The sequence below is a fragment of the Leptospira fainei serovar Hurstbridge str. BUT 6 genome (genome assembly GCF_000306235.2).
GTDB classification, from domain to species: domain Bacteria; phylum Spirochaetota; class Leptospiria; order Leptospirales; family Leptospiraceae; genus Leptospira_B; species Leptospira_B fainei.
In genome coordinates this window covers 633,897-749,239 of sequence record NZ_AKWZ02000010.1, presented here as the reverse complement: position 1 = coordinate 749,239, position 115,343 = coordinate 633,897, and the positions used below count along the sequence as shown (strand labels likewise).

Genomic DNA, 115,343 nt, shown 5'->3' with positions numbered 1-115,343 from the left:
CAGCAAGGAGATTTGGTCTGGGTAGGTTTTTCGACTTTCGATATTAGAAAAAGCTTAAACGCCCAGAAAGAGACCGTAACTTTGGAATCGAAAACCTTCGGTCTGGAAAACGCCTGCGTATTGGCAAGAATTGCGGAACAATCTTGGACCGAACCTCAAAATTTAATTAAATTTGAAAATGGAAAATTAACTTTAAAAGTCGGTTCGACCGAAGTTTCCATAGGTTCTTCCGGGGTCGAAGTGACCGGGGATTTCAAGGCTTCGGGCAATGTGGAAGGCGGTCATGTGATTGAAAACGGTCTTTCCATCGGGCAAATTAAATCGGGATTCAACGCCCACGTCCATCCGTTTGTCGCTACGACTCCTCCAACCGGTATTACGGGAACACCATTATGAAAACATTAAAAGTAGAAAATAATGATTTAGTTTATGAAAACGGCCGGCTGGTTCAGCTGGAAGGAATTGATGCGTTAAAGCAAATTCTCGGTAACCGGTTGAAACTTTTTTTAGGGGAATGGTTTCTTGCTCCCGACGAGGGGGTGGATTGGATCGGTTTAGTCGATCAGGGACCTTTTGTACAATCTCGATTTATTAATGCTGTTAAGACGGCCTTGCTTAAGGAACCTACAGTCACTTCGATCACAAAGTTGGATGTAAGCTTCGATCGAGCAACCCGTCAAGTTACGATAATGTTCGAAGTCCAATCGAGCCTGGGCCTGCTAAGCGGCACGGTGTTCGGAGGGTAATCTATGACTTTCGGTGTTACTGTACAAGGTTTTAATCGAAAGCTTTATTCGGATATTCTTCAATCCTTGGAAGATCGGGCACGCTTGCCGGAAAATTTCGGTCCCGATATCGATCTTTCGCCTTACGGTGAGTTAGGGATAATTCTTCAGAATGTTGCTAAGGAAATCGACAATGTTTGGCAAGGCTTGGAAGATACTTACTATTCAAAATACATTAATTTGGCCGAAGGTGTCCAACTAGACAGGATTGTGGCCCAGGGAGGGATTTCCCGGCTGCCCGCTAGAAAATCGGTCGTTCAGGTTACGGTTGTCGGAACCATCGGTGCGACAGTTCCTCCGGGGTTTCTAGTTCAGACTCCTCAAGGTATTCAATTTGAAGTCATAGCACCTGCAGTTTTAACTAGCGCGGCCGGAGTGGAGTTTACATTTAGAAGTATCGATACAGGACCCCAAACGAATATTCCCTCGGGAGCGATTACGGATATCGTCACTCCGGCGGCCGGAATTAATTCCATCTCGAATTCGCAACCTTCTTTGGGTGGAGGACCGGTAGAGACCGATGCCGAACTCCGTCAGCGGTATAAGGATCGGGAATCGTCGGGTGGATCCTCGCTGCCGGCCATTCGTGAAACAGTACTCCGAGTTCCGAATGTTACTACCGTCTTTGTATATGAGAACGCAACAAGCGTCGTTGCGGACGGACGACCACCACATTCGATCGAAATCGTAGTCTCGGGCACCGCAGCGGATTCGGATTTGGGACAGGCTATATTCAACTCAAAACCTGCCGGAATTGAAACCTTCGGCACCCATTCCTTTACGGTTGCCGATGCGAACGGGCAGACTCACATAATGAACTGGTCCGTTCCGACCGCCAAGGTGGTTAACGTCATCGTAAACATTACTAAAAATGCAAACTGGACGGATTCTAATATTCCGGTAGTTAAAACGAGAGTTGTCCAGGCTATCGGTGGAGCGGATACGATCGGAACGCAAATCACCGAATATCATGGGTTGGATGTCGGTCAAAGCGTGGTTGCTTGGGAAATCATAGCAAATCTGGACAAAATTCCCGGGATAGACGATGTCACGGTTTGGACAGCCTTTGCCCCCACTGTTCCGTCGTCGTCGGCAAAATTGGTCGTCGGCGCGATCGAATTCGCTCAGACGTTTACCGCTAACGTTACGGTGAATATATCATGACGGCTTTCAATGCTCTGCAGAAATTCCCACAGTCGATTTTAAATCAAGAACCCGGATCTTTTTTAGGGCGATTATGGAGCGTAATTTCATCCGAATTGGACGAAATAGAAATACAGCTCCAGGCTTTGAAGGATTTGGAATATATTTATTATGCGACAGGCGTCAACCTAGATGTGCTCGGAGAACTTCTGAATGAAACGAGAGTTCCCGGACAAGGCGACGATACGTACAGACTATTTATCTTAATCGCGATTAGTAAGAGACTAGCAAAAGGAACATTGCCTGAAATAATCGAAATCGGTAAAAATATTGCCGGTTTGGAAAACGGAACGGTATTTATTCCGCAGGAACTCTATAGCGATCTCGATTCGATATATTTGGATGCATTATCTTTATTGGATGGATTGGAGCCTTTGGACCCGAGCTCGAAAAGTCCCGCTTCCTTCGAATTGGACGTGGAGGGGGATGTAAATCATCTAAAAGTTCCGACTCTCCTAGCGAAAGCTGTCGACTCGATTCGTCCTGCGGGAGTATATGCAAAAACTAGAATACGCTTTTTATTCATAGAAAGCAATGGACGAGAATATACCGCTAGGCGAGGCGTATTGGATGGAACTAGTTTCTTCGACGGATTAACTTTGAGAAATCCGCAGGCCAACTATGCTATCGATCAAGGAGCTATCGGTGACGGAGGAATCGCTCCGCCCGGGCCTTCGGATACAGGACTAACGCATGAACTTTCTCGTAAACCTATCCATATACAACTCCTTCCGGACGGGACTCGGGAATATACGATATCATTATCCTATTCCGAATTGAACGGCGATAACCTAAATGAACTGGCCTTTTTTTCCGGAGGACGATTGGTATTCAAAGATTTCTTCGATTCAAAACCGAAAGATAGCACGTTAGTGTACGATTTTAAACTGAAGGAGACTGCAATATAATGGGCATTCCGAATCCGAATAAATCGAGAACTTGGGATAAGAACACTCCGAACGACGGAGTTTTATTGGACGTGGAGTTTAACAGTCTTTATGCGAATGATAACGCCTTACAATCTCAGAGAGACGCGGATATTGCGAATCTTCAGGCGCAGATCAACGCATTGAGCGCGGCAATCGGTCAATCGAATGTCCCGCTAGGAGCGATTATCGAATATGATTTTCCGGATATTCCGCCTGGATTTCAGATTGCAAATGGCCAAGCAGTTTCTAGGACCGTTTATTCCCTGCTCTGGACGAAAGTTCATAGAACTGTTTCCGGTATGGACCCCGCCGCGAGCCGGATTCAGTCAGCCTCTCACGGTTTAACTGCCGGACAATTAGTGAAATTTTCATTCGCTGGCGGCGGGGTTTCTGCGAATACTTCATATTATGTGATCAATCCGACATCTAACGACTTTCAGATTTCTTTAACCTCCGGCGGCTCAGCAATTGCCCTCACGGCCAATCAAACGGGAGACATGATCTCCCACATACAATACGGCTTCGGCGATGGTTCGACCACATTTACTCTTCCGGATCGTAGAGGAATTTTCCCTCGCGGAGCCGGCCAGCATGCGTCAAGAGCGAAGGCAGCTGGGGGCAATTACAATGGGGGGGCGATAGGGCAGGAAAATCAGGATATGTTTCAAGGGCACTGGCATAATAAAAGAGAAGTGCCGAGCAATTATAGTAATCTTGTTGGGGGGTTAGCTGATCAGATTAATTCCTCCGCTTTCAGCCAAACTTCAGCCGTTCGCGTAACGGACCCAATATCGGACGGAACGAATGGAAGCCCGAGAATTGGAAGCGAAACGACACCTGCTTCGACAGCCGTTCAATATATCATTAGAGTACAATAATGAATGTGAGGAATTAGTAAACTTTGATGGGGCGGCGAAGGGATTTGCTTAAATACGTCTTTTCAAATGTATAATGAATCGTATTAATTATTAGAAATTAAGTTTTATTAAATAATGGCCGGAACTCTATAATCCCAGCGTTCAGATATTACACTTAAGGAGATATCTTCATCATGTCTATCCCCAATCCGAATAAAACGAGAGCTTGGGATCGTTCCACTCCGAATGACGGCCTGCTTTTTGATGCAGAATATACGTCTCTTTACGCAAACGATAATTCGTTGCAGATGCAGATCGCGAATTTGCAATCTCAGATCGATTCTTTGACGAATACTTTTTCCCAAGTTGCAGTGCCATTAGGTGGTGTGATTGAGTTTGATTTTCCGAATATTCCTGCTAATTTTTTAGCGGCAAACGGGCAAGCAATATCTAGATCGACTTTTTCCGCTTTGTGGACTTTAATTCATCGAACGATTTCAGGTTTAATTCCGGCGACGGGTAAAGTTCAATCCTCGGCGCACGGACTGGCTGCAGGCCAATTAGTGAAATTCTCTTTTACAGGGGGAGGAATTACTACGAATACACCTTATTTCGTCGTTAACCCGACGACTAACGACTTTCAAATTTCGTTAACTCCGGGTGGGGCGATCGTTGCATTGACTTCCAACCAAACCGGCGATCTGATTTCTCATATCCAATATGGTTTCGGAGACGGCTCGACTACGTTCACATTACCGGATCGTCGCGGAGTATTTGCGCGAGGTGCAGGGCAACATGCTTCGAGATTGAAGGCGGCCGGTGGGAATTACGACGGCGGCGCTACCGGACAAGAAAATCAAGATCAATTTCAAGGTCATAAACATGCTCCGCCTGACGCTCTCGGTATTGCACCAGGATCGGTATATCCATCAGGACCAATCTCCTTCCAAGCTGCAGTGATACAAGTTGGAATTCCAACAACGGACGGCGTAAACGGAGTTCCTAGGACCGGGAATGAAACGGCCCCAGCTTCTACGTCGGTTCAATATATTATTCGAGTTATTTGACAAATCAAAGAGGAAGATTTTCAAAAAATCATTCTTATTTAACGCCGTCAATGCGTGGCTGCTTTAATCTATCTAAGTAACATGGCAGAATAAACTCATTTTCATTAATGGGTTTTCTGTAAAAAAAAAAGAAGACCGGTCACGAGAAGCTCTGATCTATTTTTGGTAATTTCTTTCTCATTAAAAATTTTAGTAAAAACCGTTTTTCTTTTCTCACTTTTAAAGCCAGAATCCGCTCATTTCTTAGACGGATATAATTGGTTTGTAAGCAGATTTCGTATTCTTCTTGAGATCGAAAGTCCTTGCCGAATTTTAATTCTTATGATAGCAAGGACTTCCTTTAATATAGTTGAAAAACCAACTCCCGGAGGGGGAATGAACGCCGTTCAAAATAAGAAAAGAAAACGATGGCTTGCAATCGCAGTGATAATCCAAATCGCCTTACTGCTGCTTGCCTGTGGAAGTACAGCTCAATATAAAATTACTTATAAAAAACCGGATATGTCATCCAAGACTAAGGGTTTAGTTGCGGGTGTTTCCAAGATCGATTTGACCCCTCCGCCGGGCATGCCCCTGGCAGGTTACTCTATGTTGGCTGAGACGGAAAAAGGATTTCGGACCAGAATCTATGCACGGGTTTTTTATATTAAAAAAGATGCAAACGATCCTGTCGTTTTAATTCAGAGCGATCTTTTATCCGGATCGCTATTGATTCATCATTTACTGGCGGAAAGACTTACATCTACCACCGATATTTCTTTCGGAGGAATCGTATTCGCCGGGACGCATACTCATTCCGCGCCGGCCAATTTCTATGATAATAACTTTTATAATGAATTCGCATCCAATAAGCCGGGATTCGACAAGGCTTGGACGGAATTCGTTTTAGATCGTTTAACGATTGCTGTTCAGGAAGCATACAAGAGTGCGCGACCGGCAAAAATCGGTTCCGGTAAAACTCTTGTGTGGGGGCTGACTCGTAACCGCTCCTTAGACGCCTATCGTGCGAATAAAAATTCCGGTTTTACGGAATTAAAGCCGGAGATTCAATATCAGACGATTAATCCGGAATTGATAATGATTCGGATCGATGCTCAAGATAAGGACGGTAAGTTTAAGCCTCTTGGAGCGTTTAGTACGTTCTCGGTACATGGTACGACGATACCAGATTCTACCGAAGTCGTAAATGCCGATGTCTTCGCATATCCGGAAAGAATGTTGGAAAAGAAGATTCGCATAGATTATAAACCAAGTTGGGATCCGATTCATGCTCTGAATAATTCCACGCACGGAGATAACTCTCCTGACTATCGGGAATCTATGCAGGGTTTTATCGAATCGAAACGGATCGGAGAAGCGATCGGAAAACGTGCATTAGATCTTTTCGATTCGATAGGTGCTTCTTTGCATTCCGACGCAAATGTTTCGTTTAACTCGAAAGAAGTCGACGTATATGAGGAACCTAAATTTGGAGAGGCCGAGATTTGTGATCGTCCCTATGTCGGAACTGCATTGACGGGTGGAGCGGAAGACGGTCAAACTCCGATTCTTTTTTGGGCTCCTTTCTTTGCGGAAGGATGGCCTAGGTGGTTCTTTACCGGAGGATGTCAGGGGCATAAACGCATCGTAGGATTTAAATACTTGCAACCGATCGTATTGCCTAAATCAAAATTTCCTCATAAACTTCTATTTCAGTCGGTAAGAGTCGGTGATACGTTACTTTTGCCGTTACCGTTTGAAGTTACGAAAGAATCCGGCCGGCGATTCGTGGAAGCTGCAGTTCAGGCGAACGGATCGATTAAGAATGCATCCGTTATCAGCTGCGCAAACGGTTATTTCGGATATGTTACTACGCCTGAAGAATATACGCGCCAACATTATGAAGGAGGTCACACCCTGTTTGGCCCGGGTACTCAGCCGTTCTTGCAGGCTCATTTGGTGGACTTGACAAAGAATTTACCTTCGTCTGGCGGAAAGGAATCTTTTCCGTCATCCTGGGAATACGAGCTCGACGCAAAGGATCATTATCCTTCCATGAAATCCTTTTCCGGAAGCCGGGAAATCGTTAAGATTCCGCAATTGGTTCTCGCTGAAGAAAATTCGGAAAAGCATTGGGTTTTTCGTTACCGGGATGTCGGTCCTTCAAAAATTTCTCTGCATGACACTCTCGTATCCATTGAATATAAGGATGAAGGCCACGAATGGAAACCTCTCTTATCTGACGGCGAGATCGTTAATGATCGTGGCGTAGATATTGAAGTGAAAAAAATCGGGAATACCGGAGATGGTATGGCGATTTATGAAGTTCGCTGGTATAATCCGGAGCAGATCGGGAAAAGAAAATATAGATTTTCGATTCGTCCCCGGGAAAATCTCGGAGAGTTTGTCTCGCCTGAATTTTAGAAAATGATTCAAAAAAATGTATGTAGGAGCTCCTACATACATTTTAAAAAAAAAAGACTTTCCCTATTTTTGAAACTGTGTTATGGATTCACGCGGAACCACCGACCGGCCCGCGCCCAGGAAGGGTGGGGAAACCCTGTACCTTATTCTAGTATTTCCTATAGAATCACAAGATCATCGACTATTTCTAAACCCGTGAACCCCGGTTCGCTATAGATATCAGCTAAAGGGACCTTCTTCTTTTAACAGTACCGATTCTCTTAAACATTTTCAGTTGACTTTTTGTTTTCATTTCATATTCTAAAAATGATCGATGGAGACTTTCATCGATTTCTCAATTTCGGAAATTCTCGATTTTAACGCGAATTTCTCCCGCCAATTTCAATTTCGTCCCGATCCTGCAAGAGGAAATGGAACGGAACTAACAACCTTAAAAATATCGAGCGGCTTTTGGCATCCATTGGAATACTGAAAACCTTTCGAGGAGAATATCTATGCATGTAAGAATGAGTAAAATTTTTGCGATGAATAAGTTGATTCTACTATTTATCGTAGTTCTATTAGGAGGATCTAAAATGACATTTGCACAATCACTGCCGCTTGTTTACGGAAATCCCATTACTTTGGAGCAGGCAAAAAAAGTAATGGCTGCAGCGGAAGCGGAAGCCAAGAAAAATAATTGGCTTATGGCGATCGCGATAGTGGACGCAGGTGGAAATTTGGTTTTATTCCAGAAGTTGGACGGAACGCAGTTGGGCTCGAGCGAGGTTGCAAAATTAAAAGCGTCGACTGCTAATAATTTTAAAAGGCCTTCAAAAAGTCTCGAGGAGGCGATTGCGAACGGTGGTATCGGGTTGCGAATCCTTGCGATCCAAGGAATTGCCCCGTTGGAAGGCGGCGAATTAATTCTGATGGATGGAAAAATTATAGGTGCGATCGGCGTTTCCGGAGCGCAATCAACGCAGGACGGTCAAGTCGCTAGAGCGGGAGTCGCCGCTTTGAAGCAGTAACGTCAATGTACTGATCTTAATCGCAGTCCGGTTTATGTACAAAAAGTAAATTCTTAAAGAACGAACGCAAAACATCTCGTCCCCGGCTCTGTAACTCTCTACGTGTCGGGGATATATCGGATTGAATTTGCAAACCATCAAAGGCAGCCAATATGGTTCGAGCGAGAACGGAAGCAGAAACGCTTGCTACGAGCGTTCCATTTTGCTGGCCTTCTTCGATTGTGGTCGTAAAGATGGTTTCGAGCGAATCATAAAAAGCGATGATTTCGTCTTCCATCATTCCGCCGTTCGCGGTCGCCTCGGCAAACAAGCGAGGCGAGCAGTTTCCTTCGATTGCGAGTCGATTTGCAAGTCGTTCAAGATATTCACCCAGGCGAAGATGAGCAGGCAGAGAGGCAACTTCAGGCTCTTGGAATCCTAACCGATCCAGATTCAAAAATTCTCGAATCAAGGTATCCCGGATATCTTCCTTGCTTTCAAAGTGGAAGTAGATTCCGCCTTTCGTCAATCCGGCAGCATCTGCAATGTCTTGAACGGAGGTTTTTTCGAATCCTTTGCTGAAAAAGCAACGCATTGCCCCCTCTAATATGGATTCTCTTCGAATTCCCTCAGGAAGTTTCTTCCAACCGGCATTTTTAGACATAGTTTTCTTCGTTCTTTCTAAAATTTAGACCTGCCTGGTCAAATGGGAAATATATCCTTGATAAAAATAAATACCAACTGGTAGGAATTTTTGTTTGACGAATTTTTCCTAATAAATACCGATGGGTAGGAAATCTTTTTGAAATTCGGAGTTTTCCATGGGTTCCCTTTCCGTCTTGTCGCAATCGCTAACACTTCCTAACGGTTCAGTCCTTCCAAATCGAATCGCAAAAGCCGCTATGGAAGAAGGTCTCGCGGATAAAAACTTTCTTCCGGGAGAGAATATGTTTCATCTTTACGAACGCTGGGCTCGCGGAGGCGCCGGGCTATTGATTACCGGTAACATGATGATCGACCGCACCGCATTGACCGGGCCCGGTAACGTAATTGTTCGAGACGGAAATATAGAACCTTTTCAACGATTAGCGGAGGTGGCTCAAGCTAAAGGATCTAAGCTTTGGATGCAGATTAATCATCCGGGAAGGCAGGTCTTCGGATTCATTGCAGAAACGCCTGTAGCTCCTTCTGCGGTAAAAGTCCAAATTCCGGGTAGGTTCCTCGCTAAGATTTTCGGAACTCCAAGAGCTTTAACTTCGGACGAAATTAAGCGCATCATCGATCGATTCGTCAATGCGGCGAAACTTGCGGAAGCGGCCGGTTTTCATGGGGTGGAAGTTCATTCGGCACACGGTTATTTATTGAGTCAATTTCTATCGCCGTTAACGAATCTCCGAACCGACGAATGGGGAGGAACGCTCGAAAACAGAGCGAAAATTTTGCTCGAAATAGTAAAAGGAATTCGCGCCACCACCAAACGGGAGTTTTGCGTGGGAGTTAAATTGAATTCGGCGGACTTTCAAAAAGGAGGATTCGAAGAATCTGATGCGATCAAAGTGATTGAAATGCTTAATAATACCGGAATCGATTTGCTAGAAATTTCGGGGGGAAATTATGAATCTCCGGCGATGCAAGGAAATTCAAAAACAGGAACGAGTCCTCGTGAAGCTTACTTTTTGGAGTTCGCTCGGAAAGCAAGCAAGTCGGCAAAAATGCCTTTAATGGCGACTGGAGGATTCCGCTCGCGTTCGATTATGGAAGAAGCGATTCGATCCCATGCGGTCGATATGATAGGGATAGGAGCTCCTTTTGCCTTAAATCCGGATTGTGCTTCTAAATTAATTTCCGGTGAACTTGAAAGTATACAAGTAGATATTCCGGATCTTTCGAATCCCACATTCAATTCGCTATCTAAGATGTCCGCTTTAAGGGTGCAGTTCAGCAGAATGGCCAAAGGCAAGGATCCTAAAGTTCCGTCGTTTCTTTTGGGAAATTTAATTCTGGAGCAAATCAGAGCCAGACGGAATGCGAAGAACTATAAGAGATTTCTTTTAGCAAAGTAGATTTTGTATGACCTTTTTCCCTTTGCTTCGGAAGACCCCCGGAAAAAGTAATCCGTATGGATTGGAAATTTCCCAAATGGAAGCCCGGAAGACCGCAGCGTTGGGAATTTCTGTTACCTCCCGGGTGTGCAAAGGAGACCGAACAGGTATTGGAATCGATTATCGGCGGTCCTTTTTTGCCGAGAACTCATACGCCGAGCTTCACGGTTTTTCCCGAAAAATTTATATTAGAAAAAGCGAATTTTCGCCAAGCTTTGGAAGTTTTGGTGAGAGTTCCGTGGGCTCGCGATATTCGCCTTAACTTAGGTAAGTTTTTTTTGTCGGAAGATTTCAGCTTTTCCGGATTGATCGAATCTTTAAGGGAAGCAAAACTTCTACCGCCGACTTGGGGAGTTCGATTTCATCCGCAAATACGCGGGCGAACCGAAATCACGAGAGAGGATCTTCAATTTCTTTGGGAGGAGACATACCCGCGAAAAGAGGAATTTGAGTCGGCTAATAATACGGAGCTGAACGCTTTATGCATCGGCGACGATTTAATTCTTTCCTTAAGTTTTGCCGGCGAACCTCTTTTTAAACGGGGAAATTTTCGTCCTCTTTCCAAATCCGCTCCCTTACGAGAGGATCTTGCCCTTTTTCTTCTAAGCCGATTGGAAAAGAATCTTCCGGATCCTGAAGCCGTTCTCGTACCTTTTGCAGGATCCGGAACTTTCGTATGGGAAGCCAGTTCTTTGCTGTTAGGAGTGGGATTTCCCCATTATGAGAGAGCTTTTTTATTTCAAGACCTAGAAGAATTTCCTAAAACAACATGGGAATTTCTGAGAAAAAGAATCGGAGAGAAAGGCGAAGGGACGTCGATTCTCGCTTGGTGGAACGAAAAGGAATCCGAAATCTTTTCATATTTAGAAGAAAGAAGTTCCGACTTTCAGAATTTTATTCGGACTCGAAAGCCCGATTCTAAGTTGAGTATATCCGGAGATGCAGGTGATTTCTTTTCCCTTTCTCCGAAGGAAATATGGTCTTCTCTCGGTAAACCTGCCAAACTTTGGATGCCAATCAATCCGCCTTACGGTTTGAGAATGAAACAACCGGGTTCCGAAAACCTTTTCAGACATTTAGCGGAAGTTTTAAAAGATTGGTGGCAACTTCCTGCAGAAATTTCAGGTTTTGTTCTATGTCCTGATGAAGATTCCTGGTCTTTGTTTTTGCGAGGAATTGGAACCCGGTCGGAAACTATTCATGTCACTCACGGTGGAATCGATATGCGAGTGGTTTATTTTTAATTCCGATCACTTCATCTAATCCTTTGGCTTAATTGCTTAACTCTCTTAAATATTTTCAAAAAGAGTCGATTTTTCCCCGACATGACTTCTATTATGGTTCGTCTATCAACTATCCGAAATGGTTCCACCAAGGAAAAACGATTCATGAAAAATTTCTTAATAGCTTTCACTGCACTGATGCTTATTGCAAGCTCGGTTTCCGCAAAAGTAAAGACGGAGATCGTAGAATATAAGCAAGGCGATACGACGTTGGAAGGTTTCTTAGCCTATCCTGAAGGAAAGGATAGAAAGGCTCCTGGAATCATTCTTGTTCACGATTGGTTTGGTCTAGGCGAAAATACGAAAAACAGAGCGATACAGCTTGCGACTCTCGGATACGTGGCTTTTGCTGCGGACATTTATGGCAAAGGAGTGCGGCCGAAGTCGAACGAAGAGGCGGCAAAATTGGCCGGTTCCTTCAGAGAGGGTGACCGAAAATTACTTCGTGCTAGAGCACAGGCAGCCTTGGATACGCTAAAGAGTCAGTCTCATGTAGATCCCGATAATTTGGCGATTCTTGGTTACTGTTTCGGCGGAACCGCAGCTTTGGAACTCGCTCGTACTGGGGCGCCTTTAAAAGGGACGATCAGCTTTCATGGCGGCCTATCGACTTCGAAGCCCGAAGAATCGAACGTAATCAAAGGCAAGGTCTTGGCTATGCACGGGGCGGACGATCCTTTCGTAAAACCCGAAGAAGTGGCCGCCTTTCAAGAGGAAATGAGAAAGGCAAAGATAGACTGGCAATTTGTTTCGTACGGGGGAGCTGTTCATTCCTTTACGATTAAGGAAGCGGGTAATGATAATTCGAAAGGCGCCGCCTATAATGAAAAGGCCGATCGTCGCTCTTGGATCGAATTGCGGAATTTTCTAAAAGAAATTTTTCCGTCCAAATAGTTTTTAGATTTGGTAACCCATCGAAGGAAAATCGAAAAGAGCCGTGGTTGGTTGCGTTTCTGCGTCTATTTTCTTTTTGGCAAGCGATCCAGGAATTGAATGAAAAAAGGTTTCGAATCGGTAATAGATCCTTCCGCAGGTTTGGAAAGAAATCTCCCTGCGCAGTTTTTTTCCTTTAAGAATATCAAAATGCCCGGCAAAATGCCCTCATGATCCGCACTGTTTACAGAGTCGATACCAAAGGATCTTTGGATCATTTGGAAAGGCGAGAGGAAGAACTTTCCGAACCCGGAGAAAACGAAATTACTTTGGAAGTTCATGCCATTGGCCTTAATTTCGCGGATATTTTTGCAATCCAGGGACTTTACAGCGCCGCTCCAAAAGGTTCGTTTATTCCCGGTTTGGAATATTCGGGAAAAGTCATAGCTGTCGGTAAGAAAGTAAAATTATTCCGTAAAAACGACAAAGTAATGGGTGTCACTCGTTTCGGTGCTTACACCGATCATTTAAATATAGATGAAAGATACGTCTATAAACTCCCGCCACGCTGGTCTTATGAACAAGGGGCAGGCTTTTTAGTTCAAGCTTTAACGGCATATTATGCGCTTGTTCCATTAGGAAATCTTCATAAAGGTCAGACTGTTTTGATACATAGCGCCGCCGGGGGTGTTGGAATTTATGCTAACAGAATTGCAAAAAAATTCGGCGCCTGGACCGTCGGGACGGTAGGAAACCCGTCGAAGATTTCGCTTTTAGAAAAGGAAAGGTATGATTCTTGGATTATTCGCTCTTCTAGTTTCCCGCAAGAATTAAAAACCGCTTTAGGTGGCCGGGAATTGAATTTGGTTTTGGAATGTATCGGCGGAAAAATCTTTCATGATAGTTATCAGGCCCTTGCACCGATGGGGAGAATGATAGTTTACGGAGCCGCTTCTTTCATGAGCCAGGGAGATCGAGTCAATTGGCTTTCTCTCGCTTGGAGATATCTGACTCGGCCCAAAGTGGATCCGATGGAGATGGTGTCCGATAATAAGGCGATAATGGGTTTTAATTTAATTTGGTTATACGATCGCGTGAATGAACTTTCCCGACATATAAAGGATATGACTAAATTGAATTTGGAGCCTCCTCATATCGGAGGAGTATATTCCTTCGTGGAACTTCCGGAAGCGGTAAAATATTTTCAGACGGGACAAAGCACAGGAAAAATTGTCGTTACGTCCGGCGTAAAAAGGTAAGTCGCGTTTGGAGACCGGAGCGAAAGACCCTGCTTTAATTTCGATCTTAGCTTTCGCAAAGAAGGAGTTCGAGAACTATCTCGAAAGCGAAGTTTTTCCGCGATTTCAAAAAGAGGCGGCTCCGGAATTGGCTGAAGCGATGGAATATAGCATCAAAGCGGGAGGCAAACGACTTCGGCCCATTTTAGCGATGGCGGCATTCGGCGCCGTAACGAAAGATTCCTTATCGATCGCGAGTTCATTGGAGTTCCTGCATACATACAGTCTGATTCATGATGATCTTCCCAGCATGGATAACGATGATATTCGTCGGGGAATACCGACCTTGCACAAACGCTATTCCGAAGCTACCGCAATATTGGCGGGCGACGCCTTGCAAGCTTATGCATTCGAATGGTTGACGCATGCAAAAGGCGAGGTTGCTGATCCGCATTTGTATCGGGATTTGATTCGTATTTTGCATCAGGGCGGCGGGGCTCCGGGAATGGTGTCCGGCCAAGTATTCGATCTGGCTTTGGAAAGAAATCCCGTTTCCTTAAAAGGAAGTAAAGAGGAACTACTTGCTATTACGCATCGACTCAAAACGGGAGCTTTAATTCGGGCTTCTCTGCTTTTGGGAAATCGCTTAAGACAGGATCACCAATCGAGAGCCGCATTGCTTTCGGATTATGGGATTAAATCGGGACTTCTATTTCAAATTACGGATGATATTCTAGATGTGGAAGGAACTCAAGAAGACTTAGGTAAAACGCCGGGTAAAGACGATCGATCGGGGAAAATTACTTACCCTGCATTGTACGGCCTGGACGAATGTAAGAAAATGGTTACTTCGCTTGTAACCGAATTGGAAGGATTAGGAAAAAGTTTAGATACTTCTTTTTCTACAGACGGGGAAACTTTACAATTTCCGGATTTCTTTCAATTATTGCCCGGAACTCTTGGCTCGAGGAAAAACTAGACTAGATCAGCTGTTGCTGGACCGGGGCTTGGCAAAGGATATCACCCTTGCCCGTAGTCTCATACTTTCCGGCTCCGTCCTTGTGAACGATAGAGTAGTCGATAAAGTCGGTCTTTTAATTTCCGATTCGTCCGAAATTCGAATTCGAGAAATCATTCCTAAATATGTTAGCCGCGGCGCTTTCAAACTGAAAGAAGCATTAAGGAAATTTAATATTTTCGTCGATGGAAAGCTGTGTATCGATTGGGGGGCATCTACCGGAGGATTTACTCAGATTTTATTGGAAGAGGGTGCTCGCACAATTTTTGCCTTCGATGTCGGATACGGACAAATGGCATCCAGAATTGCCATGGATCCCAGAGTTTCCGTTCAAGATCGATTTCATATTCGCGATACTACATGGGATTTGTTGGTCCAATTGTGGGAAAAACATTCTACGGATCCGTTTCCGAAAGAGATTTTTTTGGCGATGGATTTAAGTTTTATTTCTCTTCGATACGTCCTTCCTACCGTAAAGCGTCTTCATGATGAAAATCCGAGCGTATCCTGGACGGGTGTCAGTCTTTTCAAACCGCAATTCGAAGTCGAGAAATCGGATTTGGAGAAAGGAGTGGTAAAGGATCCGGTTGTTCGAGCACGTGCCTTGCGATCATTTTTACGATTCTTAAAATTGGAGATCGGAACAAATCTTCACGGGCTGGTAGAATCCCCGATTGCCGGGAGAGAAGGCAATCGGGAAATTCTTGTATACTGGACATTAGATTCGATTGTGGATCGAGCTTAACCTATTGCCGCATTCAAGGCCATCGAAACCCGAGAACCGAGTCCGATCTTTGTCTTCTCTCCGTCCGTTCTGACGAATTCATAATCGCTAGGTTTGAGAAAGAAGGTTTTAGCTTTGAATTCGAACGTGAAACCGGGCCAAAGAGTAGTGTTTCGTCCCGTGCTCGTATTATACCAACTAACGCATCCGCCGGTAAGCCAAACCGAGCGACTGAGGCGATCTTGGAGTTCCTTGTTGTAACGGTCCTGAACCTCTTTGCGAACGTCGATGTATTTAATGTTTTTCTTTCTTAGGGCTCGAATACATTGGAGAGCATACTGTGCCTGAGATTCGATCATAAGAATCATAGAGCTATGTCCTAAACCGGTATTCGGCCCGACGATCATAAAGAAATTCGGGAAACCGGAAATCGAAGTGCCCAGATATGCTTCCGCCCCGTCTTCCCAAACTTCGCTTAACAATCGGCCGTTTTTCCCGCGGATTTCAAACGGAGCAACCGCTTCTGCGGCCTGGAACCCGGTGGCGAAAATAATGGCGTCGACTTTGTGTTCCTTTCCATCTTTCGTTAGAATCGAATCTTTTTTAATTTCTAGGATTCCCTCCGTGACTAAATTCACGTTTTCACGATTCAACGCCGGATAATAGTCATTGGAAAGTAAAATGCGCTTACAACCGATCGTATAGTTCGGAGTTACCTTTTCCCTCAAAGTCGGATTAGGAATGCTTTTTGCTATAAATCGTTTCGCAAAACCTTCGAACACCTTCATCAATTTAGGATTGATTGCAAATGCAATTACTCCCAGTTCGTTTATCCAATAGATTAATTTGCGAAATAACCAGCGTAACGGAGGGAGATACTTAAAGACCCCTTTTACAGAATTTCCGATGGAGGAATCCGGCTTTGGAATAATCCAAGGCGGAGTTCTCTGAAAGAGCTCAAGCTTACCGACTTTCGGCGCGATGGTCGGCACAATTTGAATCGCGCTCGCTCCGGTTCCGATAACAGCGACCGTTTTACCGGTAAGATCATAACTATGATCCCATCGGGCTGAGTGGAATTTCGCTCCTTTGAAGGAATCGATTCCGGGAATTTTCGGTAAAACCGGTCGACTCAAACCTCCGGTTCCGCCGACTAACGAGCGTGCCTGGTAGGTTTCGCCACTTTGTGTAGTTACTTTCCAGGTCCCGTTTTTCTCATCAAAAGAAGCGTCATTAACTTCTTGGTTGATACGAATATGCTGCCGGATACCGAATTTGTCAGTACAATCGTTCATATAATTTAGAATTTCCTGTTGAGGCCCGAATAAGCGTGACCAATCCGATTTTGGCGCAAACGAATAGGAATATAAATGAGATTGCACGTCACACGCGGCGCCAGGATAGTTATTATCTCTCCAGGTTCCGCCGATACCGTTTCCCTTCTCCAAAATAATAAAAGAATGGATACCGGCTTGTTTAAGTCGAATTCCCATGCAGAGTCCTGCAAATCCGGAACCGATGATAATTGCATCGAGAACCTTTTCGGCTTTCGATACATGGTTTTGGCTCGGTCTATCTAAGGTTTGGGCTACCATCTTTAATTTCTCTCCTATGGAAAACATTACCGGCTCATCGCGCGGGAATGAATTCCAGGTTATAGAATAACCGATTGATAAAAAACAATCGTCCAATCTTAGGATTTGCGACCGGGATTCTTGCGCTAATTTCGAAATCAATAGGGGTTTTTACCTGATCTACCGCATTTCGTACCGCATTTTGCCTTTTATCAAACCCGATTAAAATTTGTTACGAGTTTTTTTGGCGGATCGCGGATTTACGATCGGGGGACCGCATAATCGGGATTATTTCCCTTTTTCAGACAAGCCTTTGATATCCTTCCGCTTTAGCCATCCTTGCGGAATGCAAGCCCCAAGTTCACTGTCTCCGGTCTTAAAACAGACTTTGCCGCGTGTGCAATTGAGATTCTCATTGCAGGTGACGCCTAAGAATTGATCCGTAGGGTCAGGGTCCAAATAATCATCGTTGGACCTTCCTGGGCTATCACCGCCTAGGCAGATTCCATACTGAGAACTTTGGGATTTAATACAGACTGCTCCTGCGGTGCAATCGTAATCCTGCCGGCAGGCGTATAAATCGCTAGTAGAGGTTTGTAAGAGTAAGAGAACGATTGCCGGAGCCAAATAGTTTAAACTTCGAATAAATCTAATTGAAAGCATCCCTCAGGAATAAACGAAGAAAAGGTTGGATGCAATATTTTTTTGATATTCCCATCTAAAGCAACGGGGATCTCCCGCGCGGAATATTTTCATGCCGAATGAAACTATCGGATGAATTTTCGTAATACTGATATCATGTCGCTGAGTTGTTTCCCTTTCGTATCACTAATCTGTTTGGGTTAATTTCAACAATAGATGGTAGTAAAATTGATTTTCCTTCTTCCGAATCTATAATTCTATAAAGTCATACGAACTAAATTTTAATTTCTATTTTAGATTGCTCCCGATTTCATTCCATTTAGACCTATCGAATTTCCGGAGACTACGATTCACTTATGTCAATAGAGAATATTCAATTTCGGCAAGAAGGAAACCTGTTAGCAAACAAGGTCAGAATTGCTTTTTCATTCGTGATGGTTTCCATTAACATATTTGCATTGTTTACCGTTCCTTCGGATAATCGCTGGGTTAGTCTGACTAATACCGCTTTGGAATCTGCGGTTTTATTCTACGGAATCTTCATCATTTATCTTACTAAAAAGGGGAGATTCTCAAATTGGTTGGCTTTTTCTTCGGTAATTTCGGATATGATAATCTTCTCATCCGTCTTCATTTTACTGATCAGTACATCCTCTACAATCGAGCAAAAGATATCCTTAGCAAATCTTCCGTTTTTCATGATGGCGATGCTTTTCATCGTAATGTATTCGGGATTTTTACTATCGTATAAGATCACATTAATCGTCGGCTACCTTGGGATTTTTTTTCTTGCCGTGATGGCTTATGTTCCGGTATATTCCGGCGCTAAGATTCCGTTCTTAGCAAAATCTCCGTCCGAGATGTCGGCTTTGTTAGTAGGAGTGAACCTAATCGCGTTTACATTAGGAATTCATATCGCTAGCGCAGTCGTAAAATTCATGAGCGGTGCGGCGGATTCTGCGTCTTTGTCCGCTATTGAATCCGGCCAAAAATCTAAAGAGGCCGAAGTTACTAAAAATCGGATTCAAAACGAAGCCGATGCCTTAAATAAAAACGTATCTAATATGCAAAATTCGATGGATTCATTGAATAATGAAATTCAATCGCAGGTTTCGAGCGTTGAGGAAATTTCCGCCTCGGTGGAGGAACTATCGGCTTCTATGGATAATGCAGGTTCTTTCGTTAAATCCCAATTTAAGAAAATCGAAGATTTGAATCGGGAGAGCGGCACCTTAAATAAAATATTGTCCGAAGTCAAATACGCCACGGAGCTTTTGGAAAAAACCACGAGAGAATCTAAGAAATACAGCGTAGAAGTTTCCAATGCTATGGATCTGTTGAACACGAATTTTATCGATATCAAGGATTCGTTTCAGAAGGTCGAAGACGTAAATAAGATACTACGCGAAATCGCAGATCGAACTAATCTTCTGGCCTTAAATGCCTCTATCGAAGCGGCTAGAGCAGGCGAACACGGGCGAGGATTCGCCGTAGTCGCATCGGAAGTCGCAAAACTTGCGGAAAGCGCCGCTCAGAACGCTTCTTTGATTTCTAAAATTATTACTCAGGCAGGAGAACAGATTTCCAGCGGAAACACGGCGTCTTCGGGAACTAAGGAAAAGATGCGGATACAAGATGAAAGTTTTTCGATTTTAGTTTCGAATCTGGATCAACTAAGAGGGAAAATCCACGAGCAAGGAAAGATCCACGACACCTTTCTTAAATCCTTTCAGGAGTTGTTTGATTTATCCAAACAATTGGAAACTATCGCGTCCGAACAGAAAACCGGAACCGCCGAGGTATCCAGGGCTCTCATTTCGATAGAGGAATCCGCTTCGTCGTTGGCGGAAAATTCTGGGACCTTGCATTCGAATATAGAGGAACTAGCTCTCCAGTCTAAACGGCTTGTCAACGATTAGCTTGCTTTCTATTAACAAAGGATCTCTTTGCAAGAGAGAAGATCTTTGCGGATTCTCCGAGTCACTTAAATCTTGAAAAAAGACGTTCGCAAATAAAAAAGCCCCGGTGTTTCCACCGAGGCTTGTTTATCTTTTTTATGAAAGAGGGTTAGGGGCGAACCGAAATCACTTCGTCCTTGTTAATCAAGGCTACGATGTGTTTATATTCGGGCGAATCTTTCCCGTATTTTAGTTCGGTTGCGCGGAGTAAATGGATGTTCTTCTTGTGACGGAATTTGAACATCTGGTCTTCGCTTGCGCCCCCGTATTTCTTGATCATGTTTTCTTCAAAGGCGTAGCAGCTTGCAAGATACTTGTGAGCCGGGTATTCCTTCTCGTTTTCATCGACCTCGATATAAAGCTCAAGTATGGGGATACACTGAGGTAAATTTTGTAGGTCGTATTCGGTAATAATCCAAGAACGGTAAACATCCGAAAGGAGACGCTTAAACTCAGCACGCTCGCGCAAGTCTGGGTTTTTGATCTCGTCCAAATGGTTAATGGACTTGGTAAAGTAGTTAAGGGCTTGTTGTTTCGCCTCGAGTTTCAGCCTAGAAACGACGCGGTCTTCACGAGCTTTGCGGTCGACTTTTTGCCAATACCATTTCTCGTCCAAACGCTTCTTCTCTGCTTCTTCCTTACGGTACTGCTCGACTGCTTCCCTCATCTTGAGGATGGTATTAACTCCGGATTGGTAGCTGGTTAGGGCCAGGCGGAACTTGTTGTTCGCGAAAGCCTTAGAGAGCTGATGGAGTTCTTGGAAGTTCTTGTCGTAGCCTTTGAAGTCGGGGTTTTTCCAAACAGCTTCCTGTTCTTGGATCACCTTCTTACGACGCTTCTGCTCTTCCGTAAGGTTTTTATCGTCATCCTCGGGAACAAGTTCCCCTTTAAGGAGTTCGTCGATCTTATCGGCCGCCGCTTTGGCCTCTTGCTGGTTCTGTTGTCCCCCGCCTTGCTGCTGGTTCTGTGCGAACAAGGAGAGGTTGAGTCCGACCACGGCCAGAAGAACGAAAATAGTCTTCATCACCTTCATAGTGCTCACACCTGTGCCTTCTCTTTCATAAGATAGGATTAGAGAAAAGAACAACAAAGTCCTTTTCTCCTGTTTTACTATCGGTTCCTCAGGGTTCGAGATAAACCCATGAAGTAAAAATTTTCCCTTTTTTACCGGATAAGGGACATAACCGAAAATTCTTTTCCGATTCAATTGAATTTGCCTTGAATCGTTTTTTCGCGTCCCGACGAAAACTACCTTGGTAGAATCTATCGACCCTTCCAAAATCCCTCAAAGAACCGAGATTGCGAGCAGATTTTTAGAAAACCGGGGAGATTTCCGGCTTTCTCTTCGATTTTTCTTTCTTTCTCTCTCTTTGGACTCTTGCATTCTGGGCCTGAAGCATGAACTTGAATGATTTAACCCCGATTCGAGCGGGATCTCCCGGTTGTAAAATTTGCGGCGGAGTAGGTTTCCTTTTGGAGGAAAACGTAAAAAACTCCTCATCGGGAGTTTTATTACTCTGCTCGTGCATGAGCGATTCCTGTCGGACCTGTGATTCTAAAGGCAAACCTCCTTTTATGGTCTATGACGAAAGTCAAAATAGGATGATGTCCTGCGTTTGCCATGATGCTCGCATAGAATTGGACCGTATCGAAGCCTTAGTTAAAAAAGCAGGGATTCCGGCGAAGTATAGATATCGCACTCTAGATAGAATGGATACGACCGAGATGTCCTTTTTGATCGCTCACGATTGGGCTCACGAGCTAGTTATGAAATGGGAGGAACGTGGAAGATCGGCGCAAGGGTTATATCTTTGGGGAAATACCGGGTCCGGAAAAACTCTGCTAGCTTGTGCAATATTAAACGAATTAATTTTGCGTTACGGAATGGAATGCAAATACGCGAAAATCAATCGGGACTTTTTATCGGCGATCCGCGACACCTATCAAAAAGAAAGTGAAATCCACGGAATGGAACAGACGATCAAAAAACAATTCATGGAAGTGGAAGTGCTCGTATTGGACGATTTCGGAGCGAACAAAGAATCGGATTGGGCAAATTCCCAGCTTTATGATTTAATTGATTCCCGATATGAAGAGGAGAAAGTTACCGTACTTACCTCGAATATTTCCCTATCCGACTGGAAAGACAAGGCCGAGGGCAGAATTTTTTCCCGTTTGATGGAGATGACTAAGGAAATCCATTTGGATTGCCCGGATTACAGACTCAGTCACTCGGTTCATACGGAGGCATAATGGAGCACCATGCGTTCATCTGTCTCGGAGTAAATCTTGGGGATCGGGAAGCTTCTCTTAAGGAAGCGATTCGCAGGATAGAGGCCCGTTCCGATCTGAAGATTCTTCGCAAAGGAACGCCGCTGAATACGGCCGCTTTGGAAGTTACGGATCAACCCGACTTTCTAAATCAGCTCGTCGAAGTTGCGACTTTGCTTCCGCCTCACGATCTCCTCGACATCCTTCTCGGAATCGAAAACGATATGGGTAGGGTGCGGACAAAGGATAAGGGACCGCGCACGATCGATATCGATATCTTGTCCTATGATCGACTTAAACTTCATGAAAAAGGACTGCATCTTCCCCATCACAGTCTATACACTCGTCCTTTCATTAAGGAATTATTGGAAGAGTTAGGCGAAGGATCCTTAGGGGATTCTTTCGGAAATCCTGAGGAGGAGATAGTATGAGAGATGTGCATAAAATATTTCCTAAAGGAAAGAAACCTCTCGAAAGAAAAATTTCGGTTCTGACCTGCTACGATTATATTTTCGCCCGGATCTTAGGCGAAGCGGATGTGGATTGTATATTGGTAGGCGATACTCTCGGGGTAGTCGTTCAGGGTAATCGTACTACGCTATCGGTCACTCTAGACGAAATGATTTACCATGCTAAAATGGTTCGGAGAGGAGCTCCGAATTCCTTTATCGTAGTCGATTTACCATTTTTATCTTATCAAGTTTCCTTAGAGGAAGGAATTCGTTCTGCCGGACGGATCATGAAGGAAACGGACTGTGACGCCGTGAAATTCGAAGGCGGTAGTCCGGAAATTTTAGAGCTTATTTATAAATTGGAAAAGATCGGTATTCCCGTAATGGGACATATAGGATTAACTCCGCAATCGGTGAATGCTTTCGGGGGGCATAAAATTCAGGGTAAGGCGGAAGAAGATAAAACTCGTCTGATAAATGAAGCAAAAGGGATTTCCGCAGCCGGGGCTTTTTCGATCGTATTGGAGTTGATACCTTCAGCCTTGGCGTCGGCGATCAGTTCTTCCGTTCCCATTCCGACCATCGGCATCGGAGCAGGTGCGTCCACCGACGGCCAAGTGTTGGTTCTCTACGATTTTCTAGGATTAAACAAAGACTTTCATCCTAAGTTTCTAAAAACGTACATGAACGGCTATGAAGACGTGTCCGAAGCCGTTAGAAATTACGTAAAAGAAGTCTCTAATGGAATTTTTCCGGGTCCAGAACACTCTCACTAGAGCATTTCCCGCGGATTTCTTGACGTTCCGAGTATAACGTAAAGCCTGGAATGAGAATGGCTCCCGATCAGGGGGCATGCCCGTAATCGGGCGGAGGCTACGTGGACATAGTCGAACTCGAGAAAGGATATCCTGAAACGGAAGCCAAGATCAAGGCTTTAGCCGGGGAATGCGGTAATCAAACGGAGATTATCCGCGGCGCCGTCGTATCGGACACCATCCATTTCATTGGAGATACTCGTAAAATCTCCGAAAAAGAGGGCTATGTGAAGGAGCTTCCAGGAGTAACTCGTATTTGGAACGTATCGCTCCCTTACAAGAATATCGCTCGAACTGCTGCGGGTAAAAACGGAGAAGTCGTTCATCGTGAAAATCGAATTGTGGAAGTGAAGGGTCAGGATGGACTCGTTCGCAAATTCGGAACCGGAAAACATATCTTCCTCGTTGGGCCGGATTCTCCTCAGACGTACGATCAAACGGTTACCATTGCCAAACAGGCGGTAGAAATCGGAAAAAAATTCGGAATCTTAGATAGAATTATTTTCCGAGGCGGTGCGTTCAAACCCAGGACTAGGCCGACGGATTGGAGAGGAATGGGCTGGGATGGTATCAAGCTTTTAGATCGGGTAAAAGAAGAGACAGGACTTCCTTATGTGACGGAAGTAATGGATCATACCATGGCGGAAGAAGTCTCTAAGCACGCAGATATGATCCAGATCGGGACTCGGAACGCTCAGGATTTTGAGCTCCTGGAGGCCGTCGGTCGTACCGGTAAACCTGTCATTTTAAAGAGAGGGTTTGGAAACGAAGCAATCGAATGGTTTTCCGCCGCCGAATACATTGCTAATCAAGGAAATTTGAATATTGTTCTTTGTGAAAGAGGAGTGAAAACCCTTTTCATTAAAGAAGGATATTGCAGAAATACTCCGGATTTAAACGTAATAACTCACGCAAAAAATCAAACGATTTTACCCGTCATTTTCGACCCTAGTCATGTGGCGGGGGACGATAAGATCGTGGTTTCGAACCTTTTAGCTTCCTTGCCGTTTAACCCCGACGGTTCGATAACGGAAACTCTTCACGTGGAGGAATTTCGAAAGGAGCAAATGTGTGACGCTGCGCAGGCGCTTTTGATGAGCTTGTACGAAAAAACCGTCGAAGCGATTCTGACTTATGAAGAAAAAATCAAACCGTTAACCGACCAGGTTGATTCCTATTTTTTGGAACGAAAGGGTAAAAAATAAAATTACCCTTCTTTTTATTTTAATTCAATCGGTTAAGCGGAGGTTTTGTCTACTAATGGTGAGTCGGCCGAATCTTACGAAATTTATCGAACGATTGATTTTCGAATATTATGATTTATTTAATTGTATGATTTGTCGATTCGTAAAGGCAGCCGGATTTTACTGCCGGGTATCTTACGCGTCGCTTATCGATTTTGTTTATTCGGGGAATTTCGGCGCCAGCTCCATTTTCGTTTTTTCCCAGAGTTCCGGCAATTCCGCGCATAGCTTCAAGCTTCCCGGCAAATCCCCTTCTTTTAATTTTGTTTCAGCATCGGTTACCGAAATTTGCAAACCGATTAAACCGAAATTTGCAGCGACGCCTTTCGTTTGGTGTAATTCGGCCTTGAGCTCGTTGGGTTTTTGCTCGGCTACGAATGATTTTATATTTTCCAAACGACTATTCATATTCTTACGCAGGGAGCGGACCATCTCTTCCAGCCAAAGTTTGTCCTCTTCGTCGTCTCCCTGTTTTAAAGATTCCAAACGAGACCAATCTATTAACATACTAACTCCCCCGGAAGGAAAAAATCTTTGCCGATGATTCGATTCCTTAATCAATGTCGAACGCAGTTCGGAACGACGGAAGCAATCCCTTCTCCCCCATTTATTTATAGCTTGAATAAAAAATCCAGGTCGTTTTTCGTATTCTCGAAGATTTATAGAGGCGAAACAGAATGAAAATTCACCCTACAGCCATCGTCGATTCAAAGGCGGAATTGCACGAATCCGTTGAAGTGGGAGCATATACGATCATTGAGAAAGACGTGGTCGTCGGCGAAGGAACGATTATCGAAACCGGAGCTCGAATTTTTTCCGGAACGAAATTCGGCAAATTTAATCACGTTTATCACGGAGCAGTTATCGGAGTCGTTCCCCAGGACCTAGGGTTCGATCCGAATACTCCTACTAAAACCCTTATCGGCGATAATAACACGTTTAAGGAATATTCTAATATCCATAGAGGAACCAAAGTCGATTCGCCGACCGTAATCGGAAATCGAAACTATATTATGGGAAATGTGCACGTTGGGCACGACTCCATCGTGGGAGATGATAATATTCTAACCCATGGATTGGTACTGGCGGGACACGTTACGGTTGGGAACAAGGCGTTCATTTCAGGATTGGTTGCCGTCCATCAGTTTTGTTTCGTCGGAGACTATGCGATGGTCGCAGGTTGTGCGAAAGTTGTTCAGGATGTTCCGCCGTTTACTACGGCTGACGGTAATCCCTGCACCATTATAGGGTTGAATACGGTCGGTTTAAAGCGGGGCGGATTTTCTCCCGAAGTTAGGGCAGCGATCAAGCAAGCATATAAAGTCATCTATCATTCCGGCATGAATTATCGCCAAGCTCTAGAAGCGTTAGAAAAGCAAGGAAATCACATTCCGGAAGTTCAAAGTATTATCGCATTTTTTAAAAACAGCGATCGCGGAGTCATGGATCACCGGTGAGGGTTCTCGTTACCGGGGGAGCCGGTTATATAGGAAGCCATGTCGTCGCTCTTCTATTAGAGAAAAATTATGAAGTTCTGATAGTGGATAACATGGAAAAGGGGAACGAAAAGAATCTTTTTCCTCAATGCGAGTTTTTACAAGGCGATATCCACGATCGTAAGATTTTAGAGAAAGCGTTCTCTAAAAAAATCGAGGCAGTTTTTCACTTTGCCGCCTGGAAGGCCGCGGGTGAATCGATGACAGATCCTAATAAATACGCGATGAATAATATTGCGGGGTCTATCCAGCTTCTGACATTCATGGAGGAGGTCGGAACGAAAAATTTTGTTTTTTCCTCCTCAGCCGCCGTGTACGGGGCACCGCAATACCTTCCTTTGGATGAAAATCATCCTTTGCAACCGGAGAATTATTACGGTTATACAAAGTTGGCAATCGAAGAAAATTTGAGATGGTATGATCGACTCAAGGGATTTAGATATGCCGCACTTCGGTATTTCAATGCGGCGGGTTACGATCCGCGCGGTAGAATTTTAGGGCTCGAAAAGACTCCTGCGAATTTATTGCCGATCGTCATGGAGGCGGCCGTGGGAATGCGCTCCGGTATGGAAGTATTCGGAACCGATTATGATACGGCGGACGGAAGTTGTATCCGGGATTATATTCATGTTAGCGATCTGGCGTCGGCCCACGTTTTGAGTTTGGAATATCTTCTGCGCGAAGGCAAATCCTTGACGGTCAATTTAGGAACCGGAAAAGGCCATTCAGTATTAGAAATTCTTAAATTGGCAGAAGAAGTGATCGGTAAGCCCATCCCCTATACGATATCCGGGCGTCGCGCGGGCGATCCGGCAAAACTATGGGCGAAGGCTGAACTTGCCGAGAAGCTTTTGGGTTGGAAATGCGCTTATAGCGACCCGAAGGTGATACTCGAGACTAGTTGGAAAGTTTATAAAGACTTGTTATAGTTCGGGAATGAAGCCTCGGCGCATCGTGTTTTCGGTTATGGAAACCGGCTCTAAAAATTGTTTTAAATAATCAGGTCCACCTGCCTTCGCTCCGACTCCGGAGAGTTTGAATCCGCCAAACGGTTGTCTGTCGACGATCGCTCCGGTAATGGATCGATTAATATATAGATTGCCGACCTCGAAGGAGCGCTTAGCCAATAGTATGTTATTAGGATTTCGTGAATAAACTCCGCCGGTAAGGGCGTAATCGACTCCGTTTGCGTACTCGATAGCTTCCTTAAAATTGCGAACTCTAAACATGGTTACGATCGGGGCAAAAAATTCGGATTGCCCTAGCTCGGAATTAAAATCGTTACTTTCTAATAGCAATGGATCCACGAAATATCCTTTCGATTTTAAATCCGGCGAGATTTCCAATTTTCGGTATAAGTTTGAATCGAATTTTTTCGTTAATCTTTCGATCCTTTCTTTCGATTCGGAGTCGATAACAGGCCCGATTTTTACTGACGGATCTTCGGGGGGACCGGCTTTCATGGAGAGCAAGGCTTCCGAAAACCGCTTACGAAAAATATCGTAGCAAGAATCCGATACGATCAATCTTGAAAGGGCGCTGCATTTCTGCCCCTGAAAACCGAATGCCGATTGAAGAGATCCGGCGACCGCTTCGTCTAGGTCCGCGTCCTCATCGACGATGATCGCGTTTTTTCCTCCCATTTCGGCAACGACTCGCTTGATAAATTTCAGATTCAATCCGGAAGTTTCGCGTATCATTTGCAATCCGACCGCTCTCGAGCCCGTAAAATTAACGGTGTGAACTTTCGGATGATTGACTAAATAAGAGCCGATCTCTTCCCCTTTACCGGGTAAAAATTGCAGAGCTTCAACGGGGACTCCGGCTTCGATCAGGATTTTAAATAAAGTCCAAGCTATCGCCGAGGATTGCTCCGCAGGCTTCATAATAACCGTGTTGCCGGTGACTAACGGCGCGATAGTCATTCCGCAAAGTATCGCTAATGGAAAATTCCAGGGCGCAATCACTGCAGTGACTCCCCTTGGACGATATACGAACGAATTGTCTTCTCCTTCGAGATTTCGGAATCTAGGAGAAGCGAGTTTATCCGATTCTTGTGCGTAAAATTCACAGAAATCGATCGCTTCCGCAATCTCTGCGTCGGTATCCTTGATGCCTTTGCCTACCTCCAGCAATATTAATGCAGTAAGTTCATCTTTAGATTTACGTAATATTCTGGCAGCGTTGCGGAGGATTTCGCTTCGTTCGAACGGGTCTCGTTCTCTCCAGGTTTCCGAAAAATCCGCGCATGCGGAAACCGCTTGTTCCGCCAAGCTTCTATCGGCGTATCCGATCAAAGCCACTTTTTCATTCAGATTCGCAGGGTTTAGGGCCGCGTGCGTTTCAGCTACAGTGATACTCTTTCCGTTTACGATCGGAAAAACTCGGAGAGGAAATCGGTTTCGAATGTCGTGCAATGCTTTATTCAACCTCTCTCGTTCTTCCAGGAGCGAGAAGTCTCGAATTGGCTCGTTTTTTAAAGCTTGCGAGTCGTTTCTAAAGTTCATGCGTTTGCCTTCTTATCAATTTCTAAAAACTTGGTTCTGTCGGTTTTCTTGGAGTAAATGTTCTTCAGAAAGCCTTCATTAGTCGAATTTTCCAATAATCTTCGAACTAAATATGCCATGCCAGGAATGACTTCCCCAATTGGAGAATATTCTCGGACACCGACGCCTAATTTCCTGAGCGCCTTCTTATACGGGTCTCCCATTCCATATAACATTTGAATTTCATAATCTTCTTTTGGAATCTTTAATTCGTCGGATAAGGTAAGAGCATAAGCGATACTTCGAATATTATGAGTTGCGAATGCGGGAAAAATATGAGGGTGAGATTTTAGAAGTAATTCCGTGCATTGCTCATAGTTGATATCGGTTTCGATTTTTGTAAGAAATACCGGCGGTTCCCACCCTTTTTGTCTGGATTGGACTATTTCGTATTCCCAGTAAGCGCCTTTTACTAATCGAACTGTCAGGGGGTATTTTCGATCTTTAGAAACTTCTATTACCCTATTTAGATCCCGTAAAGAGCTTCGAAGATAAGCCTGTATGACTAGTCCGAAATGCCGGTAATCCTGAAATAACGGTTCGGAAAATAGTTCCAATCCAGCGGTCAGTATAATTTCCTTTGTTTCATACTGTTCTAAATCCAAGTTCACGAAAATATTCTTGGACATCGCTAATTCGAAAATGGGTCGCAACCTGTCCTTTAACGCCGCAACCGAATCATCGAAAGCTAAAGGGTCGAGTTGCGAAAATAGAGCGGAGCATTTTACGGATACGTTCCCGTCGGCTTTTCTATTCGGTAAAAATGAGCTTAACTTTCGAAGTTTTTCATCGTTGGAAATATCTTTTATCAGAGTAAGATATTTTTGCGAATATTCGGCCGCTTCGGTCTCCGAAAGAACCGCTTCCCCTAAAATATCGATCGTATTAGATATTCCGATTCTATAACGTTCATATATCGTTTTTTTTGCTTGGCCGTAATTCTCCCCCACTATGAAGAATCGGGCAAAGAAAAGGAGCATTTTTCCTGTAATTTGAGCGAGCATGAAGGAGGAGAGCGGATTCGATAAGAGAACCTTTAATCCGAATTTTAATATAATAGGAAGTTCGGTCGGGCATTCGATAAAATATAAGCGAATATGATCCGAGATTTGTTTCCAGTTTTTTAAAGTGGGAAAAACGTCCGCAAAACGAAACGCTTGGACTTTCAAATTGGGTCGGTCATCCAAGATAGAAAGCGATTTGGAAAAAAAGGAATAAGAACTAAAAATCGATGCCTCGAACTTATCACTGGTCGAGAAGAGAGTAATCCCTTTTCGAATTACCTTTTCGTTCAATGAAGCGATTTCTTCGGAAATGATATCGGTTTTCACATTCATATTGCCAACAATTCTTAGACCGCCTTTATGCCCAGGAACGTTTCCGGTTCCTATAAACGATAAATGGAGAAGGAGATCTTTCCCGAAAATCGAACCTTTCTAAAAACAGGCAAAGAAGAATATTTTCTTTTCGGTTTTTTTCTTCGGAATGAAGGAAAACTAGATAAAAATTAAAATGTTCGAAACAAATTTTTTACGAACGCGTGATTTAAGCCGGGCAGTTTCGTTTTTCGACAGTTATTTAGCGAATTGACCGGCAACTAGGATTTATTGCATGGACGTATTCGAGAGGCAATTCTCCTAAAACGTTCGAGCCTAGGAATTTTCCGGACAAATTTAAGGTACCTTTTTTATAAGCCTCTTCCCAATCTTTTTGAAATTGGTTCGCTAATTTTGCGTAGGACCAATGCCATTTTTCTTCGTTGTATCCTTTATTTCCGCGCTCCGACTTGGGAGAATAAGGCTGACAGAAACCGTATTTTGAGGCGTTTTTTATCATCCATTGATAGAGCTTTTCCCCGCGCCCGCCTTTCTCAAAATAAGAATTTTCTAAAGCGTTTATATCTATATCGGTTCCCCAATGATGACGGGATGTTCCCGGTGCACTTGAAAATTCCAGGATTAACGTAACGATTTGAGTCGGCGATTTTCCTTGAACGGTTTCTCTCATCTTTCGTTTTCCGGTGAACTTATCCTCCCAGATACCTTTTTGATCATTGAAGGAACGTTGCGCGGATACGATGAATGGAATTTGTCTTTCTTCGGGATGATCCTTCTTATATGCGTCGACTAATCTTAGATAGGCGCTTAGAGTTTCCTTCCGCAAAAGGAATGCTCGGGAATCGCCGGGATTTTTATACGAAGCTAAAATTTTTTCGGAAGGAAACTGTCCGATTAGATAGGAGATCGGCAATTGTCCTAAATACGGATCTGATTCACTCTCGGCAAATCGGTCAGGAGCCGCTAAAAACACGATCGATAGCAAAATGAAAAAGAAGGAAAACTTTAAGGCCTGTGAACGCATATTTTCCATTTTATCTCGGACGAAAAGAGAGAAAAGGGATTTTTGTGAACGATGAAGAGCCGTTTGCTCGAACGCTAAGCGAAAAAATCAACGAATCCGATTCGGTTTAGAAAGAAATTGGATTGAAGTTCATTTAAAAACCGAAATTTCTTGTAAAAACTATTTAGGAGATTCCGGATGAAACGACTCGTCACTCTTTTTCTACCGCTCATGCTATTTATGAATTGCTATGTGATAGACAAGATCGGACTTACTATCCCTGAGAAAGTAAAAGGCGATGAGGCTAAGAATAGAATCGTAACGAGCGCAGTAATCGGCGCTTCCGTAAGTCCGAATTCTTCTTCGATCATCGCTTTGGTTTCCTACCAACTTGCCAACGTGGATGAAAGTAAATACTACAATAAAGCGGACGTCGACGATTGCGCAAATAGGGCGCTCTTGATTAACCTAAGTTCGCTCAAGATCGGGGGATTCGACTGTAATTTGGTGGCGGATAAGGTACTTATTCCCTACGTTTACTGATCATTCTTAAAGAGAGATCGATACGGTTGGAAAGCCTTCGAAAAAAGCTTCGGGGGCTTTTGATTTACATGCACTCAGTTGGAAAATAGGAGAGCTCCTTCCGTAAAACGATTCGAGATCTCATATTTTTCCAAATCCCCGATACTTCCGAATTTTTCCGCATCCTCTCTGCTAGCTTCTATCCATTCCCTATCTTCTCTCAGATCGGCGATTCTGAAGTCAGGCAGACCGCTTTGACGAACACCTAGGAGTTCCCCGGGACCTCTTAATTTAAGATCCGCTTCTGATAAAATGAAACCGTCGTCGGAATCCAAGAGGGCCTGAATTCGATACTTTGCTTCCTCGGTCGTTTGCGATTCCGATAAAAGTATGCAGAAGCTTTCGTGACTTCCCCGGCCGACTCGCCCGCGAAGCTGGTGAAGTTGAGAGATTCCGAATCGGTCCGCATGTTCGATAACCATCACGGATGCGTTGGGTACATCGACCCCCACTTCGATTACGGTGGTACTGACTAAAATCTGTATGGAATTTTGCTGAAAGGATTTCATCACCCTGTCTTTCTCTGAGGCATCCAATTTACCGTGCAATAGGCCGACGGAGAAATCCGGAAAGATTTCTTTTCTGAGAGTTTCATAGCCTTCGATGCAGGACTTGAGATCCGATTTCTCGGACTCTTCTACCAATGGATAAACGATATAACATTGGCGACCTTGAGCGACGTATTTGCGGATGGAGTTGTATACGCCGCCTCTTCTGTCGTTCGTAAACCAATGGGTTTTGATCGGTTTTCTGCCCGCGGGTCTATTGCGTAGAGTTACGAGTTCCAAATCGCCGTATAAAGTTAGACAGAGCGTTCTAGGAATCGGAGTGGCCGTCATTGCGAGAACGTCCGGGTTTTTTCCCTTAGCTCGAAGCTTCTCCCTTTGCTCCACTCCGAACTTGTGTTGTTCATCGATTATTACTAAACCGAGATCCTTAAATTCAACGTCGTCTTGAAATACGCTATGTGTCCCTATAATAAACGACGATTCTCCCTTCTTGATTCGGTATAATTTTTCCGCACGAGTCTTCTTGGGTTCTTTGCCGACCAAAAGTTCGATTCCTAAAAAAGGCATATTCCCTAAAAAATTCAGTACGGTTTGATAGTGCTGCCGAGCTAGGATCTCCGTCGGTGTGACCATGCACACTTGGATATTATTATCCGTGTAACGAAGAGCCGTTAACAAGGCGACAAGAGTCTTCCCGGAACCTACGTCTCCCTGCAAAAGGAAGGCTGCGGGTCTATCTGCTTTGGTGCCTTCCTCGATTTTAGCCAGACTTTCCTTCTGATCCTTAGTAAGCTGAAAAGGCAGATTCGAAATCAGACTCTTAGCCGTCGGTGATTCGGGCAAAGGCCAAAATACGCGAGGAATTTTTGCGCGTTGGGATTTTTTATATTCTATTAGTAAATTAAAATAATATAATTCTTCGTACTTGAATCTATTCCTGGCTTTCAACAAATTCCCCTCTTCTGTCGGGAAATGTATCTCTTTAAACGCTATCGCCCGTTGCAAAAGATTTCTTTTAGCTACGACTTCTCTCGGAAGGATTTCCGTTATTTTTCCTTCCAAAGTTTCCAAGGCCTGAAATACCAACCGTCTCAATCCTCTGGAGTCCAAATGCTCTTCTCGAAGCGCCTCTGTCGTCGAATAAAGCGGTATGATTCTTCCCGTATGAATCGATTCCGGAAGATCTTCCTCGCTTAATTCGGCGTTACCTCCATAAGAAAGAACTTCGTAATCCGGATGAATTAACTGAAAACCTCGGAAGTATTCCAATTTACCGGTCGCTGCAATCAGTAAACCCGATTGCAATATTCTTCGAAAATACTGAATTCCTTTAAAGAATACGAGGCTGACCGGTTCGTTATTTTTAGTTTTAGCGGAAACTACAAGTCTGGATTTTCTACCGTGAGCAAGGTAGGAATCTATTATTTCTAAAATAAGGGTTACCGATTCTCCCTGTTTCAGGAGAATATTTTCCGTAAGATTGCGATCCAGATATTTGCGAGGAAACCATAGTAAAAGATCTTGGAGCGTTTTTATTCCTACGGTTTCTAGGACTTCTTGCTTCTTTGGTCCTACACCCTTTAATATTCCTACCGGACTGGATAATCCGACAGTGGCGATTTTTTTTTCAGAGGCCGAGTTCTTCATCCTGGATAGGTCGTGGTGAAGGAGAATCTTTTCCGATTTCCTCTTTTACGGGACTCGAATCATCCAATCCGAGGTAACAATATCGGCAACCATAAATCCGTGCTTGTCGTTTGACGCCGGGGCTTGCCGGTTCGAAAAGCACGGCATAAAGGTATTCGTGCTTTTCTAATAATCTACCGCACACGGGGCAAATCCTAGGTCTTGGAAGATTCGGGTCCCAATTTCCGCCATAGACTTTTTTCGGATCCCCATATTCCCCATTTCGATCTTTCTTACGGAGAGCTTCTTTCTTATCCATGCGCTTGTTATCCACCGAAGCTAACGCATGAAAAAACAAGGCAGCCGCGCCCAGAGCCGCAACCAAAGTAAGAAAAGTGATCATTGCTTGAGATAATCCTTAATTTTGACGGCCATCGAACCGGGTAATTTTATTCCCTTTTCCTCCAATCTTCCCGCATATTTGTGAAACGAATATGTATGTTGAGAAGAAGTTATTATACCGTCAAAACACTCTTCGACCGATTTCGAAATGCTTGCCCAAAGAGGAAGGCGCTCTGAAATCATATTTTCGTACCTATGTAAAAGTTTGCGATTTACTCCTCTGCAAATGGATCGATAAAAACAGAATCGAATGATCAGCGCGGAGGATTCGTTTCCATCTGCGATATCTTTTTCGAGTTGGTTGAGGTTGATGCAATCGACGATTTCCAATTTGTAAGCATTGGAATTATGTTCGAAGGTGACCAAATTCAAAAACATATGTTTGAATAAGGAAATCTTATAACAATTTTCCAAACCGCATTCGCCCATTTTACTATCTTCGCAACGAGTGTACATCACGATATCGGTGTCGGAATCGACGGTAGCTTGCCCGAAATTAAGCGATCCTAAAATATCAAACGCGACTTCATCCCCGCCGTAATTAATCAGTTTGGAGAATTTCTTGAAATCTTCGATTCGTTCCCTGGATATTTTAGTCTCATGCGATCTGAAGAATTTCTTTAAGCCGATAAATTTTTTTATCGTTTCGCTATCTTTAAAACCGGGAAGTGTCATTTTGCTATCGGATAAAATCTTCCGCCGATACTTCCGATTCCGGATTTGCCCGGATAAGCGAAAGCTTATCTCCAGTGCAATCTATATCGAGAAGCCAGCGGATAGAGTGATCCGATAGTCTATTTAATTTTACATTTTTTACAAGATCGTTTTCTATTTCTAGTTCAGTAAAGAATCCGCCGGGTTGAAAACCGAAAACTGAATCAACCGGGCCGAAATTGGAGGGATTTAAAAAAATCGTTTTTCCTTTTTTTATGATTCCTTGATCCTCATGAACGTGACCGGAAACGACCAAAGAAGGGCTATTGTCGTCCAAATACCTACGAATTCCTTGCGATCCTACATGCCCAAAACTCGGAATTTTATCCAAATATCCGAACGCCGGGTTATGTATCACGACAACGTCAGGTTTTTCTTCATTGAAGAAATCCTCCGGTTCGCTGTAACTTTTTCCGTTCCTATTATATTCGTGAAATTTAACGGCTAATTTTTCCGGAATTCCGGAAGTGATGATCGGCGCGCCGCCATACCCGGCGAATTTTAGTCCGCCCATTTCGAACGTTTTTCTATGCAGATCCCTTTCGTACAGCGCAGTATATTGAAGATCGATATCGTAATTGCCGGGCAATAAATGAACAGGGGCTTTTGCGTACTTTTGTATGATTATCTCGATGAGTTCGTACTTCTCCTTCATGGTTTTTGAAGCCTGATGAAAGAGTCTCCGATATTCGTGCGATTTTTCTATGACTGCTGCGGGATATTTTTCCGGGAAGCGAACTGTTCGAGTCGCATAATCGTAAGGATTGATTTCTTCTTTTTGATCCTCCGTGATCAGATACATCTCTTCTTGGAGAGTCACGAATTCTATAATGCGCTCCGGATTGAAGAAGGCCTTGTAAATGATATCTCCGGAAAAAAGGTACAAATCACACTCGGTTCCGAGTAAGACTTCTTTTAGGCCTCGGAGGCCGTCATGAATGTCCGTGAGGTAAATTATCTTCATTAAGATCCTTTCCTATTGCACGGTAAACCGACTGAACACTGTTCGAGCCGTAATCAAACTAATTCTCCAAAGCCGCCAAAGAATGTCCAATCAGAAACCTAATTTTGCGACTCAAACTTTTTTAAGAATTCGAAGAAGAGTTATTTGAAATATAGAAAAAATCTCGTCCAAAGATCTTTAGTCTCTCCAGAGCATTAGAAGGCTGTCTTCGTTTTCGGATATCGGTTCAATTCGTAAATAATCCGGCCCGAAAAAATCTAAAAGCGGTTTTAGGATCGTGTTGGATCTTACGAACAGGAAAACATTTCCCTTTTCCGGTATGACTTTTTGGATTGAAACCTTGCCTGCAACTTCCGGAATTTCCGCTAGAAAATAATTTAAATCTATCCGAACCTCGTTACCGATCTCGGTGAGAGATAGTATTTCGGGAACTTCCTCCACGATTTGTTCCAGAATCAATCTTCGATGGAACTTAAAGACCTTAGAAAAAAATCGGATCGGGTCGAAGGATCTAGGATTATGATCGTATAAACGAAATGATTCGATCCGAAAAATCACTCTATTCCCTTCCACACGCACTGGGCGAAGCGAGAGTTTGAATTTTACGTAATCCGTTCTAAGAAGTCTGGACCAGGTTAGACCTTTGATGCAATAATGTCCCGAAAGTAATAGAATTCCGCTACCCGCATCCAGGACTAGCGACTCCAGATCTTCCGTCCCTTCGACGACTTTTTTCCGGAGGACTTTATTCAGGGAATGCAAAAGAATTGCGATGCGGTAATTGCTCTTCGTAGAGCTTTCAATGCGGGAAGAATTCCCTGATAATAGATCCAAGAGATTGAATCCCGGAAGTTTCCGCAAGTCCAGCATGGGAAGGACTAGAGTAGTAATTCTATTTACGACGGTAAACTCATTTCCAGGTTTTCTAAAATTTCAGAAAGAAAGAACGGGTAAGAGTTCCGGATTTTTTTCTTGCCGCCGATCGGTTTGCCGAACAGGATCATCGTTTCCTTAGAATCGAACAATATTTAGAAAGGGGTTTGGGATGCAGATCGGAGTTATCGGGTCGGGAAGTTTTGGAACCTCCCTCGGAGCCTTATTGGCTGATAAAGGTTACGAGGTGACCCTTTGGGCGAGAAACAAGGATTTAGTAAAGGAAATCAACGATCATCATCTAAACGAAAAGTACCTTCCGGGAATTCGCCTGCCGGATAATCTAAATGCAAGTCCGAATTTGGAGGATGCGGTAAAAAACAAGGATATGATCGTGTCCGCTCCTCCTTCACACGTAATTACCGATATTTTACGAGAAATCAAGGCATACTTACCTGAAAAAGCTCCCATCGTATCGGCGAGTAAGGGAATTGAAAATGGGAGTTTGAGATTGGTTTCGGAGATTTTCGAAGCCGAACTGCCGGGTAAATTTCATAGCCATCTGTCGTATCTTTCCGGACCGAGCTTTGCAAAGGAGATCGTGAGAAGAGTTCCCACTATCGTAAGTATCGCTTCAAAAAATGAAGCGACCGCCAGGAAAGTTCAGGAAATTTTCAGTTTTACCTATTTTAGAACCTACTGGACTCCCGATGTAATCGGTGTAGAGGTCGGGGGATCATTAAAGAACGTGATCGCGATTGCTGCGGGAGTCAGTGACGGGCTCGGGTTTGGGCAAAATACTAGGGCGGCGTTAATTACCAGAGGTTTGACTGAAATTTCAAGATTAGGCGTCAAGCTTGGAGCTGATCCGTTAACTTTCTTAGGTCCATCCGGCATGGGCGATCTGATTTTGACGTGTTGCGGCGATGCGTCTCGGAACCGGACCGTAGGCGTTCGGTTAGGAAGAGGAGAAAATCTAGAATCCATTTTGGGCGGAATGACCGAAGTGGCGGAAGGAGTTAAAACTTCCAAAAGCGGGTACGAGTTATCAAAGAAGCTAGGGATCGAAATGGCGATTACAACCGAAGTATATAAAATGCTTTACGAACATAAGAATCCGAAGGATGTTGTTAGGGACCTCATGAGCCGAGATCTCAAGAGAGAAGGACTCTGAAAGCCGAACGGCCCAAGAAACGAACTTCTTTGTACCGGCATTCTTTCCATAATTCCCTAGTTAATTTCGCGTTTCGCTTCGAACGATATCTCGTCATCTACTCGCTGCTTATCTGTTCGGCTTGTTCGTCATTATCTGCACAAACAAAAAACGATTTCGGTTGGGTGGGATCTCCGGGAAATTTTTCGCTTAATATCGAGGGAAAATCGGTATTCAATAAAGATTCCGATGTTTCAAAGTTTCCGGACGGTTTGAGTCTGCCTCAAAAATCGGAATACGTTCTCTTAGTCGGAGAGTATTTACTAGTAAATAAGGATTCCGTTAAGTTTTCCACTTTGATGAATTTAATTCATCAGGAAAAAGATCTGGGCTTTGCGGAAGCTCTTCTCGCCTATTTTCAAGATATCTATTTTTCTCGCAAAGGCACCGGAGAAAAAGTTCTAAAACTTTGGAATCCGCCTAATAATAACGCTTATACGAAACAGCTAACGGAGTCTCTACGAAACATTTTCTTCCATAAGAAGCCTCCCGAGAAAATAAAATGCTCGGGCAAGAACGAATATTATTCCTTATGCAGAGCTCTACGACTCGGCGCGTATCTTTCGGATTTCAAGCAAGGGGAAAACGATCATGGAAGAGAATATACGAACCTGCACCGAGTCTTAGCTCCATTTACCGAAGAATCGGAATTGAGACATATTCCGTTCCTTGGTCATTATCTACCGGGAGTGTCCGATTATTTAGCCGAACTAGGCTTGCCCAAAGATGCGATTCATTTCAGCAAAATCGGAATCGTGGCGGAAAATTTGGGCGGCCGAATGGTTTCACATTCTTATGAAAAACTGGCCTATTATTATCTAATCGACGGCGATTTTGCGGCCGCAGAGAAAGTCTTGAAGTACATCCTGGATCGACAAAGTGAATTGGCGCCGTCGTATAAAAATTCCATTTATTTAAAGTTGGGCGCGATTTCCTACTTATCCGGCGATAACGCAAAAGCTCTCGATTATTACTTGAATCTTGATTTTCTGGACTGGTCCACCCGGATTCTGCATCCGTTTCTGGGCGAGCCGATTTCGATTAATAGCGCGCGTGATTTGGTTTCGGTCGCGGTATGGAAATCCAAAAATTCATTTAAAGCTGTCGATGCTCTCAATTCGGTCAGCACTCCCAAGAATTTAACCGAGGACGATCTATTTACTCGTCTGCGCATTATACAAATATTATTTGAAGACGAGCCGGATGTCGCTTCCAAAATGGCAATGGATCTCAGCTTTCTCGCTCAGAGTAAGGGCTGGAGAAGAGTCGAATATTCGGCAACTCTCTTACACGGATTTCTTCAATTAAAAACTAATAATCTCCGAAAGGCCATCATAGAATTTACGAAAGCGTACGGCATTCTGAAAGATACGGATCCGTCTTATCGCGAGGAGTGGATTCGATTAAACGGTCTTTTTCTATCCCATCGTGAATCCACAAACATACGCGGGATTAAGGGATTTTTAGACCAGGCCATGAAAATAGCCGCCGCCGGATATACCGACGATAAGATTTACGAAATCAAGAATTATCTTCCGTTGGCTTACGGTACCAAAAATTTGGAAACGGCAGCGATAGATTTTTATACAAGGCACGGATACTTTTACGATTTATTATCTTTAATGATCCATTCCGAGACTAATTCCGATCTGGCGGAAGACGGCTCTCCTTTGGAACTTTCTTTGATTCGAACACACAATAGAATTTTAAAGTATAAAGGGTTTTATCCGCCGGGACGAGAACCATGGAAGTCCAGTTGGTCCGAAATTCGTTCCAAGGAAACGGTCCGAGTTCGGGAGGATTTCGATCCGTTTAAGAACATGAATTTAAAGAAAGTCGCCCATCCGGTTTTGGCCTTATTTCAAAAAGAGAAGAAATTGTATCTCTTTTCTAAAAACATCGACCATTCTTCAGAAATAGAAGTGAAAGAGTTGAATACGGGTAGCGTTTCGAGTTATTCGGCTCAATCGGCGCTTCGAACGGCAATCGAGACATTTTCGAAAAAAGACAAGATACAAGTTTATCTGAATCTTGCCGGAGTGGAGGCTGTGGAATATTTAAAGCGAGAATATCCGAACACCGACATCCAATTATTTCGCAGATTCGATAAACGGGATGAAGGCGATGTTGCGAAAAAAATTCTCGGTCCTTCCTGCGGTGAACCGTTTCCGAAAGTTTCCGTCGACGGGGATGGCCATCTTCCCTGGCATTCTTTTACGCCTCAATACTTCGACGGGGTTCGATTGCTTCCCGGAAAATCGGCTATGCTAATTTGGAATCTTGGAACCTATGGAAAGGCGCCGGACGGCTTAAAGGATTACGAATGGTCTTGCGGTAAGAGTTCGGTTTCCTTTCGAAAGTTAAAGCGAAGAATGGATTTTAGAAATTTACCGGACCGAATTTTATTTACTAAGGACTCGTTAAACGGAAGCGGTTGGATAGATAAATCCGAGGATTTCCTGGATTGGACTCGCTTCTGGCTTTCTGCAGGAACTCACAAAATGTATTACGTTCCGAATTGGGATCCCGGTTCCGAATCCGACATAAGTTTAGCGGAAAAATTCGCGCACGAAACCGGAGACTCTGTTCTCGGCCCAAAAGTTTTGAAACTTGTTCGGCATTTGGAATAATTTAGATTTGCGTCTTTTTGCATTCCATTAGGCGAATTTTTCATTTTTTTCATACCAAAACACTCGACACGGGATGGTTTTTAAGGGACAGTATCCTCAAGAAAGATGGACCCCGATAGTAGTAGCCGGAAAATTCCGGACCGACAAGGTCGTTACGAGACCAAAATTATTCCTTACCGCCTTACAAACTTAATTCAAAAATTTTTCGGAAATTCGAGTCGTTGATGGACGCGATCGGCTTTTTCGTAATTCTTATTCTTATCTTTGCCAACGGCTTTTTTGTGTCCGCTGAATTCGCGCTAGTTTCGATTCGGCCTTCCCGCTTAGAAGAGATGATTCGGGACAATCGTCCGCTCGCGCTGCTTACAAAAAAAGCGGCGTCGATGCTGAACGATATGCTTTCCGTCTGTCAGGTCGGCATTACGATTGCAAGTCTTCTATTAGGATGGGTTGGAGAGGGGTATCTGTCAGGATGGATCGAGCTGATTTTTCGATTCGTAGGAAATCCGGCCTCGGAACTGACCGTTCACGGTCTCGCGGTGGCGATCTCGTTCGCGTTAATTACCTTTTTGCATATTCTTTTGGGGGAACTGCTTCCGAAAACGATTGCAATCCAGAAAACGGAGCAGATCGCATTACTGACGAGTGTTCCTATTTTCTTTTTCTATTACCTTTTTTATCCTATTACGTTTTTCTTAAATGGAATGACGTCTCTGATTTTAAAATCGATCGGATTCAAAGAGGATGCGCATCGGATCATTCATTCACCCGAAGAATTGATGATTTTGATTCAGGAGCAAAATCGTCAAGGAACGATTGATAAGGAAGAATTCCAGATCATCCAAAATACCTTCCAGTTTTCGGAACATCTATCTAAGGATGTTATGACTCACAGATTGAGCATCGTGGGTGTTCCTGCAGATATGTCCATGGAAGCGGTCTTATCGGTCATCGCAGAACATCACTTTTCTAGATATCCCGTTTATGAAGGAACGACGGACAAGATTATCGGAATCATTCATGTGCAAGCGTTTCTCGCGTGGCTTTCTTCACCTAAGAGAAACAAAAAAGCGAAAGTAACGAACATCATGCAACCCCCGATATTCGTGCCCGAGAATATGTCGATTGAGAAAGTTCTGCAGAAATTAAGAAGCGCTAATCAACATATGGCCATCGTTATCGATGAATACGGTGGCGTCTCCGGATTGCTAACGCTCGAAGATATTATAGAGGAAGTTTTCGGCCAGATTAGGGACGAAACCGACGATCATGAAACGGATCCCGTGCCGAGTGATATTCCAGACGCGTTTGATATCGACGGCGAGACCGAGTTGGACGAGTTAAAAGAGATACTGACCGGCATCGAAGAAGAAACACTCAGCGACATAAGAACCATTGCGGGTTTTATCTTGGATAAATTGGAAGATATGCCTAAGGAAGGGACGGAAGTTCTGATTCCGGAAGGAAAATTGCGTGTGGAGAAGATGGACGGAAATAAGATTATGACCGTTCGTTTTACTCGACAATCACAACCTTCTTCTTTTGCGATTTAGGTTGTAACTCGCCGGTAAGTAGGAAATTCTGCTAACATGAACAAGAAGGATATCTTGATTGCCGTCTCGGGGAGTATTGCCGCATTCAGAGCTTGTGAATTAGTTCGAAATTTAACGAAAGAAGGATATCCGGTTTCGGTTATTATGACCGAGCACGCGACCAAATTCATCGGTCCGATTACCTTTGAAGCTCTAACAGGAAAGAAAGTCCGAGTCGACGAATATGAACAAGGAATGGCTCATATAGACGCCCGTAACTCCGCCGCGGTATTTGCGGTCGTTCCTGCAACTGCGAACATTATCGCGAAAATGGCAAATGGAATCGCGGACGACCTTGTAACTTCAACCTATCTAGCGGCGAATTGTCCGGTGATGGTCGCACCCGCTATGAATCCGAATATGTTCTTACATCCGAGTACGCAAAGAAATTTGAGACAATTACAAGTGGACGGCGTAAAAATCTTGGATCCACAAGAAGGCGTTGTCGTCTGCGGAGACGAAGGATACGGAAAGCTTGCCGATGTGGCCGTGATTCAAGCCGCGATCCTGGAAGCATATATTAAATTTGTATAATCTATTATAAAGATTTATATAAAATGAATATTCAAAAAATTGTAATCAGTTCCGGTCCTACCAGGGAATGGATCGATCCTGTTCGATTTATTTCCAACGCTTCGTCGGGAAAAATGGGCTTTTGTATTGCGGAATCCGCATCGGATTGGTCGGATAATATCGTTTATATTCGGGGCTTGACTCAACCGGAATACTCGAATCCTAAAGGAGCACGAGTAATATCGGTCGAAACCACTTCTCAAATGCAGCAAGCAATTCTTAACGAAATGGCCTCTAATACGGCGTTAATTATGGCGGCGGCTCCTGCCGATTTTCGGCCGCTGTCGAGTAGCGAAATGAAAATTAAGAAGGAAGACGGAGCTGAAACCATCTTTTTGGAATTAACCAAGAACTCCGATATTCTAGCGTCCGTCAGCGCCAAGGTGATTGCAGAAAAGTTTATCGATACGCTCATAGTCGGCTTTTCCGCCGAGACCCATAAGCTTGAAGAGCATGCGGTCGGAAAATTAAGGCGTAAGAACTTGGATTATATCGTCGGAAATTACGTAAGTAGAGAGGATACCGGTTTCGGAGATCGCGATACGAGCGTTATTATTTTCGGAAAAGACGGATCGAAAAAAGAAATCGGTCCCGCGTCGAAGCATGACGTTGCGAAGCAACTTATAGCTTATCTGAGAAATCGTTAAACCAGGCCGGCTAGCTTTTCTTGATCAAGCGCCAGGTTGATGACGGAATCAAAATACGTATCCCAGTCGGATCTCCCGGAAGCATAATCCTGGTATACTGATTGTAATAGTAGGTAGAACATATGCCTTCTCCTAAAAGAAAGTTCGGACCCTTAATTACGAAGCATGAGCGGTTTTTTTCCTTCTCGGCTTTTTTCTTGCCCATATATTAACTAAGGGAAACCTGAAAAAAGTGCCCATATTGGCTTCAGCTCAAATTCGGGAGCTAAAAGAGTCTCTCTCCCAAAAACGAATTCCTTTCCGGGAAAGCGTGGACCTCTCCGTACATTGCTCCTTTAAGATAGGCGGAGTATGTCCGATTGTCGCGGAGCCCGAATCCCCGGAACAGATTCAGGAATTGCTCAGGGTTTTTGACTTTTTGGAAACCCCGTGGAAAATTTTAGGGGGAGGAACTAACGTTCTGATTTCAGACCGCCCTAACGACTTAATCGTATTACGATTAAGCGGGTTATTTAAGGAATATGATGATTTGGGAGAGGGCTTATTTCGGGTGGGCGCGGCGACAAACACAACCCCAATTTTTCGACAAATCTCGCAGAAAGGATTCACCGGCGCCGAATTTTTGAGTACGATTCCCGGTTGGACGGGGGGCGCCGTTATTCAGAACGCGGGATGTTACGGAGGAGAATTTTTCGACCTAATTCAAGAGGTGGAATTCATACGCGACGGCGATATTATTAAACGAACCCCGAAGGAAATCCTTCACGGGTATAGATTTACGGAATTTCTGGAAAAGAAAGATTCGGTAATACTATCCGCGCTAATCCGACTGGAACGGGGAAATCTCGAAGAGATCGAAGCTTCTTTGAAGGAGAAGCGCGATAGACGAAATTCCTCTCAACCGCAGAATAAAAAGAGCGCGGGTTCTATGTTCAAAAACCCGAAAACATTCGAAAACGGAGTGGAAATAAAGGCCTGGCAATACATAGATCGAGTAGGATTGCGAGGTAAACTTGCGGGCGGGGCGCAAATTTCTCCGGAACACTGCAATTTTATCGTCAATGTCGGGGGTGCCAAAGCGAGCGACGTAGATACTCTTGTGAGAACAGTTCAGGAAAAAGTGGAACGAGAATGCGGGGTACGTTTAAATAGAGAAGTGGAATATTTTGGATCAGTACCTTAAACCAAGGATGGAAAAATAAATGGCGGTTAGAGATCCCGAGGATAAAAAAGAAAGAATTCTCAGTTCCGCTCTGCGCCTCTTTACGGAAAGAGGTTTTGCGGCAACGCCTATGCCCGAACTTGCAAAGGAAGCGGGAATTGGAGCCGGAACTATATATCGCTATTATAAAAGCAAAGAAGAGCTCGTAAACGAGCTGTATCGTTTTTGGAAATTAAAATTCCATGATGCCTTGCAGAAAGGTTTCCCCAAGAATGCATCGGCAAAAGAACGATTCTTTCATTTGTGGAAGGCTTTGGGAAATTTTTACCAAGAATATCCTGAATCGTTCGAATTCTTAGAATTGCATTCGCACTCTCCGTATCTGGACGAAGAAAGCAGAAAAGTCACTTCGGAAACGATGCAGCATTTAGCCGCATTCCTAGAGGACGCGAAATCTCGCGGGGAAGTTAGAACGGAACTAGGTTCTATGGAATTGGTATCTCTCTGCTATGGGGCGTTTGTCGGAATGGTAAAACTCGCTAAAGGAGGTTTCGTCAAGTTGGATAAAAAAGCCCTACTTCGTGCCGGAGAAATCCTTTGGAAAGGGATCGCGTCTTAGTTCGATTCAGCTTGGAAAGTCAGGGAGATTTTTCTTTGGATGTTCATCGTCGCGAAATTGTTTTTAACAATTACTTCCAATTACACGAGCTATTCTCCGAGTTATCGCAAGAAGATCCGATAAGAGGCCAAACATATTCTTTTTTTCCGAATCGATATTCGGACTGGCTTCGAAGAATTATTTTAAAGCCCGGTCAATTTTCGCAAAGGGATTTATTAATCGAGTTACCCGAGCTTATCCTTTCCGTCGGGCATCAGCTAGTGCTTAGTTGGGAGGAAAGTAAGGAAATTGCCGAAGCTTTGCTGAATTTGAATTATAAAATCTACGAATCCCAACTTGGAATGTTCTTGCCGAATTCTAAGCGGCTCGTACTTCAAGAAAAACTATCGGATCCAAATATAATTTTTAGAAAATTAACGGACGGTGATGAAATCGAAACTTGGTTATATTTGGTCAACGATGCTTTTGGATCGACGGATCAAAGTGAGTTATACCGCAGAGCATTCTCCGAAGAAGCTTTCCTTTTTTACGCAGCCTTCTGCCAAGATGAAATGGTTGCCACCGCCCTTACGTTTCAAAATCAAGAATCCGTCGGATTATACTCAGTCACCACTTCTCCGAATTATCGCAATCGTGGAATCGCTTCAAGATTAGTAGGAAAGATAATAACGGAAAGTGAATCCTCGCTTCCTTTTATCCTTCAAGCAACTAAAATGGGCAAAGGCATCTACGATAAATTAGGATTTCTTGAAATTGGAACGTTTCGTCACTGGCAAAAATAGTCCGAACGCCGCGGGTTTAACGTTCATCGGAACCTGCTTGGAATCATCAGGTCGATACTCTTCGATATTCCGTAAACAAAAGCCTGCGTATCGGCGAACCGAGATATTTTTTTAGGTTCCCGTATTTTCGGAATCACAACGAATTTTCCCGTAGATCGAATTGCAGATTTGTGATCGAAAGATTCGTTCAGCTATTGGAAAAAACTTGTTTTTTAAACGGAATGAATATTCATTCATTAATAGTTGACATTGAATAAGGAGGGAAAATCCAATGAGAAAACAAAATTGGACGGATCGTTTTGGCGGAGGTGCCTTAATTACCGGAGCATCCGGTGGTTTGGGAGAAACCTTTGCACGGAGATTGGCTGCAAAAGGGATGGATTTAGTGCTTGTTGCTCGCAGGAAGGAAGAACTAGAAAGAATCGCGAAGGAACTAAGGGCAAGCTATGGAATTAGGGTTGAAACCGTCGCACAGGATCTAAGCGCAGAGAATGCTGCGGAAAAAGTGTCCATGGCGACGGATCAGCTTAAGATTCCGATCGGATTATTAGTTAATAACGCTGGATTCGGAACGTACGGATATTTTGAAGAACTAGATTCTAACCACGAAACCAAAATGGTGGATTTAAACTGTAGAACGCCGGTGGCATTTACGGGAAAATTTCTCCCAGCCATGAAAAAACGAGGTAAAGGCGGTTTAGTCTTTCTTGCTAGTATTGCGGCTTATCAACCGACGCCTTTTTTTGCCACGTATGGGGCAACGAAAGCTTTTAATTTACTTTTTGGCGAAGCTCTTTGGGCAGAACTAAAGGGAACCGGAGTTCAAGTAATATCACTATCTCCCGGATACACGAAGACAAAATTTCAAGAGAATGCAGGTTATAATGGAACCGGCCCTTTCGGAATTTGGTCAACTCCTGAGGAGGTTGTGGATCGCTGCCTATCCAAATTGGGAGAGGGCCCATCTACAATTCCGGGGTTTTTGAATCGGGTGCTAGTTCAATCCATCCGTTTTACTCCGAGAAACATTGCCGCATTAGCGAGCTACGCAATCAGCAAACCTCGTTGAGGTTTATTTTTTCTTTCGGTACCATATATAGCGACTTTGGGGACTCCACACCGGAGTCCCTTTTTTTATTTTTCGTGCAAATTCCAATCTTATATGTCTGCACTCCCAATATATAAGATTGGAATTATTGATTCAGATAACGTAAATGATTTAAAGAGTTATCAATTGATCTTGGACATCGTTTCGTAATTTTGTTTGGTCAATGTGTTAAAGAAAGGAAATCGTTCCCGATTCTCTTGATAAGAATCAAACGAAGAATGAATCGACACTGACGAGAAAGTTTTTCTTACTGCTCATTCCATAATATTCGGTTCTGGAATGAGAGTTGTTTATTTACGTAAAAAATCTTTCATTCTTGACAGAGAGAGCTATGATTTTTAGTTTTTTAAAGACTTCTTTATTAATAAAGAAGATAACGTTAGTAAAAAATAGAAACAAATACAAAAAAATGATCAATCGGTGCCACGATGAAAGACAAAAACTTAGCGGAAGTCTACCACTATTATGTAGATAATGGTTCTGCTGGAAAAGAAAGCTCTTCCTCAGTTCGAGAAAGAGAAAATTTATTAGACAGAGGATTACCTCTGCGAAAGTCGAAAGAGCGAATTATTGACGCAGCACTTCAATTATTTTCGGAAAGGGGGTTTTTTGAAACTCATATTCCGGATATCGCTTTGCGCGCAAAGATTGGAGTTGGTACAATTTATCGAAATTTTCGGAACAAAGACCATCTCTTCAACGAGTCGTTTCGAAAATGTCTCTTCGAGTTTCTGACTTTCTTAGAAAAGGAAATCGTAGAACAATCGGATAGAAGAGAGAGATTTTTCTTGCTTTGGACTGGAATCAGCTCCTTTTCTAAGGCGAAGCCGAACGAATTCTTTTTTCTAAATCGATTTTTTAGCTCAGCGCATTTGGATGATGAGAGCTTGACGGAATTTCTCGGACTTAAATTCAGACTTGCCGTTTATTTTCGATCGGAAGAGGGGGACGCGTTTTCCGATACTTGCGCTTCATTAGTGCTCGGTTCATTTCTCGGTTTGATGCGATTGCAGTCGGAAGAATCCGGCTTTCCCGATCAGGAGATAATTCGTCGCTCCGCAGAAATTCTTTGGAGTGGTTTATCGCAAATGCACATTATGGACGAATCGCAAATTATGAAATCGGACGGCGAGGATCAGAATATAGGTTAAGCATCCGAGGTCTATACTGGATTGCTATCTACGAATTCGATTAAAATTGCGGCCAATTCTTCCCCTTTGTCTTCTTGAAGAAAATGCCCCGCATTTGTGATCGTAACATGCTTCTGACCCTTTGCGCCAGGGACAGCCCTTCTGAAGAAAATATCTCCGCCTTTGGTGATTGGGTCGGAATCGCTAAAGGCGGTAAGAAATGGTTTCTTCCATTGCCGGAGAACATTCCAGGCGTTTCGATTATCGATCGACGCATCATTATTAGGCGTTATAGGAACTAAAGTTGGAAAGATGCGAGCCCCGGTTTTGTAGGTCTCGTCCGGGTAGGGCGCTTCGTATCCATTCATTACTTCTTTCGAAAGTTTGGAAATGCATCCGTTTTGTATAATTCGACCGATCGGAAGAGATTTTACTTTTTGAGAGAAGTCTCTCCATTTTAAGAATTCTTCTTTCGGCGGAATATCGCCGGTAGGTAAAAATGTATTTCCGGCGCAGACTCGACCAAAACGATCCGGAAGTTCTGCGACTGCTCGTAGTCCGAGCAGACCTCCCCAGTCTTGACAAAAAAGAGTTAGATTGTCCAATTTTGTCTGAAGTAAAAAAGATTTTAGCCACTCGACATGCTGCTTATAAGTGAAAACGGCCGGATCTGTAGGTTTGTCCGATTTTCCGAATCCGATTAAATCCGGCACCACGACCCTATAGCCGGCGTTTATTAAAGGTGGAACCATTTTGCGATACAAAAAAGACCAGGAGGGCTCGCCGTGTAAAAGTAAAAGGGTTTCCTTTGCATTTGCATTCCCCTCATCCAAATAATGCATCCTAAATGAGTCTAGTTGAACATAGTTCGGACGGAATGGATAGTTTGGAAGATTAACGAAATTTTCTTCGGGAGTTCTCAGGAAGTCTTTCATTTTAAGGGTTCCGCCGTTTTATCCGTAAATTGTCAGCGGATTGTAATCGTTTGTTTACGAGTTTCAAGTTTTTTTCTTTCCCGTTTCAGCCCCAATGCTCATAAATCAGGATCCGGAAAAATGCCATTAATGAATTAAAGAAGTTTAATGCCGAATCTGCCGGATAGGTATCCGAAAAGAAAAAAAAGGAGAACCGTACCGACTATGCAGATCGCCAAGGAGGGCCAAAAATCGAATCTTTGATTTAGTTTCGGAAAAATTAAAAACATCGGAAGAGTAGGAAGAACATACCAAAAAGTATAGTATGCATGATTTGAGATTTTTTCCGATGAAGCATTATCAATCTTAAGCCAAATTAACGTTAAAATCGTTATTATCGGGAGGGCAGCTAAAAAGCCGCCCAGTCTTTCGTTTCTTCTTGCTACTTCCGATATCAATACGATCAGAAGCGACGTCAAAAAATATTTAAACAGTAAATACGACATTTCAATTCGTTGGTCCCTAAGAGCTAAATTTTACCGACGACCGGACTGAGTCACGGATATTTATTCTAGAATTACGAATCGATAGGGATTTTAGGATAATCATTATCGCTATAACTCGGAGTTATTTCCTAATTTTGTAAATGGAAGCGACATTACGGCTATCAGCTGACTACTATTCGGATAGTTCTCAGGTTCAGGTACGCCGAGTTTTTCCGGAATGCTTTCCGATCGATAAACGAAAGTTCCAAACACAATGTCCCAAAGACTTAGGAATGTTCCATAATTTTTAGCTTCGTCCAAATTCGCACTGTGATGAAACCGATGGAGTTCGGTTCCTATAAAAATATAGTTTAGAGGGCCAGCTTTTATATTCACATTGAAGTGCGAAAATAATTCGTGTAGTCCGAGCAGAACATTAAAGATAAAGATAGATTCAGGGCGGCAACCTAATAGAAGGAAGGTTCCTTGTATGATTACTTGTATTACTATAGTATTGATCGGATGTAGAACCGGATGCATGAGAAGATAAACTCGATCGGGTAAATGATGAGCCACATGAATACTCCAGAGCCATTTGCCGATCCAACCTTTTCCTTCGTGACTTATTCGGTGATACCAATATTGTCCGAATTCGAAGATTACAGCTATTGCGACCGACTCTATAATGAACGATGAATCGCGGAATAACCCTTTATTTTCGCGGCTTAGTGCAATCGCTATAAATGCAAAAAAGAATTTCACTGCATTTATTGAGAGAATCGTAACGGACATCCATTTTAAATCCCGCACAAAAGATTTTTTGGTCATCTTCCATTCTTGCTTAAGTGGAAATACGAATTCAACGATCAATAAAACGATCGCGTTGAATCCGCTGATCCAAATGAAGGCATATTTTAACTCCCAGCTTAAAACGAGAGCCGCTCCAATGAATCCGATATTCAAGGATAGCAGAACCGGATACAGGAAATATGTAATTAATTTGTTCATAGAGTTTTAGTCCCCTATATAGTGATATTTTATATAGTACTATGCTGTATAGTAGATGGCCAAAAAAGCTACTCTTTTTTGAATTCACGAATCGTTTGTTCAATCCAGTCGGATAACGCGCTAAATGTCATCCGATACTGTTTTATGATGGTTTTTACCGGAAATGGAGCTGTTTTCATATCTTTTTCATGTTCCAGAATCCATTCTTTCCATCCAAAAATCTGCTTTTTTAGGGTAAGGAGAGTCGCCAAACCTTCCTCTCGGTCGAGTCGATCCAAATTTAGAATGACCGCGTTAAAATCGATATAGAAGGGCTGTATCTTCGATGAGAAATTCCGAATTAATTCGTAGAAATATTTCTTGCCGGCTGCATTGATCGAGTAGATCACTTTTTCGGGATTTTCCCCTTCTTTTTCGGTTTTTCCCGTCAAGTAACCGGCTTGAAAAAGCCTCTTGCAACTTTTGTAAATCGCAGGGGTACTTATTTTGATCATTCGATCGACTTGATCGTTCTCTACGTAATGTACGATCTCGTACGCGTTCATCGGCCGCTTGATTAGAATGCCTAATATGATTAAGTCTATCGTTGACATTAGTTTTATTTAAGTCTTACAACTGAGGACTCGGAAGATTATAAAGACTTCAATTCTTTTTCTTTTCTATTTTCGAGAGACCGATCATTTCGTTAGTAAACTTTCGTGGTATCCTTCCGGCGTTTGGTATCCCATGATATCCAACAAAGTGGCGGCTACATTTGCTAATCCCGCATTCGGAACATTTTTCTTGAGTGAAAGTTTTCCGTTAGGGTCTAAAATGCTAAAAGGAACCGGATTTAACGTGTGGGAGGTTTTTGGAACCGGATGTCCGGCATTGTCCTTTTGAACGTTTCCTTTTTTGTCCAACTGGTACATTTCGTCCGCATTCCCGTGATCTGCGGTAACTACGAGAACGATTTCCTGCTTGGAGCATACGACGGAAAGTCGCTTCATACATTCGTCTAGAAATTCCATCGCCCGAACGGTGGCCGTAAAATTCCCGGTGTGACCTACCATGTCTCCGTTCGGATAATTGACCCTGTAGAAGTCATGTTTGTTTTCGGAGAGTACTTTCTCCAATTCTTGCGTGATTGCTTCCGCTTTCATATTCGGTGTTTGATCAAAAGGAATAACGTCGGACGGAATCTCCTTATAATCTTCCTTTGATACATCGAAATGTCCGGATCGATTTCCGTTCCAAAAGAACGTAACATGCCCGTACTTTTGAGTTTCGGATAACGCATATTGTAAAATGCCGGAGTTTGCCATATACTCGCCTAGCGTTCTATCGATCGCCGGCGGCGTGACTAAAAATCGTTCCGGCAATTTTAGATCTCCGTCGTATTGCGTCATACCCGCGTAGCAAACTTCCGGTAGCGGTCCTCGATCGAACTTATCGAAATTCTTTTGAGTGAATGCCTGGGAGATTTCGATGGCTCTATCTCCGCGAAAATTCGTAAATACAACCGAATCACCGTCGACGATTTGGCCGACCGGTTTTCCGTTTTCCGATATCACGAAAGACGGAAGATATTGATCGATTACCGTCGGATCCTCGCTTCTGAAAGTTCGGATGGCCGCCTCGGCTCCGGGAAATTGTCTGCCTTCGCCTTTTACATGGACTTTCCATCCAAGCTCTACCATAGACCAGTCCGCTTCGTAACGGTCCATCGTGATCGTCATCCTTCCGCCGCCCGATGCTATTTTAATATCCTTCCCGTTATTTCGGAATTCGGTTAACCATTTTTCGAACGGGACTAAATAATCCAATGCGGACTTTTCCGGTACGTCTCTTCCATCCAATAGAATGTGGAGCCGAATTTTTGGTACTCCGACTTTAATCGCGTTTTCTATAAGAGCCTTCGTGTGATCGATATGAGCATGGACATTTCCGTCCGAAAAGAGACCGATCAAATGCAACGTGGAGTTTTTAGTTTTGCAATTCTCCACGATTTCTTTCCAAGCCGAGCCTTCGAATAACGACGAGTCGGCGATCGAATTATTCACTAATTTCGCGCCCTGATCGAAGATTCTTCCGCAGCCGAGTACGTTATGACCGACTTCAGAATTTCCCATGTCCTCATCGGAGGGCATTCCCACTGCGGTTCCATGTGCTTTTAAATGAACGGTCGGAGCTTCGTTCCAAAGCTTGTTTAAGAACGGAAGTTTTGCAGCTGCAATCGCATTTCCGAATTCCGGGCCCTTAGGAGAGTAACCGACACCGTCTAAAATAACTAATAATACTTTTCTGGGAATAAAAGGAGATTGTTTACTAAGTTGCATTCCAACTTCCAGGAAAGGCTTTCAATCGACCCCGTCAAGAGGATTAGTCGACATCTAGTGACATAGATACTTCTATCTAGCGGCTAGTTAATGAAAATCAGGGCAAAAATAAGTTTTTGGTGGAAGCGGCTACCGTGCGGGTTATGATGACGGCAGATTCTGTAGCGAATGTCTAAGCGAACCTATCCAAAATTCCTAGGGATTATAAAATCTGAAACAGCAAACAGGATCGGACTTTCATTATGACTGTAAAAGATTCGAGACCGTTAGATCCTAATACGGGGAGTCCTCTTCTCCAGAGCTTTTTACGGGTTAAAAAGCTGAATGAAGTCGTAAGCTATTACATGAACGACAAGGTAACGCATTCCTTGTATAAGGCGATAGCTGCAGCCACTTCTTATAAAAACGCAAAGTCACGCCATTTATTCGAACCCCATAACCGGGTCCAGGAAGCCGGCGAGCTGACTCCGAAGGAAATGGAGCTTCATCTAAAACGGCTTCTTGAAGATGGAACCGTTTCGCAAATGGCTTATTTCATGGGTGATGAATTGGAGCAGCAGCCTGCACCTAAGCCTTGTTTTGCGGCGTTTCCCGAAGGGGAATCGCTCGATCTAAGTCGAATCTATTTGGAGCTGCTGGATGTATCCGTTATTTCTTTGATAGGATATCTCGACCGCAAGCCGGAACTGACAAAGTCCGTTGTATGGGAAAATCTCGAAGCGGACTGGGAAACCGGCGCAAGGAAAGAAAAACCCTTTCCTCAACTTTTTCTTTATCTACGAGAATCGTTTCACGATGAAAAATTTTCCATTCCTCCGAGTCCGGAATTCGTAAAAGATTTTCTTTTTGAATTAGAGGACGACCTTACCAAGAAAGGAAGGGTCGTCGACATTCCAGGTTACGGTCTTTTCAGTTTAAAAAACACTAAAGAAGCAGTGCAAATCATCGAGTATATCGATGACTTTATTCAAACGAAAGGTATGAAATTTCTTCGGCATGTACTGTCGGACGCGTTTCAAAGAATAGCGATGGAGGAAAAATTCCATTACTCCGATCCTTCTCGTCCAGAAACCACCAAGTTTCGCGTAGCAAGGGCCGAGTCGTTTTCACAAGCTTTGCAGTCGGGGAATCCCGGGCCGGCAAGTCCGGGTATGTTGGGAGTAATTTTAATACGGACTTTGGCGGAAATTGCGGAAAAGGAAATGCTGAGACAACATTCCGAAAAAGAGAGGAATCAATTTCAGGAGATTAAGCGTAGTTTATTAGCGGAAGCGGTTCGTTGGGATCGTAAGGTCTTATTTCTTCCGGATAAGGAGTTTCGGTATTTCCCGGACGATCTAAAAAGGATGTTACTGGACGATCTCGAAATTGCTTACGCGACTTGGGAAGCAAAAGGCGGTACGATCCATGCGTTCCTGCATAAAAGCCCAGAAAGTGTGAGACAGATTATTTTGAGTCTGAGCGGCGCTCACGTCGTCGAAGTCTGGAAAATTTTATGCATTCGTCAGTTAATCGAAGCAAACGAACCTCAAATTAAATCGGTCTTTAAGGAATCCGAATTCGTAAAAGCGTACGGAAAAGTATTACGAAAAGGTTATATGGAATATTTTCCTTGGTTTTATCCGATTTTGGATCTGATCGGTATCGGAAGAATTTTTCAAGATTTCTTTTTTTCACAGGCGAAAGATAAGATTCGCGTTCAACAGAATTTTTTAAAAGGTAAGAATCTCGAAATCGCCAAAAAAGACGAACAGGCAAGAGTTCAAGAAAGGCTGAAAGAAGAAGAGAAAATTCGCCATGCCGATGAACGATCTAAACTATCATCTTTTCTGGACGAATACTACTTTAAAAAGAAGAATCCGCCTTTAGCGGCGGATATCCAAGCGTTAGCATCCGAATTCTCTGCGGATTTTTTTTATCAAATTCTCGAAAGGGAAAAGTTCGTCTTGCTTACTTGGGAAGGCAGCAAAGAAAAATACGATCAAATTCTCTGCTATTCGAGCGATGAATCCTTCCGAACGAAGGCGCGGGAAATTCATAAAGTTTTCTCCGAACGAATAGAATTTTTGCAAAATAAGATTCGAACTGGCGAGGAAGACGATTCTAGAGTTCGTATTGCAAGAGTTATAAAATATATCGATACTTGGTTTTCTTCCAATAAGGGACATGAAAAATCCACGTCCATTTCGACTAAGAGCGGCGGGGACGAGGACGGAGATCCGTACGAATCATTTCGAAGAGAAATTCAAAAACTTCGACAAAAAGCTCCGGCAGCATAGACCGGCTTTTGTAAGAAAACCGAATATCTTAATATCGGTCGTCGAATATCTCGGCAGGCGATTCCTCAGGATAATTGTAAAGATTGGACTTCGAACAGTTCGGGTGACACCGGTAAGGCGGGTTTAGCATCCGCGGCAAACGGCCAATCAGTGAATAACGGGATTTCGACCTGTAATACTTCGTATAACTTGCTTTGCGTTAGATCCCCTTAATATATGCGAATCCGGGTAAATTTAGATTCGAATTTTGTATTTTTATTTTCCTGCCAGCTAATCCGACTAACGAGGATAATCGAATTTAGATCAAGTTCTAAATTAAAAAATCTATCTTCTCAAAAATAGGTCAAAATTTTATTCCCTGAGTTGTATTGTTTATTCTAGGGGAAACCCTAAAGCGAAAACAATTGGAGGTAGGTTATGAAAATCACCGAAAAAGGGGTTTTTCTTGCTACTATTCTCAAATCTTTTCTATTGCGTCCGAATCCTATAAAGACCCGAAAGTTTGATCCGGATTTGGGCGGGTCAGCTTCCAATTTGCCGTGGTCCATTTTCTTTTTCGGATCTGCAGCTTCCCTAATAGTATTTAATATACATCCTTATTTCTTATGTGCGGGAAATCTATTTCATTCGGTGACTGAAAGGCTCGAGCCGGTGTCAGGATCCTTCAGGAGAAGCTAAAATGAAACTATACGATTTTAAAACCCTGGGGCTCCTTATTTTATATGCCATCCTTTCGGTTCATTGCAACCAAGCAAAACCGATGCAGCTGGATTCGAGTAAAAGTCCTTTGGGAGCCTTTTTACCGAATATTATTTTTGCATTAAGCGTAACTCCGATTCAGTTTCAATCTTCGGCTACCGTCACTGAAAACAGTTCTTTAGTGATTTCAATCGCTTCGACCGAAAAATTGGATTCTCCAGTTACCTATAACTTAAGTTTTAGCAGTCCGATTATGACTATCTCGCCTAGTAGTATTACTCTTTCGTCTTCGAGTCCGAGCGCGACGGTTACGGTCACTCACGGAATCGATAATGATTGCCTAGACCAGAATTACCCGTTAGTCGCTATTCAAACCGACAAAGGATTAAGTCAAACTCTTCAAGTCGGAACGGCAGATATCGATAAATGTACGTTTGTGGCAACGAATCAAGCTCAAGGTGGAATCGGGTATTTCGGAACCTTTGGCGGCGTTCCCGGAGCCGATGCAATTTGTGCATCGGAAAAGCCTGCTTCATTGCCGGGAGCCACGACTAGCTACAAGGCTTTAATCACCGTTCAGACGGGTACGGTTGTAAGAGCGATTACTTCGACTGCGAATTGCGGACTTCCATCCACACCTAATTGTAATAACAATCATAATTGGGTTTTAGCAACGAATACCCGCTATTACGGCAGCGACGCCTTAACGCTTCTCTTTAAAACGCACGCGCAAGCTCCTATCTTCTATTTTACTTCCGGGAATTTAACGAGCCCTTTGGGAATGGGAGCGAGCGGAGGAATTTGGACCGGTTTAAAGTCGGATTGGACAGAAACCGCTTCTTACCAGTGCATGGCTATCGTCCCTACATACGAAGAGTGGTTTCCAAATCCATATTCTTATTATATAAATACCGCGCATTATGGAAGTCTATCGGCTGTGGATTCCACCTCTTTAGATACAGGAACTGCCGCTACCGATTGCACGACCGTAAGAAAGAATCTGTTTTGTATTCGGCAATAAAATTTGTCTTTTAAACGAGTTATCTCTTTTCGAAAGAAAATTTATGAGAAACATATTTTTCGACCGAGGGAGGAGGAAAGATCCATAAAGAGATCTTCTCCGTTAGGCATGTTTTGAATTTTTCTTCCGTAAAATTAGACCGTACAATTTCAGGAATCAGTACGTTTCCGTAGATATCGATTCTCCAGTCGACTTGAGTTATTCCTGTCGTAGCCCTCGGCCTCGTCTCTAGATATTCGTTGTAACATTCCTGAATTTTTCCGGAATTCTTTAGAATCGTGTTTTTTACTTCGTTTTTGAGGTAAGGATCGTTTCCATTCATGGATTTACCGAAATTCATTTGTAGTTTATGCAATTCTTCTAATAAATCTGCGTGAGACTTTTTGAATTGATACACTTGAAAACCGAAAAGAATAAAAAGAAAGAACCCGACAATAAGGCTACCCTTGAGCAAAAAAGTTTGATTTATCATTTCTCCTCCCGCTTATAACCCGAACACATATACGGCTCCATTATTGGCTCCGTTTTTATTCGCGGAACTTAAATCGGCGCCATTAATAATCCAGTTACTGTTGCTTCCTTCGGCTAACGCGCCCGCTATGATCGTATTTCCGGAAATTGCCGTTGCTCCCCCGAAGAAAATTCCATTCGTATTGTTGGAAGGTTTTAGATAATCTCGGTGGGACCATTGAGTTCCGGATTTCTCGAATACATAAGCGGCTCCGTTAAAAAATCCTTCTCTATTCGTTGAATGTAGATCGTTGCCGTGAACGATGGAATTGGTTGTGCTCGTTTCTCCCGGCGCTCCAACGACGATGAGATTTCCGAAAATCCCCACCGAACCTCCGAAAGCATGTTGATTGGACGAATTCGGCGCTTTCAAATATGCTTCCTGGTTCCAAGTCGTTCCTACTCTCTCGAATACATAAACTGCACCGTTATTCGAACCTAAGTTGTTTGTGGATCCGAGATTTGGTCCCTGGATGATCGTGTTCGTATCGCTGGATTCGAACGGCGCACCTACGGCGACGGTATTCCCCTTGATCGCAACGCTACTTCCAAATAAGTCGGAGTTCGACGTGTTAGGCGCTTTTAGATAAGCTTGGTGAGTCCAGGTTGTTCCCGATCTGACGAATACATAAACTGCTCCATTGCCGCTTCCGTTTTGGTTGGTTGCGGATAAATCGGTTCCTTGGATGATCGAAGTTGTGGTGCTACTTTCCATTTTGGCGCCGACCGCAATGGTATTCCCGTCGACGGTGACTGAGTTTCCGAATGAATCAGAGTTAAACCCGTTAGGAGCTTTCAAGTAAGCTTGGTGAGTCCAAGTCGATCCGTTTCTTACAAAGACATACGCGGCTCCTACATTACTTCCGTTATCGTTCGTAGAACTTAAATTGGATCCGTTAATTATCGTCGTCGTATTACTGTCTTCCCCGCTGGATCCTGCTACTACGGTATCCCCATTAATTGCGACCGCGGCTCCGAACTGATCCGAGTTGGACGCATTTGGCGCTTTGAGATAGGCTTGGTGTGTCCAGGTTGCGCCGTTTCTTATGAAAATATACACTGCGCCGGTATTATTGCCACTGTCATTCGTGGAGCTTAGATTGGATCCGTTTAGTATCACCGTCGTATTACTATCTTCTCCACTTGCTCCTACTGCGATGGTCTCTGCGTCGATTGCAACGGAAGTTCCAAAATTATCCGAATTGGATGCGTTAGGCGCTTTTAAATATGCTTGATGAATCCATTTGGGACCCGATCTCGTAAATACGTACGCCGCTCCGGTATCATTTCCGTTATCGTTGGCGGCGCTTAAATTTGAATCTTGAAGAATAGAAGTCGTATTGCTATCCTCGAAAGGCGCACCGGCCACGATCGTATCTCCGTCGATTGAGAGCGAGTATCCGAATTGATCGTTATTGGACGTATTAGGCGCTTTCAAATACGCTTGCTGCGAGAGGCCTAACGTATCCTGAATAGGCAAGGAAGAAGCTGGTAGAAGCCCTAAGAGTAACCATGCTTGATTATTCTGTTTTTTACAACCTGCAATACAAACGAGAGCGAAAAGTAATGGAACGAACATTCCAAAACTTAGATTTCTTTTCCGTAATGAGTCAAGATTCATAGATTTACAAATATCCTAAAAAAGGATATTTGTAAATCTTAGTTTCTCTTTTTGGCAAGAATTTTTCAAAAATCACCTTGTACTTTCATTTTTTCATTTGAAAACGGTGTATTAACGCTTTGGAATCTTTTTTAGCGGTTTCCTTTCGTTTTTCGATTTCGAGTTTGAACGGAGGATATTTGATCAATTGTAAAAAAAGGGAGTCGGAAAAGGATAGTCAGTCTGTTTTGATCCTCATTTTAAGAACGTATGTCGACTAACCATCGGGACGGCGATCTCAGCAAAATTTTGGATATTTTTCTCGTTTCCTTGAAATTGGGCCTAACTTCCTTTGGCGGCCCGATCGCCCATATCGGGTATTTTCATCGAGAATATGTCGTCGTAAAAAAATGGTTGGATGAGAAAGCGTATACGGATCTTGTCGCGCTCTGCCAATTTCTCCCTGGTCCGGCGAGCAGCCAATTGGGTATTGCAATAGGAACGATTCGCGCCGGAATCGGAGGGGGAATCGCGGCTTGGTTAGGTTTTACGGCGCCTTCCGCAATTGCGCTTACCTGCTTTGCCTTTCTCTTATTGCGATACGATTTCGGAAATGCGATCTGGATTCACGGTTTGAAGGTTGTGGCCGTGTCGGTAGTGGCTCATGCGATTTTTTTAATGTGGAAGAAGCTGATCACGACTTGGAATCACACTTTGATCGCTTTGTCCGCGGCCGTCATCTTATCCTTTTGGCAGACCGCCCTTAGCCAAATCGTTCTCATTGCCGCAGCAGGATTTCTAGGAAGGTTTCTTTTCACCGAATTAAAAGTAGAGGATGTGCCCGCGGTACAAGTGAATGTGAAGAGATCAACCGCCATTCTATGTCTCGTCGGCTTCGTTTTCTTTTTGCTATTCTTCCCCGTGCTCCCCCTGCTAACGACAAGCCCTTGGGCTTCTTTAGCGGATAGTTTTTATCGATCCGGTTCGTTAGTCTTTGGGGGAGGTCACGTCGTCCTGCCTCTTTTGGAGAAGGAATTAGTTCCTAACGGTCTGATTTCCGAACAAACTTTTCTTGCCGGCTACGGTGCCGCTCAGGCTGTTCCCGGACCGCTATTTACTTTTGCCAGTTATTTGGGCGCCACTATAGACGGGGTTAGGGGGGCTTTCATTGCGACGACGGCTATTTTTCTTCCGGCGTTTTTATTGATTCTGGGTTTTTTACCTTTTTGGAATACGATTCGTAAAAATACGAAAATGCAAGGAATGTTAGCCGGGATTAATTCCGCAGTCGTCGGAATTTTGCTCGCCGCTCTATACAATCCTCTTTGGACTTCCGCGATTCATTCGGCTTTGGATTTTACCGTCATGATTGCGCTTTTTATACTGCTTGCTTTTCGGAATGTGTCGCCCTGGGTGATCGTTCTTTTAGGGATTGCCGCGAGTTATGCGTCGAAATTGAATTCCTTGTTTTAGAATTCGAAACCGAGTCGTCGAAATTGATAGGATGGATTCCGCTTTGTTCGAATCTTTCAGAAACTTCTTCGTAAAATCAAATACGAGAGATCCTTTTTAGCCAACAAAATAGAATGAAAGGATTTATACGTTTCGTAGTCCAGGATTGCGAGATTCTTCTTCGTATCCGGCGCTAGGGAGAAAGGCAACCACGGACGAAACGAATGGGAGCCGCGAAGTCCGAAATCTTCCTGTCTAGAACCGGAAAAGACAGGGATGGGATTTTTCAAAAATGAAGAAAGGCCTCGTAATAAAGGGAATATTGCGGCAGATTCCAATCCGGGAGCTAAGACGACAGGCTCGATCGGTGAGTGCAGGCCGTTATCGGCTAACACTGCTACGTCGATCGATGAGAGCTTCCGTAAAACGTCCCCGACTTTTCCTCCCAGGAGGCCTTCCGAAAACAAAGAACGAGCTGCACCTAACAGTAGTAAGTCGATTTCTTTACTTTTTGCAATTTCAACAATTCCCGGCACGACCCAATCCGACGGAAAGCCGACAGTTTCAAATTGGAAATCACAACCTGCAGCTTCTTCCCGTACTGCTTTGAAAATCTCGTCTTCCTCCAATCTAGGAAATCCTTCGGTTTCGGATTCCACGGAAACTACGTGAAGAGCTATTATGGAAAGCGAATCTTCGGCTTGGGAAAAGAGAGCTCTTGCAAGCCCGAATAGTTTTGCTCCCATTTTCGGGTTTGCGAACGATACCAAAACTTTCATTTCCCCTCCGCTAACTAGTAAGAATCAAGATACTCGGAAACCGAGCCGCTAATTCCGTAGATTCTATTTCCCTATAATAATCCCAACTTGCTATGATCAAATCGTAAGGCGTCCAGTCTTCCTGCATAAGTTCGGACTCGGGTTTTTGAAGTAATTTCACCCGATATCGTGAACTTTTCTTCGGTAAGCTAATCGCCCATTTCGGAGCCATGCCGTCGGTCCATAGGATTGTGCTCTCTTTTCCGGAAAGATTCGAGAAAAACTCGAAATATTCCCGTAAAAAAGCGTCCCGATTTCCGGAAAACAGAAAGAGGAGCCTGCGCGCATCCTTAAATCCGCGATCAATTAGTATACCGACCGGAAACGGGGAATTTTCGACTATAAACCGAACTCGGCCGACGGTGTCCTTTTTGGAGAATATGGAATGAGCTCTTCCTATCAAAAGTAGATTCGGTCGAACTTGCCTAGTTTGATTCAGGATTTCTTTTGCTACCAGCGATGTGTTTTTATAAATTCGTTTGAAATTCCATCCCAGCTCGCCCCCTTTTTCCTCTAATGAGGCGAAAACCTCCCGCTCTATCGTTTCCGCTTCAGTGGGAGTCAAATCTCCGCTGGAAGTCACATGCAGTGCGGTAATTTCGGTATCCGGATTTTTCTTCTTAGTGTCGGGAAATAAATAAGACACTAATTCCAAGAGTCTGGCTCCGGAGCTAGGCGCCGCAAAGGAAAGTAGGATTTTTCTTTTAGCGCTCGAAGATTCGACGACCTTAGAAAAGAATTTAAGATCAAGTATATCTAATATTGGACCGGTCATAAAGGTAGTGGCTAACGCCATCAGAACCATCATTGCGAAGATTTCCTTGGATAATATTCCTAGATCGTAACCGATATTCAATACGACTAATTCCATCAGTCCTCTTGTGTTCATTAGGGCGCCGATAGCCAGACTATCTTTCCAGTTTTGTCCGACTAACTTGGCCGCGACAGTGCTGCCTATAAACTTGCCGGCAATTGCGATGCCGATAACTCCGAAGCAGATCCACCAAAGGTTCCCGCTATTTAACAATCCAATTTGCGTTTTTAGTCCGGTGGAAACGAAGAACAACGGAAGCAATAAAAGTAAGCTAACATCTTCGATCTTTTCCGAAAGCATTCGCCTGAATTCCAATTGCGGAGGCATAATCACTCCGGCGAGAAATGCTCCGAACAGCGCGTGAATGCCGATAGCCTCCGTCGTGTAGGCAGAAAGAAGCCAAATCATAAATACGAACGCTGTGATCGGACGTCTTAATGCTTCCTTACTTGGATAGATCGAGGAAATTTTTTTCATTAACGGACGAACGGCGAAGATCATTATGATAACGTAAATCACCGCTAATACCAACGTAACGATCCCTCCCGCGAACGTTCCTGCCTGCGCGATTGCGACCACTCCCGCTAAAATACACCAAGCGGTAATGTCATCCGCCGCCGCGCACGTAATGACCAAGGTTCCTAGAGGAGTTTTCGTAAGTCCTCTTTCTTGCACGATTCTAGCCAAGACGGGAAAGGCGGTTATACTCATGGCGATTCCCATGAACAATCCGAAGACCAAAAAGGAAATTCCCTTAGGAGCTAAATCTCCGTACAAGGTCAACGAGTAGGCGGTTCCTAGAAAAAACGGGAATAGAATACTCGCATGACTGACGACTATCGCATCGTGCGCTTTTTTCCCCAATACGCTTAAATCCAATTCCATTCCGATCAGGAAAAGAAAGAGAAGAAGTCCCACGTTGCTCAGAGCTTGAATAATCTTTAAGGACTCTTTCGGAAATAGAAAGCCGCTGGCTTCCGGCCAAAACATCCCAAGAAACGAGGGTCCTAAAAGAATTCCGGCGATGATTTCGCCGATAACGGAAGGCTGACCTAAAAAAGCTAATACGGATCCTAAAGCTCTTGCCGTTCCTAAGATGACAAGTAGCTGCAAAATCAGCATTGCTACGGGTTGTTTAAGATTCTTTCCTAGTTCGGATAGAATTTCAAGGGGTGTGACTAGTCTTTCGCTTCCTCCGTTAACCGAAGGAAGAAGATTCGTTTCCAACGATTTTCCTAGACCGAGAGAAACAAAAATCCCTAATCCGAAGATGATTAAAAAGAAAGCATATACAAGTACGCTTCGAACCGGTCTCTGATTCATCCGGCGATCCTCCGATATTTAAATTTTCTTCTGGATCAAATCATATACGGAGCTGAAGGTCCCCGCACTTATGATTCGGACCAAAAGATAGTTTGAGTAGGAAGAAGTCCGGAGGAGAAACCCTCCCGATCGTCTTCTCTCCATGCCTGCGAAGTTAGCTGACGGGCTGGGATTGAGAGATATCCCCCGCATAATTGCGGTTAGCCCCGAATTTTGGTTCCTCCGCTCCGAACGAACTCGGATTAGGCAGACTCGGCATTACGAATACGATAGAGTCGATTTTTTGTCAACACGATCCTATATAAGAATCCGCAAATTGGTCGACTCGTGAAGCGCTAAACGAATTAAGAATTTTGGGAGTTCTATTCTTTGAAATAGGAACAGCAGTAATCGCTGACGCTTTTCACCTTTAATTTAAATTTGGATTTGGCCGGAACTTGGAAGGATTGCCCGCTTTTGATTTCTTGCCAATTTTCGTTTCCCGGAAGTAATACCTGCAAATCGCCTTCGGTTATTTCCATGATCTCACGATCGTCGGTTCCAAACTCGTAATCGCCGGGCATAAGTATTCCAAGAGTCTTTTTTTCGCCGTTAGCAAAGAGGAGAGTGCGGCTGGTCACCTGTCCGTTAAAATATACGTTTGCTTTCTTGAGAACCGTCACATTTTCAAACTGCTGCATTTATCCTAATCTCGTTTATCATTAAATGTTAGTTTTTATTCAAAGAATTAGAATGCATCGAAACGATCGATCTAATTTTTCAAAAGCCATTTAATCCCTTCTTCTCGGCTTCCTGCATTGTACATCCGGATGTTTCCAGATTTCATCGATTTATTATCTATAGACATTGCCGCGAGGGCCGATTCGGGAATAACGAGCGCTATTTTACGCAGACTGGATTGGTTCGCTTCAGGAAACCAAATTTCGTTTACCCATCGTTGTCCTTCCGGCGATATGATTCCTATTTGTCTCGTATCGGCCATCCAGCGAGAAATTCCGTGTCGTTTGACCGAATCCAAGGCCGTAGACAATATCTCCTTATATTTTTCGTCGCTATATCGGGGAGTCCACACGACCTCCAATAATTCCTGTTTTTTTACATAATACACGCTTCCGATTTCGGACCTAAATTGCAACTCGTACGTTCGATCATCACGCTCTGTGCCCAGATTCTCATTCAATTCTTGAAATTCGGGGATCTTAAATAATTCGACTATTGCACTCAATCGATGTGCGGTATTCGCGATGTCGGTAATTTTCTGCGCAAGTAAATCACTACTTTCGGAGTTGTTCACCGCAAGATTTCCTATGGAAGAGATCGAAGTTACGACTTCGCTTGTAGCTTCGTTGTGCTCCAAAACCGCGTTTCGGATTTCTTCCGAACTTCCTCGGACGAAATCGGCTTCTTTTAAAACCGCGTTTCTAAGCTGCTGTTGAGCAGCGACGGCATGAAATACTTCCTCCATTTGCTTTGAGATCCGATCGATCGTGCCTACGATTTCCTGAATTTCCCGGGTCGTCTCTCCGATTCGTTCCATTCCCTGCTGCATATCATTTCGGTTTTTCTTTACCAACTCGCTGATTCCTCGAATACTCCTCGCGGTTCTATCTGCTAACTTGGAAACTTCTTCGGCGACTACTGCGAATCCGCGGCCCGCATCTCCCGCTCTTGCCGCTTCGATAGCTGCGTTTAGCGAGAGCATATTAATTTGTTCGCTTATGTCGGCGATGGTACTCACGGTTTTTGAAATTTCCTTCGAGCTAGTCGCTAAATTATCCATAGCCCCGTTCATATATTGGAGGGAATTCTTTCCAAGTTCCGCTCGCCGGGAAATTTCTTTAAACGAAGTTAGGATTCCTTCCACTTCGCCTCTAGTTTTCTCCATCGCAGCCGAAAGCTTCTCGACCTCGTCGATTAAACTTCCCATACTTTTGGAATTTTCGCGGGTGATACCGGATATCGAAGATGCAACGCCGGAAATTTCCTCGATGGATGCGGAAACCTGCTCGGTCGCTGCAGATTGCGATTGAATGTTCGATCCGAAATTAATGATGACGGTTTTCATTGCATTAGAACCAGAAGCTAGTTCCAGCGCCGAAACTCGAATCCGATGTATAAGTTCCGCTTGCCCATTCAGCATTTTGTGGAAGCTTTCAAAAAAATCGAAAAGTAGATCTTTGGAATTCGTAGAAATTCTTACACCTAAGTTTCCTTCGCTAACGTCCTTGAAAGCATTTTGAAGTTTGGAGAAAGTATCGGCTAACCGAGAGCCTGAGAAGATTCCCATAGCGAATGAGAAAATGAGTAATGCTCCTCCCGAAAGTATGATTGAAGTTCTAATATTCTCTTTTGCCAAAGCCCCTAACGCGTATAAGCCGGAAAGAACCGTCACAAGTAGAATCGAACCGAAAATAGAATATGAAATGAAATAGTAGAATCTGAGTTTTGCGAGCATGCACTTCCCCTTAAAGCGGTCTTTCTTTTCTTTAAGATGGTATTTCATTCTTCTTGAGTGTTTCTGACGAGAAGATAAAATATAAACGTAGGCGAATGCCAGTTAATGTACGGTTTTGCGACGTTAGTTTGAATTGAAGGAATCGATTCGAATCGAAAGGGTCCGATTGAACTTCGACTTCCGAAGAGATATCGGGATTCGACAGGAGTTTTGTCCGAACCCTTTTTTAGGAATTATGTCATTTTCAACTTTCGATCGGGTCTTTTTGGGCTAAATTATAGGTAAAAAATTCTCCCGCCCCTTGATTCAATCTAGGGCGCCTCTTAAATCCAAAAATCTTGACTTTTTTTGACGTTTCTTGGAAACTTGAATCAAGGATTAGCACTCTAATGAACAGAGTGCTAAAGAGAACAAGATATGGAACTCTCCCAGCGACATAGGATGATTCTCAAGGCCACTGTGGACGAGTTTATCGTGGAAAACCGCCCGGTCGGCTCAAAAACCTTGTTCGATAAGCACGATATAGGCCTATCCCCGGCTTCGATTCGATCAGTTTTGAAAGAACTGGAAGATATGGGCTATTTAGCATCCAGACATATCTCCGGCGGAAGAATTCCGACCGAGAGAGGATATCGTTTTTACGTGGATTCATTGGTCGTTCTGTATGAGCTAACGATTAAGGAAAAGCAGCGAATTCAGGAGGAATACCTGAAAATGCAGTTCAAACTGGACCAAATACTTAGGGCGACTGCGAGTGTTTTGGCCAGCCTATCCAATTCGGCGGGGGTTGTGCTAGGGCCGGCGAAGAGTTTAGATACTCTGAAGCATGTCGAATTGATCCATGTTCACGGTGATGAAGTATTAATGATCATGGTTATGCGTTCCGGTGCGGTAGTGAATCGGAACGTTTTCTTGGATAGGAATTATAGTCAGGAAGAATTGTATCAGATCTCGAAATATCTGAACGATAACGCGAAAGGTTACGACATGTTCGAGATCCAAGAATCGGTTATTCCGAATCTTTTGAAGCGGAAAGACGGGCCTGAAGATTTTTCGAGAGTTTCGGGAGTCCTCTCCGCAGCGATGACCCCTGATAATTCCGAAGTGAGCGTTTATATAGACGGTTTAAAAAATCTTTATGGAAGGTTCAGAGACGAGGACGAGAAACTCAATCAGGTTCTCTCCCTCTTGGATGATAAGCGATTTTTGCGGGAAATGTTCGGTGAATATGCCGATCATGACGGAGTCTACACGGTCATCGGCAAGGACGGGGACGGTTTGATGGGCGGGGTAAGCATTATTACTTCGAGCTATCGAATGGGAGAAAAAAGGATCGGTTCTATGGGAATTATAGGACCACAGAGAATGGATTATAATCGAGCTCTCCCGCTCGTGGACTTCACGTCCAAGCTAGTCTCTGAAATGGTAACGCGAATTAGTAAATAATTAGGAGTATCGACGTGGAAACGAAGGAACAAGAAATTGCGACTAATGGATCCCACGGCGCCCCGGGAGACGCGGAGTCGGGGTCCGAAAAAGCGCGGAACGAAACTGTACAAGGAAATGGGAAGAAAATGAATCAGGAAGAAACCCTGGCGGGTTCGGTTGAAAACTCTGCTAATCAGGAAGAGACTGTAAAAGCGGAGGCGGAAACCACCCAAGATTCTCTTCAAAAAGAATTGGAAGCTGCCAAAAAAGAAATAGAATCTCTAAAGGATTCTTGGGCTCGAGAAAGAGCGGAGTTTCAGAATTATAAGAGAAGGACTGCGCAAGAATTTTCTAATATTAAACGGGAAGCTGTGCGGTCGATGGTTGCGGGTTTTTTGAATCCGATCGACAATTTAGATCGAGTCGGTTCTACGACCACCGTCACCGAGGAATTAAAACCGTTCGTAGACGGCGTCGCTATGATACTAAAGGAATTTTACTCGGTATTAGAAAAGTCAAATGTATATCGCTTTTTTCCTCAAGGCGAACCTTTCGACCCCACAACGATGGAAGCGTTATCTTCCGAAGAAGGGGATCAGTATGCCGAAGAAACCGTGGTAGAGGTTTACCAGGCAGGTTTCTTCCTGAAAGACAACGAGGAAAAGTTTTCTTTGAGACCTGCAAGGGTCCGAATCGGGAAACCGAGAGCTTAAACGAAATTTATAGGGACAAGTAAGGAGATACCATCATGTCAAAGGAAAAGATAATCGGAATCGATTTAGGAACCACAAACTCATGCGTAGCCGTTATGGAAGGTGGAGATCCGGTAGTTATACAAAATTCGGAAGGAGCGAGGACGACCCCGTCCATCGTTGCTTTTACTGCCAAGGGAGAAACTCTTGTCGGCCAGTTTGCGAAGAACCAAGCGATTACGAATGCAGTTAACACGGTTCGTTCAGCGAAACGATTTATAGGTCGTAGATTCAACGAAGCGGAGCAGGAAATGAAACACGTTTCCTATAAAGTCATTCGCAGCGGAAACGACGGCGTTAAATTTGAAACTGCGACCGGCGAATTTACTCCTCAGGAAATCTCCGCTCGTGTTTTGCAAAAAATGAAGCAAACCGCGGAAGATTATTTAGGACATAAAGTCACGAAAGCCGTTATTACTGTGCCGGCTTATTTTAACGACGAACAACGCCAGGCGACTAAAGACGCAGGAAGAATCGCCGGGTTGGAAGTGGAACGTATCATTAACGAACCTACTGCAGCAGCTTTAGCTTACGGATTTGATAAGAAGAAAAGTAACGCGAAGATTGCAGTTTATGATCTCGGAGGCGGAACCTTCGACGTTTCTATTCTGGAATTGGGCGACGGCGTATTCGAAGTTAAATCCACGAACGGCGACACTCACTTAGGCGGAGACGATTTCGACATGATCATCATGGAATGGATGATCGACGAGTTTAAGAAACAGTACGGAATCGATATCTCTCAAGATAAGAATACCGTCCAGCGTCTAAAAGAAGCGGCTGAGAAGGCTAAGATCGAATTATCGGGAACGATGTCGACTCAGATCAATTTGCCGTTCATTACCGCCGATGCAACCGGTCCAAAACACTTGGATATGAATCTGACTCGCGCCAAATTCGATCAGCTGACTCGATCGCTGGTTGAAAGAACCAAGATTCCTTGTGAAAACGCTCTTCGCGACGCCGGTTTAAAGGCGAGCGAGGTCGATGAAGTGATTTTGGTGGGAGGATCCACTCGGATTCCGGCAGTTCAAGAGCTGGTGAAAGCGATCTTCGGAAGAGAACCGAATCGTTCCGTTAACCCGGACGAAGTCGTAGCGATCGGCGCCGCTATCCAAGGCGGGGTTTTAGCTGGAGAAGTTTCCGATGTTCTTCTTTTGGATGTAACTCCTCTTTCTCTAGGGATTGAAACCTTAGGCGGAGTTATGACCAAGCTCATCGAGCGTAACACGACGATTCCTACTAAAAAATCTCAAGTATTCTCGACGGCAGCGGATAATCAAAATGCGGTCTCGATTCACGTCTTACAAGGCGAAAGAGAGATGGCTAAAGATAACCGGACTTTGGGTAGATTCGATCTGATCGGGATTGCTCCCGCACCACGCGGAGTTCCGCAAATCGAAGTTACGTTCGATATCGATGCAAACGGTATCGTTCACGTATCCGCAAAAGATCTTGGAACAGGAAAAGAGCAAAAGATTCGTATCGAATCTTCTACAGGCTTGTCCGAAGATGAGATCTCCAAAATGGTGAAAGATGCCGAGGCGCATGCTGCTGCCGATAAAGCTGCTCGTGAATTGGTCGAAGCGAAGAACGAACTTGATACCCTCGCATACTCGCTCGAAAAAGCGGTCGCAGATGCGGGCGATAAATTAGGAGCGAGCGAAAAGCAATTAGCTACAGACGAAGTAAAACGTGCGAGAGAGGCGATTGAATCCGGCGACATAGCAAGAATCAATGCAGCCAAGGACTCGGTATCTAAAATCGCTTCGGAAGTCGGCTCCAAAATTTATGCGCAAGGCGGACCTGCAGAAGGTGCCCAGCCGAATGCAGAAAACGGTTCACAAGCCGGTGAGAAAACTCAAGAGAACGGGGAAAAGGTCGTGGACGCGGACTATACCGTGGTAGACGATGAGAAAAAGTAAATAGCCGATGAGTGAAAGAAGTTACTATGAGATACTAGGCGTATCCCAGGGCGCGACCGATGACGAGATTAAAGCTGCGTATCGGAAGCTAGCCATTAAATATCACCCTGATAAAAACAAGGGTGATAAGGCCTCCGAGGAAAAATTCAAGGAAGCCACCGAAGCATACGAAGTTCTTCGGGACCCAAAAAAACGTCAGGCCTACGATCAGTATGGCAAGGCGGGTGTAGGTGCCGGAGGACCGGGTTTTGGCGCAGGTGCCTATACGGATTTTTCCGACATCTTCGGAGATTTTGGGGATATCTTTGGCGACTTCTTCGGCGGTGGTCGACCGGGCGGCGGCGGTTCTAGAAGAGGGGGCCCTCAACGAGGGTCCGATCTTCGCTATAATCTAGAGGTCTCTCTAGAAGACGCAGCCTTGGGTCGTGAATACAAGATCGAAATTCCTCGGTTAGAAACCTGCACCGACTGCGGTGGTTCCGGCGCGAATAAAGGGAGTACACCTGCCACGTGTCCGGACTGCGGCGGATCAGGACAGATTCGAAGATCCCAGGGCTTCTTTTCCGTTGCAACTACCTGCAGTACTTGCCGCGGTAAAGGAACGATCATTTCCAATCCATGCAAGACCTGTCATGGACAAGGTCTGGTGGAAAAGAGACGCACAATCAATATTAAAATTCCCCCCGGTATTGAATCGGGAAGCCGCTTGAAGGTAACGGGAGAAGGCGAAGCTGGCCCAGGTGCCGGACCGCACGGGGATTTGTATGTCGTTACGCATATTAAGAAACACGAGTTGTTTGAACGCCAAGCCAACGATTTAATCTTAAACAAAAAAATCAGTCTGACTCAGGCTATTTTAGGCGGGGATATTGAAGTTCCTACCATAGATGGAAAGAAAGTTAAAATGAAGATTCCGGAAGGAACCGAGTCAGGCCAAGTATTTAGGTTGAAAGGTCACGGAATTCCTTATTTAGGCGGCTATGGTAAAGGCGATCAACATGTCATTGTTCGAATTGAAATTCCTAAGAAGCTAACAAGACGGCAGCGGGAACTCATCGAAGAATTTGCACGAGAATCTGGTGAAGGACTTCCGGGACCGAAAGGCAAGATCTTCTCCAATAAATAAATAGAACACCTAGGAAAAGGAAAATTCATGACCGATAGAGTCAAAATCGGTGTCATCGGCACCGGTCATATGGGCCAGTATCACGTGAACGTGGCTAAGACCTTGGGCGACGCTGCTCTTGTCGGAATCTACGATGCGGACATCGAACGAGCGAAACAAATGGCCGAAAAACATAAAACCGCGGCCTTTTCGTCGTTAGATGATTTAATCAAGAATGTGGAATCCGTCATTGTGGCGGTTCCAACTTTCCTTCATCATGAGATTGCAAAGAAAGCTTTACTAGCGGGAAAGCATGTTCTTGTTGAAAAGCCGATTGCCGAAACGTTGGAACAAGCGAAAGAACTCGTCGAATTATCCACAAAGAACGACCTCGTACTTTTGGTGGGTCACGTTGAGCGATTTAACGGGGCGGTATTGGAACTCGGAAAAATCGCCACAAACCCCCTTTTGGTCGAGTCAAGAAGATTGGCGCCCTTTAATCCTCGTATAAAGGATGTTGGGGTTGTATTGGATATGATGATACACGATATCGACATCGTTTTGAATCTAGTAAAGTCGCCGGTAAAACATCTCAGCGCCGTCGGAACGAAAGTCGTTTCCGAGCATGAAGACATAGCGGCAGTAGTCCTACATTTTGAAAACGGAACTATCGCGAATATTTCCGCGAGTCGTTGCACTCAATCCAAAATTCGAACGTTAAACGTTACCCAGCAAGACGTATACATTACTTTGGATTTTTCCGATCAGGAAATAGAACTGCATCGTCAAGCTACGTCCGATATTCTGTTAAGAACCGGCGAGATAAAATACCGTCAGGAATCCATCGTCGAAAAGATATTCGTTCACAAAGATAATCCGCTCAAGCAAGAACAGGAACATTTCGTGAAATGTATCCGAAAAGAAACCGAGCCTATCGTATACGGTCAATCCGACATACAAACTTTGGAAATCGCCTACCGGATCCTGAAAGAAATTCATAATAATTAAAAATAGATTATGGAAAATAACTTAGGCGGCAAAGTCCTTATCTCGAATTCGTCCATCGTAACGGATTATTTTAATCGTACCGTTATTTTGATGGTGGAACAGGATCAAGCCGGCGCGTTCGGTTTGGTCTTAAATAAAAAAATGGATGTTTCCTTAAACGACGTAATTCAAGGGATACCGGAAAGCGTCGATGGAACACTTCCGTTATATTCGGGCGGTCCGGTGGATCCTACTTTCGTTTCCATTCTGCACGACAATCCGAAATTGAAGCAGCCTGGAGTGGAAGTCATTCCCGGAGTATATTTGGCGAGAAGTTTCGAAGCTTTGGTAGAGCTTCTAGAATCTCCGACGAAGACTCGCTTTAACGTTTATCAAGGATATTCGGGGTGGGGCGCCGGCCAGTTAGATGGAGAAATGGAACGAAAATCTTGGGTGGTTCATGAACCTAAGCCTGAGTGGATTTTCACCGCCGACCCGCAAACTACCTGGCAGGAAGCCCTACGGAGTAAGGGCGGATTGTATAAGTATTTCGTGGAGCATACGAAAGATCCTATGCTAAACTAAAATCCATCCTTCCGGATGCCGTTCGAATCCTAGATGCGGATAATAACCGATTGCGGAGGGAGCGGCCATTAGGACTATTTTGGCCTTTTCGTGAATGGACGATTTCGTTTTTTTAATAAGTTCCTTACCTATCCCTTTTCTTTGATGCGTTTCCCGGATGGCCAAATCCGCCAAATATAAGACGTAAGTAAAATCGGTTAGGCAGCGAGAAATTCCGACGAGTAGATTTTCGTCCCAAGCAGTCCAAATCAAATTCGCATTCTCCAACATCCCGCGAAATCTTGCCTCATCTTCTATAGGTCGGCGCTTTCCTAACGAGCAGGATTCGTACAAGTCTCGAAATTGTTCGAAGGAAAAATCTTTCCCTTGCAGATATCGAATCGTTGTCATAAGCGAATGCTATTTCCTTTTATGAATTTACTATCCGATTTAATTCCGATCCTTATTCGGGATATTTAGACGGAATTTGAAATCGGGATTAAGGTGGACAAACCGGACCGTTAGAGTGAATTCAGAGGCATGTTTCCATCTTTACCCGGTTCGGAAATCCTCGCCGGAATGATTACGCCGGCCGTTTTAATTTCCGCAAGCGCAAGTTTAATTTTTTCGACGGCAAATCGTCTCGGAAGAATTTTCGATCGAGTCAACCTGCTAAAATCAGAAATCGAATCTCTCGTCGAGGGAAGATTGTCCTATCCGACGGAAAGGCTGGGATATCTGAAATCACAACTAAAGATCCAAAGAAAAAGAGCGGGATTGATTCAGCGTTCAATGGCCTCGTTATATATGGCCACTTCGCTTTTCGTCACTTCAAGCCTAAGCCTTGGAATCATTATGGCGTTTCGCTCAGAACTTGTATGGATTGCGACGGTCGTCGCGCTTTTAGGCGGTGTATTTTTGTTCTTAGCAAGCGCACTTCTTTTATACGAAAGTCGGTACAATCTGCGGTTCATCAGCGGACAAATCGATTTTGCGGAGTTTTTGGAAGATAAAATAGGTGAAAAGAAGAAGTGATTTGAAAGTGGAGCCAGGCCAAAACTTGACAAATCTTTCCGATCAAATATCTTAATCCGATGAATCAAATAGGAAATCCGATTTGAAAGTTAAGTTTTTTATACCTCTATTCGTTTCTCTCTTTTCAACCCTGTTTTTTGTTTCACCAATTTCTGCGGACGGTTGTTACTTGTGTGCGGTCGGGAGTTCCGACTCTTGTCGGGATTATTGTAGATTCTCCGGAGCGGAATCTTTTGACACGCGTAAGAAATGCGAGAATAAAGGTTGTAAAGTGACCGGAACAGCTTCTTGCCCCACAGCTTCTAACTCGAAGGTTTGTTCTGCGATTCTCTCGGATAGTACTGTGGATCGAATTTTCGCTCTGCGGTAATTTTTTTGCGGTCCCCACCCTTTTTGGGCGGGGGCCGGATCGGCGGAAGTACCGAAGCGAGTCAAACTTCGGTTAATATCATATAATTCTTTTTTTTGCAATGCGTTTTTTTGGACTCCATATGTTGGAGCTCCCACGCAAGGAAAGGAGCTTTCTCTCAGGTAGTTTATACTTCTTTGAGATACAGAGTCGGACTTCGGTCCCATTCTCCTCGAAGAGTCGTAAAATACATAACCACTACGGAAATGTTAGTAGCGAAATACGTTATTGCGACTTCCAGCCAAGGAACCGTACTTTCTATTTCGAAAATAAAATCGGAGAGCAAAGAAGAGGCTATCCAGACCGATCCGAACGCCAAGAGAAACGACGTGTGCGAAAGTACGAGAGCTTCTCCCAAAAAATATCTTCCTAAAAACGCTTTAGTTCCACCGAGAATCCGTAAAAGCGATGTTTCTTCCAACCGTTCCTTCCGGCTTAGTTCCAAGGAAGCTAAAATCAATAGTAAGGAAGAAACGACGATTAGTCCGGTCATCCATCGAATCGCGAAGGATATTTTCTCGAGTATACCGAGAAAGGATTGAACAGCTTTTTCCGTATCGATAACCGTAAGATTCGGGAATTCATTTAATAATTCCTTTTGAAGGTTATATCTTTCTTCGGGAGACTCGATTCTAAACGAACTGAGAAAAAACTTAGGCGCTTTTTCCAAAATACCTCTTGAAAAAATCACAACGAAGTTCGGTCTCATATCCGACCAATTTACGGTTCTAAAATTGCGTATGATTCCAGTGACTTCGACGCCACCTATGGAAAAAGTGAGTTTGTCTCCTAATTCGACTTTCAGGTTTTTAGAAAATTCCTTTTCCACCGAGATTTGATCTTCTTCTCCCTTCCTCCAAAAATCACCGTCTGAAACTTTCTCGGTCGGGTATGGAGTTTCGCGATAAGATAAAAAGTATTCCCTAGTCCTTGCTGTCGACCTCCAATCCCTTCTAAGCGCAGATTCTTCTACCTCCTCTTTCTTGATCGCTTCTCCGTTGATTCGGGCGAGTCTGGCTCCGATCACCGGGGAAGTAAGTAATTTATCCGCTTGATGATTCGAAGCTGATTGTAAAAAGAAATCGAGTTGCTCGGGGCGAATGTCCATAACGAACATATTAGGTCTTCTTTCTTTGTCTTTTGCACCGCTATACTCAAGAAGACTATCGCTTACAAATAGACTCAGCAAAAGTACGAATAAAGAAGAACCTAATCCGACTGAAACCCAGGATAACCCCGTTCGAGGTCGATCTAATTTTCGTAATGCCATACGAATGCTCGGGCCGAATTCGAATCTATTCAATACGAACGATAATATTTTTCTGATAAATAAAGTTCCCACATAAATGAGCAATGGCAGGAACAATAGTAAGCTGCAGAGAAGAATTCCTTTGATCCAATCTCCCGTTTCCCACCATGCTAAGGCGAAAAAAACAAGATAAACCGAAACGAAAGAAATCACTTGCCGTATTTCGAATTTCGGAACGGTGTCCAGTTCATCGGCAAAATCGGCGCGAAGCGCATAGAGAGGACTTAGCGTTCTCGTTTTTGCCAGCGAATCCCAAGCGGAAGCCAACGGAACAACCCAGGCTAAAACGAATCCCCAGAGTAGAGTGCGAGCGCTCGGAATCATTTCAGGTTGAAAGAGGAATTCTTTGGAGGCAAGATTCGGAATTTGATATTGCACGAATATTCCCAAAACAAATCCTAAAATTGCTCCGATCGTAGATAGCAATAACAGCTCTCCTATAACGAGGGTCACGACTAAATTCGGGCTCGCTCCTAAGCACTTGTAAATTGCCAAGGCATTCGCTTTAGTTCGGATTCCTGCCCGACTAGAGAGTAGAATCGAAATGCCGCCAAGGAAAAAAGCGCAAAGTGCGAGTAGTGAAAAGAAATCCAATGTATTCGCTAAAAATTTTTGCGAGCCAGAATTCGCTTCGGTACTTTCATAGAGAATGAGATCATTTTTGGCGAATTCCTTAAAATTAGTTTTTTTGAATACGGAGGCATCGGATTGCGTCGGAAGCAATATCGGATTCTGATAACTTATACGGGATCCTCTTTGTTCAAGACCTGTCGCTTCCAAAGAATTCTTATGAAGGATGCAGCTCGGCGCCATCGACATAAAACTTCCCGCAAGTCCGGGTTCCTTTATAATCCTTCCTTTGAGCCGAAGTAATGATTCTCCTAATTGTACCGAATCCCCGACTTTCAATTTGAGATTTTTGATTAAACTCTCTTCTAACAGCACTTCTCCGGGCTTCAATCTCCTGTAAAGGCCGGGAGGAGAAGTTACGATATCGCCAAAATACGGATATTCTCCTTTGATAGCTTTGATAAGAGATAGGGCGGAATCCTGGGTTTCAGGATTCCGTAGCATGGATGGAAACTGAACTAATTCGGAGGATTTTGTCCCATTAGGTAGTATTCGATCCAAGAAGGCTTTTTGTTCATCCGTGAGCGGCGAACTAGAGGTCGCGATTAAATCCGCGCCAAGGATATTTTTAGCCTCGTTTAAGATAGCTTTAGAAAGCTGCTCCCGATAGGAATGAACGGCGAGAACGGCCCCGGTGCCGAGAGCCACCGCTAAGATTACTTGTAGAGAGGAGGTTTTTCTGAACCTAATTTCCCGAAACATCGCTCGAATAAAGAAATTTCGATTCATTTCTTTCTCCTCGGGACGGCCTTCTTTTTAGCTGCAGAGCCGGCTTTCTTGGATTTTAGTTTAGGATTTATCATAATAGATCCGTCCCGCATTTCCAAAATTCGATCCGCTAGCGCCGCCACCTGCGGATCATGAGTGACAACCAATAATGTCGATTTTCGGGTTTTATTCAGTTCTTTTAATAAAGACATGATTCTGTCCCCGTTCTTTCTATCCAAGTTTGCCGTCGGTTCATCCGCAAATAATAATTTCGGTTCGTGGATGAACGATCGCGCAATAGCGACCCTCTGCTCTTCTCCACCTGATAATTGACTAGGAAAGTTATAAGCTCTCTGTTCCATTCCAACCTTCGATAACCAAAATTTTGCCCGCTCTTGAATTTCCTTTTCGGAAAGGTTTGTTGTCAAAGCAAGTGGAAGAGATACGTTTTCCAGAGCGTTTAACGTTTTGATCAGCTGAAAGTTTTGGAATACAAACCCGATCTTCTCTCCTCTGATCTTTGCCAGCTCATCCTCCTTCTTATCCATAAGCGATACGCCGTCTAAAATCACGTTTCCACTATCGGCTTTATCTAATCCTGCCGAGATCGCTAGCAAAGTGGATTTACCGGAACCGGAAGGACCGACGATCGCGACGAACTCTCCTTCTTTTACTTCGAATTCTACATCTGCTAATACGCGGAATTTCTCTCCCGCGATCGTGTAGGATTTATTTAACTTTGATATTGATAACAACGTGATACCTTCCTCAACCTTTGACTGACCTAAACTCGGCACTTGATGGAAATTTATTTCATCATCAAAAAACTTACACTTGAAAAACTATTCCAGTCCAGAGCTAGCTTGGAATTTTTTTTCGAAAAATTTACTGGCATTTTCGCGATCGCTCTTCTTAATTTTTTTTGACTCTAGAATCGGTCGATTTTATAAAGTAACTCTCGACCTTCGGAGAGTCGGTTCTGAAATAGGAAACTGATCTCAGACTTATTGACACTCCGTAAATAAAAAGAACCTCGATGGAATTTTCTGGGAGCAAAATGCAATTATTAACAGTGACGGATTTGAACGAACAGGATGCGGAAATTAATCGAGCTCATGAAAAGAAGCTGTCTTGCAAGGGATGTGGTAAGTTAACTCCTCATCTCTTTCAATACGATCTCTGTCGTGATTGTCTCAATCAAGCTTTTCGTAGATTAATTAAAGTAATCGATTCCGTTCGTAAGTAAAAATACTACAAAACAAGTATCCTGTGTCACCGTCTGAGCCTCCTTGGCAAAGAAGAACGACTATAAAGCCGGTTTTCGACCGGCTTTCTTCGTTTCAGACCGAAAAACCTAACTCAGGTTCCTCTTTTCCTGATGGAAAGTTCTAAAGAAACATCCCTAACGGTTCAATTAGAAGATTATCTTAGAAAGGATATTCTCAAAAAAGAATTGGATTCTGGACCGGAGTAAAAAACCTCTCGGTATGGACTATCCGTTCAAGGAAATTGAACCAAAATGGCAATCCTTCTGGGAGAAGAATTCTTCTTTCAAAACAGACCTCCGTTCTTCTAAGCCGAAATTCTATTGTTTAGATATGTTTCCTTACCCCTCAGGTGCAGGATTGCATGTTGGGCATCCGGAAGGATATACCGCTACCGATATTGTTTCACGTTTTAAGAGGATGAAGGGTTTTGAAGTCCTCCATCCGATGGGTTGGGACGCGTTTGGATTACCGGCGGAACGCTATGCGATGCAAACGGGGATTCATCCGGCGATGACAACGAAGCAAAATATCGACAATTTTCGCCGCCAAATCAAATTGATCGGGCTTTCCTACGATTGGGATCGGGAAATATCGACGACCGACCCGAAATACTATAAGTTTACTCAATGGATATTTCTAAAACTCTACAACTCTTGGTACGATTTCTCCGCAAAAAGGGGGAGACCGATCGGCGAGCTGGTTGAACGTTTTACGACAAACGGATCTTCCGGATTCGATGATTTAGAGTCGTTTACATCTTCGGATTGGTCTAGGTTTAGCGAATTAGAACGCGAAACGATTCTATCTAAGTTTCGCCTCGTTTATCAAGCTGAGATTCCGGTAAATTGGTGTCCAGGTTTGGGAACCGTTCTTGCTAACGAGGAAGTGGAAGAATGGGTCGGCAAAGGTTATGAAGTAGTTCGAAAACCGATGCGCCAATATATGATGCGAATTACGGCGTACGCCGAACGGTTACTAGAGGATTTAGCCCTTGTCACTTGGCCTCAATCGACTCTGGAAATGCAAAAAAATTGGATCGGTAAAAGCGAAGGATTGGAGCTTACGTTTCCTTTCGAACCGAGTACAAGATCGAGATTCGAAGCGGCAGTATCAAAATCGGAGATTCCGCTTTCGGCGCAGAAGGATTATAACTACGGCGGAGTTCGAGTCTATACTACCCGACCCGATACGATTTTCGGCGTCTCCTATATGGCATTGGCTCCGGAGCATCCGCTAGTCGATTTGATTTCAACCGAGGATCAGTGGACAAAAGTTCAAGAGTATAAAAAATCCACGTCTCTTAAGAGCGATCTAGATAGAACCGAACTTTCAAAGGAAAAGTCCGGAGTATTTACCGGAGCTTACGTTCTAAACCCTGCCGATCCTTCTAAAAAAATTCCGATTTGGATCGGAGACTATGTTTTGTACGGATATGGAACGGGCGCTATCATGGCTGTTCCGGCCCATGATCAGCGGGATTACGAATTTGCGAAAGCATTCGGGCTGGAGATTTTGCCCGTTATCGAAGGGGAGATTTCCCTGGGAGCTTTTGATTCAAAGGAATCCAAGTGTATTAATTCCTCTTCCGGCGAAGTGAACCTTGACGGATTCGGATATAAAGATGCTTTTATCAAAGCGTCCGATTGGGCGGAAAAGAAAGGAATCGGTAAGCGCAAAACGCAATTCAAGTTGCGAGATTGGTTATTTGCGAGACAGAGATATTGGGGAGAGCCGATTCCACTCGTTCACTATCCTTCCGGAGTAACTCGTCCGATCGATGAGTCCGAGCTTCCATTAGAACTTCCGAATTTAGCGGAATTTAAACCTTCCGGTACTGGCGAATCTCCCTTAGCTTTAGCCGGGGATTGGCTTAAATACAAGGATCCCAAAACCGGCGAAATCGGCGTTCGGGAAACGAATACTATGCCGCAATGGGCCGGATCCTGCTGGTACTATTTAAGATATATTGATCCGAGTAACCCGAAAGGATTCGTGGATTCCAAATTGGAAAAAGATTGGATGCCGGTGGATCTATACGTCGGCGGTGCCGAGCATGCCGTTCTCCACCTTCTCTATTCCAGATTTTGGCATAAAGTTCTCTTCGATTTGGGATATGTAAGCACGCCGGAACCGTTCAAGAAATTGATTCATCAAGGTCTGATCTTGGGAGAGGACAAACGCAAGATGTCCAAATCTCTCGGAAACGTCATCAATCCGGATGAGGTTGTTCAAAATTACGGTGCCGATAGTTTGCGGCTATTCGAAATGTTTATGGGTCCGTTTGAAATGGTTAAACCTTGGAGCACTCGAGGAGTGGACGGCGTTTTTAGATTTCTTAATCGGGTCTGGAGATTGTACCATGCAAGTCCGAATGAATCATTTCGTTTAGACGATGTCGATCCGAACGAAGATGAACTTCGTATTTTGAACAGAACAATCAAGAAGATCGAAGATGATATTCATAATTTTTCATTCAATACCGCAATCTCGCAATTGATGATTTTTGTGAATGAATTCACTCCGAGCGAACGAAGACCGCGTAAAATCCTGGAGCCATTCCTTCTATTGGTCGCCCCATTCGCTCCTCATATCTCCGAAGAACTATGGGAACTTAGCGGTAAAAAGGGCAGCCTGACTTACGAAGCGTTTCCGACGGCGGATCCGAAATATCTAGTCGATGATGAAGTTTTGATAGTCGTTCAAGTGAACGGAAAGCTTCGGGCCGATTTCAAAGTTCCGAAAGAAATAAGCCAGGAAGAAGCCTTGAAACTCGCGAAGTCTCTGGAAAAAATACGTCCTTTCTTAGACGGAAAACAAATTCGCAAGGAAATATACGTCCAGGGTAAATTAGTAAATTTAGTCGTCGGTTAATGGCGAAGACCGAAAATTGCTTTCCTAACTGACTGTGTCGACGATAGTTCTGGTCGCACGCGATCTTCCGATTCCTAAAAAACAATTTCAAGAAGGGAGTAGTTTCCGTAAAAGGAAAATCAAAGCCGATTCGGATATATCTTTTAAGAGATTTAACGAAATAAATTCGTTCAGATGGGTTCCATTTTAGATCGGCCTTAATCGAGGTTTCGAAAACGAAAATTATTCCACTTCCACAACTTGAGCGGATGCCGCATTGGTTTTTACGGATTCGATTCCGTGTAGGCAAGCCTGCTTAGATTCGTAAGCTTCGCTAGCTGCGATAATTTCTCCGTTTCCTGCCTTTAAGCGAAAGCGAAACTTGCCTCCCTTGTCGGTGTACACTTCAAATTTAGCTGCCATAAAAACCTCAATAATTTATTTAATTTTTTATAAGACTCATTGAGGGAACTGTCAAGATAAATCGAAACCTATCGTTAAGTGTAGAAGAAAAACGTAATTAACTAAAATTCTTTTCGAATTTTTCAAAGAGAGGATGTCTCGGTTGGGTTAAAGCTTCGAAAAAATCCGAACGAAGGTATCAATCGGTAATTTCGCTAAGACGGAAAACTCGATAAGTGAAAGCTATCTTAAAAGAATAAAAGCTAAAAGCCCTGCAAGAAGCACTACGCCGACTATAATAAAGTAGTTGAGCGTGTTTCCGGAATCGGACGCTGACTTACCTCCGCTCATCCCCGGAGGTCTCGGGGTTGTGGCGCTTTTCGGGCGCGCTAAGCGAACGGGACTTTCTTCAAACGCCTGCAATAGCACGCCAGCCGGACCCTTTGCAAAAATATGATATTCATTCTTGCCCGAAGCAATCGATATGAAGGAACCGACCACGGGTTTTGTATTTCCGTTTTGATCTATTGCGCCCAGAGTTTTCGCCAAAGCTTTCTCTTCAGGCGAGTTATTCGGAAGTTGGAATAATATCTTATCGCCTTCTATCAGATCGTCGAAATCGATCCCGTTTACCGGGGAAAGAATAGTCTTTGCGGCTACCACTCGACCGAATCCTTTCCGAATCGCTTCGATTTGACGTTGAACGGCAGCTTTTTCAGGATCTAAAGTTCCCGCCGATAGAGCGGCAGCTTCTCCTTCTTCGGGGGGTTTGAGGATCGGAGAAAGAACTCCGGCAAAAATATTTTTTCCACGATTTCTGATGCTCGATACGAACTCTACGTCTGCTTGTACCCGCACCATGTTGATCTTCATGCCCAACTTGACTTGATTTTCTAAAAGATTAACGAGCGCCGTAGTATCGTTTCGTTCCCAGAGTGGATAATAATTTTCTAAAATTTGTTTGTTTAATTTCGTATGTAGAATTCGACCGATTTGTTCGGACAAGCCCGGATCCGCAGCTTCTTCCCTAGCTGCTTCCGCCATATCATGAGTTATCTGTCCGAAATCTTCGAACGTTCTGATTTTACGAATTAAAGAGGAATTTGAGAATAAAGAATATAATTCTATGAACTCATGTTTAAATCTGGAGATGAGTCCGACAACGATGCCCGCCCTATTTTCAACGTCGATCCGAAGTTTTATAAGGTATGCATCCTTTAATTTTCCTTGGATCAGTTCGATTGCCTGCTCCTCGGTAAGGACGGATTCGAAAGCCAGGTTCATTAAATTTGCCTGTTCTTGGAGTTTACTGGTTTGCGAGTTTTGTTCCATACTTCCTAAGTCCAATCGATACTAAGACTTTTCCCTATCCTGAGAAACTTCGAGTCTTCTCTTGTAACCATTTTTGATATCGATGTCTTCTTGGCACGTAATTCTCGTTCAAGGGAATCTCAACTCGAGCAACTGTGCGGTTCTCCGACTTGCGGCTGTAAATGGTAAACAAATGCCTGTCATAGCCGCTTTGGGCTACTAGAATCTCAACCATGGTGATACCCATTCCGGCACCCTCGGTCGTATCTCCGTACTTCATATAGTACTCGAAGAGATTGTCAAATTCTTTAGAGTGCACGAACTTCTCTCGGATCCTTTTTTCTTCTCTTAACGCCAAAGTGAAATTGTTCTGAACGAGAAGAATAATTCGATTTCGGTTAAAACTTAATGTCACTTTAACGAAGAGACCGTTTTCCTTCATTTTACGTCGATAATACGGAAACTTACGACTGACTAGGTTTTCTTTAAAGGAAGTCATTCCTTGGTCGTAAAGATCCGGATCGTCGATATTTAAGCCTAATTCGCGAAATAAGACCCGCTTAATCGCCGCTTTAGTGGCATTGACGATCAATTCCTTTGCCGAGGTAAAAAGAAGTTCGATCAGATCTTCTCTTCCATACTTGGCTAAAACGCTGTAAATTAGGTGTTTGAGCTTAGCTTCGCCATTATTGCTCAAGACATAGGTGATTATTGAGACGGGCTCTTCTTTCTTTACGGCCGTTTCAATTTCGAACAGGAATTCCTGGGAAAACTCCTCAATTCCTTCATTCATTCGGATTATCGATTATATTTATCGGGCCAAGCTTTCGAGAAAAAAACAATAGTCTCCGAGGAAAAAATGGCACTAAAAAAGGGGGAACTTTGAGAAATTTCAGCCCTTTGATTGTAGGAATTTACCGATCTCATCCATCACCTTTCCGACTTCCGGCTTACAAACCCGAATTTGGTTCGCTAAACCTGGGGTTGTACCCGAAATTTTACCTTCGTGGAATTTGAGCTTAAATTCGGTAAATTTTAAGCCGTGAGCCGTAGAGATTACCACTACTTTCTCCCCTTTTCGGACGACACCTTTCGAAAGTAATTTGTATAGAGCTGCGATTGCAACTCCGGTATGCGGATCATTGTAGAGACCGTATAAATCCGTTCGAGCTGCGGCGTCTGAAAGTTCAGCCTCACTAGCTTGCTCTACTATGCCATTAAACGTTTTTAAGGTTTTAATCGCCTTTTGAACGGAAACCGGATTACCGATTTGGATTGCAGAAGCCAATGTCGGCTTTGCTTCCACAGGATTAAATTCCTGAAAGTTAGTTAAATACGAGAGATAGAGAGGATTTGCATGTTCGGCCTGAGCTAAGACGATTCGAGGCAATTTGTTTATCAAGTCTAGGTTCTTTGCCATCTCAAAGCCGGCGCCGAGAGCGGAAACGTTTCCTAGATTTCCACCAGGGATGATGACCCAATCCGGAACTTCCCATTCCAATTGCTGAACAATTTCCGGAGCGATCGTTTTCTGCCCTTCAATTCGTAAACTGTTCATAGAATTCGCGAGATAAATTCCCGCTTGTTTAGTTACTTCTTTCACGATTTTCATGCAACCGTCAAAGTCCGTTTCCAACGCGATCACTTTTGCTCCGTTAGAAACGGGTTGGATCAGTTGCGCTTGCGATACTTTGCCCGCAGGTAAGAAGATAATTGCGGGAATACCGGCCTTAGCAGCATAGGAGGCGAGGGCGGCAGAAGTATCTCCCGAGCTTGCACAAGCGACGGCGCGAATATTTACTCCGTTACTCAGCATATGCTTAACCTGACTCAAGAGAGCGGTCATTCCTAGATCTTTGAATGAGCCGGTGTGGGAAATCCCACACTGTTTGATCCAGAGCCCTCCCAGACCCAGGTCCTTGGTCAGCCTTTCCGACGAGAATAGATGAGATAGACCTTCGCCGGAGCTGACAATATCCTTATCCTCCACATGCGGAAGGACCCATTCCCGCTTATTCCAAATCCCGGAACTATTGGGGAACTTTACCGAGCGAAATCGAAAGTCGAATAAATCCTTCCACTCCTTTCCCGACTTTTCTTTTAAGGCTTCTATATCATGCGAAACCTGTAAAAGACTGCCGCATTTGCGGCATTCATAGACGATATCATTCAAATCATAGGTGGTTCCGCAGGCATCGTTAATGCAGCGAAATTCCGCCTTATACCTGGTAAGGGTAGAGCTCATACTTTAGATAGAGTTCAGGATGTCCTTTTTTTTGGAATCAAATTCTTCCTGAGTGATTAACCCCTGATCGAGCATCGTTTTCAGTTTGGCAAGCCTTGCCGTCGCATCGTTTTGTCCGTTCGCGGCCGCATTATTATTCTGGTTTTGACCCATCATATTCGCCATCATGTTTGCCATGTTCATTCCCATACCGAGCCCCATTCCGGCCGACATACCTTCGCCGGCATTACCTCCGGGGTTGCCCGCTGCAGTTTCTCCGATATCAAGCATTCTCTTTTGCTGATACATTCCGCCGAGTGTTTCGATTTCGAATTTATCGGTGAGGACCTTCTGGATTTTCTGGAAATTAGGATCGTTTTGATCGAAGTTAATCGACTGAACCAGAAAATCTACGACTTCGATTCCATATTTTGCAAAGTCGGGTTGAACCTTGGTTTTTCCGGCAGAAGAAGCTTCGTCCAAATGCTGGCTTAATCGAGTAATCGGTTCTCCGCTCTTGAGAACTACTTCGGCCAGAAAATCGCTGAGTCGAGTAATTACCATCGGTTTCAGAAGATTATCGACTTCGTCGGTGCTGTAAGCGCCTTTCGCTCCAACCACCGTCGTAGCGAAAGATTTGGAATCGATTACTTTAATATTATAAGTTCCGAATGCTCTGACGCCCAAAGTGATCATGTACTTCGGATCTTCCACTTGGATCGGAGCAGGCGTACCCCATTTTAACTGAACTAAAGCCTTATTTACATAAACGACTTCCGCGGTAAAAGGAGTTTGTCCTCCAAAAGGAAGATTCACTAATTTTTCCAAAATCGGAACGTTCCCGGTTTTAAGAGTATGAGTGCCCGGTCCGAATACGTCTAAAGCTTTGCCTTCTTTAAAGAAGATGACCTCTTGGCTTTCGTTTACGACCAACTGACCGAACGTGCTAATATCATTTCTGGGAAATTTCCAGACAAGTTCGCCCGGATTTCCTTCGTACTTGATTACGTCTATTAATGCCATATTTACTCCTTGGAAAGATATTATCTCGGATTAGATTTCGGGGAAACTAAAAAACAGACGAAATTATTTCTTGAGAAATACATCTCGTCTTTTTTTAAGAGCTTCGTCAAATTGGTCGAGTTCCGATCGAAACTGACTCACCCAATCTCTGATTGTTTCGGCGGAGTCTGTCGCTTTCAGACCGTTTGAACTAGCTTTCGCAATTAATTCTTCCGTATGTTGTAGAAGCGAATAATCCCATTCAGCAAGGGCTTCTAACTCGGCTTCGCTTGCTTTAAAACCGCTACCTAACCCGTTGAGTCCGTAGCTGGCACCCGATATCTCATTCTTTAATCTTTCTATCAATGAAAGTAAGATCTCGGTCGAGCCGATTAGTTCCATTCTTCTATCTCTTACGAAACCTTCTTCGATCCTTCTAAGCGGTTCTTTGAGAGAATCGATTCGCTTAGAAAGCTCGTTTCTTGCCAATCGATCGGCATCATAGTATTGGTGGTTTTTAAGGATATCACCGTAGAAAGGGAATTTGGAAAGAAAAGCTTTTACCTTTCCCCTCTCAGCTTGATAACGAGCGATATATCCTTGTACTGCGCTATTTTCGGGCATAAGTAAGTTTGGCTCTAAAAATAAGCCGAAGCAAGAAGATTTCTTCGGTAAATATCGTTAAACTGTTAAAAGAAATGAGCAAATCGACCATCAAATTCGATTTTGTATCTTTTATTTCGATTCGCATTTACGGAAGATATCCGTTAAAACGGAAAATAGCGGGATATCCGCGTTAAAATCACGATCATTTTCACGTTGTAGGAAAATCAGAGATCCGTCTAATGGATAGAAGCCCGTCTTTCGAGTGTAAGGGCAATGCATGTTATTTTTAACTAAAGCGGGCATATCGACTAAATTTCCAATGCTCCTCTGGATTAAAAAAGCATTGCCGGTGTTTCTTGCTATCGTCTCGGTTCTTTACCTGAGAATTTTCATTATTCAATTTTACTTCATCAGCGGAAATTCCATGATGCCTAGTTTCAAAGACGGGGATTTAATTCTCGTAAAAAAATGGGGATTTCCTGCAAGAGTCGGCCCTTGGACATGGTCTTTGATCGAATCCGATATCGATCGATTCGACGTTCTTGTTTTAGACGGTGTCGGGACCGAATTAAGTTTAAAGAGAGTTGTCGGACTCCCGGGAGATTTTTTTCGATTCTCCGAAGGGCGAATTCATATCAACGATTCTTCATTGGAAGAGCCATTTGTGAAGTCCGGTTTTAAAACCCAAGCCCCTTCTCTTTCGATCGTTCCCGTTGTGAGTGTTTCCGGTAACATCGGTATCGGCGATTCTGGCAGGATCCCGCCCGGATACTTTTTGGTCTTAGGGGATAACCGTGAGTTCTCCACGGATTCTCGAAATTACGGACTCATTCCATTTCAAAAATTGCGCGGAAAAGTTTTACTCAGCTTTTAATGACCGAAGTTTAAATGGGCTTCGCAGAATGTCCGGATTCGCCCGCCCTGGATCTGCCATATTTTATTTTCAAGCATCTTTTTGGGTAAATCTTGTGTGAGCTCCTACAACCATCCGCCTTGTTCTTGAGAATTGACATTTAGAATGTTCCATGATAAAAAATTTTAAATTATGTAAACCGTCCCCCGCCCCCACCCAGGAAGGGTGGGCTCCCGCGAATTTTTACCTAGAAATGACCGGGAACGTTTTTGCATCGGCTCTCGAAAGGACTTCGGGAATTGTCGAAATTTGCCGATCGTACTAATAGCATCAGACGGGATCCGTACTATTCGTTGAGCTGTCCGTTAGGATGACTCAACGTAATTGAACTCGCAATAAAACTATGCATCCTAATCGCAAAAGATTTTCGTTTCTCTTCTATTTTCTCTGCGTATTATTCGCAGTTCTAACGATAAGAGTTGGTTATTTAATTTTTTTTAATGATAAGGAAATCGCCTTTAAGAACGGTGAACGAATTTTAAGAGGCGCGATCTATGACCGTCGCGGAATCGAATTGGCTCTGTCGATCGATTCTTCGACCATCGGAATTTATCCGGCAAACATATACGATCCGAATTTTACCGCGATTCAACTTTCTCCATACCTTGATGTTTCACCGGAAAGAATCGAAGGATTGATTCGGGAAAAAAGTAGGTATTTTCTTTTGAAACGCGAGATAGACGACGCCACTGCGAGCCGCATTATGGAGATGGCTCTTCCGGGAGTTAGGAGAGAGAGGGAATTCAAGCGGGTTTATCCGCATGGTAGCTTGGCGGCTAGCCTAGTAGGGTTTACCGGGATGGACGATGATAAGGCATTATCCGGTCTGGAATATTATTATAACCGAGAGCTGATGACTCCTACCGACTCGGATCCGAATCGAGGTGCCAATGTTCATCTAACTTTGGACGGTCTTATTCAGTTTAAGCTGGAAAAAGCTTTAGGAAAACGATTCGAGGAAACCGGAGCAAAGAGGGCGGTCGGGCTTTTGATGGAGATTCATACGGGCAAAATTTTGGCTATGGCGAGTTTTCCTTCCTTTGATCCGAATCGTTACGCGACATTCGAGGAAATCTCTCATACAAATTGGGCGATTCGGCATGTTTATGAACCCGGGTCCACGATGAAAATATTTTTGGCCAGCATACTGCTTAATGAAAATTTAATTAGTCCTAACGAGAAGTTTGATTGTCCGGGATACGTGGAATACGGGAAAACTCGAATTAAATGCACTCAAGTTCACGGGAAGGTGAATTTGGAGGAAATTCTGCAGTATTCATGCAATGCCGGCATTATCAAGGCCTCCTCTCGGATTCCGAACGAAGTACTTTATGAATATATGAAGCGATTCCGCTTTGGAGATAAGACCGGCCTATTGCCTAACGAATCGACGGGTTATATTCCGACGCTTAATAAGTGGACGCCGACGACTCCTATGTTTATGGCGATCGGCCAAGGTATATCCGTGACTCCCGTACAACTTGTCGCATCGGCTGCATCCGTCGTAAACGGGGGCCGTTTTTTAACGCCGAGAGTCGTCTCTCATATTACGGATTCTTATGGCGAAGTTTTACATGAATTCAAAGCGGAAGAAGCCCCTGTGGGAATTCGCGAGTATTCTACCGAAAGATTATTGAAAGCGATGACAAAAGTAGTTCGAGACGGAACCGGAAAGAATGCATATATTCAGGAATATTCGATCGCTGGAAAGACCGGGACAGGGCAGAAATCGGTTTCAGGAAGAGGTTATCAAGACGGCCTCTGGTCCGCGTCGTTTCTGGGTTTCTTTCCGGCAGAGAAACCTAAGATCGTCGGTTTGATCCTTTTCGACGAGCCTAAGGGTTCGAGTCACACTGGCGGCGGACTTGCCGCGCCGGTGTTCAAGGAAGTCGTAGAAAATATAATTCCAATTATAGAACAAGGCGAGCGAACGGTCGATGTAAGGTTACCGAAATTAGATCGGAAAAATCACTTTATAAAATTCGATCATGTTCCCGATTTAGCCGGAAAAAGTAAGAGGGAAGTCGTAGAACTGCTTTCTCCTTTGGGAGTTCCGTTTAAATTGCATGGAAGCGGATTTTGTTATGAACAGGATCCTTCTTCCGGAAGTTCTCTTAACGGAAAAAGGATCGATGTATTCTTCCAATGAAAGAGCTTCGCTCGGATCTTCTTGATAGAAATTTAAAGTCTTTGGGAAAAATTTCTCCCGAAATAGCCGAAGAAATTCGCTCTTCCAATATCGAAGCCGAACTTGTCCAGACACCGTCCGGTCTGCCTAGTTTGAAAATCGGCTCCACTTGGCTGCACAGTTCGAGAGAACCGGTCACGGAAGTTAAGCGACAACTAGATTCTCTTAAAAAAGGGGACGAGGATCGGGTTTTTCTTTTTTTCGGTTCCGGCCTCGGTTATTCGGTTCAGTATGCTTTAGAATTCGATAAGGTTGTTTGCGTTTGGCTGGAACCGTTTCCGGGAATGATCAAATTGGCGTTCTCGCTTTATGATTATTCAAGCGAATTAGAAAACGACCGACTTCGAATCGTGCTGTCCCCTTTTAACGAGACGTCCCTGTACTCGGGTTTGAAAGGCGTGTCTGGATTGCCGGTGAGCTTTATCCCTCATAGAGGAAGTCTGCAGTGGAACGCTGCGGCATACCAGGAACCTCGCTTTTTAGCTGAAACGTATTTTCATAAGAAGGACGTAAACACTGCAACCCTTACCAGATTCGAAAAAGTATGGACGGGAAATTTTTTACGCAATCTACCCGAACTTTTGCATTTGCATCCGATTCGATCCTTGTTCGATCTTTGCCGATCCAAAATCGACATAATCGTTTGCGGAGCCGGACCTTCTCTTTCTCATTCTTTACCCGACCTAAAGAGTTTCCGAGATGGATTCATTTTGATTGCGGTTGATACTGCTTTGTTGATTTTGCAAAAAGCAGGCATCGAGCCCGATTTGGTTTTCAGCGTAGATCCGCAATCCCTCAATTCTAAATATTTGGAAGGATATACGGGCGATACCGCATTCGTTTTCGATCCGACTACCTCTTATCATTCGCTACGTTTGTCTTCCGTAGCGAAGGGTGGATTTTTCACCTCTTCACCTTTTCCATGGATCAAATTGATCGAATCGAATTTAAATGAAGGAATCGGTAGCTTGGATTTCGGCGGATCAGTCTCGACAAATGCAACGAGTCTGGCCGAAAAAATGGGAGCAAGATCGATTCTTTTTTTGGGGCAAGACCTTTCATTTCCGGGAACGCTTGCCCATTGTAAAGGAGCCGTTCTGGAAGAAAGATTGAATTTCTTGGAAAAACGAAAGTTTAGGAGAGAATTTCACAATCATCGACAAATGACGGCGTTACCTGCAAAATGGATCGAATCCGAAACAGGTATAAGACTTAGGACCAACGATAAACTTCTCATATTTAAGAAATGGTTTGAAGAAAGAAAGAAGGCGATCCCATGGAGAAATTTAAGTAGCGAGGGAGCGCGGTTGGAAGGTATTCCTTTTATCGGATTCTCCGACTGGGTTGAACAAAATTCCCCGGATTTTAAGTTTGTTCAGGAAATACGAAATTCAATTAAAAGCATCAGAAATTCCGAATCCCTGTTGAGATCGTTCGATCTATTAGAGGATCTAAAAAAAATATCGATCGAGTTACGCGAATTCCTGAGAGAAGTTCAGAAAGGCGAGGATCTTTCTAGAAGGATTTATACTCTAATCCAAGATGGCGGACGGGAAAGGGATTCGATTCGAGCCTCTCTTCGAGAGATCGCTCTAATAGACGAACTAGTTGCATCCAAAAAAGGTCTTACGGAATTTATAGGGACAAGTCTTCAGAGAGTGATTCTCTCGATCACCGAAGGTTACGAAACGGATCTGACTTTGGAGGAAAAGAAAAACGAACAATTGGCGATTGCAAAAAAAAGCGTTCTTCTTTACGAAGGGCTTCGATCGGCAACTCAATTAAACATTCGTTTATTAGGAAAAGCAATTATTAGGATTCGGACGACTCACAAGTACTGAATCCAAAGAGCGCGTACGCCGGACACCAACCGACGAGCCCTGTAGTCAAAGGAATAATTCCGAAAGCACCCAGCCAACTTTGAGAATACAATCCCCAGCCGATAATTAACAATCCCGCGAAAGATCTTAGAAAACGATCTAGCTTGCTTTCATTTATATCCATAAACGACTCCCCTCTATTTTGATCATCATATCACGAGCTTTCGCTTTAAAATATTTGATAATTCTCAGATTGGAAAAAAGAAAAAACGATTATAATGGGCGATTCTTGGATAAAACAGTCTGGAAATCTGCCATAACGACGTCGCATAACGAAAATCTGGATAATCTAGCTTCTAATTTTTTTCTTTTTCCTGTTGACCCGGATTGTGCGGTGCATTAAATCTGGATTGTGCGTTGCACAACGGTGCGACCAGGAGAGAGTAAAATGGAAAAACAAATTCTAGATGTTCTTAACGCAGGACTCGGTATTGTAAAGACCGGGCAAGAAGGACTGGAAAAAGCTAAAGCAGAATTCACCAAGAGCTTCCAAGAATTGGCAGCAAAAGGTGCAGCAGATAATTCAGAGTCTTCCGTTCGCGTTCGCGAGTTCGTCGACAAATTCCTTAACGAAGCTAAGGAACTTACGACAGCAGCTGGAAAAGGCTACGAAGATACCCGTGCTAAGATCCTCGAGAAATACAATCAACTTGTAGATGAGGCCAAAAAACTCGTTCCCCAAGAACAAGTCGACGCTATTAAAGCTAAACTTAGTGAAGTTACGGAAACTGTGAAAAACGGTATTCCGACTAAGAAAACCGCATAAGATATATAGCCGTTTGAACCTCCCCGATCGGCGGGAATTTCTTCCCGCCGTGAATTTTTTCCCTTCATAATCTTCTTTAATTTTCAGATCGAGTGCAGACGCTGCCAAGCTTTGAATAATCTTTTTACTCCGGTCTCCATTTCCTCGGCAGTGGCTCTGGAAAAATTCCATCTTAGTTGCTTACTAGAAGACTCGGCGGTAAAGAAAGTATCTCCGGGAACGATAGCTACGCCTTCTGCGAGAGCGGTTTTAAAAAGCAAATTCGTATCCGTTTCATCCAGAAATTCTATCCATAAAAATAACCCTCCTCGAGGCGGCTGAAAGCGAATCGTATCGCCAAAAATTTCCTGAAACAGCTTGGTCGCTATTTTTGCCTTTTGCGCATAGTTTTGCTTAAGGTTAATCAGGTGATTTTGGAAATCACCTGATATTAAGAATCGGTAAATTACCTCTTGATTAATCAAGGGAGAATGCAAATCCATCGCCTGTTTTTGCACGATCAATTCTCGCATACGTTCTTTAGGAGCCCGTATCCAGCCCACTCGTAAACCCGGGGAAAGTGTTTTGGAGAACGTACCTATCGAGAAGGTATTTTCGGGACAAAGCATACTTAAGGAAATTGGAATTTCATTTTTATAATTTAATTCCCTATATGCAATATCTTCAAGGATAGGTATTCCCGCATCTCTGCAAATTTCAGCGATTGCTTTCCTATTCGGTACTGAATAAGAGAATCCGGTAGGATTCTGAAAGTCCGGAATACAATAGAAAAATTTTGGCAGGGTGGGGTTTCGCGAGATCCGCTCCTTTAATTCCGTAGGATCAGGCCCGTCATTTCTATAATCAAGGCCGATAAATCGGGGACCATAGGATGAAAAGGTTTGTATCGCGCCTAAATAACTAGGTTTTTCGATCAGGACGAAATCACCTTCGTCAAGAAAATATCTTCCCAGCAAGTCTAACGCTTGTTGGGAACCGTTTGTCAGTAATATTTCTTCGGGGTCGGACTCCGGGTAATACGATTCTGCGATCCAAGTCCTAAGTTTCTGATGTCCCTGCGTTTCCGAATATTGAAAAAGTTTAGCCCCGCTTTCTTGGATCGCAAGATTGAAACCCTCCGAAAAATATTTGATAGGAAATAGAGAATCGTCCGGCAATCCTCCGGCAAAAGAAAGTATATCCGAATTGTTAATTACTTTCAGGATATCCCTGATCACCGATTCGGGCGTTCTTGCGACTCGGTTAGAGGATCGAATCGATCCTTCGGAGGTTATTAAGGATTTCGTAAATGACTTGCCCATACGGTCGAATTATTTTATACACTAAATAGATTTAACCATACAGATACAGAATGTTATTTTATGACCAATACAGATGAATCGGGAACAAAATACTCTAAGATAGCAATGTCCTTGATTCGGCGGATCGAAGCGGGAGAATTTTTGCCCGGAACTAAGCTGCCTTCCCTAAGGAGAATTTGTCGATCAGAGAGATGCAATTTATCTACTGCTGTCGAAGCCTTCGGAATTTTACAGGAACGAGGATACATTCGAGGACGTGAAAGGTCGGGGTATTTTATTCTTCCTAGATCGGAGTCGGTTTCCACTTATAAGGTGGATAAGCCGGTCAGAATCGCAAGTCCTACCGTTCCGGAAGAGGTTGGGTCCCTTTTGGCTGAACTAGCGGATCCCAGATTCGTTTCTCTCGGCGCGGCGGTACCCGATTCCCAATTTCTCCCCTTTGCTTCCTTGGAGCGTTCTTATCGTAAGGCTATGCGGGATTCGTTTCTCCATAATTATACGGACGTTCAAGGTGATCCGGAACTCAGAAGAAAAATCGCAACAAGATCTTCCACGAAAGAAAGACACATTTCACCGGAGGAGGTGTTTATTACGATCGGTTGTTCGGAAGCGGCGTTTATCGCGCTTTCTTTATTAACGAAGCCGGGAGATCAGGTAGCTGTGGAGTCTCCTTTGCACTTCGTGCTATATCAAATTTTAAGCATATTGAAATTAAAGGCGATTGAAATTCCGACGGATCCCGTTTATGGGATGGATCTGGATTCCTACGAATCCGTGCTTAAAACATCTCAACCTAAGATACTGGTTACCGTGCCGACGTTCTCTAATCCCACCGGTAGTCTTTTGCCTTTGAATTCCAAAAAGGAAGTTCTCCGACTTTCCGCTAAGTACGGGATTAAAATTTTAGAGGACGATATTTACGGCGAACTTTTGCATTCTCCAGGGCCTAGACCTCCGTCCCTTCTATCTATGGATGAGGAAGGTTTCATCATACAAGTCTCTTCCTTGTCGAAGACTGTGAGTCCCGGTTTAAGAACCGGTTGGTTAATTGCGAATCATGAAATAATCGGAAGAGCGGTTCGAAGAAGAATGGTCGAGTCGATCGCATTGCCTAGTCTTCCCCAACTGGCCGCAGCGGATTTTTTGGGTTCGCTCGGTTACGAAAGGCATCTTAGAAATTTTAGACGGAGCATCGGAAATTCCATTCTTTCCTACGCGGACGCATTTTTGGAATACTTTCCAAAAGGTACCCGTTTGACGATTCCAAAGGGAGGTTTTTTACTTTGGATCGAACTTCCGAACGGAAAGGATTCGCGGGAGTTACGTTTTCGCGCGGCGAAAAAAAGAATCAGTCTTGTTCCGGGAAATTTATTTTCACTATCGGGAAAATATGTAAGCAATTTCAGAATCAACGCGGGGATTTCCTTCGGACCTAAAGTAGCATCGGCAATCCGAACATTAGGAAGAATTGCGGTGGAGATTTAGCTGCAAGTATCGGATCGGTTTTTTGTACGACTCTTAAAAAGAATTGAGTGGATTCCCCTCCATAAAATATTGTCTGGGCGAAAGCATGAATCTCGAAACTGAAATTCACCAACAGTCGGTCCTATGTAGCTCGGGTGGAAAACTTAACTTGAATGCGATCGGATGGTCAAAGATCCCGTTGCATAGATGCAATGTTACCGGGCATTGGTTACGAAAGAAAAAATGGAATTACTGGTGTTTTTACGATAAAGATTTTCTGGCATCGTTTACCGTTTCGGATCTTGACTATGCCGGTGTGATTTTTTGCTATTGGTTGGATCGGAAAACGGGCGAGTTTGAGGAAAGCACGATCTTGACACCGTTTGGTCAAAGCTGTTCCCTCGGACAAACCGTTGCGAACACGGCTTTGTACGAAGGCAAATCCGGCATAGTTTCATTCAAAGTGGATGAATACGGAAGTTATCGAATTTTCGTGAACTTCAATAGATCGAATCGCAAACATATTCACGCCGACTTGCGAGTGGACATCCCCCAAGGTTGGGAAACCTTAAACGTAGTCGTTCCTTGGAGTCGAAATCGATTCCAATTTACTCATAAACTTTTCGGATTAGGGGTAGAGGGCACTCTGGAGATTGGCGGAAGATCCCACGAATTCAAAGAAGAAGATTCCTTTGCCGTTCTGGATTTTGGAAGGGGAGTTTGGCCGTACTCGACGAAATGGAATTGGGCTTCGATGTCGTATCGGCCTTCTAAAAAGGAAGTCTACGGTATTAATCTTGGCGGTGGATGGACTGACGGAACGGGCACGACGGAAAACGCTCTTTTAATTAATGGAAGAATCTATAAATTACCTTCGGACGTGAATTTCGAATTCGACCGAAAAGATCCCAATAAGCCTTGGATTATCTATACGAAAGATAGTAAAGCGGTGGAATTAACTCTTACTCCGACATATCACCGAAAAGCAACGTCGAATGTCGGAATCATCGGCTCAACCGTTCACCAAATGATCGGAAATTTTGACGGAGTCCTTCGAGTGGGTAAAAACGAATTCAGAATTAAAGGCGGGCAAGGTTGGGCGGAGGATCATATCGCCCGGTGGTAAAATACTTTTATCGAATTGTAACTTAGATTTGACACCGTCCTACGAATACGTACGTTACTTCGAATGATCGATCTAAAGCAGATTTCCACCGAACCGCCTAACGACGTAAAAAAGGAAAAAGCGGAAGAGGATCGAATCGATCATTTAAATAGAATCGGAGAATTACAAACTAGACTCTTCGCCTCTAAAGAGAAAGCGATTCTGATCGTTCTTCAAGGAATGGATACTTCAGGCAAGGACGGAACGGTTAAGAAACTATTTACCGTATTGAATCCTCTCGGTTGTACCTGTGTCGGTTGGAAAATTCCGAATCAGGAAGAACAAGGTCACGATTTTTTATGGAGGATTCATAGGTCAACGCCCGCGAAGGGGATGATCCAAGTTTTCAATCGTTCTCATTATGAAGACGTTATCGTTCCTCTCGTAAAAAAAGATATTAATGGAGATCGAATTCAAAAGAGGCTAGAATACATCGCCGAATTCGAAAGACTATTAAGCGAAGAGAATAATACTCTCGTCATCAAATTCTTCCTTCATATATCCAAGCAAGAACAGTCATCCCGCATCGAAAAGCGACTCGAGGATCCTCAAAAAAAATGGAAATTTGACCCTAGCGATTTAGTGGCCCATTCCCTCTATGACGAACATTTGAAGGCTTACGGACAAGTGCTGAGTTTTTGCGAAGATTCCTACCCTTGGAAAATCATTCCCGCAGATAAGAAATGGTATCGGGATTATCTAATCGCAAAATTAATTCGCGAGGAAATGGACGGAATGGACCTCCATTATCCGGAATCCGAATCTATTTAAATATCCTCATCTAACTAAAAAAATCGAAACCCGAAGGAAAATTTCAATTTCCAGATTGACCGAATTTGTGCGGCGCATTACAAGTGGTTTGTGCGATGCACTAAATAGTTTCCCCTAAGGAGAAAGGATCATGGAAAAACAATTGTTGGATATCCTCAACGCTGGAATCGGACTGCTAAAATCAGGACAAGAAGGTGTCGAAAAGGCAAAAGTAGAGTTAGAAAAGACCTATGGCGAATTGGTCGCAAAAGGCGCAGCTGATAACTCTGAAGGTTCCGTAAAAATTCGCGAATCCGTCGACAAGCTATTGAACGAGATTAAAGAAGTTTCCACTGTCGCAGGTAAGAACTACGATGAAACTCGTGCAAAGATCGTTGAGAAATATAACCAAATTTCTGAAGAAATTAAAAAACGCGTTCCCGAAGGTCAGTTGGAAGCAGTTAAAGCGAAACTTGCCGAAGTTGCCGACACAATTAAAAGTACAGCAAAAGCTAAAGGAACTCCTGCAGTTTAATTACTCCAGTCGCAGGCCGGGTTTATCGACCTAGTCTGCGAATTCCTTATTTTGTATCCGCGCCTGCTTGACATTTCTTTGATTTAGGTGTCTCTCGACGGGATGCCCGAATTTCGAAGAAAACGCACCCTTTGTTGCTCTATCATTCTTCTTATTTGCCTAGGGCTTCCTTTCTCCCTATTGGCGGAAGATTCCGTCATAATTCCGGAAACTCCCCCTTCTTCAGACTCTGAAACGAAAGAGTCGCCGGCTAAGCCGAATCCGGTAAACGCTTCTCCACCTGCGGAAAAATCGCGGGGTCCGGAGCAAGTTGAAATACGTGAAAAATTTAAAAATCAGATCGGTGGATTCGGTTTTGATAGATTTTTTTCGTTTCAATACACTCGTCTGTTGAATCCTCAATGGGCGATTGGAGCGATGGGTTATACGAATACCAATGTAAATCGATTCGATAATGAGATGGTCATGTCGCTATACTTTCAACCGCCCGTTTTTTACGGAAGATTGAGTGATACCGAAACTAAATATTGGGGGGGCTCGGTTTTTATTCAGAGATATGTACTGGATTCTCCTTTCTTCGTGGCTCTTCATTTGGGTCGGGAGCATAGAAAAAAACAGGAATCGATTCTTTATTGGGAAACTCTCGGCGGCACCTATCATTATGAAAAGGATACATATAATTGGGGACCGCAAAGCTACGCCGGTTTAGGATTAGGATTTCGATATCAAGCGATGAACGGCATCTTTTTCGGATGGGAAGGAATTTGGAATTGGTATTTGCCGTACAAAAATTCTTATCAAGTATCCGATTTATTTTATTCGGATCATCAAGCGACTCTCGCGGATTTATTATATAGAACTTATGCACTTCAGAATCGGTACACTCATCCGGGTGCTAATTTTGCCTTAAATTTAGTGGTCGGTTTCGCCTTTTGATTTTATGGGAAAGCCTTTTGAAATTCCATGCCCGTGGGTAATCGCGCATCGAGGTTTCAGCGGCGAATATCCCGAAAATACGATGCTGGCTTTCCGCAAAGCGGTGGAAGTCGACGCCGATTGGATAGAACTAGATGTTACTCTTTCCGCCGATCGTGAGGTCGTAGTCATACACGATGATACCTTGGATCGAACTACAAATATGCGCGGACCGGTGCGAGATACTTCTTTTGAACGGATTAGCAAAGCCGACGCAGGTGGATGGAAAAGCATTCAATTTCTCGGCGAGCCGATTCCGAAGATTTGGGATGTCTGGGATTTCGTACTGAGTACAAAGTTAGGTTTGAATATCGAAATTAAAACGAGCGCTTATGAACCTGAGCCGAAAGAAATGCCGATAGAAGATAGCTTGATTCGATTCGCCTTAGATAAAAAGGCTCTGGATAAAACTTTATTCTCCTCCTTTTGCTGGGACTCTTTAGTAAGAATAAGGGAACTGTCCACGGACGCAAAACTCGGTATTTTAATCGGAGAAGAGACCCCTCATTGGGAGGAAGCTTTGGACTTAGCGTTTCGATTGAACGCGTTTAGTTTAAATTTATCGTTTCATATCGCCCAAAAAGAAATCGTATCAAAAATTCAAGAGCAAGGATTCAAAGTGTTGGTTTACACTCTGAACACCGAAGAAGAGTTAAAGAATGGCCTGGGCGCCGGGGTTGATGGAATTTTTACTAACTACCCTACGAGAATGAGATCGCTCATCAGTTAACTTCCACTCGAGCGAATTGGTCCAATTCGATATGCCATTTTTCAACAATTTTAAAAAGTACCGTAATCACTTGCGGACTCGGTGCATCGTAACGATCCGCTGCAAACGAATCGGTTTCCTTAAAGCCGGGAATTTTACGTAAACTGTCCCCATCGGCTCGAAACCGAAAAATTTCAAATTCTTCCGTTCCCCGTTCTTCCCCGTTTTTAATGAAGAACGGTTTTATTAGGCTCATTCGAAATTTCCCGAAGGAGATTCCTTCAAGAGATTGAAGGAATCTGTAACTTTGCAGGGCTAATTCCAATTTCATTCTCGCGGCGTATTGTTCCGACTCCAAAAAAGTCAGCGCGGAAGTTCCGCCGAATCCGAGATATACCTCGTATTTGGAAGGGATCGATCCCGGAATCGGAGTGATTTCCACTTCCTTTAAACGGTCGCCGAACAAAGCCCAGGCAACGCCTCTGATTTTTTCGACTTCCTGTAAATTGTTTTCGGCTAACACCTTTTGAACCTTCTCTTTTGGAGACGGTTTGCAGTTATTAACTACCGTTAAAGCAAATGTAAATATAAGAATAAGAGAATAAACCTTTTTGGAATTGAAAGAGCGGAATCCACTCATAAACGAAAGCCTCCAATTAGGAGAATGCGTCCCTACAATATGACTCATTTTCCTTTAAAAATCTACTCGAAAGATCTTTTTTTCCGATTTTATCCGGTTCAGGACAATCTTTTATGTGAAAGTTTTTTGGTCTATTAGACATTGAAAGTATTCCACTTTCATATTTTCCCCCGAAGCCGCAGTTTTAAATCGCCCTAATTTTAACAAGGACCGGTTTTACTAACAACGATAAAAACGCGCTTAAAACGGACGAATACGGATGATGAAGTAAATTTAGCATAAAAATGATAAACATTCCGGCGAAAGATACACGCGTGAATCTTCGATTTCGTTTAAATTCATTCTTAAAAGAGAGTAAGTATCAATAAGTATAAAAAACTAGGCCGGATTGATATTTATCGGATTTATACGTTAGCATGTTGCACAAGTCCTCCGTTATATGAACGTATACAGGAAATAAATTTCCATAAATGACGAGAATTACGGGAAATAGTCTTAACGTTGCCTTCTTTCATTTTTTACGGTATTCCGTTAACCAACATTCGTTAGTCGACATTGCCTCTGTTCGGCGACGTAGAGAGAGCTTTTAACATTTCTATCATCGGAAAATTATTTATTAAAAAAATAACTTCGCGTTATGCGAAAAATTAAAAACACTTTACTACTTTTGTAAGAATGTAACTGTTGTTACGTCAGTTAACGTTTATGAAGCCAAAGAAAGTTACCAACGATGATCTTGAAAAGATTGTCGCAGGGGTAAAGACCCAAGCAGTCGAAGCAATCGGGAATTACCTATATAAAGGATTCCGGATTCAAGTTAGTAAGTATAACTTATCGGGGGCAGAGCGGGTCCAACTCCTCTACCAAAGACGGAGGAAAGAAGGGCTTTGCATCGTTTGCGGAACAAAGGTGGCAAAGAAAAACCCTTCTACCGGGCGACTATATCGCCTCTGCGAATTCCACCGAAAAAAAATAGATAAAAAAAAGTAATTCATAAAATCCGGAAAACGACTGATAATCATAGTGAAGGCCTTTGAGTCTCGGATGGGTACCTTTGTTTTCCGGATTTTATTTCAAAGATCGTTTTAAACGATTCACTGTTGCAGTTTTTCTATCATTATTAATCCCAGCGTCCGTTTTCCCTCAGGGCGGAAATCCTGCGAAAGATTCGGTTCCACCTGATTCAGATTTGTTACTCAGGATTGCGGAAGAGTCCTTCAAAGACCGAAAATTCTACCAATCCATCGAAAGTTTGAGAAGTTTTCTAGTACTCTATCCCGGAAATTCAAAAAGGACCAAAGTCCTACTTTTATTACGAGACTGCTTTCTAAAGCTGGATCGCCCCGAAAAAGCTCTGGAAGTTAGCCTAAACCTCTATAAAATGGAGCCTACGGGCGAGTTCGGATTGGAATCCTACTTGGAAGCCGGACGCCTACTCGCGAAGATGGGAGAAATTGACCAAGCGAAGGAAGTATTTTCGTCCATTTGCAGGCAGTCATATTCTCGGGTGATGGCCGAAAAGGCAGCCCTGGAATTTTCCGGTTTGGATGTTCTTTCCGACGTGGAGCCTTCATCCGAGGCGGATTCTTGTCGGGAAAAATAGGGGAACTCGAGGATTTCGGTCCTAAATCTCCGGTTAAAAGCCGATACTAGTTTATAGTTGAACTCCGGCGGCGGAATTTTTTAATCACTGGTAAAGTATGTCCAACGGCTTCTTTCAAATCGTGAATTTCCCGAAAGGGTCCTATGTCATTGTCGAAGGTAAGAAAGAAGCTCATAACTTCTTCATTATCCGGCAGGGAAAGGTGCGTGTCGCCCGCGAGAACCAGGTGGTCGGCGAGGACCCGAATCAATTGCTCGGCCCGGGGGATTTCTTCGGCGTCGTTGCTGCAATGAGTCAACATGCCCAGATCGAGTCGGCAATCGCATTAACCGACGTTTCTTTAATTCAAGTCAGCTACGATCAATTCGGGACACTGATCCAAAAAAACACCCCGGTTGCGATGAAAATCATCCGGTATTTCTCGATGAAACTCCGGCAATTCGATTCAACGATTACCCGCCTTTCTTTTCGTTCGGCGGTTGAAGAAGATCCGAATCAACTCTTTGCAATCGGCGAATATTATTTTAATCAAAAGAATAATCTTCATGCCGCTTACGCATTTCAAAAGTATCTGCAATATTTACCCAACGGACAATTTGCGACTCAGGCAAAACTAAAGCTTCAGACGATGAATCAACCGGTCGCTTCCGCGGCCATTGATTATACGAAATTTAACCGTTCCTATTCGGACAACGAAATGATTTTCTGCGAGCACGAACCGGGAAGAGAGTTATACATCATTCAACATGGTAGAGTGAAGATCACGAAAATCGTGGATTCGAACGAAGTTCTCCTAGCGGTTTTGCAAAGCGGGGATATTTTCGGAGAGATGGCTTTACTGGATAATAAACCTCGATCCGCTTCCGCAATCGCATGGGGAGAAGAAATCCAATTACTTGCCATTAATAAAGCGAACTTCGAGGGAATGGTAAAAGCTCAGCCTCAGCTTGCGACTCGATTGATTACTTTATTATCCGAGCGAATTTGGACGGCTTACAAACAGCTAGCTAACTTACTTATTACCGATCCGCAAGGTAGGATAGCCGATACGCTTCTTACTCTCGCGGAAAAAAATAGAGTCAAGGTCGTTCCGAAAGCAAATTATAACTTTGAAATCGGAACGAAGGATTTACTTAAAATGATAGGTTTAGCCTATCCTAAAGACGAGAATCTGGTTCTTGATCTGATATCGAAGAATAAATTCATAAAACTTGATCAAGGAAAACTTTCCTGCACCGATCTTGTAGAGTTGGAAAAATTGGTTCAGATCTTCCGTAAAAAATCCCAAATGGATATGAAGCTCAAAAAACGAGCCTAACGATCGAGATCAAATGGAGCGTGAAGTAAGACTCCGCAAGGCGGAAAGCTGGCTTCGAAGAAAAGATCCGGTCTTGCGTAAGCTGATATCTAAAGTCGGACCTTGCACATTGAAAATGGTCGGGTCCCCCTATCACGTCCTAATTAAATCGGTAATCAGCCAGCAACTTTCCGTTAAAGCGGCAGCGACGATGGAGAACCGAGTAATCGAAAGATTCGGAAGCCGTAAGCGTTTTCCGGAACCGAATCTTTTACTCGGATTGAGAACAGAACAATTACGATCCGCAGGGCTTTCCTTTGCGAAGGCCGATACTGTGAAGCGAATTGCATCCGCCTACGAGTCCGGAGAAATTTCGGATCGGAAACTTAGAAAGCTCGAAGACGAGAAAGTTCTCGAATTTCTTTGTTCCATTAAAGGAGTGGGCCCTTGGACCGCGGAAATGGTTTTAATGTTTGCGTTGGATCGTTGGGATCATTTTTCTTTGAATGATCTCATTCTTCGCAAATCGATAGAAAGACATTTTGGAATTCATAGAGATTCCAAAAAAGAGATACTTTCGTTCGCCGGCAGGTTTTCTCCCTACCGCACGATTTTTTCCTGGTATTTATGGCGAGACGCCGACGGCGGAGAAGGCTGGTGAAATCGCCGAACCGTTTCTACTTAAATCTGGATGCCGAATGCTTTGCAATCGGACTTGATCATGATTTCGACTAACTCTTTGAATTTTACTTTCGGTTCCCATCCGAGTTTCTTTCTGGCTTTTTCCGGATTACCTATCAGCAATTCGACTTCCGCAGGACGATAGAAGTTCGGGTCCACTTGAACGAGAAGCTTTCCGTCTTTCTTGTCATATCCTTTTTCCTGATCTCCGGATCCTTTCCACTCGACTTGTATATTTAAATGTTTGAAAGATTCTTCCACGAATTCCCGGACAGTATGCATTTCGTTAGTTGCTACTACGTAATCATCCGGCTCGGGTTGTTGTAACATCATCCACATCATTTCCACATAATCTTTCGCAAATCCCCAATCGCGTTTTGCATCGAGGTTTCCGAGTCGGATCGGACCGCTTTTACCTGAAAGCAACCCGGCCACACCAAGCGTGATTTTACGAGTAACGAAACCTTCCCCCCTACGAGGCGATTCGTGATTAAACAGAATTCCGTTGGAAGCGTGCAATCCGAACGCTTCCCGATAGTTTACTACCGCCCAGTACGCGTATAATTTTGCCACCGCATAGGGAGATCGAGGATAGAACGGAGTTTTCTCGTCTTGAGGAATCGCCTGAACTTTTCCATAAAGCTCCGAGGTGGACGCTTGGTAGAATCGGGATTTAACACCAGTTTGCTTAATCGCATCAAGGATTCTTAAAGTTCCGACTGCATCCACTTCCGCCGTGTATTCGGGAACTTCGAAAGACACACCGACATGGGACTGGGCAGCTAAATTATAAATTTCTTCGGGTTGAACCTTCTCTAAAACCCGATTTAAGTTACTGGAATCCGTCAAATCCCCGTAATGCAGGAACAGCTGCGGATTTCCGCGCAAATGCTCGATACGATCCCGATTCAATGAGCTGGATCGGCGCACGATCCCATGGACTTCATAGTCTTTGCTTAGGAGAAGTTCTGTTAAGTAGGATCCGTCTTGTCCGGTAATGCCGGTAATTAGCGCCTTTTTCATTCTGGAACCAAAAAAACCGGTTTTGTTTTCCAGGCAAGAACGTTTAGACCGTTCCCTTCACCCATTTTTTCCTTCTAAATTCGAGTACAAAGGTTCCGGAGAGCGTTGCAATCCAGATAAATATGGCGGCCCAAATTCCCAAGGTTCCCCCTTTGAAATAAATCCCGAATAAGTAAGCGCAAGGGAGCATTATTAGGTACGTCACCAACATGTAAATACGGAAGACATGGGCCTGTAATCCGGCACCGCGAAGTGCGGCCCCTATGACCATATGATAAGCGTCTCCGATCTGGATTACTCCTAGGAGGACTAATGCCGGATAGCATTCTTCAACTAATTCCATATCTCGAGTGTAAATATTTAGAATGTTTCTTCCAAAAATGATGAAAGCCAGACCGACTAATCCCATTACGTGCGCTGAAAAGAAAGCGGATCGGAAAGCCGCGTGATATGCCAGTTTATACTTTCTTGCTCCCATTGCTTGACCCAGTAAAGTTGTGGCTGCAACTCCGAAAGCATAACCCGGAAGAAAAGCCATACTTAATGTAGAAAACAAAATATTGGATGCTGCAACCGATACGATCGAAATCATTCCTTGGAATTTAACAAAGATCATAAAGGCGACGTTGACGAATCCTTCCTCTAATCCCGGTGGGATTCCTACTCGAAAAATTTCAAGTAGATGTGCCCGAGTAGGAATCGCTCGAATACCTTTAAAATATCGATTCGCTTTGTATCTAAATAGAAAGAAAGGGAAAACGAGTAATCCGGCTAAACCCGCTAGAGAGGAAGCTAGTCCGGCTCCTGCGATTCCCATTGCGGGAGCTCCACAATTTCCGTATATGAAAATCCAGTTCAAAAGAATATTAGAAAGTGTTGTTACTGCCATCGAAACGAAGCCCGCGGTCGTAAATCCTAGGCCGTCCATGAATCCCCTAAAACAAAAACCGATGAAGTAAAAACCGCTACCTAAGAATCGATACGTTAAGTAACTTTCTCCTAAGAGGCTCACCGCTTTATCGGCGCCGATCAAATTCATAAGAGGTGAAGAGATGAGCGGTCCTAACGCGGTGATCACCGCGCCTAAAAATAGAGAAAAATACAGAGTGGTAATTCCTATCTTCCCGATTTCATTTGATCTGCCTTCTCCGAATCTTCTCGCTACGATAATCTGAATTCCCATGGAGAAACCGATGAGAAATGCAACAAGAGTGTAATAGCTGATTCCGCCCATTCCGATCGCGGCCAAAGCTTCTTTGCCTAAATAACCTACCATGATCGAATCCGTGGACCAAACCACCGTCTGACTGATCATCGCCAAAACGACAGGAACGGCTAAGAATAGAATGGAAGTGTTGAGTCGACTGAATCTATAAGTTCTACGTATCTTTTTTAAAAAGGTGTCCAATCAATTTCCAGCTTCATTGCGGGAAGCCTCGTAACCAGCATTTTTTCTTCGAAAAACGGTTTCTTCTTCGCATCGAGCTGTCACAGTGGTATTACGTTTATGCAAATCATGGGAACCGGGATAAAAACGGAATTCGCCGACCTTCATAATCATCTCTATGGAAGTATACGCCCTGAATTATTATGGGAAATGGGGAAGAAAAATCCGAATCCTCGCTGGGAAATATTTCTTCGTCCGTTTGAGGAATTGTACGGAAAGAGAATTCAACCGTCGACCTTCTTCGAAGACTACGGGGATCCTGAATTGTTTCGAAGACTTTATCTTTTTAATCACAAAGGTCCTTTCCCGGAATTCCAAGCCAAGTTTAACCTCATCATCGCTCTCTCAAAATTCGATGCGACTGAAATCCGATTCATAGCAAAGCAAATCACCCTAGCTCAATACCAGGAAGGCGTCACATTCGGAGAATATCGGATTATGTATGCTCCGAATGAAACCGACGAGAATGTCGCCGCAAAGACGACGGCCGCATGCGAAGGATTTGCCGAAGCCGAATCGGAATTGAGCGGCCTCGCGCAATCTAGGTTGGTTATTTCCCTTCATCGAGACGGGGATTTTTTTCGTGAATATGAAATCATAAAAGGTCTTATGGAAAAGGATTCCTTGATTCGAAAATACGTAGTCGCTTTAGATTTTTGTTATATAGAAGAGGGATTTCCGCCTAAGGGTAAAAGGGATTTTTTCCTACAAGTCAATAATGATAATAAATCCGAACCTTCTACGGCTCTGGCCATTCTGTATCATGTGGGAGAATCGTTTCAGGATAAGAGTTTAATCTCCGCGGTTAGGTGGGTGCTTCAGTCCGCCGAATGGGGAGCTCATCGTTTAGGCCATGCGATCGCTTTGGGTGTGAATCCGGACGGTTATCGGGGAGAAAATTTTGTCGAAACGGCAGCCGAAAGAAGAGACACGCTGGAATTTTTATACGAAAGATGGGAAGAGATTTCAAAGTTCGGAGAACTTCCCAATAGAAATAGAATAGGCGCCGAATTGGATTCGATCCGACATAAGGAAAGGATAGAAATTCCGGCTACCGAAACGTCCTTGTCGGAAACGAGGGCTTTTCAAAACTATTGTATGGACAAGATTTTCGAAACCGACGCAGTGATCGAGTCTTGTCCTAGTTCTAACGAGTATATCGGAATGGTTCGAGAGATAGGTCATCATCCGCTTTTACGGTTTGTAGAAACCGGACTCAAAGTTACGATATCCACCGACGACCCTGGTATTTTCGGTACGGAGATTCGGAAAGAGTATACCAAGGCGGAGCAAATGGGTCTTCCTAAAGAATTGCTCGAAAAGATTCGCAAGAATTCTTTTTCGTATACGTCCGAGATTTTGTCCGGAAGACAAGAACTTTCTAAGTAAAGGCTTAGAGATCGAATGAAAGTTTACGGAATTTTTCTTCATTTAACGGCTACGATTTCGAGCCGACTTTTTGCTTCCGGGCTTATCGTATTTTTTTCGAGTTATTCCATTATCGGCCAAGTTCAAAGCGATTTTTCCGATCCGTACGATTATAATTTAAGGAATTATCAGGACGAAAAATCGCCGGATGGATTTCAAGAATATGCTATTCCGCCGAAATTCGATAAACCGATTTTGGTAAATCCGAAAAACGCGCAAATCCCGTTTCAGAACGCGCTTCCGACCTCGACGGGAGCCCAAGGAACTCGCAGAACCACAAATCCGACTCAGACTAGGCAAGATGACGGACTATTCAATCCGATAACCGGAGAAGTGAATATCGAAGCCTTGGAACGGCAACAGACGCAAGAACGGGATAGAAAAAAGAAGTTAACTGATTTCGGGAAAGAAAGAGAACCGTACACGGAAACTAGACTTCGAAGATTCTCCATCATCTTTTTTATGACACTGCCGCTCGCGGGCGGCTTATCTTACGGTGCATTAAGTTTTTTTAAACCTGGATATGAAAAGACGTTACCGGGAGGATGGATCGTATTCGGTGTGGGAGCGACCCTTGCTTTTGCCAATGCTTGGTCGGATTTAAACGAATATGATAGAATGAAATTGGAGAATCAGCCGGAAAGCCCGACCCCGAATCCGACTGTTCCGGATAGACTTTCAGAAACGATTCATCCGACAGCGTTTCCAGGATTGGGGCCATTCACTCGCAATTCTGAAAATAGATTCGAGATGGATTTACTTAGAGCGAATTTCTAGGTCAAACAATTTGGATCTATTTCCTCCATTCATGCCTTCTAAGGAAAAATGGTTTTCCTTTTGGGGAGAGTTGTCCCTTTTTTTTGAAAAATCAATCAGACCTTTCCTAAGAATTTTATTCGCTTTAACAGGTTTGCTATCTTTAGTTCTTCTAATATTACTTTACGGGTTCTATTATCCGAAGGAGTGGGTGCATCCGCTTCGCTTATTAACGACTTTCGCCGTTTGGTATCTGGTTCTATACGAAATTTTAGGTTTTGTTTTTACGCTTCATCCCTACAAAATTTATCTCTCCACACATAAACTGGAGGCGGGCGTTATACTTCTTGTAGTTCTTCAGTTCTATTTCGAAAAAGAAATCGAATCTTTGTTCGTCGCCTATAAACCGAAAGCAGAGGAAGCGGTTCTGTTATTTTTGTCGATCAGTCAACTGACCTTACTCTTTAGCGGCCTCGCGCATTTCCTTAGAAGAGCAAAAGTATCTCTTGGAAGAGTTTCTCCTTCCTTAATTATGACGTCAAGTTTCGCATTTCTCATCCTTCTCGGGACCGCATCGTTATCCTTGCCTCGAGCTCAAGCGATTGAAACTCCTTTGGTCGATTTATTTTTTACCGCAGTCAGCGCCGTTTGCGTAACGGGCTTAAGTACGATCGATGTTAGCTCTCAATTGACCGGAACCGGTCAAGTAATTCTGGTTTCTCTCATCCAATTAGGCGGACTCGGTTTAATGACTTTGACGGTATTTTTTTCGCTCGTCCTGGAAGGTCAGGTTTCCGTAACGGAGAAACTTCTAGTCAAGGATTTGTTTAGCCAAGAGACGATCGGAAAAGCGGGCTCGATTCTGAAACAAGTCGCGTATCTTACTTTTTCGATCGAAGCCATCGGGGCATTCTATATCTATTGCGTTTTTCCCAAAGGCGGCTTAATACAGAACGAGAACTTATTTTTTTACAGCATTTTCCATGCCGTTAGTTCTTTTTGCAACGCGGGCTTTTCGCTTTTCCCGAAAGGGCTGGGGCAGGAGTTCCTAAAGGAATCATACGGGATGTTGTCGGGGATTATGGCTCTTATCGTTCTTGGAGGACTTGGGTTCCCGACAGTGAGTCAATTAATCAGGAAAGCATGGTTTTTAAGGAGATTAAATCCAGTTCGCTTAACAGTAGGAACAAAATTGATTCTAATAACTACGGGATTTCTTTTATCGTTCGGCTGGATCTCTTACTGGCTTTTAGAAAGAAATCTCAGCTTGAAGGGATTGCTCTGGTACGATCAGGCGTTTCATTCCTTATTTTATTCCGTCTCCACTCGGACCGCTGGATTTAATACGTTAGATATGACCGAGATGGGTTCTCCTATGATTTTTATCAGTTTGTTTTTAATGTGGGTTGGAGCCTCGCCGAACTCGACGGGCGGAGGAATTAAGACTTCGACTTTTGCCGTTTCCGTTTTACAATTCCATCAATACTTGGTAGGTAAAGATCGCGTGGACGTGTTCGGCAGGACGTTGGCGGACAGTTCGCTTGCGAGAGCATCGGTCGCGATTATTCTTTCCCTATTTGTGATTTTTATCGGAATCTTCGGAATGATCTGCTTTGAAAAGCCGATGCCTTTTTTAGATATTTGTTATGAGGTTGTGTCCGCTTACGGAACGACAGGATTGTCACGAGGAGTAACATCTGAAATAGGAACGATAGGAAAGTTAATATTATGCGCCGTTATGTTCGTGGGAAGGGTCGGGGTTTTAACATTTCTTTTGGCCTTTGTTCCGAAGAGAAAGCCTAGACGATACTGGTATCCAGAAGAATACGTTGTTGTAGGCTGAGGGAAAAGGGATTTAATGAAAAGAAAAAGGATCGCGGTCATCGGATTGGGAGACTTCGGCGTCGAGTTAGTCAAACGGTTGTACGAAGAGGGACAGGAAGTAACCGCAGTCGATCAAGACCATTCCAAGGTGGAAAAAATTAAGGAGTATTGCACGTATGCAGTAGCGATCGATTCTACCGACGAGGCCGAGCTAAGTGAACACGGCATAGACGAGATGGATGCCGTAGTTTTGGCCATCGGAGATAATTTTGAAAACCTCATCGTTACTGCCGATGTTCTTAAAAAAATAAAAGTCGAAAATATTTACGCAAGATATCAATCCGATTTAAACAAGCGAGTCTTGCAAATGTTAGGCATAACGAACCTCTTTAACCCGGAAGAAGAGGCTGCACATTCGATGGCGCAGCAATTGATTTATCGAGGAGTCAAGGGAGTGACTTCACTCGGAGACGAATATCGTATCTTAGAGATCGTTTTACCGAAGCATATGCTCGGGAAAACCTTGTCCGAGTGTAAAATACGGGAAGATTGGAATCTTAACTTGATTACGGTAAAGCGTCCGAAAAAAAATCGAAAGGATTCCGGCTCCGAGGAAATTCTCGGAATTCTCCAACCGCATATGATTCTTAAAGAGAACGATATTCTGGTCCTATTCGGTCTAAATGAAGACCTAGAAAAGCTACTTCACAAGAGGTAGGTAATAATAATCCCCGTTTAAGTAATTTCGTATTTACGAATCGGTTCAATGAAACGAGAAATCGATTATTTAAAACATATTTCCAACGATTTGTTATAAAAAAAGTTTTGAGCCGATTTTGTTTCCATGCGGGTCTTATTCGTCTAACAAGGAAGGCTAGAACATGAGGATTCGATTTTTCCTTCTGTTTATTTACTCAATTTCCTGTTCACCATTGGTCGTGAAATCCGGCGTCGAGGTTAGTCAGTCGCGTCAGATTTCCTTGTACGCAAAAACTTTTGCGTTTCTTCCTTTCGCCGGAGAAGCAAGCCGCATTCAGATCGCGGAACACGAAGATTTAATTAGATTGAAATTCATCGAAAAAGGATTTCGGGAAGTCGAGGTGAATCGAGCCGATCTCTTGATTGCTTACGATATTTTAACCTATCCTAGAGGGACCGTAATTCCAAATTCAATCCCATTAGGGGCGAGCGGAGGTTGGCTGACTCGTAGAGGATTACGTTATCATTCGGATGGAGATACCGTCAGGAGTTCATTCGGCATTCCCTTTTTAGGAGGTTTGGCCGGGGGCTACGGAAGCGCCGGCGGGTATTCCGGCTTTGGGGGTTATTATTTCGGCGGCGGATATGGAGCTTACCAGCGTTCCTATGCTCGAAGCTATTTTGATACGAGCTATTATGATATTATTTTTAAAATGCTTATTTACGACGGACGAGTCTATCGAGGAAAACCGTTTAGCGTCCTATTGGAAGCGAATATAGAAGGTGAAGGGCGTTCTGGATACTTATTCGACGTAGTCCCTTATCTAATCGCAAGTTTCTTTAAGTCGTTCCCCAACTTTAACGGACAAAAAATGGAGACGATTTCCGAATACGAAGTCGGTTTTGAGGATTAGCCCATCGGATACGGAATTTTCTTCGAAACTTCATCAATTTTCTTTAATACATCATCCGATAACAGTAAATCTGCCGCCTTTAGGTTTTCTTCCAATTGCTCGACCGTATTTGCTCCTATGATCGTGGAAGCCACATAATCGTGTTGTTTGGACCAAGCTATCGAAAGTGCCGCCACACTGATCCCCGCTTCTTCGGCGATTTTACTCAACTCGGAGACCGAGGAAAGAGTTCCTTCATTTAAGAATCGATTTGCCATTCGACGCTGTCTTTCGGTGGGAAGCTTCGCATAACGACTAAATCTTGCGTTTTCGGGCGGCGACGGTTGGTTATATTTTCCGGTTAATACTCCGCCGGCTAACGGAGAATAGGGTAATAGGCTAATAGTCTCCCTTCGGCAAATATCGGATAATGCGTCCTCAAAGCGTCGATTTAGAATGCTGAAATTATTCTGTATCGATTCGTATCTCGCCAAAGCATTCTTTTCGGAGACCGAGAGGCTTTTCATAGTTCCCCAGGCAGTTTCGTTGCTACTACCGATGTAGCGAACTTTACCTTCGTCGATTAATTCGGTCAAAGCTGCTAAGGTTTCTTCATATCCGAAATCGTGGTCGGGCCAGTGAGTTTGATATAAATCGATATAATCGGTCCCTAATCTACGAAGACTACCCTCGATCGCGATTTTAATATTTCGTTTATCTAAGGACGTTTTGCCGGAGCGAACAGGTGGTGAAAACCAGCCGTGACCGGGTCCGCAGACTTTGGTCGCGATCAGAATCGATTCCCTTTTTTTCGTTTTTAGCCATTTTCCAAAAATTCGTTCCGTTTCATGTACGTATCGTTCCTCAGGTGGAACCGGATAGACTTCCGCAGTATCATAAAAGTCGATATCCGCGTCAAAGGCTCTATCTAAAATGCGATGGGCTTCCCGCTCTTCGCAACTTGATCCGAATGTCATAGTTCCCATGCAAATTTCGGAAACTACCAAGCCGCTTTTACCGAGTCTTCTTTTTTTCAACGGGATCTCCTACGATCGATTCTATGAGAAATTAGAGGGAATCTACTTAAGAATGAAGATATTGAGTAGCCGTATCTTTCGCAAGAATTTTTGGAATCGCATAAAGAGTGAATTGTTACGGAAACGTTCCGCTAGTTAAGAGGGGTCAAATTGGAAAATGGATTGTAACTGGCAAAGAACCGAACTATAGTCAAGTTCGGTTAAAACGGAAAATTCGGGAAAATCCCGAAGACCCGCGTAAGTAGACAGTTAATTTTATCGGAGAGTTACGAGAATGAAGAAAAGAAATTGGTGGGGTATGTTTTTAATCTTTTCGTTAATGGGCTGTTACGCGACCGTTCCACCGGGTCATGTCGGACTAAGATTCGATCCTTGGAATCGAACCTTAGAAAAAAAATCTCTTCCACCGGGAAATTATCCGATCGGATTTTTTGAACAAGTCATACAATACCCTGTTCAACTTCAGTCTCACACTGAAAAAGTGGAAGTAATTACTCGCGATGATTTGAGGATAGAAGTTATCGCCACGATCATTATTAAACCGATCGTCGAGGAAGTCTTTGAATTGCAGACGAAAATCGGTCGCGACTTTTATAATATGGTCGTGCAACCAGAATTCCGCACATGCATTCGGAACGTGATGACGAGTTATCCGATGATACAAATTTCCAAAAAGACTCCGGACATCGAGAAGGAGATCAAGACCGAAGTCACGAGGCGTATTCAAGGTAAGCATGTCGAAGTCGACGATGTAGTGTTAAGCGATATAAATTACAGCCAGAAAATCTTTCAAGCTATCGAAGAGAAGTTAACGAAAGAACAACAGTTGGAAGCGATGAAATTTCAAATCCGAATCACTCAGAAGGATAATGAAATGGAACGCATGAAAGCAAAGCGAGAGGCGGAAATTCGAATTATAGAAGCCGAAGCGGAAGCTAAGTCCAGCGTAATCAAAGCGAGAGCCACGGCAGAGGCGCAAGAGATGATTAACAGTAAATTGACGACGAAATATATTCAATATAAGGCGTTGGAAAATCCGAATAATAAAATAATCTATTATCCGCTTGGAAAGGATTCATTACCGGTAATCATAAATCCTCAGTTGGGCGGAAAACCGGAACCCAACCGATCGGAATAATTTCGATGGATAAAAGAAGGCGTTCGCAATGAAAAATTGGTATTCCAGGGCGGTAGTAGCGGCGGTTCTTTTATTATTGGAAGGATCGACTCCTATTCGCCCCGAAATCGAATCCGATATCGTTGAGGAAACTTTTATACCGAAAATCGCGCGTTCATCCGGAGTATTAAGTATTTCGGTTTCCTCAGACGGCAATACGTTCGTTTCAGGATGCGAGGACAAGACCGCTCGAATCTGGAGTCTTAATAATCGGAATTTCTTAACTCTTTCCGAAAACACAAGTCCCGTAACATCAGTCTCTTTTTCGCCTCTCGGAGATAAGATACTTACTAAAGGCGATGGAGATACGGCTACTCTTTGGGACAGTAACGGTCGAAAACTTTTATCTACGCATAGTAGCGAGGGTTGGATCCAAGCCGTATTATTTGCACCGGATGGGAAAAGTTTTTATACTGCATCGGACGATGGAAAGATTTATCAATGGGATCTGACCGGTAAATTAGTCTATCGTTACGTATTTCATACGGATGCGATCACTTCGATCGATGCTTCGAAAGATGGAAAGTTTCTCGTAGCCGGTTCCGACGATGGAAAGGTTTCGATTTGGCAGGTTAAGGGAAAGTTGTTAAAAGAAATGGAAGGCCATGGAGCTTCGGTTTCGGCTGTTGCGATCTCGCCTGATAATTCAATTTTTGCATCGGGCGGTCTCGATAACAAAGCGATACTTTGGAATATGAAAGGGGAGAAGATTCGGGAATTTTTAGGACATTCCTCTTCGCTTTCGAGCATCGCTTTTTCTCCTAATGGGAAATTAATTGCAACGGCGAGTCAGGATAGAACGGCAAGGATTTGGAATTTATCCGGCGAAAAAGTTGCCGAACTAGAAGGTCACACCGAGGATTTGACCGATATAAAATTCCTACATAAGGGGGAAATCTTAATTACCTCAAGTACGGACGGTTCTCATATATTCTGGAATTTAAAAGGAAGGCGCTTAGGAAACGTCATATTAACGGAACGGGGAAAGGTTGTTTTTACGGAAGACGGACGATTCGAATATGATGATTCTCATTCCGCCGACTCAATCGAATTCGAGGATAAAATATCCGGCCAAGTAGTGAATATCGATCAGTTTTTTGACAGGTTATATACGCCTAACCTTTATTCTGAACTATTAAGCGAAGTCAATGGCGCAAAACCTCAAAAAAATATCGCCGAGTTGTATAAGGAATCGCCGGCACCATCCGTCCTGCTAACGATCGCGACTACACCCAGGCCTAAAGAGCAGAAAATCGATTTGGAAATTAAGTCCTGCGATACCGGCGGCGGTGTAAAGGAACTGCTTCTATATCATAACGGTTCGCTAATCGATTTGGAAAAAATTCGGGGAATTAAAATTCAAAACGAAGGAAAGTGTACCACTCAGAAAATTTCCGCGTCTCTGATTTCCGGTGCAAATACGTTTCAAGCGGTGGCTAAGAGTCAACTCGGCATGGCCGCTTATTCTAAAAATTTAAATATCGATTCGGATAAAGTTTCAGGACCCATTCCGAAGCCGGCTTTACATATAGTCGTTATAGGAATCGATCAATACAAGAATACCGATCTCAACCTAAAATATGCCGTAGCGGATGCAAAAGCGATTCGTGATTCGATTCGAGAAAAGGCTGTGGATCTTTTTTCAGCAACGTACGTGTATGAAGCATTCGATAAAGACGCTAGCAAGAGCGGAATCGAGCGAGTATTCGCTTTAGCTGCCGAGAAAGCTCGACCCGAGGATGTGGCGGTGATCTATATCGCAGGTCACGGCCTTTCGGAGGAGCGCACGTATTATTTTTTGCCTCAGGAGAACCCGGGCAATAACATTCAAGCAATTCAATCCGGTCTTTCTCAACAGGAGTTAATTAAACTCGTTTCAAGAATAGATGCCACAAAGAAATTCGTAATGATCGATACTTGCCAATCCGGAGGCGATTGGCTCGTAACAATGCGAGGCGGATCGGAAGATCAGGCCGCCTTAGGAATATTCGCCAAAACTGCGGGCGTTTGGGTGGTGGCAGCATCTTTGAAGAAACAATACGCATG

General features: G+C 43.7%; 106 protein-coding genes and 1 riboswitch (2 of these 107 cut by a window edge). Of the genes, 66 read left to right on the top strand and 40 right to left on the bottom strand.

The window, feature by feature from the left end; all coding sequences use genetic code 11:
• The 8 genes from LEP1GSC058_RS12625 to LEP1GSC058_RS12590 form a co-directional block, all read left to right on the top strand.
• On the top strand, window positions 1–396 hold the 3' portion of the coding sequence (locus LEP1GSC058_RS12625; protein ID WP_016549489.1) for a Gp138 family membrane-puncturing spike protein. 231 nt of this gene lie to the left of the window's left edge; 396 of the gene's 627 nt are visible here — the last part of the coding sequence; the start codon falls outside the window, past its left edge; it ends in the stop codon at window positions 394–396.
• The gene (locus LEP1GSC058_RS12620; protein WP_016550571.1) at window positions 393–746 is read left to right on the top strand and encodes a GPW/gp25 family protein; all 354 of its coding nucleotides are present in this window, start codon (window positions 393–395) and stop codon (window positions 744–746) included. The genes LEP1GSC058_RS12625 and LEP1GSC058_RS12620 overlap by 4 nt, the downstream gene beginning before the upstream one ends.
• A gap of 3 nt (window positions 747–749) precedes the next feature.
• Entirely contained in the window at window positions 750–1,949 is a 1,200-nt protein-coding gene (locus LEP1GSC058_RS12615; RefSeq protein ID WP_016549385.1) for a baseplate J/gp47 family protein, read from the top strand.
• A complete protein-coding gene (locus LEP1GSC058_RS12610; RefSeq protein WP_016550197.1) occupies window positions 1,946–2,896 on the top strand; it encodes a hypothetical protein in 951 nt (316 codons plus the stop codon). The genes LEP1GSC058_RS12615 and LEP1GSC058_RS12610 overlap by 4 nt, the downstream gene beginning before the upstream one ends.
• A complete protein-coding gene (locus LEP1GSC058_RS12605) occupies window positions 2,896–3,795 on the top strand; it encodes a hypothetical protein (RefSeq protein WP_016550921.1) in 900 nt (299 codons plus the stop codon). Before LEP1GSC058_RS12610 ends, LEP1GSC058_RS12605 begins: the two co-directional genes overlap by 1 nt.
• A 173-nt stretch (window positions 3,796–3,968) precedes the next feature.
• Entirely contained in the window at window positions 3,969–4,841 is an 873-nt protein-coding gene (locus tag LEP1GSC058_RS12600; RefSeq protein ID WP_016550125.1) for a hypothetical protein, read from the top strand.
• Between the two features lie 375 nt (window positions 4,842–5,216).
• Window positions 5,217–7,244, top strand: a complete 2,028-nt coding sequence (locus tag LEP1GSC058_RS12595; protein ID WP_039948620.1) for a neutral/alkaline non-lysosomal ceramidase N-terminal domain-containing protein — start codon at window positions 5,217–5,219, stop codon at window positions 7,242–7,244.
• Window positions 7,245–7,819: 575 nt separating this feature from the next.
• Entirely contained in the window at window positions 7,820–8,254 is a 435-nt protein-coding gene (locus LEP1GSC058_RS12590; RefSeq protein ID WP_232224729.1) for a GlcG/HbpS family heme-binding protein, read from the top strand.
• Window positions 8,255–8,270: 16 nt separating this feature from the next.
• Here the strand turns inward: LEP1GSC058_RS12590 and LEP1GSC058_RS12585 are convergent, their stop codons facing one another.
• Window positions 8,271–8,897, bottom strand: a complete 627-nt coding sequence (locus LEP1GSC058_RS12585; protein ID WP_016550735.1) for a TetR/AcrR family transcriptional regulator — start codon at window positions 8,895–8,897, stop codon at window positions 8,271–8,273.
• A gap of 157 nt (window positions 8,898–9,054) precedes the next feature.
• Here LEP1GSC058_RS12585 and LEP1GSC058_RS12580 point away from each other — a divergent pair, with 157 nt between their 5' ends.
• The 6 genes from LEP1GSC058_RS12580 to LEP1GSC058_RS12555 all read left to right on the top strand — a co-directional run bounded on the left by LEP1GSC058_RS12580 (window position 9,055) and on the right by LEP1GSC058_RS12555 (window position 15,492).
• Window positions 9,055–10,296, top strand: coding sequence for an NADH:flavin oxidoreductase/NADH oxidase family protein (locus LEP1GSC058_RS12580; RefSeq protein ID WP_016550185.1), 1,242 nt, complete (start codon window positions 9,055–9,057; stop codon window positions 10,294–10,296).
• A 56-nt stretch (window positions 10,297–10,352) separates the two neighbouring features.
• Complete coding sequence (locus tag LEP1GSC058_RS12575; protein WP_016549467.1) at window positions 10,353–11,579, top strand: hypothetical protein; 1,227 nt, start codon at window positions 10,353–10,355, stop codon at window positions 11,577–11,579.
• A 144-nt stretch (window positions 11,580–11,723) separates the two neighbouring features.
• Window positions 11,724–12,512: a dienelactone hydrolase family protein gene (locus LEP1GSC058_RS12570; protein WP_016551045.1), complete on the top strand. Its 789-nt coding sequence runs from the start codon at window positions 11,724–11,726 to the stop codon at window positions 12,510–12,512.
• 209 nt (window positions 12,513–12,721) lie between these two features.
• Entirely contained in the window at window positions 12,722–13,750 is a 1,029-nt protein-coding gene (locus tag LEP1GSC058_RS12565; protein ID WP_016550516.1) for a zinc-binding dehydrogenase, read from the top strand.
• A gap of 7 nt (window positions 13,751–13,757) precedes the next feature.
• Entirely contained in the window at window positions 13,758–14,708 is a 951-nt protein-coding gene (locus tag LEP1GSC058_RS12560; protein WP_016550119.1) for a polyprenyl synthetase family protein, read from the top strand.
• The gene (locus LEP1GSC058_RS12555) at window positions 14,689–15,492 is read left to right on the top strand and encodes a TlyA family RNA methyltransferase (protein WP_039948362.1); all 804 of its coding nucleotides are present in this window, start codon (window positions 14,689–14,691) and stop codon (window positions 15,490–15,492) included. Before LEP1GSC058_RS12560 ends, LEP1GSC058_RS12555 begins: the two co-directional genes overlap by 20 nt.
• Here the strand turns inward: LEP1GSC058_RS12555 and LEP1GSC058_RS12550 are convergent.
• Together LEP1GSC058_RS12550 and LEP1GSC058_RS20180 are read right to left on the bottom strand one after the other, a co-directional pair.
• Window positions 15,489–17,066: a flavin-containing monooxygenase gene (locus LEP1GSC058_RS12550; protein ID WP_039948616.1), complete on the bottom strand. Its 1,578-nt coding sequence runs from the start codon at window positions 17,064–17,066 to the stop codon at window positions 15,489–15,491. The genes LEP1GSC058_RS12555 and LEP1GSC058_RS12550 overlap by 4 nt on opposite strands.
• 267 nt (window positions 17,067–17,333) lie before the next feature.
• Window positions 17,334–17,708 (bottom strand): hypothetical protein, encoded by a 375-nt coding sequence (locus LEP1GSC058_RS20180; protein ID WP_198014405.1) that lies wholly within the window; start codon window positions 17,706–17,708, stop codon window positions 17,334–17,336.
• 335 nt (window positions 17,709–18,043) lie between these two features.
• Here LEP1GSC058_RS20180 and LEP1GSC058_RS12545 point away from each other — a divergent pair, with 335 nt between their 5' ends.
• On the top strand, window positions 18,044–19,606 hold the full coding sequence (locus LEP1GSC058_RS12545) for a methyl-accepting chemotaxis protein (protein ID WP_016550515.1): 1,563 nt from the start codon (window positions 18,044–18,046) through the stop codon (window positions 19,604–19,606).
• Window positions 19,607–19,754: 148 nt separating this feature from the next.
• On the opposite strand, the gene fcpA is transcribed toward LEP1GSC058_RS12545, so the two are convergent.
• A complete protein-coding gene (gene fcpA, locus LEP1GSC058_RS12540; RefSeq protein WP_020987698.1) occupies window positions 19,755–20,678 on the bottom strand; it encodes a flagellar coiling protein FcpA in 924 nt (307 codons plus the stop codon).
• Window positions 20,679–21,043: 365 nt separating this feature from the next.
• Here fcpA and LEP1GSC058_RS12535 point away from each other — a divergent pair, with 365 nt between their 5' ends.
• The 4 genes from LEP1GSC058_RS12535 to LEP1GSC058_RS12520 all read left to right on the top strand — a co-directional run bounded on the left by LEP1GSC058_RS12535 (window position 21,044) and on the right by LEP1GSC058_RS12520 (window position 24,388).
• The gene (locus tag LEP1GSC058_RS12535; protein WP_039948360.1) at window positions 21,044–21,898 is read left to right on the top strand and encodes an ATP-binding protein; all 855 of its coding nucleotides are present in this window, start codon (window positions 21,044–21,046) and stop codon (window positions 21,896–21,898) included.
• A complete protein-coding gene (folK, locus tag LEP1GSC058_RS12530) occupies window positions 21,898–22,347 on the top strand; it encodes a 2-amino-4-hydroxy-6-hydroxymethyldihydropteridine diphosphokinase (protein ID WP_016550865.1) in 450 nt (149 codons plus the stop codon). Before LEP1GSC058_RS12535 ends, folK begins: the two co-directional genes overlap by 1 nt.
• Window positions 22,344–23,144: a 3-methyl-2-oxobutanoate hydroxymethyltransferase gene (gene panB / locus LEP1GSC058_RS12525; protein WP_016550810.1), complete on the top strand. Its 801-nt coding sequence runs from the start codon at window positions 22,344–22,346 to the stop codon at window positions 23,142–23,144. Before folK ends, panB begins: the two co-directional genes overlap by 4 nt.
• Before the next feature lie 101 nt (window positions 23,145–23,245).
• On the top strand, window positions 23,246–24,388 hold the full coding sequence (locus LEP1GSC058_RS12520; protein WP_016549946.1) for an N-acetylneuraminate synthase family protein: 1,143 nt from the start codon (window positions 23,246–23,248) through the stop codon (window positions 24,386–24,388).
• Between the two features lie 198 nt (window positions 24,389–24,586).
• Here the strand turns inward: LEP1GSC058_RS12520 and LEP1GSC058_RS12515 are convergent, their stop codons facing one another.
• Complete coding sequence (locus LEP1GSC058_RS12515; RefSeq protein ID WP_016550963.1) at window positions 24,587–24,934, bottom strand: Hpt domain-containing protein; 348 nt, start codon at window positions 24,932–24,934, stop codon at window positions 24,587–24,589.
• 170 nt (window positions 24,935–25,104) lie between these two features.
• On the opposite strand from LEP1GSC058_RS12515, the gene lpxA reads away from it, so the two are divergent.
• Window positions 25,105–25,884: an acyl-ACP--UDP-N-acetylglucosamine O-acyltransferase gene (gene lpxA, locus LEP1GSC058_RS12510; protein ID WP_016549448.1), complete on the top strand. Its 780-nt coding sequence runs from the start codon at window positions 25,105–25,107 to the stop codon at window positions 25,882–25,884.
• The gene (gene galE, locus LEP1GSC058_RS12505) at window positions 25,881–26,852 is read left to right on the top strand and encodes a UDP-glucose 4-epimerase GalE (RefSeq protein ID WP_016549663.1); all 972 of its coding nucleotides are present in this window, start codon (window positions 25,881–25,883) and stop codon (window positions 26,850–26,852) included. Before lpxA ends, galE begins: the two co-directional genes overlap by 4 nt.
• Here the strand turns inward: galE and LEP1GSC058_RS12500 are convergent.
• From LEP1GSC058_RS12500 to LEP1GSC058_RS12490, 3 genes are all read right to left on the bottom strand, one after another.
• The gene (locus tag LEP1GSC058_RS12500) at window positions 26,847–28,430 is read right to left on the bottom strand and encodes an aldehyde dehydrogenase family protein (protein WP_016550172.1); all 1,584 of its coding nucleotides are present in this window, start codon (window positions 28,428–28,430) and stop codon (window positions 26,847–26,849) included. The genes galE and LEP1GSC058_RS12500 overlap by 6 nt on opposite strands.
• A complete protein-coding gene (locus tag LEP1GSC058_RS12495) occupies window positions 28,427–29,806 on the bottom strand; it encodes a proline dehydrogenase family protein (protein WP_039948359.1) in 1,380 nt (459 codons plus the stop codon). Before LEP1GSC058_RS12495 ends, LEP1GSC058_RS12500 begins: the two co-directional genes overlap by 4 nt.
• 241 nt (window positions 29,807–30,047) lie before the next feature.
• On the bottom strand, window positions 30,048–30,839 hold the full coding sequence (locus LEP1GSC058_RS12490) for a M15 family metallopeptidase (RefSeq protein ID WP_016549844.1): 792 nt from the start codon (window positions 30,837–30,839) through the stop codon (window positions 30,048–30,050).
• 168 nt (window positions 30,840–31,007) lie between these two features.
• On the opposite strand from LEP1GSC058_RS12490, the gene LEP1GSC058_RS12485 reads away from it, so the two are divergent.
• Window positions 31,008–31,352 carry a TIGR04452 family lipoprotein gene (locus tag LEP1GSC058_RS12485; protein WP_016549501.1) on the top strand — a complete coding sequence of 115 codons (345 nt, stop codon included), beginning with the start codon at window positions 31,008–31,010 and terminating at the stop codon, window positions 31,350–31,352.
• 74 nt (window positions 31,353–31,426) lie between these two features.
• Here the strand turns inward: LEP1GSC058_RS12485 and recG are convergent, their stop codons facing one another.
• The 5 genes from recG to LEP1GSC058_RS12460 all read right to left on the bottom strand — a co-directional run bounded on the left by recG (window position 31,427) and on the right by LEP1GSC058_RS12460 (window position 36,476).
• A complete protein-coding gene (gene recG / locus LEP1GSC058_RS12480; RefSeq protein WP_016549698.1) occupies window positions 31,427–33,547 on the bottom strand; it encodes an ATP-dependent DNA helicase RecG in 2,121 nt (706 codons plus the stop codon).
• Window positions 33,528–33,929 carry a hypothetical protein gene (locus LEP1GSC058_RS12475; RefSeq protein WP_016550451.1) on the bottom strand — a complete coding sequence of 134 codons (402 nt, stop codon included), beginning with the start codon at window positions 33,927–33,929 and terminating at the stop codon, window positions 33,528–33,530. The genes recG and LEP1GSC058_RS12475 overlap by 20 nt, the downstream gene beginning before the upstream one ends.
• Window positions 33,926–34,603 carry a hypothetical protein gene (locus LEP1GSC058_RS12470; protein WP_016549972.1) on the bottom strand — a complete coding sequence of 226 codons (678 nt, stop codon included), beginning with the start codon at window positions 34,601–34,603 and terminating at the stop codon, window positions 33,926–33,928. The genes LEP1GSC058_RS12475 and LEP1GSC058_RS12470 overlap by 4 nt, the downstream gene beginning before the upstream one ends.
• 4 nt (window positions 34,604–34,607) lie before the next feature.
• The gene (locus LEP1GSC058_RS12465) at window positions 34,608–35,606 is read right to left on the bottom strand and encodes a metallophosphoesterase family protein (RefSeq protein WP_016550719.1); all 999 of its coding nucleotides are present in this window, start codon (window positions 35,604–35,606) and stop codon (window positions 34,608–34,610) included.
• A gap of 177 nt (window positions 35,607–35,783) precedes the next feature.
• A complete protein-coding gene (locus LEP1GSC058_RS12460) occupies window positions 35,784–36,476 on the bottom strand; it encodes a hypothetical protein (RefSeq protein ID WP_016549917.1) in 693 nt (230 codons plus the stop codon).
• Between the two features lie 175 nt (window positions 36,477–36,651).
• Here LEP1GSC058_RS12460 and LEP1GSC058_RS12455 point away from each other — a divergent pair, with 175 nt between their 5' ends.
• From LEP1GSC058_RS12455 to LEP1GSC058_RS12435, 5 genes are all read left to right on the top strand, one after another.
• Entirely contained in the window at window positions 36,652–37,653 is a 1,002-nt protein-coding gene (locus tag LEP1GSC058_RS12455; protein ID WP_016550785.1) for an NAD(P)H-dependent glycerol-3-phosphate dehydrogenase, read from the top strand.
• Between the two features lie 164 nt (window positions 37,654–37,817).
• Window positions 37,818–40,322 (top strand): tetratricopeptide repeat protein, encoded by a 2,505-nt coding sequence (locus LEP1GSC058_RS12450; RefSeq protein ID WP_016550178.1) that lies wholly within the window; start codon window positions 37,818–37,820, stop codon window positions 40,320–40,322.
• A 224-nt stretch (window positions 40,323–40,546) separates the two neighbouring features.
• Window positions 40,547–41,875 (top strand): hemolysin family protein, encoded by a 1,329-nt coding sequence (locus LEP1GSC058_RS12445; RefSeq protein WP_039948357.1) that lies wholly within the window; start codon window positions 40,547–40,549, stop codon window positions 41,873–41,875.
• 36 nt (window positions 41,876–41,911) lie between these two features.
• Window positions 41,912–42,448, top strand: a complete 537-nt coding sequence (locus LEP1GSC058_RS12440; protein WP_016549349.1) for a phosphopantothenoylcysteine decarboxylase — start codon at window positions 41,912–41,914, stop codon at window positions 42,446–42,448.
• 23 nt (window positions 42,449–42,471) lie between these two features.
• A complete protein-coding gene (locus LEP1GSC058_RS12435; protein WP_016549989.1) occupies window positions 42,472–43,134 on the top strand; it encodes a phosphopantothenoylcysteine decarboxylase domain-containing protein in 663 nt (220 codons plus the stop codon).
• Here the strand turns inward: LEP1GSC058_RS12435 and LEP1GSC058_RS20585 are convergent.
• Complete coding sequence (locus LEP1GSC058_RS20585) at window positions 43,131–43,256, bottom strand: hypothetical protein (protein WP_016550745.1); 126 nt, start codon at window positions 43,254–43,256, stop codon at window positions 43,131–43,133. The two genes, LEP1GSC058_RS12435 and LEP1GSC058_RS20585, sit on opposite strands and share 4 nt — an antisense overlap.
• A 110-nt stretch (window positions 43,257–43,366) precedes the next feature.
• Between LEP1GSC058_RS20585 and murB the strand changes: the two genes are divergently transcribed.
• The 5 genes from murB (at window position 43,367) to LEP1GSC058_RS12410 (ending at window position 47,956) form a co-directional block, all read left to right on the top strand.
• Complete coding sequence (murB, locus tag LEP1GSC058_RS12430) at window positions 43,367–44,317, top strand: UDP-N-acetylmuramate dehydrogenase (RefSeq protein ID WP_016550364.1); 951 nt, start codon at window positions 43,367–43,369, stop codon at window positions 44,315–44,317.
• A 19-nt stretch (window positions 44,318–44,336) separates the two neighbouring features.
• Window positions 44,337–44,915: a TetR/AcrR family transcriptional regulator gene (locus LEP1GSC058_RS12425; protein WP_016549364.1), complete on the top strand. Its 579-nt coding sequence runs from the start codon at window positions 44,337–44,339 to the stop codon at window positions 44,913–44,915.
• On the top strand, window positions 44,894–45,697 hold the full coding sequence (locus LEP1GSC058_RS12420; protein ID WP_016549835.1) for a GNAT family N-acetyltransferase: 804 nt from the start codon (window positions 44,894–44,896) through the stop codon (window positions 45,695–45,697). The genes LEP1GSC058_RS12425 and LEP1GSC058_RS12420 overlap by 22 nt, the downstream gene beginning before the upstream one ends.
• Before the next feature lie 271 nt (window positions 45,698–45,968).
• A complete protein-coding gene (locus LEP1GSC058_RS12415) occupies window positions 45,969–46,766 on the top strand; it encodes an SDR family NAD(P)-dependent oxidoreductase (RefSeq protein ID WP_016549699.1) in 798 nt (265 codons plus the stop codon).
• A gap of 467 nt (window positions 46,767–47,233) precedes the next feature.
• Window positions 47,234–47,956, top strand: coding sequence for a TetR/AcrR family transcriptional regulator (locus tag LEP1GSC058_RS12410; protein ID WP_016550726.1), 723 nt, complete (start codon window positions 47,234–47,236; stop codon window positions 47,954–47,956).
• An 11-nt stretch (window positions 47,957–47,967) separates the two neighbouring features.
• Here the strand turns inward: LEP1GSC058_RS12410 and LEP1GSC058_RS12405 are convergent, their stop codons facing one another.
• From LEP1GSC058_RS12405 to gpmI, 5 genes are all read right to left on the bottom strand, one after another.
• Window positions 47,968–48,870 (bottom strand): haloalkane dehalogenase, encoded by a 903-nt coding sequence (locus tag LEP1GSC058_RS12405; RefSeq protein WP_016549664.1) that lies wholly within the window; start codon window positions 48,868–48,870, stop codon window positions 47,968–47,970.
• A gap of 134 nt (window positions 48,871–49,004) precedes the next feature.
• Window positions 49,005–49,355, bottom strand: coding sequence for a DUF3147 family protein (locus LEP1GSC058_RS12400; protein WP_016550424.1), 351 nt, complete (start codon window positions 49,353–49,355; stop codon window positions 49,005–49,007).
• Window positions 49,356–49,463: 108 nt separating this feature from the next.
• Window positions 49,464–50,342 (bottom strand): sterol desaturase family protein, encoded by an 879-nt coding sequence (locus tag LEP1GSC058_RS12395; RefSeq protein WP_016549872.1) that lies wholly within the window; start codon window positions 50,340–50,342, stop codon window positions 49,464–49,466.
• Between the two features lie 68 nt (window positions 50,343–50,410).
• Window positions 50,411–50,935: a PadR family transcriptional regulator gene (locus LEP1GSC058_RS12390; protein ID WP_016551042.1), complete on the bottom strand. Its 525-nt coding sequence runs from the start codon at window positions 50,933–50,935 to the stop codon at window positions 50,411–50,413.
• A gap of 84 nt (window positions 50,936–51,019) precedes the next feature.
• On the bottom strand, window positions 51,020–52,660 hold the full coding sequence (gpmI, locus tag LEP1GSC058_RS12385; protein WP_016550983.1) for a 2,3-bisphosphoglycerate-independent phosphoglycerate mutase: 1,641 nt from the start codon (window positions 52,658–52,660) through the stop codon (window positions 51,020–51,022).
• Between the two features lie 242 nt (window positions 52,661–52,902).
• Between gpmI and LEP1GSC058_RS12380 the strand changes: the two genes are divergently transcribed.
• Both LEP1GSC058_RS12380 and LEP1GSC058_RS12370 read left to right on the top strand, forming a co-directional pair.
• Window positions 52,903–54,939, top strand: a complete 2,037-nt coding sequence (locus LEP1GSC058_RS12380) for a hypothetical protein (protein ID WP_016549985.1) — start codon at window positions 52,903–52,905, stop codon at window positions 54,937–54,939.
• 679 nt (window positions 54,940–55,618) lie between these two features.
• Entirely contained in the window at window positions 55,619–56,659 is a 1,041-nt protein-coding gene (locus tag LEP1GSC058_RS12370; RefSeq protein ID WP_016550784.1) for a DUF1554 domain-containing protein, read from the top strand.
• Between the two features lie 19 nt (window positions 56,660–56,678).
• On the opposite strand, the gene LEP1GSC058_RS12365 is transcribed toward LEP1GSC058_RS12370, so the two are convergent.
• Both LEP1GSC058_RS12365 and LEP1GSC058_RS12360 read right to left on the bottom strand, forming a co-directional pair.
• Window positions 56,679–57,131: an AgmX/PglI C-terminal domain-containing protein gene (locus LEP1GSC058_RS12365; RefSeq protein WP_039948356.1), complete on the bottom strand. Its 453-nt coding sequence runs from the start codon at window positions 57,129–57,131 to the stop codon at window positions 56,679–56,681.
• Between the two features lie 12 nt (window positions 57,132–57,143).
• Window positions 57,144–58,790: an FG-GAP repeat protein gene (locus LEP1GSC058_RS12360; protein ID WP_016550769.1), complete on the bottom strand. Its 1,647-nt coding sequence runs from the start codon at window positions 58,788–58,790 to the stop codon at window positions 57,144–57,146.
• A 249-nt stretch (window positions 58,791–59,039) separates the two neighbouring features.
• Here LEP1GSC058_RS12360 and chrA point away from each other — a divergent pair, with 249 nt between their 5' ends.
• Window positions 59,040–60,242, top strand: coding sequence for a chromate efflux transporter (gene chrA, locus LEP1GSC058_RS12355; protein WP_016549951.1), 1,203 nt, complete (start codon window positions 59,040–59,042; stop codon window positions 60,240–60,242).
• A gap of 56 nt (window positions 60,243–60,298) precedes the next feature.
• Here the strand turns inward: chrA and LEP1GSC058_RS12350 are convergent, their stop codons facing one another.
• The 4 genes from LEP1GSC058_RS12350 to LEP1GSC058_RS12335 all read right to left on the bottom strand — a co-directional run bounded on the left by LEP1GSC058_RS12350 (window position 60,299) and on the right by LEP1GSC058_RS12335 (window position 65,679).
• Window positions 60,299–61,000: a universal stress protein gene (locus LEP1GSC058_RS12350; RefSeq protein WP_016549966.1), complete on the bottom strand. Its 702-nt coding sequence runs from the start codon at window positions 60,998–61,000 to the stop codon at window positions 60,299–60,301.
• Between the two features lie 10 nt (window positions 61,001–61,010).
• Complete coding sequence (locus tag LEP1GSC058_RS12345; RefSeq protein WP_016549485.1) at window positions 61,011–63,176, bottom strand: cation:proton antiporter; 2,166 nt, start codon at window positions 63,174–63,176, stop codon at window positions 61,011–61,013.
• 129 nt (window positions 63,177–63,305) lie between these two features.
• A riboswitch (cyclic di-AMP (ydaO/yuaA leader) is annotated at window positions 63,306–63,435 on the bottom strand.
• Between the two features lie 103 nt (window positions 63,436–63,538).
• The gene (ppnP, locus tag LEP1GSC058_RS12340) at window positions 63,539–63,856 is read right to left on the bottom strand and encodes a pyrimidine/purine nucleoside phosphorylase (RefSeq protein ID WP_016550218.1); all 318 of its coding nucleotides are present in this window, start codon (window positions 63,854–63,856) and stop codon (window positions 63,539–63,541) included.
• A 71-nt stretch (window positions 63,857–63,927) separates the two neighbouring features.
• A complete protein-coding gene (locus LEP1GSC058_RS12335; protein WP_232224689.1) occupies window positions 63,928–65,679 on the bottom strand; it encodes a methyl-accepting chemotaxis protein in 1,752 nt (583 codons plus the stop codon).
• A 369-nt stretch (window positions 65,680–66,048) separates the two neighbouring features.
• Between LEP1GSC058_RS12335 and hrcA the strand changes: the two genes are divergently transcribed.
• Genes hrcA through LEP1GSC058_RS12305 form a run of 6 tightly spaced genes read left to right on the top strand, consistent with a single transcriptional unit; the run spans window position 66,049 to window position 72,413 of the window.
• Window positions 66,049–67,077 (top strand): heat-inducible transcriptional repressor HrcA, encoded by a 1,029-nt coding sequence (gene hrcA, locus LEP1GSC058_RS12330; protein WP_039948355.1) that lies wholly within the window; start codon window positions 66,049–66,051, stop codon window positions 67,075–67,077.
• Between the two features lie 14 nt (window positions 67,078–67,091).
• Complete coding sequence (grpE, locus tag LEP1GSC058_RS12325) at window positions 67,092–67,772, top strand: nucleotide exchange factor GrpE (protein WP_016550519.1); 681 nt, start codon at window positions 67,092–67,094, stop codon at window positions 67,770–67,772.
• 35 nt (window positions 67,773–67,807) lie between these two features.
• Window positions 67,808–69,736, top strand: a complete 1,929-nt coding sequence (gene dnaK / locus LEP1GSC058_RS12320; protein ID WP_016550690.1) for a molecular chaperone DnaK — start codon at window positions 67,808–67,810, stop codon at window positions 69,734–69,736.
• A 7-nt stretch (window positions 69,737–69,743) separates the two neighbouring features.
• Window positions 69,744–70,862: a molecular chaperone DnaJ gene (dnaJ, locus tag LEP1GSC058_RS12315; protein ID WP_016550354.1), complete on the top strand. Its 1,119-nt coding sequence runs from the start codon at window positions 69,744–69,746 to the stop codon at window positions 70,860–70,862.
• Between the two features lie 27 nt (window positions 70,863–70,889).
• A complete protein-coding gene (locus LEP1GSC058_RS12310; RefSeq protein WP_016549621.1) occupies window positions 70,890–71,849 on the top strand; it encodes a Gfo/Idh/MocA family protein in 960 nt (319 codons plus the stop codon).
• A 9-nt stretch (window positions 71,850–71,858) separates the two neighbouring features.
• The gene (locus tag LEP1GSC058_RS12305; protein WP_016549458.1) at window positions 71,859–72,413 is read left to right on the top strand and encodes a YqgE/AlgH family protein; all 555 of its coding nucleotides are present in this window, start codon (window positions 71,859–71,861) and stop codon (window positions 72,411–72,413) included.
• Here the strand turns inward: LEP1GSC058_RS12305 and LEP1GSC058_RS12300 are convergent.
• Window positions 72,405–72,803 (bottom strand): GNAT family N-acetyltransferase, encoded by a 399-nt coding sequence (locus LEP1GSC058_RS12300; protein WP_016550396.1) that lies wholly within the window; start codon window positions 72,801–72,803, stop codon window positions 72,405–72,407. The genes LEP1GSC058_RS12305 and LEP1GSC058_RS12300 overlap by 9 nt on opposite strands.
• Window positions 72,804–72,932: 129 nt before the next feature.
• On the opposite strand from LEP1GSC058_RS12300, the gene LEP1GSC058_RS12295 reads away from it, so the two are divergent.
• Window positions 72,933–73,427 (top strand): DUF2721 domain-containing protein, encoded by a 495-nt coding sequence (locus tag LEP1GSC058_RS12295; protein ID WP_016549723.1) that lies wholly within the window; start codon window positions 72,933–72,935, stop codon window positions 73,425–73,427.
• Window positions 73,428–73,527: 100 nt separating this feature from the next.
• The gene (locus LEP1GSC058_RS20345) at window positions 73,528–73,797 is read left to right on the top strand and encodes a hypothetical protein (RefSeq protein ID WP_408605702.1); all 270 of its coding nucleotides are present in this window, start codon (window positions 73,528–73,530) and stop codon (window positions 73,795–73,797) included.
• Window positions 73,798–73,963: 166 nt separating this feature from the next.
• Here LEP1GSC058_RS20345 and LEP1GSC058_RS12285 read toward each other — a convergent pair whose 3' ends face one another.
• Both LEP1GSC058_RS12285 and LEP1GSC058_RS12280 read right to left on the bottom strand, forming a co-directional pair.
• Complete coding sequence (locus LEP1GSC058_RS12285; protein ID WP_016549916.1) at window positions 73,964–76,504, bottom strand: ABC transporter permease; 2,541 nt, start codon at window positions 76,502–76,504, stop codon at window positions 73,964–73,966.
• Window positions 76,501–77,238: an ABC transporter ATP-binding protein gene (locus LEP1GSC058_RS12280; RefSeq protein ID WP_016550175.1), complete on the bottom strand. Its 738-nt coding sequence runs from the start codon at window positions 77,236–77,238 to the stop codon at window positions 76,501–76,503. The genes LEP1GSC058_RS12285 and LEP1GSC058_RS12280 overlap by 4 nt, the downstream gene beginning before the upstream one ends.
• 302 nt (window positions 77,239–77,540) lie before the next feature.
• On the opposite strand from LEP1GSC058_RS12280, the gene LEP1GSC058_RS12275 reads away from it, so the two are divergent.
• Window positions 77,541–77,729, top strand: a complete 189-nt coding sequence (locus LEP1GSC058_RS12275; protein ID WP_016550503.1) for a hypothetical protein — start codon at window positions 77,541–77,543, stop codon at window positions 77,727–77,729.
• Between the two features lie 241 nt (window positions 77,730–77,970).
• The gene (leuS, locus tag LEP1GSC058_RS12270) at window positions 77,971–80,622 is read left to right on the top strand and encodes a leucine--tRNA ligase (protein ID WP_016549702.1); all 2,652 of its coding nucleotides are present in this window, start codon (window positions 77,971–77,973) and stop codon (window positions 80,620–80,622) included.
• A gap of 222 nt (window positions 80,623–80,844) precedes the next feature.
• Here leuS and LEP1GSC058_RS12265 read toward each other — a convergent pair whose 3' ends face one another.
• The 6 genes from LEP1GSC058_RS12265 to LEP1GSC058_RS12240 all read right to left on the bottom strand — a co-directional run bounded on the left by LEP1GSC058_RS12265 (window position 80,845) and on the right by LEP1GSC058_RS12240 (window position 86,164).
• Window positions 80,845–81,024, bottom strand: a complete 180-nt coding sequence (locus LEP1GSC058_RS12265) for a YegP family protein (RefSeq protein ID WP_016549887.1) — start codon at window positions 81,022–81,024, stop codon at window positions 80,845–80,847.
• 222 nt (window positions 81,025–81,246) lie between these two features.
• Window positions 81,247–82,335 carry an LIC10486 family protein gene (locus tag LEP1GSC058_RS12260; RefSeq protein WP_016550457.1) on the bottom strand — a complete coding sequence of 363 codons (1,089 nt, stop codon included), beginning with the start codon at window positions 82,333–82,335 and terminating at the stop codon, window positions 81,247–81,249.
• A gap of 34 nt (window positions 82,336–82,369) precedes the next feature.
• Complete coding sequence (locus tag LEP1GSC058_RS12255) at window positions 82,370–83,107, bottom strand: hypothetical protein (protein ID WP_016550691.1); 738 nt, start codon at window positions 83,105–83,107, stop codon at window positions 82,370–82,372.
• A 99-nt stretch (window positions 83,108–83,206) separates the two neighbouring features.
• Window positions 83,207–84,559, bottom strand: coding sequence for a threonine synthase (gene thrC, locus LEP1GSC058_RS12250; protein ID WP_039948352.1), 1,353 nt, complete (start codon window positions 84,557–84,559; stop codon window positions 83,207–83,209).
• A gap of 3 nt (window positions 84,560–84,562) precedes the next feature.
• Window positions 84,563–85,561 (bottom strand): SPFH domain-containing protein, encoded by a 999-nt coding sequence (locus LEP1GSC058_RS12245; RefSeq protein ID WP_016550467.1) that lies wholly within the window; start codon window positions 85,559–85,561, stop codon window positions 84,563–84,565.
• 63 nt (window positions 85,562–85,624) lie between these two features.
• Window positions 85,625–86,164: an LIMLP_15305 family protein gene (locus LEP1GSC058_RS12240; RefSeq protein WP_016549705.1), complete on the bottom strand. Its 540-nt coding sequence runs from the start codon at window positions 86,162–86,164 to the stop codon at window positions 85,625–85,627.
• A 259-nt stretch (window positions 86,165–86,423) separates the two neighbouring features.
• On the opposite strand from LEP1GSC058_RS12240, the gene lepB reads away from it, so the two are divergent.
• The 3 genes from lepB (at window position 86,424) to LEP1GSC058_RS12225 (ending at window position 91,088) form a co-directional block, all read left to right on the top strand.
• On the top strand, window positions 86,424–87,020 hold the full coding sequence (gene lepB, locus LEP1GSC058_RS12235; protein WP_016550215.1) for a signal peptidase I: 597 nt from the start codon (window positions 86,424–86,426) through the stop codon (window positions 87,018–87,020).
• A 382-nt stretch (window positions 87,021–87,402) separates the two neighbouring features.
• Entirely contained in the window at window positions 87,403–89,208 is a 1,806-nt protein-coding gene (locus LEP1GSC058_RS12230) for a penicillin-binding protein (RefSeq protein WP_016550904.1), read from the top strand.
• Window positions 89,205–91,088, top strand: a complete 1,884-nt coding sequence (locus LEP1GSC058_RS12225) for a motility associated factor glycosyltransferase family protein (RefSeq protein WP_016550663.1) — start codon at window positions 89,205–89,207, stop codon at window positions 91,086–91,088. Before LEP1GSC058_RS12230 ends, LEP1GSC058_RS12225 begins: the two co-directional genes overlap by 4 nt.
• Here LEP1GSC058_RS12225 and LEP1GSC058_RS12220 read toward each other — a convergent pair.
• Entirely contained in the window at window positions 91,060–91,251 is a 192-nt protein-coding gene (locus tag LEP1GSC058_RS12220) for a YgaP family membrane protein (protein WP_016550129.1), read from the bottom strand. The two genes, LEP1GSC058_RS12225 and LEP1GSC058_RS12220, sit on opposite strands and share 29 nt — an antisense overlap.
• A 264-nt stretch (window positions 91,252–91,515) precedes the next feature.
• On the opposite strand from LEP1GSC058_RS12220, the gene LEP1GSC058_RS12215 reads away from it, so the two are divergent.
• Entirely contained in the window at window positions 91,516–91,893 is a 378-nt protein-coding gene (locus LEP1GSC058_RS12215; RefSeq protein WP_016549914.1) for a phasin-related domain-containing protein, read from the top strand.
• 83 nt (window positions 91,894–91,976) lie between these two features.
• On the opposite strand, the gene LEP1GSC058_RS12210 is transcribed toward LEP1GSC058_RS12215, so the two are convergent.
• Entirely contained in the window at window positions 91,977–93,194 is a 1,218-nt protein-coding gene (locus LEP1GSC058_RS12210; protein WP_016549356.1) for an aminotransferase-like domain-containing protein, read from the bottom strand.
• A gap of 60 nt (window positions 93,195–93,254) precedes the next feature.
• On the opposite strand from LEP1GSC058_RS12210, the gene LEP1GSC058_RS12205 reads away from it, so the two are divergent.
• The 6 genes from LEP1GSC058_RS12205 to LEP1GSC058_RS12180 all read left to right on the top strand — a co-directional run bounded on the left by LEP1GSC058_RS12205 (window position 93,255) and on the right by LEP1GSC058_RS12180 (window position 98,813).
• A complete protein-coding gene (locus tag LEP1GSC058_RS12205) occupies window positions 93,255–94,679 on the top strand; it encodes an aminotransferase-like domain-containing protein (RefSeq protein WP_016550136.1) in 1,425 nt (474 codons plus the stop codon).
• An 85-nt stretch (window positions 94,680–94,764) separates the two neighbouring features.
• Window positions 94,765–95,784 carry a DUF2804 domain-containing protein gene (locus LEP1GSC058_RS12200; protein ID WP_039948350.1) on the top strand — a complete coding sequence of 340 codons (1,020 nt, stop codon included), beginning with the start codon at window positions 94,765–94,767 and terminating at the stop codon, window positions 95,782–95,784.
• A gap of 63 nt (window positions 95,785–95,847) precedes the next feature.
• The gene (locus LEP1GSC058_RS12195; protein ID WP_016550629.1) at window positions 95,848–96,594 is read left to right on the top strand and encodes a PPK2 family polyphosphate kinase; all 747 of its coding nucleotides are present in this window, start codon (window positions 95,848–95,850) and stop codon (window positions 96,592–96,594) included.
• 130 nt (window positions 96,595–96,724) lie between these two features.
• Window positions 96,725–97,108, top strand: coding sequence for a phasin-related domain-containing protein (locus LEP1GSC058_RS12190; protein ID WP_016550084.1), 384 nt, complete (start codon window positions 96,725–96,727; stop codon window positions 97,106–97,108).
• Window positions 97,109–97,210: 102 nt separating this feature from the next.
• Window positions 97,211–98,044, top strand: coding sequence for a hypothetical protein (locus LEP1GSC058_RS12185; protein WP_016550831.1), 834 nt, complete (start codon window positions 97,211–97,213; stop codon window positions 98,042–98,044).
• A gap of 4 nt (window positions 98,045–98,048) precedes the next feature.
• Complete coding sequence (locus tag LEP1GSC058_RS12180) at window positions 98,049–98,813, top strand: glycerophosphodiester phosphodiesterase family protein (RefSeq protein ID WP_016549406.1); 765 nt, start codon at window positions 98,049–98,051, stop codon at window positions 98,811–98,813.
• Here the strand turns inward: LEP1GSC058_RS12180 and LEP1GSC058_RS12175 are convergent.
• Entirely contained in the window at window positions 98,806–99,480 is a 675-nt protein-coding gene (locus LEP1GSC058_RS12175; protein ID WP_232224688.1) for a hypothetical protein, read from the bottom strand. The two genes, LEP1GSC058_RS12180 and LEP1GSC058_RS12175, sit on opposite strands and share 8 nt — an antisense overlap.
• A 657-nt stretch (window positions 99,481–100,137) precedes the next feature.
• Between LEP1GSC058_RS12175 and LEP1GSC058_RS12170 the strand changes: the two genes are divergently transcribed.
• The 4 genes from LEP1GSC058_RS12170 (at window position 100,138) to LEP1GSC058_RS12155 (ending at window position 102,993) form a co-directional block, all read left to right on the top strand.
• A complete protein-coding gene (locus LEP1GSC058_RS12170) occupies window positions 100,138–100,422 on the top strand; it encodes an LIC10235 family protein (RefSeq protein WP_010415576.1) in 285 nt (94 codons plus the stop codon).
• 43 nt (window positions 100,423–100,465) lie between these two features.
• Complete coding sequence (locus LEP1GSC058_RS12165) at window positions 100,466–101,035, top strand: tetratricopeptide repeat protein (RefSeq protein WP_232224687.1); 570 nt, start codon at window positions 100,466–100,468, stop codon at window positions 101,033–101,035.
• Between the two features lie 97 nt (window positions 101,036–101,132).
• Window positions 101,133–102,353, top strand: a complete 1,221-nt coding sequence (locus LEP1GSC058_RS12160) for a Crp/Fnr family transcriptional regulator (protein ID WP_016549974.1) — start codon at window positions 101,133–101,135, stop codon at window positions 102,351–102,353.
• Between the two features lie 13 nt (window positions 102,354–102,366).
• On the top strand, window positions 102,367–102,993 hold the full coding sequence (locus LEP1GSC058_RS12155) for a DNA-3-methyladenine glycosylase family protein (protein ID WP_016550948.1): 627 nt from the start codon (window positions 102,367–102,369) through the stop codon (window positions 102,991–102,993).
• A 20-nt stretch (window positions 102,994–103,013) separates the two neighbouring features.
• Here the strand turns inward: LEP1GSC058_RS12155 and gmd are convergent, their stop codons facing one another.
• Window positions 103,014–104,036, bottom strand: a complete 1,023-nt coding sequence (gmd, locus tag LEP1GSC058_RS12150) for a GDP-mannose 4,6-dehydratase (protein ID WP_016550229.1) — start codon at window positions 104,034–104,036, stop codon at window positions 103,014–103,016.
• Window positions 104,037–104,079: 43 nt separating this feature from the next.
• Entirely contained in the window at window positions 104,080–105,444 is a 1,365-nt protein-coding gene (locus LEP1GSC058_RS12145; protein ID WP_016549486.1) for an MATE family efflux transporter, read from the bottom strand.
• A 99-nt stretch (window positions 105,445–105,543) separates the two neighbouring features.
• On the opposite strand from LEP1GSC058_RS12145, the gene LEP1GSC058_RS12140 reads away from it, so the two are divergent.
• From LEP1GSC058_RS12140 to LEP1GSC058_RS12120, 5 genes are all read left to right on the top strand, one after another.
• On the top strand, window positions 105,544–106,872 hold the full coding sequence (locus LEP1GSC058_RS12140; protein WP_016549975.1) for an amidohydrolase family protein: 1,329 nt from the start codon (window positions 105,544–105,546) through the stop codon (window positions 106,870–106,872).
• A 15-nt stretch (window positions 106,873–106,887) separates the two neighbouring features.
• Entirely contained in the window at window positions 106,888–107,688 is an 801-nt protein-coding gene (locus LEP1GSC058_RS12135; protein ID WP_016550956.1) for a hypothetical protein, read from the top strand.
• Window positions 107,689–107,719: 31 nt separating this feature from the next.
• Window positions 107,720–109,510 (top strand): TrkH family potassium uptake protein, encoded by a 1,791-nt coding sequence (locus tag LEP1GSC058_RS12130; RefSeq protein WP_039948349.1) that lies wholly within the window; start codon window positions 107,720–107,722, stop codon window positions 109,508–109,510.
• Window positions 109,511–109,525: 15 nt separating this feature from the next.
• Complete coding sequence (locus LEP1GSC058_RS12125) at window positions 109,526–110,209, top strand: potassium channel family protein (RefSeq protein WP_016549507.1); 684 nt, start codon at window positions 109,526–109,528, stop codon at window positions 110,207–110,209.
• 163 nt (window positions 110,210–110,372) lie between these two features.
• Entirely contained in the window at window positions 110,373–111,104 is a 732-nt protein-coding gene (locus LEP1GSC058_RS12120) for a hypothetical protein (RefSeq protein WP_016549366.1), read from the top strand.
• Here the strand turns inward: LEP1GSC058_RS12120 and LEP1GSC058_RS12115 are convergent.
• Window positions 111,101–112,069, bottom strand: coding sequence for an aldo/keto reductase (locus tag LEP1GSC058_RS12115; RefSeq protein WP_016550246.1), 969 nt, complete (start codon window positions 112,067–112,069; stop codon window positions 111,101–111,103). The two genes, LEP1GSC058_RS12120 and LEP1GSC058_RS12115, sit on opposite strands and share 4 nt — an antisense overlap.
• Before the next feature lie 325 nt (window positions 112,070–112,394).
• On the opposite strand from LEP1GSC058_RS12115, the gene LEP1GSC058_RS12105 reads away from it, so the two are divergent.
• Complete coding sequence (locus LEP1GSC058_RS12105; protein ID WP_016550718.1) at window positions 112,395–113,258, top strand: prohibitin family protein; 864 nt, start codon at window positions 112,395–112,397, stop codon at window positions 113,256–113,258.
• Window positions 113,259–113,286: 28 nt separating this feature from the next.
• Window positions 113,287–115,343, top strand: the 5' portion of a protein-coding gene (locus LEP1GSC058_RS12100; protein ID WP_016549776.1) for a caspase family protein. Its footprint extends 214 nt past the window's final position; 2,057 of the gene's 2,271 nt are visible here — the first part of the coding sequence; its start codon is at window positions 113,287–113,289; the stop codon falls past the right edge of the window.

Coding starts and splice junctions, on each gene's coding strand:
- chrA (WP_016549951.1), top strand. CDS start 59,040: ATGTCGACTAACCATCGGGACGGCGATCTCAGCAAAATTTTGGATATT.
- LEP1GSC058_RS12620 (WP_016550571.1), top strand. CDS start 393: ATGAAAACATTAAAAGTAGAAAATAATGATTTAGTTTATGAAAACGGC.
- LEP1GSC058_RS12240 (WP_016549705.1), bottom strand. CDS start 86,164: ATGCCCGAAAATAGCGCAGTACAAGGATATATCGCTCGTTATCAAGCT.
- LEP1GSC058_RS12200 (WP_039948350.1), top strand. CDS start 94,765: ATGAATCTCGAAACTGAAATTCACCAACAGTCGGTCCTATGTAGCTCG.
- recG (WP_016549698.1), bottom strand. CDS start 33,547: ATGAAGAACTCGGCCTCTGAAAAAAAAATCGCCACTGTCGGATTATCC.
- LEP1GSC058_RS12205 (WP_016550136.1), top strand. CDS start 93,255: ATGACCAATACAGATGAATCGGGAACAAAATACTCTAAGATAGCAATG.
- gmd (WP_016550229.1), bottom strand. CDS start 104,036: ATGAAAAAGGCGCTAATTACCGGCATTACCGGACAAGACGGATCCTAC.
- LEP1GSC058_RS12435 (WP_016549989.1), top strand. CDS start 42,472: ATGAATATTCAAAAAATTGTAATCAGTTCCGGTCCTACCAGGGAATGG.
- LEP1GSC058_RS12160 (WP_016549974.1), top strand. CDS start 101,133: ATGTCCAACGGCTTCTTTCAAATCGTGAATTTCCCGAAAGGGTCCTAT.
- LEP1GSC058_RS12230 (WP_016550904.1), top strand. CDS start 87,403: ATGCATCCTAATCGCAAAAGATTTTCGTTTCTCTTCTATTTTCTCTGC.
- LEP1GSC058_RS12285 (WP_016549916.1), bottom strand. CDS start 76,504: ATGAATCGAAATTTCTTTATTCGAGCGATGTTTCGGGAAATTAGGTTC.
- LEP1GSC058_RS12180 (WP_016549406.1), top strand. CDS start 98,049: ATGGGAAAGCCTTTTGAAATTCCATGCCCGTGGGTAATCGCGCATCGA.
- LEP1GSC058_RS12405 (WP_016549664.1), bottom strand. CDS start 48,870: ATGAAAGACTTCCTGAGAACTCCCGAAGAAAATTTCGTTAATCTTCCA.
- LEP1GSC058_RS12310 (WP_016549621.1), top strand. CDS start 70,890: ATGACCGATAGAGTCAAAATCGGTGTCATCGGCACCGGTCATATGGGC.
- LEP1GSC058_RS12590 (WP_232224729.1), top strand. CDS start 7,820: ATGACATTTGCACAATCACTGCCGCTTGTTTACGGAAATCCCATTACT.
- LEP1GSC058_RS12585 (WP_016550735.1), bottom strand. CDS start 8,897: ATGTCTAAAAATGCCGGTTGGAAGAAACTTCCTGAGGGAATTCGAAGA.
- LEP1GSC058_RS12415 (WP_016549699.1), top strand. CDS start 45,969: ATGAGAAAACAAAATTGGACGGATCGTTTTGGCGGAGGTGCCTTAATT.
- LEP1GSC058_RS12120 (WP_016549366.1), top strand. CDS start 110,373: ATGAGGATTCGATTTTTCCTTCTGTTTATTTACTCAATTTCCTGTTCA.
- LEP1GSC058_RS12400 (WP_016550424.1), bottom strand. CDS start 49,355: ATGTCGTATTTACTGTTTAAATATTTTTTGACGTCGCTTCTGATCGTA.
- ppnP (WP_016550218.1), bottom strand. CDS start 63,856: ATGCAGCAGTTTGAAAATGTGACGGTTCTCAAGAAAGCAAACGTATAT.
- LEP1GSC058_RS12365 (WP_039948356.1), bottom strand. CDS start 57,131: ATGATAAATCAAACTTTTTTGCTCAAGGGTAGCCTTATTGTCGGGTTC.
- LEP1GSC058_RS12485 (WP_016549501.1), top strand. CDS start 31,008: ATGAAACGACTCGTCACTCTTTTTCTACCGCTCATGCTATTTATGAAT.
- LEP1GSC058_RS12125 (WP_016549507.1), top strand. CDS start 109,526: ATGAAAAGAAAAAGGATCGCGGTCATCGGATTGGGAGACTTCGGCGTC.
- LEP1GSC058_RS12550 (WP_039948616.1), bottom strand. CDS start 17,066: ATGGTAGCCCAAACCTTAGATAGACCGAGCCAAAACCATGTATCGAAA.
- LEP1GSC058_RS12245 (WP_016550467.1), bottom strand. CDS start 85,561: ATGGCATTAATAGACGTAATCAAGTACGAAGGAAATCCGGGCGAACTT.
- LEP1GSC058_RS12395 (WP_016549872.1), bottom strand. CDS start 50,342: ATGAACAAATTAATTACATATTTCCTGTATCCGGTTCTGCTATCCTTG.
- LEP1GSC058_RS12255 (WP_016550691.1), bottom strand. CDS start 83,107: ATGAATGAAGGAATTGAGGAGTTTTCCCAGGAATTCCTGTTCGAAATT.
- LEP1GSC058_RS12595 (WP_039948620.1), top strand. CDS start 5,217: ATGAACGCCGTTCAAAATAAGAAAAGAAAACGATGGCTTGCAATCGCA.
- LEP1GSC058_RS12220 (WP_016550129.1), bottom strand. CDS start 91,251: ATGGATATAAATGAAAGCAAGCTAGATCGTTTTCTAAGATCTTTCGCG.
- LEP1GSC058_RS12470 (WP_016549972.1), bottom strand. CDS start 34,603: ATGACACTTCCCGGTTTTAAAGATAGCGAAACGATAAAAAAATTTATC.
- LEP1GSC058_RS12615 (WP_016549385.1), top strand. CDS start 750: ATGACTTTCGGTGTTACTGTACAAGGTTTTAATCGAAAGCTTTATTCG.
- LEP1GSC058_RS12475 (WP_016550451.1), bottom strand. CDS start 33,929: ATGATCACTTTTCTTACTTTGGTTGCGGCTCTGGGCGCGGCTGCCTTG.
- LEP1GSC058_RS12445 (WP_039948357.1), top strand. CDS start 40,547: ATGGACGCGATCGGCTTTTTCGTAATTCTTATTCTTATCTTTGCCAAC.
- LEP1GSC058_RS12575 (WP_016549467.1), top strand. CDS start 10,353: ATGGATTGGAAATTTCCCAAATGGAAGCCCGGAAGACCGCAGCGTTGG.
- LEP1GSC058_RS12105 (WP_016550718.1), top strand. CDS start 112,395: ATGAAGAAAAGAAATTGGTGGGGTATGTTTTTAATCTTTTCGTTAATG.
- LEP1GSC058_RS12610 (WP_016550197.1), top strand. CDS start 1,946: ATGACGGCTTTCAATGCTCTGCAGAAATTCCCACAGTCGATTTTAAAT.
- LEP1GSC058_RS12360 (WP_016550769.1), bottom strand. CDS start 58,790: ATGAATCTTGACTCATTACGGAAAAGAAATCTAAGTTTTGGAATGTTC.
- LEP1GSC058_RS12515 (WP_016550963.1), bottom strand. CDS start 24,934: ATGTTAATAGATTGGTCTCGTTTGGAATCTTTAAAACAGGGAGACGAC.
- LEP1GSC058_RS12155 (WP_016550948.1), top strand. CDS start 102,367: ATGGAGCGTGAAGTAAGACTCCGCAAGGCGGAAAGCTGGCTTCGAAGA.
- LEP1GSC058_RS12565 (WP_016550516.1), top strand. CDS start 12,722: ATGATCCGCACTGTTTACAGAGTCGATACCAAAGGATCTTTGGATCAT.
- LEP1GSC058_RS12170 (WP_010415576.1), top strand. CDS start 100,138: ATGAAGCCAAAGAAAGTTACCAACGATGATCTTGAAAAGATTGTCGCA.
- LEP1GSC058_RS20585 (WP_016550745.1), bottom strand. CDS start 43,256: ATGTTCTACCTACTATTACAATCAGTATACCAGGATTATGCTTCCGGG.
- LEP1GSC058_RS12275 (WP_016550503.1), top strand. CDS start 77,541: ATGCAATTATTAACAGTGACGGATTTGAACGAACAGGATGCGGAAATT.
- LEP1GSC058_RS12115 (WP_016550246.1), bottom strand. CDS start 112,069: ATGGGAACTATGACATTCGGATCAAGTTGCGAAGAGCGGGAAGCCCAT.
- fcpA (WP_020987698.1), bottom strand. CDS start 20,678: ATGAAGGTGATGAAGACTATTTTCGTTCTTCTGGCCGTGGTCGGACTC.
- LEP1GSC058_RS12295 (WP_016549723.1), top strand. CDS start 72,933: ATGTTTCCATCTTTACCCGGTTCGGAAATCCTCGCCGGAATGATTACG.
- panB (WP_016550810.1), top strand. CDS start 22,344: ATGAGAGATGTGCATAAAATATTTCCTAAAGGAAAGAAACCTCTCGAA.
- LEP1GSC058_RS12580 (WP_016550185.1), top strand. CDS start 9,055: ATGGGTTCCCTTTCCGTCTTGTCGCAATCGCTAACACTTCCTAACGGT.
- LEP1GSC058_RS12175 (WP_232224688.1), bottom strand. CDS start 99,480: ATGAGTCATATTGTAGGGACGCATTCTCCTAATTGGAGGCTTTCGTTT.
- LEP1GSC058_RS12345 (WP_016549485.1), bottom strand. CDS start 63,176: ATGAATCAGAGACCGGTTCGAAGCGTACTTGTATATGCTTTCTTTTTA.
- LEP1GSC058_RS12135 (WP_016550956.1), top strand. CDS start 106,888: ATGAAAGTTTACGGAATTTTTCTTCATTTAACGGCTACGATTTCGAGC.
- LEP1GSC058_RS12260 (WP_016550457.1), bottom strand. CDS start 82,335: ATGGAACAAAACTCGCAAACCAGTAAACTCCAAGAACAGGCAAATTTA.
- LEP1GSC058_RS12600 (WP_016550125.1), top strand. CDS start 3,969: ATGTCTATCCCCAATCCGAATAAAACGAGAGCTTGGGATCGTTCCACT.
- LEP1GSC058_RS12410 (WP_016550726.1), top strand. CDS start 47,234: ATGAAAGACAAAAACTTAGCGGAAGTCTACCACTATTATGTAGATAAT.
- dnaK (WP_016550690.1), top strand. CDS start 67,808: ATGTCAAAGGAAAAGATAATCGGAATCGATTTAGGAACCACAAACTCA.
- LEP1GSC058_RS12210 (WP_016549356.1), bottom strand. CDS start 93,194: ATGGGCAAGTCATTTACGAAATCCTTAATAACCTCCGAAGGATCGATT.
- LEP1GSC058_RS12185 (WP_016550831.1), top strand. CDS start 97,211: ATGCCCGAATTTCGAAGAAAACGCACCCTTTGTTGCTCTATCATTCTT.
- folK (WP_016550865.1), top strand. CDS start 21,898: ATGGAGCACCATGCGTTCATCTGTCTCGGAGTAAATCTTGGGGATCGG.
- LEP1GSC058_RS12215 (WP_016549914.1), top strand. CDS start 91,516: ATGGAAAAACAAATTCTAGATGTTCTTAACGCAGGACTCGGTATTGTA.
- LEP1GSC058_RS12265 (WP_016549887.1), bottom strand. CDS start 81,024: ATGGCAGCTAAATTTGAAGTGTACACCGACAAGGGAGGCAAGTTTCGC.
- LEP1GSC058_RS12225 (WP_016550663.1), top strand. CDS start 89,205: ATGAAAGAGCTTCGCTCGGATCTTCTTGATAGAAATTTAAAGTCTTTG.
- dnaJ (WP_016550354.1), top strand. CDS start 69,744: ATGAGTGAAAGAAGTTACTATGAGATACTAGGCGTATCCCAGGGCGCG.
- LEP1GSC058_RS12335 (WP_232224689.1), bottom strand. CDS start 65,679: ATGAAATACCATCTTAAAGAAAAGAAAGACCGCTTTAAGGGGAAGTGC.
- LEP1GSC058_RS12390 (WP_016551042.1), bottom strand. CDS start 50,935: ATGTCAACGATAGACTTAATCATATTAGGCATTCTAATCAAGCGGCCG.
- LEP1GSC058_RS12545 (WP_016550515.1), top strand. CDS start 18,044: ATGTCAATAGAGAATATTCAATTTCGGCAAGAAGGAAACCTGTTAGCA.
- LEP1GSC058_RS12350 (WP_016549966.1), bottom strand. CDS start 61,000: ATGAAAGTTTTGGTATCGTTCGCAAACCCGAAAATGGGAGCAAAACTA.
- LEP1GSC058_RS12535 (WP_039948360.1), top strand. CDS start 21,044: ATGAACTTGAATGATTTAACCCCGATTCGAGCGGGATCTCCCGGTTGT.
- LEP1GSC058_RS12380 (WP_016549985.1), top strand. CDS start 52,903: ATGACTGTAAAAGATTCGAGACCGTTAGATCCTAATACGGGGAGTCCT.
- hrcA (WP_039948355.1), top strand. CDS start 66,049: ATGGAACTCTCCCAGCGACATAGGATGATTCTCAAGGCCACTGTGGAC.
- LEP1GSC058_RS12490 (WP_016549844.1), bottom strand. CDS start 30,839: ATGGAAAATATGCGTTCACAGGCCTTAAAGTTTTCCTTCTTTTTCATT.
- LEP1GSC058_RS12465 (WP_016550719.1), bottom strand. CDS start 35,606: ATGAAGATAATTTACCTCACGGACATTCATGACGGCCTCCGAGGCCTA.
- LEP1GSC058_RS12425 (WP_016549364.1), top strand. CDS start 44,337: ATGGCGGTTAGAGATCCCGAGGATAAAAAAGAAAGAATTCTCAGTTCC.
- LEP1GSC058_RS12495 (WP_039948359.1), bottom strand. CDS start 29,806: ATGAATGTGAAAACCGATATCATTTCCGAAGAAATCGCTTCATTGAAC.
- leuS (WP_016549702.1), top strand. CDS start 77,971: ATGGACTATCCGTTCAAGGAAATTGAACCAAAATGGCAATCCTTCTGG.
- LEP1GSC058_RS12305 (WP_016549458.1), top strand. CDS start 71,859: ATGGAAAATAACTTAGGCGGCAAAGTCCTTATCTCGAATTCGTCCATC.
- LEP1GSC058_RS12570 (WP_016551045.1), top strand. CDS start 11,724: ATGAAAAATTTCTTAATAGCTTTCACTGCACTGATGCTTATTGCAAGC.
- LEP1GSC058_RS20180 (WP_198014405.1), bottom strand. CDS start 17,708: ATGCTTTCAATTAGATTTATTCGAAGTTTAAACTATTTGGCTCCGGCA.
- LEP1GSC058_RS12190 (WP_016550084.1), top strand. CDS start 96,725: ATGGAAAAACAATTGTTGGATATCCTCAACGCTGGAATCGGACTGCTA.
- LEP1GSC058_RS12605 (WP_016550921.1), top strand. CDS start 2,896: ATGGGCATTCCGAATCCGAATAAATCGAGAACTTGGGATAAGAACACT.
- LEP1GSC058_RS12455 (WP_016550785.1), top strand. CDS start 36,652: ATGCAGATCGGAGTTATCGGGTCGGGAAGTTTTGGAACCTCCCTCGGA.
- lepB (WP_016550215.1), top strand. CDS start 86,424: ATGTTATTTTTAACTAAAGCGGGCATATCGACTAAATTTCCAATGCTC.
- LEP1GSC058_RS12440 (WP_016549349.1), top strand. CDS start 41,912: ATGAACAAGAAGGATATCTTGATTGCCGTCTCGGGGAGTATTGCCGCA.
- gpmI (WP_016550983.1), bottom strand. CDS start 52,660: ATGCAACTTAGTAAACAATCTCCTTTTATTCCCAGAAAAGTATTATTA.
- LEP1GSC058_RS12130 (WP_039948349.1), top strand. CDS start 107,720: ATGCCTTCTAAGGAAAAATGGTTTTCCTTTTGGGGAGAGTTGTCCCTT.
- LEP1GSC058_RS12300 (WP_016550396.1), bottom strand. CDS start 72,803: ATGACAACGATTCGATATCTGCAAGGGAAAGATTTTTCCTTCGAACAA.
- LEP1GSC058_RS12460 (WP_016549917.1), bottom strand. CDS start 36,476: ATGCTGGACTTGCGGAAACTTCCGGGATTCAATCTCTTGGATCTATTA.
- LEP1GSC058_RS12195 (WP_016550629.1), top strand. CDS start 95,848: ATGATCGATCTAAAGCAGATTTCCACCGAACCGCCTAACGACGTAAAA.
- lpxA (WP_016549448.1), top strand. CDS start 25,105: ATGAAAATTCACCCTACAGCCATCGTCGATTCAAAGGCGGAATTGCAC.
- thrC (WP_039948352.1), bottom strand. CDS start 84,559: ATGAGCTCTACCCTTACCAGGTATAAGGCGGAATTTCGCTGCATTAAC.
- LEP1GSC058_RS12500 (WP_016550172.1), bottom strand. CDS start 28,430: ATGAACTTTAGAAACGACTCGCAAGCTTTAAAAAACGAGCCAATTCGA.
- LEP1GSC058_RS12140 (WP_016549975.1), top strand. CDS start 105,544: ATGCAAATCATGGGAACCGGGATAAAAACGGAATTCGCCGACCTTCAT.
- LEP1GSC058_RS12370 (WP_016550784.1), top strand. CDS start 55,619: ATGAAACTATACGATTTTAAAACCCTGGGGCTCCTTATTTTATATGCC.